This window comes from Halomonas shantousis, assembly GCF_054654615.1.
Map to the genome: position 1 here is coordinate 2,337,172 of NZ_BAAIER010000002.1, position 112,885 is coordinate 2,450,056.

The following is a 112,885-nucleotide window of genomic DNA, read 5'->3' on the forward strand; positions in this document are numbered from 1 at the left end:
GCGCCTTGCCTGCCTTGAAACTCGGCACCTTGGCAGCGCTGATTTCGATCGGCTGACCGGTTTGCGGGTTGCGGCCAGTGCGTGCAGCACGCTCCTTGATGGAGAAAGTACCGAAACCTACCAGAGCCACGGAATCGCCTTTCTTCAGGCTGTCGGTGACGCTCTCGATCATTGCGTCGAGTGCACGGCTTGCGGCCGCCTTCGGAATGTCGGCGGATGCGGCAATGGCTTCGATCAGCTCGGACTTGTTCACTCTTCACCCCTTGACTGTTACGAGAATTACTGGAAATCGGCGCAAAAACTCAGGTGGTTAACGCGATCACAGCAAAGCCGCAATTTATAGCAATGCCATGAAACGCATGTCAAGCAATACCCGCGCCAAACCGCATCATGGCGGGATTCTTGCCCCGCCATGATGGGGAAATTACATTTAATGCGTACTAATTGATGTGCGCGAAGAAGAAGAACCTTCCGGACGGTTATCCTCCCCGTCATTTTCCTTCTTGCCTGCTAGCGCCACGTCAAGAACTTCATCAATCCACCGTACAGGGCGGATATCCAGAGCGTTCTTGATATTGTCCGGAACCTCTTTCAGGTCCCGACGATTCTCTTCCGGGATAAGCACAATCTTTATACCACCGCGCCGCGCCGCCAGCAATTTCTCCTTGAGACCGCCAATCGGCATCACTTCACCACGCAGGTTGACCTCCCCCGTCATGGCCACATCACAGCGTATCGGCCGCTCGGTGTAGGCCGAAACCATCGCCGTGACCATGGCAATCCCTGCACTGGGGCCATCCTTGGGCGTTGCGCCCTCGGGCACGTGAATATGAAGGTCTTCCTTCTCGAAGCGCTCGGGGTCGACTCCCAGTTGCTCGGCCTTGGCACGCACTACGGTATGGGCAGCACTGACCGACTCCTTCATGACATCGCCCAGCGAGCCCGTCTTGTTGACGCGGCCTTTCCCCGGCGTGACGACAGACTCGATATTGAGCAGCTCACCACCGACAGATGTCCAGGCCAGACCGGTGACGCGCCCCACCTGATCCTGCTGATCGGCCAAACCATAACTGTAGCGCCTGACCCCCGCGTAGGTTTCGATATCATCTCCCGTCAGCGACTGGGGCGCCTGGGCTCCGGCCTTGCCCTCAGCCTCGACCCGCTCACGCAGAACCTTACGGCAGACCTTGGCGATCTGGCGCTCCAGTTCGCGCACACCGGCCTCACGCGTGTAGTAACGGATCAATTCCAGAAGACCATCGTCGCTGATAGACAGCTCATCCTCTTTCAGGCCGTTGGCCTTGAGCTGCTTGGGCAGCAGGTAGCGCCTGGCAATGGCGAGTTTCTCGTCCTCGGTATACCCCGGCAGACGAATGATCTCCATACGATCCAGCAAGGGCCCGGGGATATTCATCGAATTTGCGGTGCAGATGAACATCACCTCGGAAAGATCGTAATCCAGCTCCAGGTAATGGTCGTTGAACTTGTCGTTCTGCTCCGGATCGAGCACCTCGAGCAGCGCCGAGGACGGATCGCCACGATGGTCCATGCCGATCTTGTCGACTTCGTCGAGCAGGAACAGAGGGTTCTTGACGCCAGCCTTGCTCATGCGCTGTATCAGCTTGCCGGGCAGGGAACCGATGTAGGTACGCCGGTGGCCCCGAATCTCGGACTCATCACGCACACCGCCAAGCGCCAGACGCACATATTGTCGATTCGTCGCTCGCGCGATGGACTGCCCCAGCGATGTCTTGCCGACCCCAGGAGGTCCGACCAGGCAGAGCACCGGCCCCTTGAGCTTCTTGACCCGCTTCTGTACAGCCAAGTATTCGAGAATGCGTTCCTTGACTTCCTCGAGGCCGTAGTGATCCTCGTCGAGTACCGAGACCGCCCGCGCCAGATCATGCTTGACACGCGTACGCTTCTTCCACGGCACGGCCAACAGCCAGTCGAGGTAGGACCGCACCACCGTGGCTTCGGCCGAAGTCGGCGCCATCATCTTCAGCTTGCCCAGCTCCTGAGTGGCCTTGTCAATCGCCTCCTGAGGCATGCCGGAGTCTTTGATCTTCTGCTCGTACTTCTCGGCCTCGTTGGGCACATTTTCGAGCTCGCCCATCTCCTTCTGGATGGCCTTCATCTGCTCGTTGAGATAGTACTCGCGCTGCGACTTCTCCATCTGGTCCTTGACGCGGGACCGGATGCGCTTTTCGACCTGCAGCAGATCGATCTCGGACTCGATCAGCGCCATCAAATGCTCGATCCGATCGCGGACGCGATCCATCTCGAGCAGCTCCTGCTTGTCACCGATCTTCAATGACAGATGGGCGCAGATGGTATCGACCAGACGACTAGGATCCTCGATGCCTTGCAACGAGTTGAGCACTTCGTTGGGCACTTTCTTCGACAGCTTGACGTACTGCTCGAACTGATTGAGCAGCACGCGAACCAGCGACTCCTGCTCGCGCTCGGTCAGCGGATGGCTTTCGCGCACCACGGCTTCGGCTACGCTGTAGCCCTGCTCAACCGTATCGACGGAGCGGATGTCGGCACGAAAGCTGCCTTCAATAAGCACCTTGACGGTTCCGTCGGGCAGCTTGAGCAGTTGCATGATATCCGCCACGGTACCGACTGAAAAAAGGTCGCCGGACTCCGGATCGTCCTGTCCCGCCTCTCGCTGCGCGACGAGCAGAATACGCTTGTCGTTCTCCATGGCGGCTTCCAGTGCCTGGATCGACTTCTCACGACCAACGAACAGGGGAATGACCATCTGCGGGTAGACAACCACATCCCGCAGGGGAAGAAGGGGCAGACTCAGGGTCTGTTCAGCGTTCTGCTCCATCGCAGACGTTCCTCGATATTCGGGTGGGTGGGCCACCGGGGGGTGGCACTCGCATGCCCAGTAATATGGGGGTGAAGAAGAAAGATGCAACCGCGGCCGGGCCCGATAGCACGGCAATAAAGATAGGATCTACCTAACAAAAGGGGGCCTGTCGGCCCCCTTCTGCAAGCCTGTCTGACGCATCAACCGTCCTGGCCTGCCACCTTGCTCTCTTCCTGCTTGGAATAGATCAGCAATGGCTCGCTGTCACCGGCAATGACCGAGTCATCGATCACGACCTTGGTAACGCCTTCGAGCGAAGGTACCTCATACATGGTGTCAAGCAGAACCGACTCGAGAATCGAGCGCAACCCACGGGCCCCCGTCTTGCGCTCCATGGCCTTGTGAGCGACGGAACGCAGAGCGTCTTCGCGGAAGTCGAGTTCCACGCCCTCCATCTCAAACAGCTTGGCGTACTGCTTGACCAGTGAGTTCTTGGGCTCCGTCAGAATCTGGATCAAGGCATCCTCGCTGAGCTCGGTCAGCGTTGCGATCACCGGCAGACGCCCGACGAACTCGGGAATCAGACCGAACTTGACCAGATCCTCAGGCTCGACGTCAGCCAGCACATCCCCGACACCTTTGGCCGAATCTTTGCTCTTGACGCTGGCGTTGAAGCCGATCCCCCCCTTCTCGGCGCGGTCACGAATGACCTTGTCCAGTCCGGCGAAGGCGCCACCCACGATGAACAGGATATTCCCGGTATCGACCTGCAGGAATTCCTGCTGAGGGTGCTTGCGTCCTCCTTGGGGAGGCACCGAGGCCGTGGTGCCCTCGATGAGCTTCAGCAGAGCCTGCTGCACCCCTTCGCCGGAAACGTCACGTGTGATCGAGGGGTTATCGGACTTGCGCGAGATCTTGTCGATTTCGTCGATATAGACGATGCCGCGCTGTGCCTTCTCGACATCGTAATCGCACTTCTGCAACAGCTTCTGGATGATGTTCTCGACATCCTCCCCGACATAGCCCGCTTCGGTCAGTGTCGTTGCATCGGCGATCGTGAAAGGAACGTTCAACAGGCGCGCCAGCGTCTCGGCCAGCAGCGTCTTGCCGCTGCCGGTAGGACCGATCAGCAGGATGTTGGACTTGCCAAGTTCAACGTCCTCTGACTTCACACCAGCACGCAGACGCTTGTAGTGATTGTAAACGGCGACGGAAAGCACCATCTTGGCGCGATCCTGGCCAATCACGTAGTCGTCGAGCGTATTGCGTATCTCACGCGGAACCGGCAGCCGATCCTCGTCGCCTTCAGCGTCGGCCTCCAGGACTTCTTCGCGAATGATATCGTTACACAGATCGACACATTCGTCGCAGATATAGACGGAAGGACCCGCGATCAGCTTGCGCACTTCGTTCTGGTTCTTGCCGCAGAACGAGCAGTACAGCAGTTTGCCGTTCTCGTCTTTGCCTTTGCCGTCGGCCATTCGCTTACCTCTTGATGGTGGCGGTCATAGACCGCCGGAAATGCATGTATAGGTTAAACGCTATCAGGATGCAGGGCGCTTATCCAGCACGGCATCGATCAGGCCATATTCAACCGCTTGGCCACCATCCATGAAGTTGTCACGATCGGTATCCCGCGCGATCGTTTCGATATCCTGACCGGTATGGTGAGCCAGGATCCGATTCAGCTTGTGACGTATCGTCAGAATCTCACGCGTGTGAATTTCGATGTCCGCCGCCTGGCCCTGATACCCACCCAGCGGCTGATGGATCATCATGCGGGAATGCGGCAGGCAGTAACGCTTGTTCTCCGCCCCCCCAGCGAGCAGCAATGCCCCCATGCTGGCCGCCTGGCCGATGCAGACAGTGGAAACGTCCGGCTTGATGAACTGCATGGTGTCATAAATCGACATGCCGGCCGTCACCGAGCCACCCGGTGAGTTGATATAGAGATGAATATCCTTGTCCGGATTTTCAGACTCGAGGAAAAGCAGCTGCGCAACCACCAGATTGGCCATGTAATCCTCGACCTGGCCGACCAGGAAGATGACACGCTCCTTTAGCAGACGGGAATAGATGTCATAGGCCCGCTCACCGCGTGCACTCTGCTCCACAACCATCGGAACCAGGCCGCCTGCGTTGCTGATGTCGAACTCGTTACCCATTGCGTGACTTCCTTAATCCGGTGACTGAGAGTCCTGACTAGTGACCCGGCCGAAGCCGGGTCCTGATGTGCGCCTGTATCGCAAACCACCAGCAGCATGACGCTGGAGGCTCGCTGCGCTTTATCCTATCCAAGCTCATAACTGCATTATGTACTTAGCATTTCTGCCGCTTCGATGGCAAGAAGCCGTACATGATTCAGGCTCAGGCGCCTTGTTCTTCCTCTGCCGCTTCTTCGGCCTCATTTTCCTGCTGGGCCGCCTGCAGAACCTGCTCGTAGGACATGGTGACTTCATTTACCTGAGCCTGCTCGAGCAGCTTGTCAACCGCCTTCTCTTCCAGCAGAGCGGACTTGATCTGGCTCTTCATCTGGTCGTTCTTCAGATAATACTCGACCACCTGCTCGGGCTGCTGGTACTGCTGGGCCAGCTCCTCGACGCGTGCCTTGATTTCATCGTCGCTGGCATCAAGCTCATTGACCTTGATGACTTCTGCCAGCAGCAAGCCCACCTGAACGCGGCTCCTGGCCTGCTCGGCAAACAGCTCATCCGGCAACTGTGAAACGTCGAAATCTTCCCCCAGGCCGAACTGCTGCGCAGCCTGACGCTTGAGGCCATCCGTTTCCTGCTGCACCAGAGCCTGAGGCACGACGATCTCGTTGGCTTCCTTCAGCGCCTCGAGTACCTGCTGCTTGACGCGATTCTCGACGGCTTGCTTGACTTCGCGTTCCATGTTCTTTTTGACTTCGGCACGGAACTTCTCGACATCGCCATCTTCGACGCCGAACTTCTGAATGAAGTCGGCATCCACTTCAGGCAGCTGCTGGGCCGATACCTTGTGCACCTTGACCTTGAAAGTCGCTTCCTGGCCGGCGAGATGTTCGGCCTGGTAATCTTCCGGGAAAGTGACCTTGATTTCGGTCTCGTCGCCCGCCTTCACACCAGCCAGTTGCTCTTCGAAACCCGGGATGAAGCTGTTTGAGCCGAGTACCAGATCGTGTCCTTCGGCCTGCCCCCCTTCGAAGGGTTCGTCACCCAGGAAGCCCTGGAAGTCGATCGTGACCTGATCGCCCTCGGCAGCCTCACGCTCGACTTCCTGCCAAGCGGCATTCTGCTTGCGCAGCGTTTCGATCATCTGATCGACGTCGGCGTCGGTGATTTCGGCGTTGGGGCGTTCAACTTCGACCCCTTCGATAGAGGCCAGTTCAATTTCAGGGTAGATCTCGAGTGTCGCCACGAACTCGAGATCCTTGCCGTCCTCATTGACTGTCGGCTCTATGGCCGGGAAGCCGGCAGGGTTCAGGTTCTCCTGGGTAATGGCCTGAACGTACTGCTGACGCATTACTTCGCCCACCACTTCGTTACGCACATCCCGACCAAAGCGCTGACGCACGACCGCCATGGGAATCTTGCCGCGACGGAAACCATTCAGACGAACGCTCTTGGCGGTCTCCTGAAGGCGTGCGGCTACTGCCTGATCCACTTCGGAGGCCGGCACTTGAACGGTGACGCGACGTTCGATCTGGGAAGTCGTCTCAACGGAAACTTGCATGAATGATCCTCTACCGACTGGGGGCGTTCTCGAAATGCGTTAAAGACGAGGATTCTAAGAATCCCGGTACGTGCTGGCAAGCACGCTTTGGAGTCTTTTATGGGGGCACAGGCACGAATTACAAGGCGCTCAGCCGGTTCGCATTCAAGAAAGACGCGAATTGGCCGACAGGGCGACAGGGCGACAGACAGCGAAACCCCAAGCGGGTTCATCACGGTAGCGGAACAGCAAGAATGCCCTACATCGAGGATGATGGGCGGAATTAAACGTACCGCCACTGACATGGCGCCCGCTAACTCGATGCTTGAACGAAGGAAGACATGAAGCGGAGAGAAACATAGAAATACGTCAATGGGGTGGATGATGGGGATCGAACCCACGACCACCGGAGCCACAATCCGGGGCTCTACCACTGAGCTACATCCACCATGACGTATATGAAGCATGCCGACAGGTCGGCCAATCACTAACACAGGCAATGGGGTGGATGATGGGGATCGAACCCACGACCACCGGAGCCACAATCCGGGGCTCTACCACTGAGCTACATCCACCATAACCTGCAAACACTCTCGCCGGGCTGACCGATGCGTCATCTTGGCGCGCCCAGCAGGACTCGAACCTGCAACCTACGGCTTAGAAGGCCGTTGCTCTATCCGGTTGAGCTATAGGCGCATTCCGAGGCTGTCACTCCGAGCCTTGCCCCTGAAGGGGCGAACCGTATGGTCGGGGTAGAGGGATTTGAACCCCCGACATCCTGCTCCCAAAGCAGGCGCGCTACCAGACTGCGCTATACCCCGTCCTTTCGGCGCGACCGGAACATCGCCAATCGAGCCCGTCGATGCGCTGCGTATTTTACGCAACTTTAATGTCGGGTCAAGCCCTTACAGACAATATGCCCTTATCGGGGCTTGGCATGGATCGCCAGGAGAGTTTCAGGAGAACTCGCGTTGACTGGCGCCCGGGGCATGCGAGAATTGCCTCCTCGCTACTCGCGTCTTCAACAGTCTGGCATACAAGGGAGAGGGGATGACCGCTCAATTGATCGATGGCAAGGCAATTGCCGCACATGTGCGCGAGAACGTGGCTCGCCAAGTCGAGGCTCGCCGTGAAGCAGGAAAGCACATTCCAGGCCTGGCCGTCGTCCTTGTCGGTCAGGATCCCGCTTCCGAAGTCTACGTTCGCAACAAGCATCGCGCCTGCGAGCAGGCCGGCATTCACTCGTTTCGCCACCAGCTGCCGGCCGACACCTCCCAGCAGGAACTCGAAGCCCTGATCGACCGCCTCAATGCCGACCGCAGCGTCGATGGCATTCTGCTGCAACTGCCGTTACCCGAACATCTCGACTCGCGCCCCATCCTCGAACGTATCCATCCCGACAAGGACGTCGATGGCTTTCATCCCTACAATCTTGGTCGGCTGGCGCAGCGCCTGCCGGTACTACGCCCCTGCACCCCCAAGGGCATCATGACACTGCTGCAGGCAAGCGGTATCGAGCCGCGTGGACTCCACGCCACGATTGTCGGAGCATCCAATATCGTCGGCCGCCCCATGGCGCTGGAGTTGTTGCTGGCGGGATGCACCACGACCATCTGCCACCGCTTCACGCGGGATCTGGCCGCTCAGGTCGGCGCAGCGGACATTCTAGTCGTTGCGGTCGGCAAACCGGGTCTGGTCAAGGGAGAATGGGTCAAGGAGGGTGCCGTCGTCATTGATGTAGGCATCAATCGTGACGCCAGCGGTCGGTTGCACGGCGACGTGGAGTTCGATACGGCAGCGGCTCGAGCCAGCTACATCACGCCGGTGCCAGGTGGAGTGGGTCCCATGACCGTCGCGACACTGCTTGAAAACACGCTGTTCGCGGCGGAACTTCATGACGCCATGCATGACTAAGGCATTCACGTTAAAATGGATGCCTGACACGAGCGAGGAGAACGCAATGAGCGACGAGAAGACCATGAACGTGGAAAGCTTCAACCTTGACCACACCAAGGTGAAGGCCCCCTACGTCCGCCTGGCCGGCATCAAGAAGGGTGAACATGGCGACGAGATCCACAAGTATGACATGCGTTTCTGCCAACCCAACCAGGCTCACATGGAGATGCCCGCGCTGCACTCTCTCGAGCATCTGATGGCGGAACTGTCGCGCAACCATACCGACAAGATCGTCGACATCAGCCCCATGGGCTGCCAGACAGGCTTTTACGTCGCACTGATCAATCATGACGATTACGACGACACGTTGAATCTACTGGAAAAGACACTGCGTGACGTGCTGGAAGCGGAAGAGGTTCCCGCATGCAACGAAATGCAGTGTGGCTGGGCGGCAAGCCACAGCCTGGAAGGCGCCAAGGAGCTGGCACGCAGCTTTCTGGACAAGCGCAACGAGTGGAGCCAGGTGTTCGCCTGATCCCCTACTCCCCTCTCGCCCATCACAAGGTTCTCTCCGACACATGCAGAAAATAGGCATTATTGGCGCCATGGCAGAGGAAGTCGCTCTGCTGGCCTCGCATCTCGAGAATTGCGAAACCCATCAACGCGTCGGCTCGACTTTCTACACCGGTCAGTTGCACGGGGTTGAAGTCGTCATCCTACAATCCGGTATCGGCAAGGTGAATGCCGCTGTCGGCACGACGCTGCTGCTCGACATGTACCATCCGGATGTCGTGATCAACACCGGTTCCGCCGGAGGATTCGGTGAAGGCCTGAGTGTCGGCGATGTGGTCATCTCGAGCGAGGTACGCCACCACGATGTGGATGCCGTGGTCTTCGGCTACGAGCATGGCCAGGTACCGCGCATGCCGGCGGCCTATCTGCCCGACCCCAAGCTGGTCAAGGTGGCACGCGAATGCGTGGAGAGCCTGGGCCATCTGCATGTCGTCGAAGGCCTGATCTGCACGGGCGATGCCTTCATGGCCTGTCCGGAGTCTGTCGAACGCGCCCGCCAGCGCTTCCCGTCGATGCTGGCCGCTGAAATGGAAGCCGCTGCCATCGCCCAGACCTGCCATCTCTATGGTTGCCCTTTCGTGGTGATCCGTGCGCTTTCCGATATCGCCGGTCAGGAGTCCAATATCTCCTTCACGACATTCATCGATCAGGCCGCCACGCATTCGGCAGAGGTCGTCGAGGCGATGGTCAAGCGCCTGGGTACGCCGGTCAAGGCTTTAAGCGACGCCTGAAAGAACGCCGTCCAACAAAAAACCGCGAGTCCCCCTGAACTGCACCCCGAAAGTTGGACAGCCAAGCCAACCTTCGGGGTGTTTTTATGAAGAAGCAGTACGACGAAAGGTTCAAGCTGCGGGTGGTGCAGCAGTGTTTACGTGAGGACACCAGCCTAAGGGAGTTGGCTCGCCAGCATGGCCTGGACGAGTCGAGCCTACGGCAATGGCGGGACAACTACCGGCAGCATGGCGCGCTGGGCCTGCGCAGGAAGTACCGTCACCGCAGTGCGGCATTCAAGCTGGCGGTACTTGAGAGGATGTGGCGGGATGGCTTGTCACGGCGCCAGGCTGCTGTCCTGTTCGATATCCGTGAGTGTGGTGCTATTGGCAGATGGGAACAGCAGTATCATAGTGGAGGATTGAGCGCGCTGGCGCCGAAGCGAAAGGGACGACGCCCGATGGCCAAGAAGCCTTCTTCATCGCCACCCCCGCCTGATCGCGAACGCTCCCACGAGGAGTTGCTCGAGGAACTGGCGTACCTGCGGGCGGAGAACGCCTACCTAAAAAAGCTCGATGCCTTGACCCGCGAGAAGCGGGCGGCGATGCGGGGCAAAAAGCCCAAGCCGTCCAAGGGTTAAGGAATGAGCATCCGCTGGTTCTGCTGCTACGTGCGGCAGAGCTGCCGCGCAGTACCTTTTACTCCCGGATCAAGGGGCAGGACGCTGCCGATCGGTACGCCTCCCTGAAGGCGCGTATCCAGGCAACCTATGAACGTCACCAAGGGCGCTATGGCTATCGTCGTATCACTGCTGTCCTCCGCCAGGCAGGCGAGACGATCAATCATAAGACTGTCCAGCGCTTGATGCAGCAACTGGGCTTGAAATCTCTGGTTCGGCCAAAGCGGTATCGCGCTTACCGAGGATCGGTAGGGCGTGTAGCTCCCAATGTACTCGACCGCCAGTTTCAGGCCCCCGGTCCCAACCAGAAGTGGGTCACTGATATCACGGAGTTCAACATCGACGGGCAGAAGCTGTATCTCTCCCCCATCATGGATCTCTACAACGGCGAAATCGTGGCCTATCAGACCGGTAGGCGTCCCGACCTCTCACTGGTGAAGCGCATGCTGCATCAGGCGTTTGGCCGCTTGAAGAACTCGGACCGGCCACTGCTGCACTCCGATCAGGGGTGGCATTACCAGCATCCCGCCTATCGTGCCCTGGTGGCAGGGCAGGCGCTGACGCAAAGCATGTCACGCAAGGGCAACTGCCTGGACAATGCCGCGATGGAGAGTTTCTTTGGCACCCTGAAAGCCGAGTACTTCCATCTGAGCCGGTTCGACACTGTCGAGCAGTTGCAGCAGGGCCTCGACCGGTACATCCATTATTACAACCACGAGCGAATCAAGATGAAACTAAAAGGCCTGAGCCCCGTGCAATACAGGACTCAGGCCTTGAGCGCCGACTGAATGAACCGTCCAACTATTGGGGGGCACTTCAGTCCCGGCTGCGGGTTTTTGCTTTCTGCGCCCGACTAGCGCCTCATGGCCCCATCAACGCTCAAGCAGCCAGGTTGTGCCCTCCCGCGAATCCTTGAGCACGATTCCCATGGCGGCCAACTCGTCACGAATCCGATCGGCTCGGGCAAAATCCCGGGCCTTCTTGGCCTGCGCCCGCTCGGCAATGCGTGCGTCTATGTCGCTTTCGGCTATCGGCAGCGCCACGGCCTCCCCTTTGAGGAACAGCGCCGGGTCCTGACCAAACAGTCCGAGCACTTCCCCCAGACGCCTCAACTCGAAGGCGAGTGCCGGGGCCTGAGCGGGACTCTCCTTTCTGGCACGGTTGAGCTCGCGTGCCATCTCGAACAGCACCGCCAGGGCTTCCGGTGTATTGAAATCATCATCCATCGCAGTGCCAAAGCGCTCGGCAAAGTCCTCTCGCACTTGGCCCTCGACAGGCTCGACACCGTCCAGTGCGTTGTAGAAACGTTCAAGCGATTTGCGAGCCTCGACCAGGGCATCGGGTGCATAGTTGATCGGGCTGCGATAATGGCTGGCCAGCAGCAAGTAGCGCACCACTTCCGGATCGTGGACTTCGAGCACCTCGCGGATGGTGAAGAAGTTGCCCAGCGACTTGGACATCTTTTCCCGGTTGACCCGCACGGCACCGGCATGCATCCAGGTGTTGACATACTTCTTGCCCGTTGCCGCCTCGCTCTGGGCGATCTCGTTTTCATGGTGCGGAAAGGTCAGGTCAGGTCCGCCACCATGAATGTCGAACGTGTCGCCAAGACAACAGGTCGACATGGCCGAACATTCGATATGCCAGCCGGGACGTCCCGCCCCCCACGGGGATTCCCAACTTGCCTCTCCGGACTTGGCCGCTTTCCATAGCACGAAGTCCAGCGGATCTTCCTTGTACTCGTCAATCTCGACCCGCGCACCGGCCCGCATCTCGTCGGGGTCACGGTTGTTCAGCTTGCCGTAGCCTTCGAACCGGCGCACCCGATAGTAGACATCGCCGTTGGCGGCGGGATACGCATATCCCTTGTCCACGAGGCGCTCGATCATGGCCACGATCTCGGCCAGATGTGCCGTGGCACGAGGCTCTTGGTCCGGACGCAGAACGCCGAGGCGATCCTCGTCCTCATGCATGGCCTCGATCATGCGGGCCGTGAGATGGTCGAACGGCTCGCCATTCTCGTCGGCACGCCGCAGGATCTTGTCATCGATATCGGTAATGTTGCGGACGTAAGTCACATCGTATCCCCGGGCACGCAGATAACGCGTGATGACGTCGAACGCCACCATCACCCGAGCATGACCGATATGGCAGTAGTCGTAGACGGTGATACCGCAGACATACATGCGTATCCGCCCCGGCTCGAGAGGGACGAAGGGTTCTTTGCGCCGCGTCAGGGTGTTGTAGATCTGCATGGTGCGCCTACCCCTTGTTCTGCGCCTGCTTGTGCTGTTCTTTCGCCCAGCTGTCCTTGAGCCCTACCGTACGGTTGAAGACCAGAAGGTCGCCGCGACTGGCATGGCGATCCGCACAGAAGTAGCCCACCCGCTCGAACTGAAAGCGGCTTTCCGGCTTGGCTTGCGCCAGGCTCGGCTCGGCGAAGCCCTGAACCACCTCCAGCGACTCGGGATTGAGATGATCGAGGAAGTCCCCGTCACGATCGCGATCGGGCGCCTCGAGCAGGAACAGATTCTCGTAAAGCCTCACCTCCACGGGCACTGCATGTGCCGCGCTGACCCAGTGAATCACACCCTTGACTTTGCGGCCTTCGGGATTCTGCCCCAGGGTGTCGAAATCCACGCTGCAGTGCAGCGCCTCGATCTCTCCAGCCTCGTTTCTAATCACCTCGTCGCAGCGGATCACATAGGAATTGCGCAGGCGCACCTCCTTCCCCGGCGCCAGACGGAAGAACTTCTTGGGCGGCTCCTCCATGAAGTCGTCCCGATCGATCCAGATCTCGCGGCTGAACGGCAGACGCCGAGTCCCCATATCCTCACGTGCCGGATGCCCGGGCACCTCGAACGCCTCGTCATGATTCTCGGCCACGTTGGTCAACACCACCTTGAGCGGCTTGAGAACGCACATGGCACGCGGCGCGTTGTCTTCCAGGTCGGCACGGATGGCATGATAGAGCATGGCGATGTCCACCAGGCCGCCATCGGCCCGGGTCACGCCGATCATGTCGCAGAACTTGCGAATCGACGCGGGTGTGTAACCGCGACGCCGCATTCCGGAAATCGTCGGCATGCGCGGATCGTCCCAACCATCGACGATCCCATTGTCGACAAGCAGCTTGAGCTTGCGCTTGGAAGTCACGGTATAGGCCAGATTGAGCCGCGCAAACTCGATCTGGCGCGGCTGCGACGGCACCGGCAGATTGGCCAGGAACCAGTCGTAAAGGGGCCGATGGTCCTCGAACTCCAGCGTGCACAAGGAATGCGTCACGCCCTCGATGGCATCGGACTGGCCGTGCGTGAAATCATAAGAGGGATAGATCTTCCACTTATCCCCCGACTGATGATGACTGGCATGGCGGATACGGTACAGAATCGGATCGCGCAGATTGATATTCGGCGATGCCATGTCGATCTTGGCGCGCAGCACCTTCTCGCCTTCGGCGAATTCGCCCTTGCGCATGCGCTCGAGCAGATCGAGGTTTTCCTCCGGCGAACGATCCCGATACGGGCTTGGCCGTCCCGCCTCGGTCAGCGTGCCGCGATACTCGCGAATCTCGTCCGGCGACAGGTCATCGACATAGGCCTTGCCTTCGCGCACCAGCTCCTGAGCCCAGCTATAAAGTTGATCGAAGTAATCGGAGGCGTAGCGCACCTTCCCCGCCCACTGGAATCCCAGCCACTCGACATCGGCCTTGATGGCATCGATGTAAGCCTGTTCCTCCTTGGCAGGATTGGTATCGTCAAAGCGCAGGTGGCACCGCCCATTGAACTGTTCGGCGAGCCCGAAATTCAGACAGATCGACTTGGCATGGCCGATATGCAGGAACCCGTTGGGCTCCGGCGGAAAGCGGGTCACGATCGTCTCGATCTTGTGCCCCTCGACTTCCTCGCGGATCTGATTACGAATGAAATTCGGGGCGCTGGGGCTGTCGTTGCTCATGGGGCGTCAAAAAACCTCTATGCATTGGCGGAGACGAAAAGACAGAACTTTGCGGCTGGCAAGCCGCCCGCTGTTTCGCCCTTCGGTACAAAACCGCTATTATAGCGCGACGCCTGCGCGCAAAGCCAAGACGCACTCAATCTGCTAAATCAGGAACTCATCATGATCGTTCTGCATACCAATTACGGCGACATCACCTTGCAGCTGGACCATGACAAGGCACCCAAGACTGCAGCCAACTTCGAGCAGTATGTGCGTGACGGGCACTATGATGGCACTCTCTTTCATCGGGTCATCAACGGCTTCATGATCCAGGGGGGCGGCTTCGATCAGGATTTCGAGCAGAAGCCCACCCAAGAGCCGATCGAGAACGAAGCCGACAATGGTCTGAAGAATCGCAAGGGTAGCATCGCCATGGCGCGGACCCAGGACCCTCACTCCGCGACCGCGCAATTCTTCATCAACATCTCCGACAACGATTTTCTCGACCATCGTAGCAAGGACATGCAAGGCTGGGGCTACTGCGTGTTCGGCGAGGTCATCGAAGGCATGGATGTAGTCGAAAAGATCAAGGCAGTCTCGACGACACGCCGCGGCATGCATGCCGATGTCCCTGCCGACGATGTCGTCATCGAACGAGCCGAACTCAAAAACGACTGAGCCCGATCGTCGCTTCTGCTGCGCGCCCGCCACGGCGGGCGTGTCATTTTCAGGCCTGACCGAGGCACGACATGACCACGCTGTTGATCTCCGACCTCCACCTGCACCCCGGCGCTCCCGCCATTGCCCAGGGTTTTCTGAACTACCTGCAACAGCGAGCCCGACACGCCGAAGCGCTCTATATCCTCGGCGATTTCTTCGAAGCGTGGATCGGAGACGATTACCGCAGCGACTTCGAACAGCGGATCATCGATGCCCTGCACCGCCTGACGACCGGCGGTACACGGCTCTATTTCATGCATGGCAATCGGGATTTCCTGATCGGTGAAGGTTTCGCTCGGGATACTGGTGCGACCTTGCTTGACGATCCCAGCGTCGTCCGGCTCGGCAGTGCCCCTGTTCTGCTGATGCATGGCGACAGCCTGTGCACCCGCGATGAGGCCTACATGAAGTTTCGTGCGATGGCGCGCAGTCCCGAGTGGCAGGCCCAGATTCTCGCGCTTCCGATCGAGCAGCGCCTCGAGCTGGCAAACAGCCTGCGCATGCAATCCGGCGATGCCAACTCATCCAAGGCGGAGGACATCATGGATGTCACGCCGGACGAGGTTGTCAGGGTCATGAAAGCTCAGGGCGTGTTCACGCTGATACACGGCCACACCCACCGCCCCGCAGTACATGACTTCGAGATCGATGGACATCCCGCCAGGCGCATTGTCCTTGGCGACTGGCAGCCCGAGCGTGGCTGGGAAATCGTTATCGAGGAAGGCCATTCCCCCGAGCTACGTCCCCTCCCCCTCTGACGCGACGCACGGAGCGTGCCGGCCGAATCATGTCGCCAGTGTCGCGTCACACCTGACGCAGCCTGGCACGAACCTCAGAGCCTGACTGCTCCGAGAGGGCCCGCCAGCGCATCAGTACCGGCGCATCGGTCATCGATACCTGACGCAGCAGGCGAGCGAACTCCTCGCGCACCTGTACATCGCCCGGGTTGACCAGGGTTAACCACAACTCGAGGGCGTTGAGCTGATGATGCCGGTTCTCATGCTCACGGGCATAGCCGAGCGCCTGTTCGGCCAGCGTACGCACACTGGCGGAAGAATAGCCGAGGTGATGGCGAATCCTGGCCAGCTGCATCGAAAGCTCGGGCAGATAAAGCGTATTGCGCTCGCGTGCCACCATCAGGCACTGATCCACATAATCCTCGCCACGCGCATATTCTCCCAGCGCCAGGCATGCATCGCCGTACAGCAGGAAGGGACGCTGATAGCGGTCCTGCCCGGCCACCTCCGCAAACTGCTCCATGCTGGTTTCGAGGATGCCCAGCCCGCCCCGATCGCCTGACAGTACCTGACACCAACCGAGTGCCCCCTGTGCCGACACATGCCAGAGATGCAAATCCGGTGTGCGCGTCAGCTCATAGGCACGTTCTGCACGCAGTTTCGCCAATCGGATATGGCCCAACTGCCGATACATGGCAGCGGCAAACAGCAGCGCCATGGCCAGCGACCCTGGATGATTGAGGGTTTCAGCCAAGCGGATCGCCGCCTCGGCCTGCTGCTCGGCACGCCGATACTCGCCTCTCAGACATTGCGTCCAGCCCTGGTAGCAGGCAGCCGCCACTTGGGGGTGGTCGGAAAACGGCAACCAGTCGAGCATCATCGGCTGATGCAGGGGATCGATCTCCTCGAGATGCTCATAGGCGTGACGGATACGACCCGCCCAGTATTCGCAGTGTGCCTGAGCATAGTCGGCCAGGCGGCGATAGCGTGGATCGGCAAGCTGGTCGGCCAGCGACGCCAGGCGCGATGCCAGCGAGAAGGCGTCCGCATGTGCATGGCGTTGGCTGCACCCTACCCACAGGCCCCACTTGACCAGAAAGAACTGCTCCAGGTCCGGCTCGTCGTCGGGGCCACTGGTTTCATAGCTCAGCAATTTGCGGGCCTGAACGAAACTGTCGTGAGCCAGGGGCGACCCATAGCCTTCGAGCGCGAACGCCGCCTGGCCACGCACCGTCAGCAAACTGATCTCCCGCTCTGCCTGCCCCGTCTCGATATGGCGCAGGCTGGCCAGTCCGGCATCTGCCATCTGCAGCGCCGTGCGGTTAGCGCTGACCTTGAGCGCCTCGCGTGCCGCCAGTTCGAAGTAGCGTGCTCCCCGTGCGTAATGGCCGCTGCGATGCAGATGTGTGGCGAAGTATCCCGGACGGCGGCTGATCCATGCAGGAAAGCGCTCCTCGATCAGCGACACGATCTGCTGATGAGTGCGGGTACGCACGTCCCGAGGACAGGAGAGATAAGCGGCTTCCTGCAGTAACTGGTGGGTGAACTCGTACTCGAACTCGGAGTCGGGAGTACACGGCTCGATGATCTCGAGACGCCGCATGTGATCGATGACCTGCTTGAGGCGACTCTCCTCGAGGCCTGTACATTCGCGCAGCAGGCTAAGGCGTATCTGCCGCCCCAGCACGGCAGCCACATGCGCGACGCTGCGATCCCCTTCCAACTGATCGATACGACTGGCCAGCAGGCCCAGCAGGCCGCGTGGCAGCTCGTCGGGTTGAAAGCTGCGCCCCTCGCGGCGATCCATGTCGAGACGCCGACAGATCTCCTGCAGATACAACGGCACGCCATCGCAACGCTCGATCAGTTGGCCCCGCAGCCGCGGGCTCAGATGCAGGCGGTAACGTCTCGCCAGATGTGACAGGAGCCGTGAAGACTGCATGGCATCGAGACGCTCGAGGACGACCTGCTGGTCCCAGTGCAGGCGAATAGGCAGTGGTTCGCGCCCATGATGGCTGGCCATGAACAGGAACGGACTGTTGATGGGCAGGCGTACCTGAAGGCCGGCCAGCACCTTCAGAGAAGGTTCATCCACCCACTGCAGATCATCGATCATCAACACCAGCGGCTTGGCGGCGGTAATCTGCTCGACCAGGCCATGCAGCGTACGCACTACCCATTCGATGACTTCACCGTTTTGCGGGATCGTCTCTTCCGGCGCAGCCTCGCTGATGCCCAGCGCACCGCGCAGCAGGGCCATCCGCTCCGGCGTCAGTCCCGACAGCAACGGCTGGGCTTCGAGCAGCTTCTGCAGGCTCGCCTCATCGAGGTCACGGCCGAAATGCCAGCGCAACAGTACCCGGGCCACCCCGAACGGCGCCTGTGCCAGTAACCGCGTGGCGGGCAGCCAGCACAAGGCCAGATCCTTGCTCTCTTCCAACTGACGAAAGCTGACCATCAGTGCCGACTTGCCCATTCCCGCCGCTCCCTGCACCAGCACACTCTGGCGCAGGCCGATCCCGACCCGGGCCAGCGCATCACGCAACTGCCGCAACGCTCCCTCGCGTCCGATCAGGCTAGGCAACGCGGTCTTTCGTCCGCTCTCGCTAGTCCCCAGCACCAGCGCGCGCAGACGCACACGCCCATCCGCCGAGATCAGTCGCGAGGACAGGCGCGGCTGCAGGTCGAGAGCCGGCGGCATGTGCTGGCTGGCGTCCTGGGAAATGACCAGCTCGCTCCCCTGGGCGGCACTCATCAGCTCCAGTGCCGGCTGGGTGACCTGCCCCAACGGGTCGGCCAACTGACGCTCCGGCAGGTAGACGACCTGCCCGCTATGCAGACCGGCCGACAACTCGAAACAGGGCGCCTCCCCTTCGCCGCTCCAGTACCGGCCAGTTTCTTCGGGAAGCTGTTGGCGGCAATGTTCGTAGAGTGCCACGAGCTCGGCCAGTTGATGTGCCGGGCCGTGCGTGCCAAAACACGCCAGCCCCAGCCCGCCCGTCGCGCCAGGTAGCCAGAATCCCCCCAAATGCCGACATTGACGCTCCAGCCAGCGCATCAGGTCGAGCTGCAACGTCAGGCAGGCACATATCTGGGAGCGATCCTGCCAATCGCCTTGCAGATGCAGTCGGATCGCCATTACCGATAGCTGGCGATGCTCGATCTCACCGGGATGCAAGGGTGCGCTGTCCAGCGACAGCACCCGGGAAAACGCACCCTGAGGCGTCACTTCGGACGCCGGGTCGAGCCCATTGTCCGACCAGTAGCGGGCCAACTGCAGAAATCCCGGCTCGGGCTGCTGTCCGGAAAGCGCCAACAGCTGCAGGTAGGCATTGAACTGTTCATGGGCCGCCGCCGCCTGCCCCTGTTCCGCCAGTTGACGCACCAGACGCTCATGGAAAGGCCCGTATCCCGAAAACCGGCTCACCAGTTGACGCAGCACGACGTCCGGCACCCGGGACTCGCTTGCCAGCACGCTCTCGGCGAATTCGATGACGCGTTGCCGCCACTCGCCGCGCTCCTTGAGCAGCCAGCGCTGGAATTCACCGCATTGAGGAAGGTGCAACTCTTCGACCAGGTCGCCGGGATAGAGCTTGAGCAGGGACTCGAGCGAGTCGATCGAGGGAGGCGAGCCGAGCAGTTCATCCACCCGGGACAGATCCAGCGACCAGGCCGTTGGCAGCGTCAGGGCGATGGTCTGCCTCGATACGCTGAGCACCTGATCGGCATCTTCCCCCAGACTCTGACGGAGACAATGCAGGGCATGACGCAAGTTGGTACGCCCGGAAGAGACGCCCTGATCAGGCCAGAGCATCTCGGCCAGCGCGGCACGGCTGGCGGGCTGGCGGCCGTGCAGCAGCAGATAGACCAGCAAGGCCTTGACCTTGTCGTAGCTGAACTGGGTCAGCGTTTCGCCATCTGACGTCAGCGCAAAGTGACCAAACAGCGATAACCGTACGTTGCCCGGGTTGTCCTGCATCATTGTTATCGTTTCCTGCGTTGTGCTGCCATGAACGGTGCTTTGCTAGGCGGCCGACGGCAAACCGCTATGAAAGCGGAAGCTGGGATCCGGCGATTCGATCAAGGCCTTCTCGCAGCGGGCGAAGAAGGCAATGCGATCATCGAGCGGCTCCTCGGCGTAACGCCTCGCCAACATCAGATAATCCTCATAGTGGCGCCCTTCCGACTTGACCAGAGCCCGGTAGAACTTGGCAAGCTCGTTATCGAGATGCGGAATCAGACATGCAAAGCGTTCGCAGGAACGTGCCTCGATGAAGGCGCCGACAATCAGTATATCGGCCAGCCGCTCGGGATCTTTGCCCCTGACATGCCGCCGCAGGCCTTCGGCATAACGCGAGGCACTCAGATGACGGTAGTCGACTCCCCGCGCCCGCATGATCGTGACCACCTGCTCGAAGTGGAGCAGCTCCTCGCGGGCCAACTGAGACATCTTCTCCAGCAAGTCGGGATGATCGACATAGCGGTACATCAGGCTCATGGCCGTCGAGGCGGCCTTCTTCTCACATTGGGCATGATCGATGAGCAACAGTTCCTGCTGCTCCAGCGCCGCATCGACCCAGGCCGCAGGCGTGGGGCATGGCAGAAAATCCCGCAATTCGGGAGACAACAACGTATCTGGCGAATCTTGCATGAGATCGGTCACGATAAGGATTCATCTAAAGACAGCGAGTTAAGACGCGCCTCGGCGGCCTGCATCAGTTCGGCATGCAGTGCCTGATAGAGCATCACGGGTTCCAGCCCCACGCCAAGCCCGCAGGGCACGAGACCATAGCGGGTGATGTCATTGATCCGCGTACGCCCGACTCGCAGCAACTCGACGGCCCGCGATAGCGGCGGTTGCGCATCGCGAAAACGAATGCCGTAGCGCAGCAGCTGCACTTCCAGCCTTTCCGCATCGACGACCCGCAGGTAGCGGCCCGCCACGTCGATGCGCAGGGCATCGAGCTGGCACACCCGCAGGCGGCGTTCACCATCGCCGAAGCCAAACCAGTCATGGATTTCCCTGTCGGTCCGCTGGCAGCCCCGGCACACCCGGTCACCTACCGTTGTCGAGCACAGCCCTACACAAGGGGAAACGATACGTTCGGTCATGACATCTCACCTGGGTCCGGGCGTTCATGGTATCGCGAGTCGCGTCGGACAGCGACCGCACCACCCCGCTGCCCGCCAGCCATCATGCCCCGCAGACCGGCTCCGTTTGCTACAGACAAGCATCGCTCCACCAAAGTTCAAGCGATGCCAAGGGGAGCCGTCTTAACATTGTCGACAGTTTCAAGTAGAATCCGCTCGCTCATCAACCTGGTTGATGCAAGCACCAAAGTGCCCAGTTTTGATGATGTTCGCGGAATTTCGCCGTGGTCACTGCCGCTTTGGATTCGATAATTGATGAGGATCCCCAACGTGCTTGAAGCTTACCGCCAACATGTCGAGGAACGCGCTCTTGAGGGCGTGCCGCCGAAGCCGCTGAATGCCGAAATGACAGCCGATCTGGTCGAGCTGCTCAAGAATCCGCCGGCTGGCGAAGAAGAATTTCTCCTCGAGTTGATTACTGACCGCGTTCCTCCCGGTGTCGATGAAGCCGCCTATGTCAAGGCCGGCTTCCTGACCGCCGTCGCCAAGGGCGAGGCGCAGTCGCCGCTGATCGACAAGGTACATGCGGTCAAGCTGTTGGGCACCATGCAGGGCGGCTACAACATCGCCACTCTGGTCGAACTGCTCGACGACGAGACCCTCGCCAAGGAGGCCGGTGAGCAACTCAAGCATACCCTGCTGATGTTCGACGCCTTCCACGACGTCGCCGAGCGTGCCAAGACCGGCAATGCCGTAGCCAAGGATGTCCTGCACTCCTGGGCCGAAGCCGAGTGGTTCCTGGCCAAGCCCGCCATCGCCGAAAAGATTACTCTTAGCGTCTTCAAGGTTCCCGGCGAAACCAACACCGACGATCTTTCCCCGGCGCCTGACGCCTGGTCACGTCCGGACATTCCGCTGCATGCCAACGCCATGCTCAAGAATCCGCGTGAAGGCATCGAGCCGGTCGAGCCGGGCACCAAGGGCCCGCTGCCCCAGATCGACGCCGTGAAAGCCAAGGGCTTCCCGGTCGCCTATGTCGGCGATGTGGTCGGTACCGGCTCCTCGCGCAAGTCCGCCACCAACTCGGTGCTGTGGTTCTTCGGCGACGACATTCCCTACGTGCCCAACAAGCGTGCCGGCGGTTACTGCTTCGGCGGCAAGATCGCGCCGATCTTCTTCAATACCATGGAAGATGCCGGCGCTCTGCCCATCGAGATGGATGTCGACAAGCTCGACATGGGCGATGTCATCGACGTCTATCCCTATGAAGGCAAGGTCACTCGTCACGATAGCGAAGAAGTCATCTCGACCTTCGAACTCAAGACCCGCGTGATTCTCGATGAGGTCCGCGCCGGCGGTCGTATTCCGCTGATCATCGGTCGCGGCCTGACCGAGAAGGCGCGTACCGAGCTGGGCCTGGGTCCGTCCGATGTCTTCAAGAAGCCGGAGCAGCCGGTCGATACCGGCAAGGGGTACACCCTGGCCCAGAAGATGGTCGGCAAGGCCTGCGGCATGGAAGGCGTGCGCCCGGGCATGTACTGCGAGCCGAAGATGACCACCGTCGGCTCCCAGGATACCACCGGTCCGATGACCCGCGACGAGCTCAAGGATCTCGCCTGCCTGGGCTTCCAGGCCGACCTGGTCATGCAGTCCTTCTGCCACACGGCGGCCTATCCCAAGCCGGTCGACGTGGAGATGCAGCACACCCTGCCCGACTTCATCATGAATCGTGGTGGCGTATCGCTGCGTCCCGGGGATGGCATCATCCACTCCTGGCTGAACCGCATGCTGCTGCCCGACACCGTGGGCACCGGCGGCGACTCGCATACCCGCTTCCCGCTGGGCATCTCCTTCCCGGCAGGCTCCGGTCTGGTCGCCTTTGCTGCCGCCACCGGCGTGATGCCGCTGGACATGCCGGAATCGGTGCTGGTGCGCTTCAAGGGCGAACGTCAGCCAGGCATCACTCTGCGCGACCTGGTCCACGCCATCCCGCTGTATGCCATCAAGCAGGGCCTGCTGACCGTGGAGAAATCCGGCAAGAAGAACATTTTCTCCGGACGCGTTCTTGAGATCGAAGGTCTCGAGGATCTCACCGCCGAACAGGCTTTCGAACTCTCCGACGCCTCTGCCGAGCGTAGCGCTGCGGGTTGTACCATCACCCTGTCCGAAGACAGCGTGTCGGAATATCTCAAGTCCAACATTACCCTGCTCAAGTGGATGATCAGCAACGGCTACGGCGACGTCCGTACCCTGGAGCGCCGCATTCAGGGCATGGAAGAGTGGCTGGCCAACCCGGAACTGATGCGCCCCGATCAGGACGCCGAATACGCCGCCGTCATCGAGATCGATCTGGCGGAGATCGATCAGCCGATTCTCTGCGCGCCGAACGACCCGGATGATGCCCGTCTGCTTTCCGATGTTGCCGGTCAGAGCATCGACGAAGTCTTCATCGGTTCGTGCATGACCAACATCGGTCACTTCCGCGCTGCGGGCAAACTGCTCGAAAAACAGCCGGCCGGTAGCCTCAAGACCCGCCTGTGGCTGGCACCGCCGACCAAGATGGATCAGCATCAACTGACCGAGGAAGGCTATTACGGTATCTATGGTCGTGCCGGAGCCCGCATGGAAATGCCCGGCTGCTCGCTGTGCATGGGTAACCAGGCACGCGTGGCACCGAAATCCACCGTGGTTTCCACTTCCACGCGGAACTTCCCCAACCGCCTGGGCGATGGCGCCAACGTGTTCCTGGCGTCCGCCGAGCTGGCGGCCATCGCAGCGGTGGAAGGCCGACTGCCGACCGTGGAGGAGTACAAGGGCTACATGAGCCAGTTCGATGCCATGGCCGGCGAGATCTACCGGTACATGAATTTCCATGAGATCGAAGAGTTCCAGAAAGCGGCCTCAAGCGTTATTCCGGTCGCACAGGAAGCCTGATCACTCGTCTCCAATGCTCGCGCAATAAAAGATAGAGTGTGCAGGTGAACGAAACGCCCCGCCCCGTGCGGGGCGTTTTTTTCTGTGTCGTGCACCTTCCATCTCGACCGGCTTGCGCAGGGTTCGTTCTCCGTCCTATGGTAGTGCTTGTCTCATCGCATATCGGGAGCCTGGCAGGAAGCCACCGCCCCCTCACGCTTTCACGCGAACCTTCATGTTCGCGGGGCGTCAACCTCCAAGGAGAGTTTCGTGAAACGCAAGATTCTGATGGCCTTTTCTCTGGCCGCGTCCCCGCTGTTCATTCATGCTCCCACTGCGCTAGCCGCTCCCTACAATGCCGATGGGCTCTATCTCGGCATCGGCACCGGCTTCAGTTCGCTGAAGAACGACAGTGACGAGGTGGGCGATTTCATCGAGTCGGGAAGCGAGGATTTCGATCTGGATGACGACGATAACGGCTGGAAAGCCTTCGTCGGCTATGAATTCAATCCCTATTTTGCGACCGAAGCCTTCTATGCCGATCTAGGCAAGGTAACCCTTGAAGGCAATGACTTCGCCAACAAGGACCTCGAATCCAGCGCGTATGGTCTCAACCTGGTCGGCAAGCTGCCCCTGACCCAGTGGTTCGAACTGTATGCCAAGGCAGGCTTGGCCAAGTGGGATACGGATATCGACGGCAGTCTCGGTGACATCGATGCAGATCTGGAAGACAACGATGGCATCGACCCGGTCTATGGCATCGGCGCACAGTTCAACATCACCTCGTTTCTCGTCCGCGCGGAGTACGAACGCTACGATTTCGACAGTGACTATCAGATCGACAGCTTCACGGCATCCGTCGGTTGGCAATTCTAGCGTTGCAGGAAGTCGGCGTTCGCCGTCCAGGCATGGCGAGACCGGCAAGGAAGCGGGCTTCCCGCAATCCTTGGCCATGCCTGGCAGCATCGAGCGACTGTGGCTAGCCGGGGCATCCGGCTCACGCCAATAGCCGAAGGGAGCATTCTCAGCGCTTCCGGTTGTGGCATGATCGAATCCCACCGTTCAAGGAGAGTCCCATGTCCCATATCGTCACGCCCGACATCTGCGATGCACACCCCGATGTCGAGGCGCTCGATCCTATCTTCGTCAATCTGGGGGGGCGCGAAGCCTTCTGCGGCCCGGTGCGCACCGTGAAATGCTTCGAGGACAACTCGAAGGTGAAGGAAGCCGTCGCTGAACCCGGTGAAGGTGCCGTACTGGTGGTGGACGCCGGGGGATCGCTGCGCTGCGCCATGCTCGGCGACATGCTTGCCGCCCAGGCGGCCGACAATGGCTGGTCTGGCGTGATCATGTATGGCTGCGTACGGGATGTCGATGTCCTGGCCGAAACCGAGCTTGGCGTCCAGGCCCTCGGTACCCACCCGCGCAAGAGCGAGAAACGCGGCGAAGGCCAGCGCGATATCGAAGTCACATTCGCCGGCGTCACCTTTGTACCGGGGCAATGGGTCTATGCCGACAACAACGGTATTCTGGTCGCCAGGGAACGTCTGCCTCTCGAGCACTAGGCTATATACGAAAAGTCGGCGAGCGATGGTCAGGCAAGACAAAAAGCAGCGAAAAGGCGGAGTTTACGAGAGGTAAATGAGCACTTTGAGCTGATTTTTAATGCCGTATGGCCCGTGTGTAGGCAGTTTTCGTACAACGCCCAAGAGCGCTTTCTCTGCCTGCCAGGTCGCTTCTTCCTCCCTGCATGATGCATGGCCGGCCTGCGCTTCGACGCAGGCCTTTTTCATGGCAATGATACCACGCAGAACTCATCGCACTGTCGCCAGAAAACATCGCACTGCCGCCAGAAAACATCGCCATGTGTTGTCACACTATCGACACAATGAGACGCTACCGATAAACCTCTGCTGACAGGTAGCCATGATTGCATCCCGCTCGCTTCTCGCCGATATCCTTTCCCAATTGCGGGCTCATGCACGATCACTGCTGATCTTCCACCTCTTCTTCACCCTGCTGGCGACGGCGATATGGGTGCCCTTCTCGGCCTGGACGCTGGCCAAGTTGCTCCGTCATATCGGCCGCCCCATACTCAGCAACGGGCAGATACTCGAAGTGGCTTTATCCCCTGCCGGACTGGCATGGTTGATCGTCGCCGTCAGTTTCAGCTTCTTGATCATCTTTCTGCAACAGGCGGGAATGATGCTGACGCTGGCCAACTCGGCGGGGGGACGCTACCGCATGGCAATCAGTGCCATGATCCAGGTGATTCGACGCTTCGTTCCTCTGACCGCCCTGACCTTCATTCAGGTCAGTGGACATTTCCTGCTGACGATTCCCATTGTGCTGATACTCAGCCAAGCCTATGACGTCCTGCTCGGCAGCCAGGAGCTGTATGCCTTGGTGCACCTGAAGCCGCCGGCTTTCTGGGGTTTCCTGAGCGTGGCCGTGCCTTTCCTCACTCTGGCGGTACTGCTGAATGCCTGGCTCTACTTTCGCTGGTTTCTGGCCCTGCCGGCCATGATGTTCGAGGGGCTCGGCCCGATTGCCGCCTTGAAGCACAGCCGGGAATTGACCCGCGGAAGACGGCGCCGCATCGCCCCCCTCGTTGTCGGCGTCGCCCTCTGCGTGGCGATGCTTCCGGTGGCATTCACCTTCATCTTCGATGCCGTGGGCGAGCCACTGCTGAGCCGCCTGCCCGATCATGTCAGTGTCCTGGTACCCGCCATGGTCGTCTATCTCGCCCTCTACATCGTCTCGACACTGGCCATCACCTTCCTCGGTATTGCCGCCAACAGCCTGTTGGTCATCAATCTGTTCCATCGGCTCAGCGGCATCACGCCCGATTTTCACGCACCGCCGGCATCGCAGCGCTCGGGATTGCTGGCGTGGGGAGCCGAACTGCTGTTGCTGCTGTTCGCCGTCACTCAGGCAGCGCTGGTGCTCGGCGGCTTCGAGCTACGTGACGATGTGACCGTTACGGCGCATCGCGGCAGTTCCATGAAGGCACCTGAAAACACCCTGGCAGCCATCGAGCAGGCCATAGCCGATGGAGCCGATTACATCGAAATGGATGTGCGCTTGCTGAAGGACGGTAATATCGTGCTGTCCCACGACCGCAATCTGCGGCGTCTTACCGGTTTCGATCAGGACCTGCGCGAACTGACGCTTGATGAAGTGAGGGAGACCGATGTCGGCAGCTGGTTCGGCGATGCCTTCATCGGCGAGCGTCTCGCCACCTTCGAAGAAGCCATCGAACTCAGCCAAGGACGCGTCGACCTCTATGTGGAACTCAAGCCCGACCAGGGCGAAACCACCCGCCTCGCGGAAGCGGTCATCGCCCGGCTGCGTCAGCACGACATTCTCGACAGCTCGGTGATTGCCTCACTCGATCCCGCCGTGATCAACGAAGTGGAACGACTGGCTCCGGAAGTGCGCACGACGCTCTTCCTGCAGTTCCTGCTGCCCGGAGCCCTTTTCACTACCGATGCCGACATCATCGGCCTGCGTCATACCCAGGCGACACCGGACACCGTGCGCGATGTCCATCGAAGTGGCCGTGAACTGCATGTCTGGACGGTCAACGATACAGGCGCCATGTCACGTTATGTCGACATGGGCGTCGACAATATCATCACCGACCGTCCCGATGCCTTGGCGGACCTCCTCGACGAGCGTCAGTCACTGACGGACGGTGAGCTGCTGCTCGTCAAGCTGCGCAATTGGCTGCGCAACTGAGCCCGGCTATCGTTAAGCGCGATGAAGCAAAAAAAAAGCCCCCGGACAAGCCGGGGGCGTAGGCGTGGTAAGCCGGCAGGGCTCAGCTGGACGGCGACTCTCCCGCCAGCATGAACCAGGTTTCCAGCACCGCGTCCGGATTCAGGGAAACGGAGTCGATGCCCTGCTCCATGAGCCACTTGGCCAGCTCCGGATGATCCGAAGGCCCTTGTCCGCAGATCCCGACGTACTTGCCCTGCACCTTGCATGCAGCGATGGCCATGGCCAGCAGCTTCTTGACCGCCGGGTTTCGCTCATCGAACAGGTGCGCGACGATGCCGGAATCGCGATCCAGCCCCAGGGTCAGCTGCGTGAGGTCGTTGGAGCCGATCGAGAAGCCGTCGAAATATTCGAGAAACTCTTCCGCCAACAACGCATTGGCCGGGAGCTCGCACATCATGATGATCTTGAGCCCGTTGTCGCCGCGCTTGAGACCGTTGGCAGCCATTAGCTCGACCACTTCGCGCCCCTCGTCAGGAGTCCGCACGAACGGCACCATGACCTCGACGTTGTCGAGCCCCATCTCGTCACGGACCCGCTTGAGCGCCTGACACTCCAGCTCGAAGCATGGGCGGAACGACTCGGAGATATAGCGTGATGCCCCACGGAAGCCAAGCATCGGATTCTCTTCGCCCGGCTCGTAGAGCTTGCCGCCGATCAGGTTCTCGTACTCGTTGGACTTGAAATCCGAGAGCCGCACGATGACCCGCTTGGGATAGAAGGATGCCGCCAGCGTCGAGATACCTTCCACCAGGCGATCGACATAGAAACTCACCGGATCGGCATAGCCGGCCGTGCGCACATCGATGATCTGCTTCAGATCGGCCGGTAGCGTGGCGTATTCCAGCAGCGCCTTGGGGTGTACGCCGATCATGCGATTGATGATGAACTCCAGACGGGCCAGACCGACACCGGCGTTCGGCAGGCTGGCGAAGCCAAAGGCGCGGTCGGGATTGCCGACGTTCATCATGATCTTGAAGGGAATCTCCGGCATCGTGTCGACACTGGAGGTCTGGCACTCGAAATCCAGCAGTCCGGCATAGACATGACCGGCGTCGCCCTCGGCGCAGGACACCGTCACCTCGCGGCCCTCCTCCAATGCCTGAGTGGCATCGGTACAGCCCACCACGGCGGGAATCCCCAATTCGCGCGCGATGATCGCAGCGTGGCAGGTGCGTCCCCCCCGGTTGGTGACGATGGCCGAGGCGCGTTTCATGACCGGCTCCCAGTCGGGGTCCGTCATGTCGGTGACCAGAACATCCCCCGGCTGGATCTTGTCCATCTCGTCGGGGCTCATGATCACCTTGACGGCTCCCTGACCGATACGCTGGCCGATGGCGCGTCCGGTGACCAGCAGCCGCCCCTTCTCCTTGAGCTGGAAGCGCTCCAGCACACCGCCTTCAACGTTCGATACCACCGTCTCGGGACGCGCCTGCACGATGTAAAGCCGACCGTCATCGCCATCGCGGGCCCACTCGATATCCATGGGACGCCCGTAGTGCTGTTCGATGATCACCGCCTGGCGCGCCAGGGCCATGACATCCTCATCGGACAGACAAAAGCGTGAGCGATCCGCCAGGGGCACATCCACCGTCGCCACGGAGCGTCCGGCGGAGGCGTCATCGGTATAGACCATCTTGATCAGCTTGGAACCCAGCGTGCGGCGCAGTACCGCGGGCTTGCCCGCCGCCAGGGTCGGCTTGTGCACGTAGAACTCGTCAGGGTTGACCGCCCCTTGCACCACCGTTTCGCCCAGCCCCCAGGAGCCGGTGACGAAGACCGCATCGCGGTAGCCGGATTCCGTGTCCAGGGTGAACATCACGCCGCTGGACGCCGTCTCGGAGCGCACCATCTTCTGAACGCCGGCGGACAGCGCCACCTGAGCATGGTCGTAACCGCGATGCACGCGATAGGAGATGGCACGGTCGTTGAACAACGAAGCGAAGACTTCATGTACCGCGCGCTTGATGTTGTCGAAGCCATCGATGTTCAGGAAGGTTTCCTGCTGCCCGGCGAAAGAGGCATCGGGCAGATCCTCGGCGGTTGCCGAGGAACGTACCGCCACCTTGAGATTGGGGTGCTTGACCTGGAGCTGACCGTAGGCATCACGCAGCGCATTCTCGAACTCGGGAGGCAGCGGCGTCTCGATGACCCAGCGGCGAATGCGCTCCCCGGTGGCCACCAGGGCGTGAACGTCATCGGCATCCAGTGCATCGAGCTCGGCATTGATCCGTTCATTGAGCCCTTCGTGGGCAAGAAACTGACGATAGGCATATGCGGTCGTGGCAAAGCCACCCGGTACCGTAACGCCGGCATCGGCCAGGTTGGAAATCATCTCGCCAAGCGAGGCGTTCTTGCCACCGACGCGGTCGACGTCGCCCATACCGAGCTGGTCGAACCAGACAATGTACTGTTCCAAGAAGACCCCCTATCAGGCTCATTAAGGTAACAAGGTGCATCCATGCTCGCAGTACGGCCCGGTGACAGGCTCGCTGCGTCACGTATGGTGAGTGCCTTCACCCTAACAGCCACCCCGGGTATTCGCCATTGGTCTAATAGCGAAGGGGTTGGAGTATTTTTACAACAAATGGTCGTTTTCCTCCGCTTGTGTAGTGAGACGCGACCCTGCATTGCCTGACCCGCCCACAACACCGACAATGAGATGTCAGCCATTCCCAAGCGAGAGTTCGATGACCCGCACCGCCTTCTTCATTTCCGATGGTACCGGCATCACCGCCGAAACGCTGGGCCGCAGTCTGCTGGCTCAGTTCGAGAACATCGATCTCCAATTGATCACCAAACCCTACATCGACACTCCCGACAAGGCACGCTCCCTGGTGGCCATCATCGAGTCGACTGCCGTACGCGATGGTGCGAGACCGATCATCATCGACACGATCCTCGACCAGTCGATTCGCGACATCATCTCGCAGTCGCCGGGCTTCAAGGTCGACATCTTCTCGACCTTCCTCGCCCCGCTGGAGGAAGAACTCGGCGCCCACTCCTCCTACACCGTGGGCCGCACCCACGCCATCGGTCACGACGATGTCTACATGCACCGCATCGAGTCGGTCAACTTCGCTCTCGATAATGACGATGGTGCGCGGACCCACCAGTACGACAAGGCGGACATCATCCTGGTCGGGGTGTCCCGCTGCGGCAAGACGCCCACGTCGCTGTATCTGGCACTGCAGTTCGGTGTGCGAGCCGCCAACTACCCTCTCACCGAAGACGACCAGGACGAGAACGGCACGCTGAAGATGCCCGCATCTCTGGCCCCCTATCGGCACAAGCTGTTCGGGTTGACCATCGATCCGCGCCGGCTTGCCGCGATACGTACCGAGAGGCGACCCAATAGCCGCTACTGCTCTCTGGATCAGTGCATGCTGGAAGTGCAGCAGGCCGAGGCGCTCTATCGGCGCGCGCATATTCCCTATATCGATACGACACGTTTCTCGATCGAGGAGATATCCACGCGCATGATCGCCGAGACCGGCCTGCAACGGCGCTTCGGCTCGCGCTGATCGTCTTGTGCCGTCGGAGGATAGCGACACAAGCAAGACGGGAGTCGCGGCTCAGGTAAAGTCCACCAGCATCGCGTCGGCAATGCGGCGTGCCGTGGCGTCATCGACCAGACGGCGCACCAGGTGCAGCGCAAAGGTCAGGGCCGTACCCGGTCCCTGACTGGTAATCAGCCGGCCGTCCTCCACCACGGCCATGTGGGCCAAGCGCCCGCCGGCATCCTCGAGAGGCGTCTGGAAAGCCGGAAAGCCTGTCACCGCCCGCTCCCGAACCATGTCGTAAGCCGCCAGCACCACACCGGGCGCCGCGCAGATCGCGCCGATCCAGCGCCCCTCTTCCTGCTGGCGGGTCAGGAAGCCGCGCAGCGCCTGGCAGTCCCGCAAGCGCTCGGCTCCCGGCATGCCGCCCGGCAACACGATCAGATCGTAGACTTGATCCTCGCGCAGCGAGTTGAGCCTGACATCGGCCACCAAGCGACTGCCCCGCGCCAGCGTGACGGTCTCCTCGTCTTCTACCGAGGCCACGCAGACCTCGACTTCAGCGCGGCGAAGCACGTCGATCAGGGTCACGGTCTCGATATCTTCACTGCCATGAGCAATGGGCAACAGTACATGCGGCATCAGGTTCCTCCTCGCAGTGGACGCTCGACTCGTCAAGCGTAGTGGCCTGTCCTCGGCTACGTCAGCTTTCACGGCCCAGACCCGGCGCTGCCAGGATGTTCGCAAGATCGACGAGCGAAGGCAGACCGGGCTCGCACGGGCGGGTACCTAATGCAGCATGGCCAAGCGCAGGCGTTTTCGCACAGGCCTACAGCTCCGCCAGCGGATGCTCATCGGAACTCCACAAGGGCAAGAAGAAGCCATCGATGTATGAGGCCGTGACACTGGCAACGTCGGGATAGGCCCAGTGGGGTGCCTTGTCCTTGTCGATCAGCAGTGCCCGCACCCCTTCGGCAAGTTCGGTGTGCCGACAACACTGTACCGACAGATTGAGCTCGTCGCGAAAAGCGCAGGCCAGCCGACTGTGACGGTGACGCTTTTGCATGTGCCACACCAGATGTGCCGTCGTGGGGCAGCCTGCAGCGAGACGCTCCCGGTTGGCGGTCAACCAGGCATCGTCACGGGTATCGGCAAGAATACGCCTGACCACCGTGGCCACGTCACTGCCATCGGTCAGTGCCTGCAACACATCGATGCGCGGCATGACCTGCCCCTCGGGCATGGCCTCACGCGCCTCGAATTCCGCCAGCACATGGCGCACCTTGGCCTCCGGATGACGCAGGTCGGCCTCCTCCAGGGCACTGAGCACGGCATTGCGCCGCTCGCCGGGTATCAATCTGTCCGCCAGCCCCAGCGCGATGGCGTCGCGCCCGTTGAACTGGGCGCCGGTCAGCCCCAAGTATAAGCCTATCCCCGTGGGCATGCGGCTCAGAAACCAGCTGGCCCCGACGTCGGGGTACAGCCCGATGCTGATCTCCGGCATGGCCATTCGCGTGGTCTCGGTCGCGATCCGCTGATTGCCGCCTGCCATCAATCCCAGGCCACCTCCCATGACGATGCCATCGCCCCAGACGATCAGGGGCTTGGGGTAGCAGTGAAGATAGTGATCAAGCTGATACTCGGCGGTGAAGTAAGTCTCGGCAAAGGCGCTTTCCCCTCCACTGTACTCGGTCATGGCCCGATACAGGGAAACGATGTCCCCTCCGGCACAGAACGCCTTGTCGCCAGCGCCTTCAAGCCATACGCAGGCAATCGAGCGATCGGCCGCCCATGCCTCCAGTCTGGCGTGCAACGTCTGGATCATCTCCAGCGACAGTGCGTTGAGCGAGCGCGGCGCATTGAGCGTCGCCACGCCGATATATCCGCCTTCCCGAGCGGGCAGTTCATCGAACAGCACCGGTAGTGTGCTCATTACAGCTCCCGTCTTCATTGTCCGTGCAAGAGAAGATACTGCCTTGCTCCGTCCTGCCTTGCTATTGAACTTAGTTCCTGTCCCAGCAAGCCGACAAGCGAAGAAACGTTGGCCGATCAAACAGTCGGGTACCGGGAAACGGCATCCGACGAAATTCATCGAATGCCGTTTATGCCTGGCGCCATTTTCAGCGATTCAGCTCTCGAGCATCGTATGGACGATGTGTCTGACGCGCGCGATGCCGCCGGCCAGGGCGGCATCGACCTCGGCTTCCGCTATTTCGCGCTCGACGACACCGGCAGCCGGATTGATCACCAGGGCCAGACAGGCATAGGGGATCTCGAGTTCACGTGCCAGCACGGCTTCGGGCATGCCCGTCATGCCTACCAGCGTGCAGCCGTCCCGAGCCATGCAGACGATTTCGGCCACGGTTTCCAGGCGCGGCCCCTGCGTGCAGCCATACACGCCTCTTTCGTGCAGGGATTCGCCGGCCCGCTGCGCTGCTTCACGAATGGTCTCGCGCAGCGACGCCGTATAGGGCCAGGAAAAATCGACGTGCCTGAACGGCTTGTAGCGTCCATCGAAGTAGGTCGACTCACGCCCCACCGTGTAATCGACCAATTGATCAGGCAGCACCAGCGATCCAAGGGCCAGCGCCGGATCGATACCGCCTACCGCGGTGACACCGACGATACGTGTCGCTCCGGCATTCTTCAGTGCCCAGAGGTTGGCTCGGTAGTTGATCCGATGCGGCGGCAGCTTATGGGTATGCCCGTGACGCGACAGGAACAGCAGCTCCTGATCGCCGATCGCACCGTGCACGACACCCGCCGACGCAGCGCCCAGCGGCGTCTCCGACGAGTGACGCCTGATGACTTCCAGTCCCTCCATTTCGGTCAAGCCGGTACCGCCAATGATTGCCAGCATGGCGTTCTCCCGCCTTACAACCCCTTTGGAGCGAAGATCCCCGGCGCATTACGCCAGTAGCCCTTGTAATCCATACCGAAACCGAACACGTAGCGATCGGCGACTTCCAGACTACAATAGTCGGCCTTGAGGCCGGGCACCGCCTTGCGATCATGACGCTTGTCGACCAGTACCGCCGTCGAGATGCTAGCCGCACCGGCGTCTCGGCAGTATTCGAGGATCGCCGCCAGTGTCGCACCCTCGTCGAGAATGTCATCGACGATGACCACATGCCGGTTCGCCATGGGAATCTCGGGCGATACCCGCCAGAACAGTTCTCCGCCACGCAGGCCACCGCGGTAGCGGGTCGCGTGCAGGTAATCGACTTCAAGAGGGAACCCCAGACGCGTCAGAAGATGCCCGGTCGTGATCAGGCCGCCATTCATGACGCAATAGAATACCGGCATCTTGTCACCCAGATTGGCGGTGATGGATTGCGCCATCCGATCGAGAGCGGTCTCGACTTCCTCCTGGGAGATCAAACAGTCGGCGTGGGCCATGACATCACGCATGGTGGCCAGGGATTCATGGCAAACGGGAGAAGCTTGTGTAGTCATCGGACTCTTGGTTTATCACGGCTGGAGCGGGTGCCACGATGATGTGGCCCCGGGATGATGAAAGCGGCTAGCGACCCATGGCAGCGTCAGCGGCACCCTAGCGTCTTGTCGTTCGAGGATCAACGCCCGGCGATCGGGGCGCCTACCGGGCTATTCGGGCATTTCCTCGGACATGGCCAGCAGGCGCGCATGGGTCCGGCGCCAGCGGGTCAGGGCCGGCAGCGTCTCCAGGCCCGGCCGGGCCCGTGCATAGCGCAGCTTGCCCAGGCGTCGGGAGTGGCGATCCGAGCAGGCCTCGACCACTTCCAGCGCCGCCTGGCGGTCGTTGCACACCAGAACCATGTCGCATCCTGCCGTCAGAGCCGCCAGGGCCCGCTCGGCGGGACCACCCGCGACATGAGCGCCGGCCATCGACAGATCGTCGGAAAATATCACGCCCTTGAAGGCCAATTCCTCACGCAGCATACCCAGCCAGCTCGGTGAAAAGCCGGCCGGTCGCCGATCGAAGGCGGAAAAGACCACATGCGCCGGCATGATCCCGTCCAGGCGTGACGCCAGTGCCACAAAAGGCACCAGATCGCGCACACGTAACTCGTCAAGCGGGCGCGGATCTTCCGGCAGTGCCAGATGCGAGTCGACACCGACACCGCCATGGCCCGGGAAATGCTTGCCAACGGCCACCATCCCCGCCTCATGCAACCCATCGACGAAGGCGCCTGCCAGAGCGCTGACCGCCTGCGGATCGGGCGCGAAACTGCGGTTGCCGATGGCAGGCGAGGCATGATCATCGATGTCGAGTACCGGCGCGAACGACAGATCCAGCCCGCACGCCGCCATTTCCATGCCAAGAAGCCATCCCGCGTCCTGGGTCAAGGAGAGAGCCTCCTCCGGCGCTGCCTGATAAAGCGCTCCGAAATGTGCCGCTGGCGGCAAGCGGGTCACCCCTTCGCGCAGACGCTGCACTCGCCCTCCTTCCTGATCGATCGCCAGCAGAATGTCAGGGCGAATCTCGCGTATGGCCCGGCTGAGTGCCTGTACCTGCTCCGCGCTCTGCGTGTTGCGGGCAAACAGGATGACGCCGCCGACTTCGGGACGCGCCAGTAGCTGCCGCTCTTCCTGCGTCAAGGTAATGCCTTCCAGATCCAGCATTACCGGCCCGAGAGGTTGGGTCATCGTCACGTTCCTGGAATATGAAAAAAGAATTCTAATCGAGCCGTCCGGACCATAACAGAGGATCGGGGTCCATGGCATTTCGTCCTGGCAGCAACGCGGCCCATGCTGAAATGCCGGAGCTCTAGAGATGCAGCCAGACAGGCGTCCCAGGCCCGGCCCGCTCAAAGACCTCCAGCAGATCTTCATCGCGCAGGCGAACGCAGCCGTGCGAAGCGGCAACACCCATCGGCTCGCTGGGTGGCGTGCCATGCAGATAAATATAGCGTCGCTGGCTGTCATTCTCACCACCGCGATTCACGCTACGCTCCAGTCCGCAAAGCCACAGGATGCGCGTCAGTATCCAGTCGCGGTGAGGATTGGCCTGCGCCAACGACGCGCTGTAGATCTCGCCGGTAGGACGACGCCCGCGGAACACGCTGCCGACGGGCTGACCTGCACCAATGGCGGCCCGGACATAATGCCAGCCCAGCGGGGTCTGACCGCTGCCTTCACGCTGCCCTGCCCCCGCCGCCGCCGTCGAGATCGCATACCGGACCTGAGCTTCGCGCCCCTGCCACACGCAGAGTTGCTGCTGAGTCACATCGATTTCCAGCCAGACTCCCTGTTCGGGAGGCAACTGTCTCAGGCAGGGGGCTCGCATCGCTCACCCCGCCTGCTTGATTTCGGTAGTCGGCAAGGGAGCCGTCATACCCGCGACCACCACCGGACGCAGACGCCGGATCAGCTCGCGTACGCTGACATGCTCGCCAAAATCCTTCTCGGCGATATCGCGCAGCGCATCGAGACCGGAGAAGGTGAAAATCACCGATCCCAGCATGAAGTGCAGGCGCCAGAAACGTTCGCCATCCGGCAGGTCGGGCGTCGCACGTCGCACCAGCGCCGTGAAACGCGCAAAGACACTGCCGTAGTGCTCCTGGATATAGCGGCGCAGATGCCCTTGCGCCTGGGTATAGGCAAGCCCCAGCAGACGCATGAACACCTTCAGGCTGTTTCGCTCGGCAGGTACCTCGAGTACGCTGCGCGCCATGGTTTCCAGCAACACTTCAAGGGGAATCACACCATCGGGATGGCGGGCCTCGAGAGTGTCCAGGGCAGCATGAAAACGCTCGGTGAAGGGGTCGAGATAGCGAGCAAAGACCGCCTGAATCAACGATTTCTTCGAGCCAAAATGGTAGTTCACCGCAGCCAGATTCACCTTGGCCTTGCTGGTGATGTTGCGCAATGACGTTTCGGCAAACCCGCGCTCGGCAAAAAGCACTTCGGCAGTGTCCAGGATGCGCGTCACGGTATCGGTCTGAGCCATGGGGATGCCTCGCTTCCCAGCATAAACAGTTGTTTTAAACGCCCTTCGATTCTACGCGATCGGCGATTTTCCCTCAATGTCGCAATTAAACGCCCCCTGCTTGCCGCCGATACGCGACAGGAAGCAGTTGCAGCCGCGCAAATACTGGATACAATCCCATACTGTACGCTTGAACACTTCCAGCTCTCCACACAACTCCGCGGAGGTTGCATGTCCCGCCCGCTCACGCCGCGCCAGCAAAACGTCTATGACTTCATCGTCAAGACCATGAATGAATTCGGCTACCCCCCGACGCGGGCTGAAATCGCACGGGCACTGGGGTTTCGCTCTCCCAACGCCGCGGAAGAGCATCTGCGTGCGCTGGATCGCAAGGGCGTGATTCGCATGATTCCCGGCACTTCTCGAGGCATACGCCTGGCAGCGCCGGAAGCGGAGGCCCTCACTGCCGCCAATGATCAGGGGCTACCCATCATTGGCGAAGTCGCCGCCGGCAGCCCCATTCTCGCCGCCGCCCACATCGACCGCCACTGCCCGCTGCCTCCCGATTACTTCACGCCACGGGCCGACTACCTTCTGCGCGTGCGCGGCCTGTCGATGAAGGATGTCGGCATCTTCGATGGCGACTTGCTGGCGGTGCATCGCACCCAGCGCGTGCAGAACGGCCAGATCGTCGTGGCGCGCCTCGAGGACGATGTCACGGTCAAACGCTTCAAGCGCCAGGGACACCATGTCTGGCTAATCGCGGAAAATGCCGACTTTGCCCCCATCGAGATCGACTTGCGACACCAGCAGCTGGAAATCGAAGGCCTGGGCGTCGGCGTGATCCGTGGTGGAGACGGCAAGGGCCTGCACTGATCCGCAACGATGCGCAAGATCCTCCATGCCGATTGCGACTGCTTCTATGCCGCAGTGGAGATGCGCGATGATCCGGGCCTGCGCCATGTTCCACTGGCCATCGGAGGAAGTCCTGCGCAGCGCGGTGTGGTGGCGACATGCAACTACCCAGCCCGTGCTTTCGGCATCCATTCGGCGATGCCGACTGCCAGGGCGCTGCGTCTATGTCCCCACCTGACGCTTCTGCCCCCGGATTTCGGCAAGTACCGTAGCGTGTCCGCTCAGATCCAGGCCATCTTTCATGCTCTCACCCCCTGGGTCGAACCGCTTTCTCTGGACGAGGCCTACCTCGACGTTTCCGCCGTCACCGGCTGGCATGGCAGCGCCACCTGGATGGCGCACTGGTTGAAACAGGAAGTGCTTACCCAGACCGGCATCACCGTTTCCGTCGGCGTCGCTCCCAACAAGTTCCTGGCCAAGGTAGCCAGTGATTGGCAGAAACCCGATGGCCTGTTCGTGATCACGCCTGACAGAGTCGAGCAGTTCATCAATCAGCTCGAGGTGAAGCGACTCCATGGCGTAGGGCCCGCAACCGCTGCGAAACTGGAAAGCATGGAGATTCGCACGTGTGCGGATCTACGCCGCTGGACCCTGGAGGCCTTGAACGAGCGCTTTGGCAAGTTCGGCTACCGGCTGTTCGAACTGGCTCGCGGTATCGATGAGCGTCCCGTCAAGGTGGAGCGAGAGCGCAAGTCGGTCAGCGTGGAGACGACGTTCGCCCATGACCTTCCCGGCCTGGCTGCTTGCCGGGAGGCGCTGCATCCCCTTGTCGAGCGCTTGACAGAGCGACTGGCACGGCATGGAAACCCAGCGGCAAGCAAGCTGTTCGTCAAGGTTCGCTTTGACGATTTCACCAGCACGACGCTGGAATGCCGTGGCTTTGTTGTCGAGATGGAGGAGTTCCTGCCGCTGATGGAAAACGCCTGGCAACGCGGCAAGCGTCCCGTCAGGCTGCTCGGCGTCGGGGTAAGACTGGCGGCGCAAAGCGACACGCAGCAGTTGGGACTGTTCGATTAGGTTCTGCCGGGGCAGGCAAGCCGACCGTATTATATGACTAGCCGAGGCCGTCAGATGACTAGCCGAGATCGTCAGGAGACCAGCCATCCGGATTGGACGACGAGCGTCCACAGCCCGATGGCGATGAACATCATACTCGCGCCGAAGTGAATGCTCTTGAGCGGTAGTTTCTTGCAGAAACGATTGCCTGCCCAGAGGACGGGCGCATTGACCATCATCATGGCCAGGGTCGTTCCCACGGTTACCGCGAGCATGTCATGGAACCGTGCCCCTAGCAGCACTGTCGCCAGTTGCGTCTTGTCGCCGATCTCGGCCAGGGAAAACAGGACGAAGGACGTCAGGAAAACGCCGTGAAGGGCCGACCCGGCATCGAGGTCATCCTCGTCATCGGGACGCAACAGCCACAGCCCTATCGCCACGAAGGCAAACCCGACGACCAGCGTCAGGGTCGATTCGTCGATGACGTTGGCCAGCGAGGCACCCAACCAGGCCGAAACGCCGTGGTTGATCAGCGTAGCGCTCAGCATGCCCCAGAAGATGGGCCAGGGACGCATGAAACGAGCGGCAAGCAGCAAGACAAGCAGTTGCGTCTTGTCACCGATCTCGGCCAATCCGACGGCAAGTGCGGAAGTCAACAGGGCGTCCAACAACGGCTCCTCAGGGCTGACAATACCGCGACCAGAACATCAACCTGCCGCCAGCCCCGATGGCAGGGAGATGTCCTGGGTCTCGTCAGGCCTTTCGGCTGTTCACGCCATGGGCCGCGTAGCGAACCAAATATGTTGACGCAAACCTTTCATGGACGCCTGCCAGGAAGGAAATCGTGAATCTGGCAGATGGAAAGCGACTACTCCCCCAAAACTGCGAGCATCATACCCGCTCGGCTGGCGGCTGCCAACCGAGCCCATCGGCGGTATCACTTGGTATCGAAGTAGCGATGCGTGTCGAAAGTGGCCACCCAGTCAGGGTGATAGGCTGCCATGATGCTCAACAGCATGCCGGTGATGAACGCCTCGGAGGGCAACAGCATGGGCAGGAACAGGGCGTATTCCCGAACCTGATGATGAACCTCGGGCTCATCGCTACCCAGCCATGCAAAGGCGATGACCGTCATTCCGGTAGCCAGCAGGGACAACGCGGCACCGAAGAAGCCGCAGAGAAAGACGTAGATGAAATAATTGTCGGGCAGAAAACGATCGACGCCGCGCCATATGCCGTACGCCACCAGTGTGGGCACTGTCGCCGTCACAAGGTAGTTGATACCCAGCAACGGCCAGTCGACCTTGCCTACCAGCACCATGCCGACGTTGACGGCGGCAAGCGACAGCAGCGCCATAGGGGCGCCAAAGATCAGGGTCAACAGCGTGGCCAGTATGAGATGCAGGGTCAGCCAGTCCACTGCCTGAGCACGTAGCTGCCATAGCAGCAGAACGCTGACTGAAGCTCCGAGTAGACGATGCTGGAGCCCCCGGTTCTGCATCAGCTTTTTCCAGGGGACACGCCAGACGGCCAGCGTGAGGGAGAAGATAGCCAGCAGAGCCGCCAGTACGAGACTCCATGGCGCCAGCACGAGGGTTGAAAAGGACATGTCGTCACTCAGTCATGACACTTTGGCTTGCCCGGATGCCGCAGGCAACCAACGAAGATGTATCCAGCCTCATGCAGCGGCTGGCGCTCGGACTACGTAACCATCCGGGCGCCATTTTACTCAAGCAAAAACTACCGTCTTATTGCCGTGGATCAGGACCCGATCCTGCAGGTGCCAACGCAGCCCACGTGCAAGGACGCTCTTTTCGACATCACGACCGAAGCGCACCAGATCGTCTGCCGTGTGACAGTGGCTCACCCGATGAATGTCCTGCTCGATGATGGGCCCTGCGTCGAGCTCTTCCGTCACATAGTGACAGGTCGCGCCGATCAGCTTCACCCCTCGCTCGTAAGCTTGATGATACGGCTTCGCTCCGGCAAACGAGGGCAGAAAGCTGTGATGGATATTGATGACTTGCCCCGCGTAGCGCTGACATAGCGTCGGCGGCAGGATCTGCATGTATCGCGCCAGCACGATGGTGTCCGCCTCGGCGTTGTCGATCAGCCGCTCGACCTCGGCAAAAGCGCTGGATTTATAGTCGGTGTCGACAGGTACATGGTGATAAGGCACGCCATGCCACTCCACCAGTGAACGCATGTCGTCATGGTTGGAGATGACGCCGACGATATCGCCATCGAGTTCCCCGGCAGTCCAGCGGTACAGCAGGTCCACCAGACAATGCGAGGCCTTGGACACCAGCAGCACGATCCTCTTGCGACAGGTGGTATCGGTCAGCGCCCAGCTCATCTCGAACTCGTCGGCGATGGGCGCAAAGGCGTCGCGCACCCCCCCGGCATCCAGCCCGAGGGAGTCGGCCTGAATCTCATAGCGCATGAAGAAACGTCCAGTCGCCAGATCGGAATGCTGATTGGCTTCGGTGATCCAGCCGCCCTGACTGGCAATGAAGCCTGAAACCCGCGATACGATACCTACACGGTCAGGACAGGAAACGACCAAACGATACGAATGAGACATGCAAGCAACCGCCATAACAAAGGGTGGATGAAGAATCCGACGACAGACTGATCAGCAAATCACGTCGGACCCGCCGACAGCGAACGGCTATTGCAACCGGCAATACCGCCAAGGGGGCATGATTGTAGCGATTAGCTTGGTGTTCGTCAGTATTGCCGCCGTGCCACGCTCGAGGCTCGTCCGGCCGGTACCGGGGCTGCGTTGTGAGAGCCCGGTCACATCCCGTATAGTGTGAAGTCTTACCGCAATTCCAGGTCAGTGATGTTCCAGCCCCGCGTGCACGTCCGTATCCGTCCCCGCCCCCCTCTACGCTTCCTGCCGCTGGGAGGATGTGGCGAGATCGGCATGAATCTCAGCCTGTATGGTTACGACGGACACTGGATCGTCGTCGACTGCGGCATGATGATTCGTCAGGACTTGGCGGACACGCCCCTGCAGGTACCGAATACCGACGAACTGCCGAACCTGGGTATCGTCCCCAGCGCTATTGTGCTCACTCACGGGCATGAGGATCATCTCGGCGCCGTGGCCTGGCTATGGCCACGCTGGGGCTGTCCCATTCACGCCACGCCATTGGCTGCGGGACTGCTGCGGGCCAAGTTCGCCGAACATGGTCTGGCAACCGATGCCATTCACGTCATCACGCCAGGTGAAGCCATGGAGACCGGCCCCTTTTCGCTGCGCTTCCTGCCTCTCACCCATTCGATTCCGGAAAGCTGCGCGCTGCTCATGCTGACGCCGGATCATCGGGTACTGCACACCGGCGATTGGAAGCTCGACCCCGATCCGCTGATCGGTGATCCGGTGGATGCCGACCTGTTCCGCGCTGTCGCACCGGTGGATCTCCTGGTCGGCGACTCGACCAACGCGCTCGACCCCGGCCACTCGCGTAGCGAAGGTGAGGTCGCCCGTGCACTTCAGACCACTCTGGCGCAATGCCCGGGACGCGTCGTGGTCAGTTGTTTCGCCAGCAACCTCGCCCGCGTTCTGGCGCTCGGCCGCGCTGCCCGGCTCACCGGTCGTCGCGTCAGCCTGATGGGACGCTCCATGGAGCGTATGGTGCGCGTGGCACGCGGACTCGGCTACCTAGAGGACTTTCCCCCTCTGGTGCCGATACACGATCTGGGATACTTGCCTGCGGAGGAAATCCTGGTCATCGCCACCGGCAGTCAGGGCGAGCCACGTGCCGCATTATCGCGCCTGGCCCGAGGAAGCCACCCCCACTTCGAGCTCCATGCCGGCGACTCGGTGATCCTCTCGGCGCGCGCCATACCGGGCAACGAGATAATGATCGAGCGGCTTCAGAATGGCCTGAAGCGTCTTGGGGTCACGATCTACGACGAACGCAACCATCCGGAGCTCCACGCCTCCGGACATCCCGCGCAGGATGAGTTGCGAACGTTCTATCAATGGGTAAAGCCCACCTATCTGCTGCCGGTCCATGGTGAGCGGCCCCACCAGCAGGCCCACCAGCAGCTGGCCGAAGCCGAAGGCATTCAGGTGCCGCTGATTCCTCGAAACGGTGATCTGATTCGCTTTGACCGGGAGGGACTGGCCCTGGAAAGACACTATTCATTGATTCCCCGGATCATCGACCAGAATACCGTCAGACCACTGGAGGGGTTGGGCAGGAACCGCCCCACCGCCTACCGACGCGGCGGCACCCTTGCACTGACTCTACCGGTGCGGCGCATGGATGGCGGATGGACACGCATCGGCCGTCTGCTCTGGGATGCCAGCGCCGAGACCCCGCTCGACGATGTGGCATTTGCCGACTGGCTGGATGAAACGCTTGCGGCGCTGGATGCCGAGGACGTGGCCGAGGTTCGCCAGCAACTCCACTCGCCGCTGGTTCAATGGCTCGACCAGCATCTGCGTCATCTTCCCGATATCCACCTGCATGTCATGCCGGCATGACATGCGTCTAACGAGCGGATGACACTTTCACGCCGCTGTCGTGATATCTCGTGACCATAAAAAAAACGGATCCTGCGATCCGTTTTTTTATCTCCAGCCCCTTCACTCGTTACGCTCGCCTTTGGGCGGACGACCGCGACGCTTACGCGGCTGCTCTCCCATCAGATCGTTCAGCGACAGGCCGGCATCGTTGATGGCTTCTCGAATTTCGGCAAGCTTGCGCTCTTTCATGGCGCTTTCTGCCTGACGCTGCTGCTCCTCCTGCTGCTTCTGCTCGATAACCTCGCCGATGACTTCAGCGAGCTTATGCAACTGCTCCATGCTCAGTTGACGAGCTGCTGCGCGCGCTACATTCTTGTTCCGAGCAATGCGCTCGAGAGAGTCGGTGGACATTGTCCTCCTCCATGCCGAGGTCACGATTCAGTACCACTGCGATTTGTTGTAAAAAGTATATGCCCCGCATGCTTTTTAGCAAGAAATGTCAGTTGAGAAAGGGCAACATTTTTCTGTTTTAGTCCTCTGAGAGAGTCGGGACCCAAGCCATAAAGATATCCGCTTTGCCTACCCTCCCGTCATGTTCATGAAACGAACCACTTGAACATCGCCGTCCGTCGTAAAATGATGTCGCTCCGGCTTGAGGGCCATTGCCGCGATAATCCGCTCTTTCAAACGCTCGATATCGCCTGGATAACGACGCAGAACTTCTCGCAAGTCAACCGAGTGCTCATTACCGAGACAAAGCAATAATCGCCCTTCAACGGTTACCCGAACCCGGTTGCACGTGGCGCAGAAGTTATGGCTATGCGGGGAGATAAACCCGACACGCGAATCGCTGTCACTCATCCGAAAATAGCGCGACGGTCCCAAAGTCGACTCGGTAGTCGGCAGCAGCGGATAACGCTGCTCGATACGCGCCTGCACCTCGTCGCTGGAGCAATATGTCTCGTCACGCGAATGGTCGGAAACGTCCCCCAGCGGCATTTCCTCGATAAAGCTGATATCGAGCCGCTCCTTTCTGGCAAACTCGACGAGATCCAGCACTTCATCATCGTTACGCCCCCTGAGGACGACCGCGTTGAGCTTGATACGCTCGAAACCGGCTTCGCGAGCGGCACGAATCCCCTCTATGACCCGGTTCAGATCCCCGGTGCGCGTCAATCGTCGAAACCGCTCGGGGTCGAGTGAATCCAGACTCACGTTGAGGCGCGACAGCCCCCCAGCCTTGAGCGCCCCGGCATGCTTGACCAGGCCAGCGCCATTGGTGGTCATGCCGAAATCCTTGAGACCCGGCAAGGTCCCGATATCTTCCACCAACTCGTCGATACCTCGACGCACCAGCGGCTCACCGCCGGTCAATCGAATCTTCTCCACGCCCAGTTCGACAAAGGCACGCGCCACCAGCTTCAGTTCTTCCAGCGTCAGCACCTGGGCCCGCGGAAGAAAGGTCATGTCTTCGCTCATGCAATACACACAGCGGAAATCGCAGCGATCCGTTACCGAAATCCGCACATACCGAACCGTACGCTGGAAATTGTCCACCAGCTCAGTCATATCTCCTCCCAGCGGTGTGCATCCCGGTGATCGCTGTCACGCTCGGATACCCAATAGTCCCCGCTTGTCGTGTGTTCCTTCTTCCAGAAAGGTGCGCGCGTCTTGAGGTGATCCATCACGAAGTCGCAGGCCTCGAAAGCGGCGCGGCGATGGGCGCTACCGACCACGACGAGCACGATGGGATCACCTGGCTCGAGCCTTCCGACTCGATGAATGATGCGTATGTCCGCAAGTGGCCAGCGGTCCATGGCCTGCTCGGCGATCACCGTCAACGATTGTTCGGTCATACCCGGATAATGCTCGAGCGTCAGTGCCTGGACGTCGGGACGTTCGTTGAAATCACGCACCATGCCGGTAAAGCTGACCACGGCACCGATGTCCGAGCGATGCGCACTCATGGCCCGCTGCTCCTGCGCCACATCGAACGGGGCTTCCTGCACACGTATCATCATGAATCAGCCTCCTGTCACGGGCGGAAAGAATGCCACCTCATCTCCATCGGTGAGCAGGCTGGCGTCGGTCGCCATGACCTGATTGACGGCACAAAGCACACGCGACTCATCGAGAATGGCGAACGACTCATCCCGGGAGACAAGTGCCCTCTTCAATCCGGCAATGTCATTTCCCGCAATCGTTTCGAGAGGAATATCGACCTCTGACATATGAACCCGTTCCCGCAGCTCGGCGAGAAACTTGACGTGTACCCGCGGCATGTCGAGCAGCGAATCCTGGGCACTAGCGATCACGGGCGCGCCGTGCTCGACGGCATCCTCCTGGCGATGCCAATCGCCCGACTTTCCGCCCAGCTTGCGCTCCAGACGGATATCGGTGATCTGCATTCCCTTGTCGACCGCCTTGCACATGTCATACAGCGTGAGGCACGCCACCGACACCGCCGTCAGCGCCTCCATCTCGACGCCAGTGCGCCCACTGAGGCGACAGCGTGCCTCGACATCGATCCAGGCGTTCTCCTCGTCCAGTTGGAAATCGACACTGACCTTGGAAAGCATCAAGGCATGACATAGCGGAATCAGCTCATGGGTACGCTTGGCCGCCTGAATACCGGCGATACGTGCCGTGGCCAGGACATCGCCTTTCGGCAGGCCGCCCTCGGCGAGCAGCGCCAGAGTTTCCGGCAGCATGCGAACACGACCGCGAGCAATGGCTTCGCGTTGGGTTTCGGGCTTGTCCGCGACATCCACCATGTGGGCTTCGCCGCGGGCGTTGAGATGGGACAGGCTCATATCAAGTCACCAAAGGGTTGAATCGTCACGGGTATCCCGACGCCGATCTCGGCGTGTTCGGGAGCAATCTCGATCAGGCAGTTGGCTGTAACCATCGAACTCAGCATCCCCGAGCCCTGTGGCCCGGTGGTCCGCACCCAAAGCCGGCCATCCTCTCCCATGGAGTAAACGCCCCGCTGATAGTCGGTGCGTCCTTCACGGCTGTGCAACGGTTCGGCCGCCAGCGCGCAAAGACGAGCCGGCTGCCACTGCGCCTCCCCCTGCAAGCGGCGAAGCAACGGCTGGACGAACTGCAGGAACGTCACCATGACCGCGACGGGGTTGCCCGGAAGACCGAAGAACGGCAACCGCCCCGCCCCGGCGCCGAGCCAGCCGAACGCCAGCGGGCGTCCGGGGCGCATCGCGATACGCCAGAAGCCGAGTTCACCGTGGACCTGCTGCAGCGCCGGCTTGATCCAGTCGGCCTGCCCCACCGAGACGCCACCGCTGGACAGCACCATATCGGCGGCATCACTGGCATGCGATAGCGCCTGAGCGATGGCCCTGGCGTCGTCGCGCAGGATACCCATATCCAGCACGTCACAATCCAGCCGGTTCAGAAGGCCCTTCAGGGTAAAGCGATTGGCGTCGTAGATCCCCGCAGCCGTCAGGGGCTCACCGGGTGCGCTCACCTCATCACCGGTCGAGAAGATGGCAACGCGGAGCCGTCGATGAACGTTCACCTGCGCCAGCCCCAGAGAAGCGACCAGCCCCAGATGCTGCGGCCGAATGCGGGTTCCCCGCGTTAACGCCAGCGTCCCTCTGGCCAGGTCCTCTCCGGCCCGGCGGACGTTCTGGCCCTTCTGTACCCTATCGGGCTGCAGGACCCTGACGCGAGATTCTTCGCAAGCCAGCTGCTCGCGCATGATGACCGTGTCGGCGCCTTCGGGTAAGGGCGCGCCGGTCGTGATCACAACCGCTTCGCCGCCGCCCAGCGTGCCGGCAAAATGTTCTCCGGCCAGGACCTCCCCGGCTAGGTGCCAGTGCTCCGGCGGCGTATCGGGCCAGGCGACGGCGATGCCATCCATGGCGGCATTGGTGTTCTGCGGCACATTGAGCGGTGAGATCAGATCCTCGCTCAGCACCCGGCCGAGCAGGTCGGTCAGCGCAACAGGCTCCGCCGGGACGGCCTCGGGCGCCATGGACAGCAGGGCCGACAGTGCCTCGCTCACACTGAGCTGGCGATCTTGCAGGTCGGAACAGGAAAGTTTCACGTCGCCGGCTCCGCCGAGGAAATGCTGCGCGGACCGCAGCGCATCCGTGCCCAACGTGCCGGCCACGCCGCCACCCAGTCGGCCAACGCATCATGATCGTCAAGATCCAGACACTCCACCCCGGACGGGATCGCGGCCTCACCCTGCACGGCAATGGCCCGTACCCAGGGATCCTCTTGCGCCAGTAAGGGCTGGCCCAACGCCACACGGTGCAGCTCAAGCTTGGGGATCGGCCACTCCTTGAAGCCTTCGACCAGAATCAGCGCGGGCGAAAGCGGCTCGACCTGGGCGATAAGCTGCGCGAGGTCGGCTTCCTCCTGCCCCGGCGTCTCCATCATCAGCGCAAAGCGTTGACGTGATGCCACCAGAATGGGTGCCGCCCCCGCCGTACGCAGGCGGTGACTATCCTTGCCCGGCTGGTCGACGTCGAAGCGGTGATGGGCATGCTTGATGACCGCCGCCTGCACACCGCGCTCGGCCAGACGAGGCAGCAGCGATTCCAGCAACGTTGTCTTGCCCGTCCCACTCCAGGCGGCAATACCCAGTAGTGGCGTACTCAGAGATTCGAGCAGCAGTGCCATGAAGAACGATAAATCCTTGTCAGAATACGAAAGGCTTGTGTGAAGAATAACTGCCCTAGTATTGCATCGAATGCCGCCCGACCCCAGCCGATTCATGGAAACGGCTGGGACCAGGCAGCAGGGAGATGCCTCGCCTGGACATCCAGGCGCATGCGGACTTAACGCTGTTCACGCATGGCATGTTCCAATGCGTCGCGCTCGGCGGGTGAGTTGAGATTGACGAAAGCGTGCGGCGCATCCGAAAAGTCGACATGGCACCAGGCGTGGCGCGCATAGAAACGGTCTATCTTGCGCTCCCCTTCTGCCAAGGCCCGACCAAGATCGTCTCGCAGTTCGGTGCGCAACAAGGCCACGACGGGATGTGCACGCTGCCCGTCATGGGCCACGGCAATCGAATGGCCGTTCACACCGCGTCGCAGGCGTTCGACGAGATCCTCGGGCAAGGCAGGGGAGTCGCAGGGCACGATCAACGTCCATGGCGTCTCGACTGCCCACATGCCGCTCCAGATGCCCATCAACGGGCCCTGATATCCCGAGTCGCGATCGCTGATCACCGGATAGCCCAGTTGTCGGTAGGTCTCCAGCGAGCGGTTGGCATTGATGAGCACGGCTCCCACCTGGTCTTCGAGACGAGCCAGCACATGGCGGATCAGCGGCTGCCCCAGCAATGGCTCCCAGCCCTTGTCGCGACCGCCCATGCGACGCCCTTCGCCCCCCGCCAGGATCACCGCAGTGATATCGTCTGCTCGCATGCTCGGCTCCTCGTCTGCGCCATGATGAAACTTTCACCGGTGCCAGTCACGCTTGACCCTACCCTCGGGGCCTCGGCCGGCTCATCGGAAACAGCGGCCTGGCCAAGATCACCGGAACGCGGTCGAGCGGTCACTCCCCCTCCCTGGCCGGTGGCAGCAACAGGTTGAGAAGAATCCCCACCACGGCAGCGAGGCTCACGCCCTGCAGAGCGAACTGCCCGTTGCCCAGTTGCATGCCACCGATACCGAAGACCAGGATCAGCGATACCACCACGAGATTGCGCGGCGCGGTCAGCGAGTGTCCGGCCTTGACCAGTGTATTCATGCCCACGACCGCAATCGAGCCGAACAGCAGCGTCATGATACCGCCCATGACCGGAGCGGGAATGGTCAGCAGCAGTGCCCCCAGCTTGGACACGAATGCCAGCAGGATGGCGACGATGGCGGCCACGGTCATGATCACCGGATTGAAGTTGCGGGTCAGCATCACCGCCCCGGTTACCTCGGAATAGGTGGTGTTGGGCGGCCCGCCGAAGAGCGCTGCCAAGGACGTCGCCAGGCCGTCTCCCAGCAGTGTACGGTGCAGGCCGGGCTCTTCCAGATAGTTCCGGCGGGTGACCGAGCCGATCGCCACCATATCGCCGATGTGCTCGACCGCCGGCGCAATGGCGACCGGAATCATGAAGAGCATAGCGGACAACTCGAAGCTCGGCGCCACGAAGTTGGGCAGCGACAGCCAACGCGCCTCATGGACCGGAGTCAGATCGACCACGCCCATGCCCAGCGCCAGCAGGTAACCGACCAGAATTCCGCCCATGATGGGGATCAGACGCACCAATCCGCGGCCGAAGACGGCCAGTACCAACGTCACCAGCAGGCTGACCATCGACAGCGTGACGGCCTGACCGTAACCGATGGCATCGCTGGTCTCACCGGTCGCCATGCTCACCGCCACCGGCGCCAGCGCCAGACCGATGACCATGATGACCGGTCCCACCACGACGGCCGGCAGGAGGCGGGTCAGCCAGGCCGTGCCCTTGAGCCGCACGATCTGGGAAATGGCCACATACACCAGCCCGGCCACGAACAGGCCTCCGAGCGTGGCGGAAATGCCGAAATTGGCCGTGGCGCTCTGGATGGGAGCAATGAACGCGAACGAAGACGCCAGGAAGACCGGGACGCTACGCTTGGTGACGGCCTGGAAGACCAGGGTCCCGACCCCTGCAGTGAACAGGGCCACACTGGGGTCGAGCCCGGTCAACAGCGGCACCAGCACCAGGGCACCGAAGGCGACGAAAAGCATCTGTGCACCGGTCAGGACAGTACGTGGCAACGAGGTTGCCGCCGGCGTCAGGGCGGAGTCTGACATGGATTCACTTCTCCACGAATGTATCGGTAAGTGCCGGTTTCCCGGCGTGTTGCGCTCAAAAAAAGGCCCCTGAGACAGGGGCCTTGAAATCGGTGGGATCAGCGTGTGCCGAAAATCTTGTCTCCGGCATCACCGAGTCCCGGAACGATATAACCGTTCTCGTCGAGACGCTGGTCGACGGAAGCGGTATAGATTTCGACATCAGGGTGGGCATTCCTGACACGTTCGATACCCTCCGGGGCCGCGACCAGCACGATCACCTTGATCTGCTGACAGCCGCGCTCCTTGAGCATATCGAGCGTTGCCACCATGGAACCGCCCGTCGCCAGCATGGGATCGATGACGATGGCCAAACGCTCGTCGAGATCGTTGACGAACTTCTCGAAATAGGGCACCGGCTCCAGCGTTTCCTCATTGCGGTAGAGTCCCACGACACTGATGCGGGCGCTGGGAATCAGGTCCGTCACGCCGTCGAGCATACCCAGCCCCGCCCGCAGGATGGGCACGATGGTGACCTTCTTGCCCTTGAGCTGCTCGACCTCCACCGCCTTACCGCTCCAGCCCTTGATGGTGGCCGGCTGCAACTCGAGGTCCTGCGTGGCCTCGTAGGTCAGCAGTTTCGCCACCTCACTCGCCAGTTCACGAAAACTCTTGGTGCTGATACCGGCGGCCCGCATCAGACCAAGCTTGTGCTTGACCAGCGGATGATTGATGGCATGGACGCTCATGGGCAGTACTCTTTCAACAGGTGGGAGCAATCACGAATCGGCCGGCCTGCTGGCCGCGTATTCCAGAACATCGACGACTGCGCGATGTCCGGATATCACCGGATCCGAAGTTGCGGGCAATTCTAGCGCGCCCACGCGCCGGGGTTAACCCGGATTTCGCTGCACGTGCCAGGTTCGCTGATATTGGGCCAGGCCATGCGGGCATCGCCGAAAGATCAGGCTTCTACAGCCACCTCGGGCAGTTGCCACTCAATGGCCTCCCGTTTGCGCGACGCGAGAAACGCATTGGCCCGGGAAAAATGGCGCTGACCGAAGAAACCACGGTGCGCCGACAACGGCGAGGGGTGCGGGGCATGCAGCACCAGATGCTTGTCGCGGTCGACGAAAGCCGCCTTCTTCTGCGCATAGCTGCCCCACAGCAGGAACACCACGCCATCGCACCGGGTATTGATGACATCGATGGCGCGATCGGTGAACTGCTCCCAGCCCTGACCACGGTGAGAGCCCGCCCGCCCCTGCTCCACCGTCAGCACGCTGTTGAGCAACAGCACGCCCTGGCGCGCCCAGTGCTCCAGGAAGCCATGCGGTACCGGACGGAACGCCACGTCCCCGGCAAGCTCCTTGTAGATGTTCTGCAACGAGGGGGGAATGGCCACCCCGGGGCGTACGGAAAAGCACAAGCCGTGGGCCTGGTGAGGGCCGTGATACGGGTCCTGGCCCAGGATCACGACCTTGACCTGTTCCAGAGGCGTCAGCTCGAAGGCGCGAAACCAGTGCGAGGAATGCGGATAGATCACCTTGCGCGCCGCCTTTTCACGCGCCAGGAAATCACGCAGCGCCAGCATATAGGGCAACTCGAACTCCTGCCCCAGATGCCGGTTCCAGTCTTCGGGCAATACCTCACTCATGCGGCACCTTCGTCAGCGGCAGCACACCACGGTGGAAAATCATTCCTGGCGCGGGCGGATCTGGTCTACGAGCGGTTCGACATAGGCGATGCCCATGTCCCAGGGAAACTGGATCCAGCAATCCTGGGCCACTTCGGTGAGGCACTGATCCACCAGCGGACGCCCTTCCGGCTTGGCGTAGATCGTCACGAAATGCGCCTTGGGCAACATTTCGCGCACCGCGCGGGCCGTCTTGCCGGTATCCACCAGATCGTCCACCAACAACCAGCCTTCGCCGTCATGCTCCACGCCCTTCATGACATTGAGGCTGCTCTGATCCATGTGCTCATAGCTCTTGATGCACACCGTATCGATGAGCCGCACATTGAGCTCACGGGCGATCAGCGCCGCCGGGATCAGCCCGCCGCGAGTGATCGCGATGATGCCCTTGAAGTCACGCTCGATTAGTTGATGACACAGGGCCCGCACGTCACGGTGCAACTGGTCCCAGGAAACGGTGAAGTGCTGATGGTAACGGTTGGCTGTCATGGGCTCGATCACGCTGGGTGAGGGAAAACGGGCGCCGGATCATACCGGACACCATCGGGATCATTCGTCTTCGGTGAACGTACACACGGCGAAGACATTGTGACCGGCATCGCGAATCTTCTTCGATCCGCCCAGCTCGGGCAGATCGATGATCGCCGCCGTCTCGACCACCTGCCCGCCACTGCGCTGGATGAGCTTGGCCGCCGCCAGCATGGTCCCGCCGGTGGCGATCAGATCATCCATGACCAGAATCCTGTCGCCATGGCGGAAGGCGTCGGAATGCAGTTCGACGCAGGCTTCCCCATATTCCAGTTTGTACGTCTCGCTGAGCGTCCTGAACGGCAGCTTGCCCTTCTTGCGCACCGGCACAAAGCTGCAGCCCAGCTCATAGGCCAGCGGCGCCCCGATGATGAAGCCCCGCGCATCGATGGCGGCCACGGCATCCAGATCCATCTCCTGATAGCGATGCACGAAACTGTCGATGAGCTTGCGAAACGCGGCACTGTTCTGCAATACCGGCGTGATATCGCGAAAATTGACGCCCGGCTGCGGCCAATCGGGGACAGTTCTTATAACGGACTTGATATAGTCGCTATAAATGCTCATCTATGGGCTCCATCGGCAGTAACGGTACGGGCCGTCTCGGGAAAGCGAAAAGCCGCACATGGTACCCAAAGGCGCGCGCAGAATCGAGCCTATGGCCATGGCAGGGCGGCAGCTGGGACCAGGATCATGAAACCCGCGAGGCCAATACCCGTTCCACGGTTTCGACAATGGCCTGCGTTTGCGGATCGATTTCGATATTGACGCGATCTCCCGGAGCGCGATCGCCCAGCGTCGTCCGCGCCAGCGTTTCGGGAATCAGATTGACGCAGAAGCTGGCGCCCTCCACGGCACCGATGGTCAGGCTGATGCCATCGATACCGATATAGCCCTTTTCGAACAGAAAGCGGGTGTATTCCGGCGCCAGCGTAAACCAGAGCCGGCGATTGTTGGGCGCTTCGTCAACCTGCGTCAATTCAGCCTGTCCGATCACGTGGCCCGACATGGCATGACCGCCGATCTCGTCGCCAAAGCGAGCGGCCCTCTCGATATTGACACGGTCGCCCACTTTCAGTGCGCCGAGATTGGTCAGGCGCAAGGTCTCCCGCATCAGATCGAAGCTTACACGACATCCTTCGACGGAGGTCACCGTCAAACAGCAGCCGTTATGTGCAACGGATGCGCCCAGCGCCAGCCCCTCGACCAGCGCCGGCGGCAACTCGACGACATGAGTGCGGAACGCCTCCCTTTCCTCCACCGCCACTACGGTGCCGGTGCCCTGTACGATGCCCGTGAACATGCTTGCCTCCTGGTACGCCCGGCCTCCCTCACGGCAAGGCCACGGCGTAAAATCACGATCTTATCACGCCATATACCGCGCCCCACAAAACCGCAATATAAACCAGAACTCTATCTTGATTCAGATGAATTTTCCGAAGATCGACGTATCGGTAAGATGCTGGCCTGCCAGATTGACACTTTGCAGCCGCGAGCCTAAAATCTGGCGCAGGTTATACGCCGATTTGCACCTGGATTGCGGGCGTTCCGGCCAAGCTGGCTGGAAGACAGCTAAAAAGGTGTGTCCAGCGTTGATGGCCACCCAATGGGTGGCCTTTTTTATGCCCGCCCCAGATGCATCATTGGCGTGCTCGGCGGCCATACGCCTTGGCTAGAGGCGCCGCGCTGACACCGTGGGCGATCAGCGAGGCGAACACGACCAGGCTTCCCGCATGCCACGCCGTGTGATCGCCCGTCTTGCTCGCGATCAGCATGGTATAGAAAAGCGCCGAAACGCCGATCGGCCCGAACCAGCCCGCCAACAGAGCAATACGCCATTCGCGCCATGGTGCCAGCCAGGGGCGCAAGGCGATGATCACCGGCAGGCGCCGCAGCAGCAGTACACCGATGACCAGCAGAATGCCTCCCCAGCCCAGTCCCCACCAGGCACTCCACGGCGCCATCAGGCCAAAGAGAATGAAGATGGGTATGGTAAAGAACTGATTGACGGCTTCCTGAATGTTCTCGGCTTCGCTACGCTCCTTGCCGCCGGTCTGCTGATCGAACGCCACCCCGGCGGCAAACACCGCCAAGATGCTGTCGGTGCCCAGCAGCTTGCCTACTCCCAGCGTCAACAAGGTCAGCGCTATGGTCAGGGAGAGAAAGGAGGGCTGACTGATCATGTCGTGACGCTCCGCCCAACGCAGCGCCCAACCAACGCCCAGTCCGATCAATGCCCCCAGCAGAATGCTGCCCCCCACTTCCCAGAGCAGCACCTTCACCAGCCATTCCGTCCAGGCCGAGGCATCCGGTTTCGTCAGCAGCAATACCGGTAGCAGTACGAGCGGATAGGCCAGCCCGTCATTGGCGGCCGATTCGGTCGAGAGCATATGCCGGTAATTTCCCGGAAGGTTTTCCTTGGCGACCCCACCGGTGACGATCGACGAGGCCACCACGGGATCGGTCGGACAGATGCTGCTGCCCACCAGCAGCGCCACGAGCACCGGCAGGCCCAGCAGCCAGCCGGCCAGCCACGAACTGATCAGGCACATGGCCGGCATGCCGATCAACAGCAATATCAGCAGCGGGCGCCAATGGATCAGGGGATAACGCGCAGGCAGGCGTAACGCGATGGCCATCAGGCTGATTCCCAAGGTCAGCCGCGTGGCCTGTTCGAGGATATGTTCTGCATTGCCCCAGCGCGCCGGATTCAACCAACCGAGTACCTCGGGCCCGACCGCCACGCCGATCAGAAAGGCCAGCAGAGGAACCGATAGCCAGGCACGATTGAGCGGTCGATTGATCAGTCCCAGTATCAGCACCACGGCACCGACCGTAGCCAGTGCAATGTTCAGTTGGCTCATGTTCCCTCCATTCCTTGGTTGATGAACGATGGCCGATACGCCTATCCGACTTTTCAGCGTAGCAATAGCGTGGCAGAACGGCGCACTCCCGGCAGCCCCCATTCAGTGCCGAACGCGTTATACTGTGGCGTTTTGTTCCCGCATACGTAGAGCCATGATCAGACTCGATAACGTCTCCAAGACTTACGGCATCGGCCCGGAGGCGATTCACGCCCTTCGTGGCGTCAACCTACATGTGCCCCAAGGCAGTATCTATGGGGTCATCGGCCTGTCCGGTGCCGGCAAGTCCACGCTGATACGCTGTGTGAATCTGCTGGAATGCCCGACGCAGGGCAGTGTCAGCGTCGACGGACAGGAGCTGACCGCCCTCGATCAGCGCCAGTTGCGTCAGGCTCGTCATCAGATCGGCATGATCTTCCAGCATTTCAACCTGCTGGCTTCACGCACGGTCTATGCCAATGTCGCTCTGCCGCTGGAGCTGATGGGCGTGCCACGGCGCGAGATTCGCGAGCGGGTCATGCCGCTTCTCGATCTCACCGGCCTCAGCGACAAGGTCGACAAGTATCCCGCCGAACTCTCCGGCGGGCAGAAGCAGCGCGTCGCCATTGCTCGCGCCCTGGCCAGCCGCCCAAAGGTGCTGTTATGCGATGAGGCCACCTCCGCACTTGATCCGCAGACGACCGCTTCCATTCTCGAACTCCTGCAGGACATCAATCGCAAGCTGGGGCTGACCATCCTGCTGATTACCCATGAGATGGAAGTCGTGAAGAGCATCTGCCATCACGTGGGCCTGATTTCGGATGGCCAGCTGGTGGAAGAGGCCGATGTAGGCGATTTCTTCACCGCACCTCGCACCCAACTGGGGCGGGAATTTCTCAACGCCTTCCTCGAACTCGAACCGCCCCAGGCGCTGCTCGAGCGGCTGCAGGCCCAGCCAGGCGATAGCACACATCCGGTGGTGCGCCTGGCGTTCAGTGGCGACGCCGTCTCCACGCCGCTGATATCCCGGCTGGCCCGCGACTGCCGTATCGACGTCAGCGTACTCCAGGCCAAGGTCGAGTCGATCCAGGACCGAACCCTGGGGTTGATGATCGCCGAGCTGATCGGCCCACCCGAGAGCACGGCGCAAGCGCTGACGTATCTTGAAACTCATGACCTGCAAGTGGAGGTGCTCGGCCATGTCCAGCGCAATGCTTGAACTGGTGTGGCAGGCGACGCTTGCGACGCTCTACATGGTGGCTCTCTCGGGGGTAATCGCCACGCTGGTCGGCGTGCCGCTTGGCGTACTGCTCTACGTGACCCGCCCCAGGCAGATTCTCGCCCGGCCCGCAGTCAACCGCATCCTCGGCGCGATCACCAATATCGGCCGCTCGATCCCGTTCATCATTCTCATGGTGGCGATCATTCCCTTCACACGGATGATCGTCGGCAGCTCCATCGGCATCAACGCTGCCGTCGTGCCGCTGACCATTGCCGCGATTCCCTTCGTGGCGCGCCTGGTGGAAGGTGCGCTCAACGAGGTGCCGCCCGGGCTCGTCGAAGCCGCTCAGGCGATGGGCGCCACGCCGCTGCAGATCATCACCAAGGTGCTGCTGCCCGAGGCCAGAGGCGGCATCATCAACGGCCTGACCATCACCGTGGTGACGCTGGTCAGCTATTCGGCAATGGCCGGTGCCGTTGGCGGCGGCGGCCTGGGCGATCTGGGCATCCGCTACGGCTACAACCGTTTCGACCCCCTGGTCATGCTGGTGACGGTCGCCATCCTGGTCGTGATGGTGCAGGGTTTCCAGAGTCTGGGTGACCACCTGGTGCGCAAGGCCGACCATAAGTAGACGAGGGTACCCAAGCCGAGCAATCTGCTTATAAGCAATGGCGTTTTTATAGCTTTTCGGTCAGAATCCGCATGTAAACGCCGGATACGCTGTCCGGCGAGGCATGACCATTGAGCTTCGCACTTGCGAGCAAGGAGAAAGGAAGCATGAATCACACGCTGGCAGAACTCTTTCGTCCGGTCCGTCTGCTGGGCGCAGCCACCCTCTTGGGGGCCGGCCTGATTGCCGGCTGCGGCGGAAGCGACGAGAGCGACGCCAACAGCATCAAGGTCGGCACCGTTGCCGGACCTGAAACCGACGTCATGCAAGTTGCCAAGCAGATCGCCCAGGATAAATACGATCTGAACGTCGAGATCGTGGAGTTCACCGATTATGTCTCGCCCAACGCGGCCTTGGCGGATGGCAGCCTAGACGCCAATGCCTTTCAGCACGAGCCCTACCTGAACAGCATGGTCGAGGATCGCGGTTATGATTTCGCCATCGCAGGCAAGACGTTCGTCTACCCGATCGGCGCCTATTCCAACAAGTACGACAGTATCGAGGCGCTGCCGGACGGGACCACCATCGCACTGCCCAACGACCCCTCCAATGAAGGTCGTTCCTTGATCCTGATGCACAATGAAGGATTGATCACGCTGCAGGACCCGACCAATCTCGAGGCGACGCCCATCGACATCGCCGAGAACCCGCATAACTTCACGTTCCGTGAAATCGAAGCAGCTCAGCTGCCGCGGGTGCTGCAGGATGTCGACCTGGCCTTCATCAACAATACCTTCGCGCAGCCGGCCGGTCTGAACCTGCAGAAGGACGCGCTGATCAAGGAGGGCCCCGAATCTCCTTATGTCAATCTGATCGTGGTCCGTGAAGGCGATCAGGATCGCGAGGCGATCCAGCATCTGGTCGAGGCCTATCACAGCCAAGCCGTAGTCGACAAGGCCCAGGAGCTCTTCCAGGGTGCCGCGGTTCCCGGCTGGGAGTAACGGCTCTTCCACCGATGCACTCACGAGCCGGCTGCCAGCCGGCTCGTTGCGTTGAGACGCGCTTCACACCTCACGTATATCGCCAGGACATCACCATGCCCGACTACACTCTGCTGACGCGCCAGCTCGAGATGCTGCTCGACACTCGCGACTGGCTTACCAATGCCGCTCAGACCAGCGCCTTTCTCAAGGAAGAGATTGCCGATCTCAACTGGGCCGGCTTCTATCTACACCGCCAGCCGGAACAGTTGATTCTCGGCCCTTTCCAAGGCAAGCCCGCCTGCAACCCGATCCCCTTCACCAAGGGGGTATGCGGCGCGGCCGCCCGCACTCGAACCACTCAGCGCATCGATGACGTGCACGCCTTTCCCGGCCATATCGCCTGCGATGTCGCGTCGCGTTCGGAGCTGGTGATTCCGCTGGTCAAGGACGACAGGCTGTGGGGCGTGCTGGATCTCGACAGCCCGCTCCCTGCGCGCTTTAGCGCCGAAGACCAGGCCGGCATCGAGCACCTTGCAGCAGTCTTCCTGCAAGCCAGCAATCTCGATAGCGCATGACATGTTGTGATGAATGCCGGGGTTGGCCACCCCAAACGAAAACACCCCGAAGCGAACGCTTCGGGGTGCTGAAAACTGGTAGGACCAAGCGGATTTGAACCGCTGACCTCCACGATGTCAACGTGGCGCTCTAACCAACTGAGCTATGGTCCTGCATGATGCCATGCCTGATGGTAGGACCGAGCGGATTTGAACCGCTGACCTCCACGATGTCAACGTGGCGCTCTAACCAACTGAGCTACGGTCCTGCAGGCTGCGGCTTGGCCGCGACAACGGATGCGTATTCTACCCATCGCCCACATAAATGCAAGCCCTAGGAAAAATTCTCTCGATTCAAGCAATTGCCGGCCTTGCACTACCTGAGGCAGGCCCGGCGGACCCGCCGTGCCCTTACCTGACCGTGAAAGCCATCGTCGCCTGCACGGCCTGACACCAGCCGGCATAGAGCGCTTCGCGGGTATCCTCGGCCATCGCCGGCTCAAAGCGCCTGTCCGTGGCCCACTGCTGGGCGATCTCCTCGCAGCTCGACCAGAAGCCGGTCGCCAGCCCCGCCAGGTAGGCCGCTCCCAGTGCTGTGGTTTCGGCCACCCTGGGCCGGCAAACGGGCACGTTCAGGATGTCGCTCTGGAACTGCGCCATGAAATCGTTGGCTATTGCCCCACCGTCGGCACGCAACTCCTTCAGCTTGAGGCCCGCATCCGCCTCCATCGCCGCCAGTACGTCACGGGTCTGATAGGCCATCGATTCTATGGCTGCACGTATGAAATGCTCCTTGGTGGTGCCGCGGGACAACCCGAACACCGCCCCACGCACGTCGCTGCGCCAGTAAGGCGCCCCCAACCCGACGAAGGCCGGCACCATATAGACCCCCTCGTTGGAGCCCGCCCGCTCAGCGTAGGCCTCCGAGTCGCTGGCCTTGCCGAACATGCGCAAACCGTCGCGCAGCCACTGAACCACCGAGCCGGAGACGAAAATACTGCCTTCCAGGGCATACTCCACCTTGCCATCCCGTCCGCACGCGATGGTGGTCAACAGTCCGTTGCTCGAACTCACTGCCTTTTCGCCGGTGTTCATCAGCATGAAACAGCCGGTCCCGTAGGTGTTCTTGACCATGCCCGGCTCGAAGCATGCCTGACCGAAGAGCGCCGCCTGCTGATCACCGGCGACACCGGCGATCGGCACCTCACTGCCGAAGAAGTGCTGCGGCAGGGTCTTGCCGTAGACTTCGCTGGAGTGACGAACCTCGGGCAGCATCGCACGAGGCACGTCGAGCATCTTCAGCAGTTCGTCGTCCCATTGCAGGTTGTGAATGTCGAACATTAACGTACGCGAGGCGTTGGTATAGTCGGTGACATGGACCTTGTTGCCTGTCAGGTTCCAGATCAGCCACGTATCGATGGTGCCGAACAGCAGCTCGCCCCGCTGGGCACGCTCCCGAGCGCCCTCGACGTGATCGAGGATCCACTTCACCTTGGTCCCGGCGAAATAGGGGTCGATCAGGAGCCCGGTTTTTTCGCGCACCATCGACTCGAAACCCTCCTGCTGGAGCCGATCGCAGATATCCTTGGTCTGGCGTGACTGCCAGACGATGGCATTATGGATCGGGCGTCCGGTTGCCTTCTCCCAGACCACCACCGTCTCGCGCTGGTTGGTAATGCCGATACCGGCGATTTCGGTGGCATCGACCTGGGCGTTGTTCATCACCTCCGTGGCGGTTACCAAGACGCTGGTCAGAATCTCGCGGGGATTGTGCTCGACCCAGCCCGGATGGGGAAATATCTGCGAGAACTCGCGCTGTGCCGTACCGACGATGCTCCCGATGTGATCGAACAGGATCGCTCGTGAGCTGGTGGTTCCTTGATCGATGGCCAGGATGTATTTCTTTTCCATCAGGGTCTTCCTCAATTTAAGGGGTTCAGCGGCTCCGACCTCAACCGAGCGTTGTGTTACGAACAGGCGCCGAAGCATGCGTACGTGCCGATATCACTCTCGGCTCAGGTCGGCTCGCCCAATGAAAGGCAGCGGCAGTGCGGAATTACTTGGCCGTGTCACCGGCAAGCGTGCCGCCGGTATCATTGACCGGGGTCATTTCCAGGGTCTTCCGGCTCGCCTCCTCCAGCGCACGCATACGCGCCGGCAAGAAGGGGTAGATCAACAGTCGATAGCCGCCGCCACCGATGACGCCACCAATTAGCGGCCCGACGATCGGAATCCACCAGTAGTTGCCCGGCGCCGGCAGTGCGGAGTCGCCCCAGCCGGCGAAGTAGGCGAACAGTCGCGGCCCGAAGTCACGCGCCGGGTTGATCGCCCACGCCTCCAGGTAGCCCATCGAAGCCCCGATGATCGCCACCAGCAGACCGATCATCAGCGCGCCGGAGTTGGCCATGGGCGCCGTCTCGTTGTATTGCTCGGTAATGGCGAAGATGCCGAACAGCAGCAGCGCCGTCAGGATGATCTCATCCAGTAGCGCATGCATTGGCGTGATGGCGAGCCCAGGATGGGTAAAGAACACACCGGCGGCGCCCCCATCCGCACGTGTCAGGCCGTGGGTCTGGTTGAAATGATCGATGACGGGCGAAAACAGGGTATAGACGATCATGGCACCGACGAAGGCACCGACGACCTGAGCCACCCAGTAAGGCACCACCTTCTTCCATGGAAAGTCGCGGAACGTCGCCAAGGCAATCGTGACGGCCGGGTTGGCGTGGGTACCGGATACCGAGCCCGTGACATAGATGGCGAGCGTGACGCCAAGCCCCCAGGCCATGCATACGCCCCAGTAGGCGTTCAGGTAAGGGCTGGGATCGTAGAGCACATACATGCAGGCGACCGAATCGCCGAAAGCGATGATAATGAAGGTGGCCACCGCTTCGGAAATCAGCTCACCGACGAGTTGCCTGCTCATTGCCCCTCTCCTTCCGCGCATGGGTGGGAGAGCGCTTGGGTGCACCTCCATTGCGCAAGACGCCATGAAGGGATGATGGGTTGATCGATATCCAGAATGTAAAATGGCATGTTCGCTACCTCGCTCGGCGTGGTCAGTTGCGCTATGGCGCTCGAGATGTTCGCTTTAGCTTTTTGCGATTTTTCGATTTCGAACATGAAAAACTTATTCGCCTCGCCCCGGCATTACAAACGAAAAGCGCATTTAACGCCTTAGACCATGGTCCAACGGCTTGGCGTGCCACCCCATAGTGTGGCACCGGCTTCGATCACTGCAGGACAGAACGCTAGGGTCTGTTGACGTTCATGCACGGCCGCGCCGGAGCCAGTTTTTGTACGGGGCAAGGCATGAGGAGAGTGGTTTGGTTGTTTCAAATGAACGACGAATAACGCAGCACCGTGCGAAAACTGGCCCGGCCCTTTGGGTGGGGCCGCCGAGGTTGCGCGTCAAATGGTGCCATGCGGCGTTGCGGGATTGGGCAAGGGAGCCACCCTTCTCTGCATCCCGCGCCTTGCCTGGCACCATTTGACGCTGCAACGCGGTTCGCGCTGAAACGTCAACAGACCCTAGGAAAACGTACATGCCCCAGCATCATCGCCATACCGCCATCATCGATCTGATCAAGCGTCAGGGTTATGCCTCCATCGAACAGCTGACCAAGCATTTCAACGTCACGCCCCAGACCATTCGACGCGACCTGAACCAGTTGGCCGACGGCAACCTGGTCCGCCGGGTCCACGGTGGTGCCGGCCTGGTGGAGTCGAGCACGGTCAACGCCCCCTACACGACGCGCAAGACGCTCAATCTCGAGGCAAAGAGGCGCATCGCGGCGCAGCTTGCCGCTCACATTCCCGACCATGGCTCGCTGTTCATCAACATCGGTACCAGCACCGAGCTAGTTGCCGAAGCCCTGCTGAAGCATCGCGGTCTCGAAGTCATTACCAACAACCTCAATGTCGCCGCCATTCTCCAACGCAAGGAGGACTTCAACGTCATTATTGCCGGCGGCATGGTGCGTTCCCGCGACGGTGGCATCATCGGCGAGGCAACGATCGACTTCATCAGACAGTTCAAGGTCGACTACGGCATCATCGGTATCAGCGGCATCGACCTGGACGGTTCACTGCTCGAGTTCGACTATCAGGAAGTACGCGTGGCGCAGGCGATCATCGAGAACTCCCGCACCGTTTTTCTCACCGCCGACCACTCCAAGTTCTCGCGCAATGCCGTGGTCCGCCAGGGCAATCTCAGCCAGCTCGATGCCCTGTTCACCGACCGGGAGCCACCCGAGCCGATCAAGGAGCTGCTAAGCACCCACGGCATCGCCCTGCATATCGCCCACCAGGACTGAGCCCTATCAGGCAAGCTCCGCGTCTCGTTCGAGAAGCGCGGGCGTCATTATGCAACTCTTGATGTTCACTCGAACCTGGTCTATTTTCACTTACGAAAATACCCTCGCATTTCGCATTCACGCCAGCCAGGCAATCAATTGAGCGGAGAGGCGCATGTCTTCCCATCAGCCCCACTCGTCACAAATTCCTGCCGTACTCGACCTTTTCGTCATCGGGGGAGGAATCAACGGCACCGGCATCGCCAACGATGCCGCCGGTCGCGGCCTGTCGGTGATGCTATGCGAGCAGTCGGATCTGGCCAGCGCCACTTCCTCGGCCAGCAGCAAGCTGATTCACGGAGGGCTTCGCTACCTCGAGCATTACGAGTTCCGCCTGGTACGCGAGGCACTCCACGAGCGCGAGGTACTGCTCGAGAAGGCGCCCCACATTGTCTGGCCATTGCGCTTCATCCTGCCGCACCGCCCCCATCTGCGTCCGGCCTGGATGCTGCGCGCCGGGCTGTTCCTCTATGACCACCTCAGCCACCGCGACAGCCTGCCCGGCGCCAGAGGGCTCCGGTTCGACAGTGCCAACCCGCTGCAGCCAGCGATCAAGAAGGGCTTCGAATACTCCGACTGCTGGGTAGACGACGCGCGTCTCGTAGTTCTAAACGCCCTGCAGGCCCGGGACGCCGGTGCCGAGATCATGGTGCGCACGCGCTGCGTCGCCGCGGCCGAGGAAAACGGTGTCTGGAGAATCACCCTGGAGAATACCCTGACCGGCGAGACCTTCACCCGCCGGGCACGGGCGCTGGTCAACGCCACCGGTCCCTGGGTGGAATCGTTCATCCGCGGCAGGACGGAGCGCAAGTCGCGCTACGGCATCAACATGATCAAGGGCAGCCACATCATCACCAGGCGCATCAACGGCGACGACCGCGCCTACATCCTGCAGAACAAGGACAACCGCATCGTCTTCGTGCTGCCCTATCAGCGCGACTATAGCCTGATCGGGACCACCGACGTCAGCTACACCGGCGATCCGTCGCAGATCAGGATCAGCGACGCGGAGGTCGACTACCTGCTCGAGGTGATCAACGCCCATTTCCGCGAGCCGCTCAGCCGCGACGACATCGTCGCCAGCTACTCCGGGGTACGACCGCTGTGCGACGACGAATCGACGCTACCCTCGGCGATGACACGCGATTACACGTTGGAACTGGACGATCTCGGCGCCCCGCTGCTGTCCATTTTCGGTGGCAAGATCACTACTTTCCGCAAGCTGGCCGAGGCGGCCATGGTGCAGCTCGCGCCCTTCTTTCCCGACATGGGCCGTCCCTGGACCCACGATGCCAAGCTACCGGGCGGCGACATCGAGTCCCGCAATACGTTTCGCACACGACTCCTCGAGGGGTATCCCTTCCTTGGCGATGCACGCGCGGATCGCTTCGCCTCGAGCTACGGCAGCTTGTGCCGGCATTTTCTCGATGGCGCCCGACATGTCGAGGATCTGGGCGAAGAGTTCGGCGCCGGCCTCACCCGTGCGGAGGTGGATTACCTGATGGATCACGAATGGGCCCAGCATGCCGATGACATCCTCTGGCGGCGTACCAAGCTCGGTTTGCGTTTCACGCCTGCGCAGCGTGAGCGTCTGATCGCTTACATGGCCAGTCGGTTGACCTTGCACGCGGCCTGAAGGAGCCCCCCCCGGCGCATGCTTCGGTTGCGGTTGAGTCATGTCCCGTTATGATGAAGATGCCGTGACGATCGGGCAGGTAACTTGCTCGAGACTCGCTCGGCATACTCCGTCAGGCCATGGGAGCCAGAACATGCTGCAAATGGGACTCGCTGGATTTGCGGGCCTGCAATTGATTGCAACGCTAATTCCTCAGTTGCGGATTCGGCATTGGTAGGTACGCGGCTTCGATTTCCCGCGTCTGCAAATTGCCACGCTGGCTCTCGTCACCGCGCTGGCGCTGCTCCTGACCTGGCCGTTGACTGCTGTCGGCGTTTGGGGACTCGCGATCAGTCTGCTGGTTTTCGCCTTTCAGGGCTGGCGGGTCATGGCCTGGACACGCCTCTGGCCACGCCAGGTCGTCGACGCGCATGGCGAACCTGCACAGCGCTGCTTTTCGCTGATGGTCGCGAATGTGCTCACCTCCAATCACAACGCCAAGGGGCTGACCGATCAGATCCTGGCTCAGGATCCTGACATGATCCTGACGCTGGAGTCCGATCAGTGGTGGCAGACGCGCCTCGACGAGGCGCTATCGGACGGCTGGCCCCATGCCGTCAGAATCCCCCTCGATAATCTATACGGTATGCACCTCTACTCGCGTCTGCCGCTGGAGGAGACCGAAGTCAAATGGCTGATTCAGGAAGACATTCCCTCCATTCATACCTGGGTACGCCTCAGAAATGGCCAGCGGGTACGCTTCTATGCCGTGCATCCCCGCCCGCCGGCACCCTCGGAAAGCGAGGAGTCCCTCTGGCGCGATGCCGAACTGCTACTGGTGGGAAAGGCTATCCATCAGCACTACGCGCCCACCCTGGTCGCGGGCGACCTCAACGACGTGGCCTGGTCACGCACCACCAAGCTGTTCTGCCGCGTTAGCGGCATGCTCGACCCTCGACGCGGCCGCGGCCTGTTCAACAGCTTCCATGCCGATTACCGCTGGCTACGCTGGCCACTGGATCATATCTTCGTCAGCGATCACTTCACCCTGGTGGCGATGCGCCGCCTGGCACGTTTCGGCTCCGACCACTTTCCCATCTATATCTCGCTGTGCTACCGCCCCTCCCGCGCCGATGAAAACCGGGTCATCGAGGCGGATCGCGAAGAGCGCATCGATGCCACCGAGACCATTGCCGAGGCGCGCTCGCAACCGGAGGCTCTGGATCGCCCGCGTGCCGGTCTGAAATAATCCCGTCCCTGATAGCACCTTTTCTTCGCTACAGACGACAACGCCCCGGCAAGCCGGGGCGTTTCACGTCGGACATCTTCAACCTTCAGGCAAGGTGCTATTCGGGGATGCCACCCTGGGTCAGTTGTGCCGGGTCCAGCAGACGCTGCAGTTCTTCACGGGACAGATCGGTTTCTTCTTCGGCCACGTCCAGGATGGGGCGTCCCGCCTGATAGGCCTTCTTGGCGACGGCGGCCGCTGCGTTGTAACCGATCACCGAGTTCAGCGCCGTGACAAGAATGGGGTTTCTGGCCAACGGCTCGGCAATGTTGTCACGACGCACGCTAAAGGTCGCGATGGCCCGATCCGCCAGCAAACGGCTGACATTGCTCATCAGGCGAATGGAGGTCAACACGTTGGTCGCCACCAGTGGCAGCATGACATTGAGCTGGAAGTTCCCGCTCTGCCCTGCCACGGTGACCGCCGTGTCCAGCCCGATCACCTGAGCGGCGGCCTGGGCAGCCGACTCGGGAATCACCGGATTGACCTTGCCCGGCATGATCGAGCTGCCCGGTTGCAGGGCCTCGAGCTCGATCTCACCCAACCCGGCCAGCGGCCCGGAGTTCATCCAGCGCAGATCGTTACTGATCTTCATCACCGCGCAGGCCAAGGTGCGCAGATGTCCTGACAGTTCCACAGCGGCATCCTGAGACGCCAGGCTAGCGAAGAAACTGTCGTTGGGCTGAAAATCGAGGCCTGTCTGTTCGCTGAGCGTCCGAGCCATACGCGAGGCGAACTCGGGATGCGCGTTGATGCCGGTGCCCACCGCCGTACCGCCCTGCGCCAGTCGTGTCAGCCGTGTCTGCCCGCTCTCCAGCCGCTCGATGGCCTGAGCGATCTGGCTGGCCCAGCCGCCCAACTCCTGACTCATGCGCACCGGCATCGCGTCCATCAGGTGGGTGCGGCCGGTCTTGACCACGTCATCCACCTCGGCGGCCTTCTTCTCGATGGCCTGTTGAAGATGGCGAAGCGCCGGCAGCAGCTGTTGATTGACCTCCACTGCCGCAGCCAGGTGGATGGCGGTGGGAATCACGTCGTTACTGGACTGGCCCATGTTGACATGATCATTGGGGCCGATGCTGTCGCCTGCGCGCGAGGCCAGATGCGCGATGACCTCGTTGACGTTCATGTTGGTCGATGTTCCGGAACCGGTCTGGAAGACATCGATGGGGAACTGATCGGCATGCTCGCCATCGATGACCTGCTGGGCGGCATCGATGATCGCCTTGGCATAGCCCTCGTCGAGCAGGCCCAATTCGCGATTGACCTCGGCCGCAGCGCGCTTGATGCGAGCCACGGCGCGAATGAACTCGCTCGGCAGCGGCTGGCCACTGACCGGAAAATTGTTGATGGCTCGCTGGGTCTGGGCGCCGTACAAGGCGCTTGCGGGGACTTCCAGTTCCCCCATGCTGTCGCGTTCAATGCGGGTCTCGCTCATGACATCCTCCTGTCCGGTTGAGCAAATAGTCTTCCCGAGCCGGGCCGCCGTGGGCCAATGGGTCCTGCCGATGACCATGATAGTCTCAGGAGAGCGCCACCGGCATCCCGTGATATCGGGAAGTCCGTGGCCGTAGCCTCCTAACCATTGCGGCCCTGCCCTAACCTTTCAAGGAGATTTCACATGTGGCAACGCATCCAACTGACACTCAAGGCCCGCTCTCGCGGCTTTCATCTGGTCACCGACGAAATTGTCGATGCCCTGCCTCTAAGAGAGATTCAAACGGGCCTGCTACACCTGCAGCTGTTGCATACCTCCGCCTCGCTGACACTCAACGAGAACGCCGATCCCGATGTTCGTCATGACATGGATGCTTTCGCACGACGTCTGGTTCCGGGAGATTTGCCCTACTTCCGTCATACGCTGGAGGGGTCCGACGATATGCCGGCTCACGTACTGGCCAGCCTGTTCGGCACACAACTGACGCTGGCGGTGGAAAAGGGACGCCTGGCCACTGGAACCTGGCAGGGTATCTGGCTGGGGGAACACCGGAATCATGGCGGTGAACGCCGCATCCTCGCGACCCTCATGGGCGAATGAGCCGGAAGCGGGGCGGAGAAGCGTCAGTTACCAGCCCAGCGCCTGCTTGACGAAGGGAATGGTCAGCTTGCGCTGGGCGGAAAGCGAGGCGCGATCAAGCTGAGCCAGCGCATCGAAGAGATCGGTGAGTCGGCGCGGTCCACGGTGCAGAATATAGCGGGCCACCTCATCGGGAAGCTGCATGCCACGCGCACGTGCACGGAGTTTCAATGCCTCGAAACGCCCCGTGTCGTCGAGATGACGCACATGAAACGTGACGCCCCAGGTGAGACGGGAAGCGAGATCGGGCAACCGGACATCGAGCTGGCGCGGCGCGCCATGGGCGGCAATGACCAACCGCTTGCCGGCATCACGCATGCGGTTGAAGAAATGAAACAGGCCCTCTTCCCAGCGCTTGCGGCCCAGGACCATCTCGAGATCGTCGATGGCCACAAGATCGAGCCGCTCCAGGTCTTCCAGCACATGCGGGGGAAAGTGCCCAAGATCCGCCAGCGGCAGATACAGGGCCCGCCGATCGCGATCACCTGCCGCATGACAGGCCGCCTGCAGCAGATGACTCCGCCCGGCCCCCTCGCCTCCCCACAAGAACAGGAACGGCTCGCCATCTTCGTCCAGTTGGGTACGCAGACGCTCGACCAGCGTGGCATTGTCGCCGGCCAGAAAATTGGCAAAGGTGGCATCGTCACGCAGGCCTAGTCCGAGAGGCAACTGCGCGGACCCTGATGTCATGGCGTTTCCTCGTCGCTGCCGGTATCCCGCTCCTACCGAGAGTCGTATAAATTGCTGTTTTTGTAGCGCTCGAGCACGAAGCGCAATAGTACCATGATGACCGCCGCGACCGGCAACGCAAGCAGGATGCCGGTGAAACCGAACAGCTGCCCGCCGGCCAGAACGGCAAAGATCACCGCGACGGGGTGCAGACCGATCTTGTCGCCCAGCAGCAAGGGCTGCAACAGGGTGCTTTCCGCGATCTGCCCCACGGCGAACACAGCCCCCACGCCCAGCAGCGGCAGCCACTCTCCGAACTGGAAGAACGCCACCACGGCGGCGATGGTAATCCCCACGATCACCCCCAGATAAGGCACGATACTGGCAAGCCCCGCCAGCAGACCGATCAACAGGCCAAAGCGTACCCCAAGCAGACTCAGCCCAGTGGCATAGATCGCTCCCAGACTCAGCATCACCAGCAGCTGCCCTCGCAGGAATGCCGACAGTACCTCGTCACACTCCTTGGCAAGCCGTGTCGCCGAGGGTTCGACTCGCCGAGGCAGTAGCTCCTGAATACGCCCCTTGAGATGATCCCAGTCGAGCAGGAGATAGAACGTCACCACGGGAATCAGCGCCAGGTTGCCGACCCACACGGCAAAGGCCAGGCCCGAGCGGGATACCTGAGCCAGCAGTGCGGCGGCATAGGTGCCCGTTTCTCGCCAGTTGGCCATCAGGGTACTGCGCAGCTGGTCGAGATCCGCCGTGAAGTCGATGCCCGTCAGCGACTGGACTTCCGGCAGGATGCGCGTCTGGACCCAGGTAAAAATGAGCGGGAACGCCTCGATGAGCTGCCCCAGCTGACGTCCGAGCATGGGAATGAGAATCAAGCTGGCCAGAATCAGCGCGCCGATGAGGATCATGAAGACCACGCTGACCGAGAGACGCCGCGACAGCCCTCTTGCCTCCAGCCGGTCCGTCAATGGATCGCCCAGATAGGCCAGGATCATGCTGACGAAAAACGGCATGAGGATCGGTTCGAGCAGAACCAGCAACCAGATCGTTACCACGGCCCCCAGCAGAGCCCACCATTGCAGCCGCGTCATCGTGTCATTGCTTCCTTGTCAGTCGAAATTTCATTCCGGTACCCGGTCACGGCCCGCCGGATGGCGATGCGTCGCCTGGGGGGCGATGCTACAATACGCCCCCTCTCTCTCGTCAGGCTCACTTTTTTACAGGTACGCCCATGACCCGCAGTTCCTCTGATACTCCGCCGTCCACCTCCGTCTCGCTCAGCTACAAGGATGCCGGCGTAGACATCGATGCCGGCAATGCCCTCGTCGAGCGCATCAAAGGTGTGGCCAAACGTACCAGTCGTCCCGAGGTCATGGGCGGGCTGGGCGGATTCGGTGCACTCTGCCAGCTCCCCAGCGGCTATCGTGAACCGGTGCTGGTGTCGGGCACCGACGGCGTTGGCACCAAGCTGCGCCTGGCCATGGATCTTGATCGCCACGACAGCATCGGTATCGATCTGGTCGCCATGTGCGTCAACGACCTGGTCGTGGCCGGCGCCGAGCCGTTGTTCTTCCTCGACTACTATGCCACGGGCAAGCTCGATGTCGATATCGCGGCCGATGTGGTTACCGGCATCGGCGAGGGCTGCGCCCAGGCCGGCTGCGCCCTGGTGGGCGGCGAGACCGCGGAAATGCCGGGCATGTACGAGGGCAGCGATTACGATCTGGCCGGCTTCTGCGTCGGCGTGGTGGAAAAGTCCGAGATTCTCGACGGCCGCAAGGTCGCCGAGGGGGATGTGCTGCTGGGCCTGGCCTCCTCCGGCCCGCATTCCAACGGCTATTCGCTGATCCGCAAGATTCTCGAGGTGAGCCGGGCCAGTCTGGATGAAGCGCTTGACGGCCAGCCGCTGCGCGATGCGCTGCTCGCGCCGACGCGGATCTATGTCAAGTCGCTGCTGTCGCTGATCAAGGAGAGCGGCGTCGACGTGCATGCGCTGTCTCACATTACCGGCGGCGGCTTGCTCGAGAACGTGCCGCGCGTTCTGCCGGAGCACCTTGCCGCCTCCATCGATGTCGATGCCTGGCAGCGCCCGGCGGTGTTCGACTGGCTCCAGCGTCAGGGTAACGTCGCCGAGCGCGAGATGTATCGCGTGCTGAACTGTGGCATCGGCATGGTGGCGGTCGTGCCGGCAGGCCAGGCCGAGCAGGCCATGTCCCACCTGCAGACAGCCGGCGAAACGGTATATCGCCTGGGCTCGATCACCTCCCGTCGCGGTCAGGAAGAGCAGGTACGTCTGGAGAATCTGTCGGCATGAGCGATGCAACCGATACCCTCACCGACTTCCAGGCGGAGTCCGTCGACAAGCGCCGCGTCGTGGTACTGATCTCGGGTAACGGCAGCAATCTGCAGGCCCTGCTCGATGCCCAGGAGCATGACGAACTCGGCGGCGAGATCGTCGCCGTGGTCTCCAACAAGGCCGATGCCTACGGGCTGGTACGGGCCAAGGAGGCCGGTGTGCCGGCGGTGGTACTGCCGCATCAGGAATACGACAGCCGCGAGGCCTTCGATGGCGCGCTGATCAAGGTGATCGAACGTCATGAGCCGGATTTGATCGTCCTGGCCGGCTTCATGCGCATTCTGACCCCGATATTCGTCAAGCGCTTCTACGGCCGCGTACTCAATATCCACCCCTCACTGCTGCCTTCCTATCAGGGGCTCGATACTCATGCCAGGGCGCTGGCCGACAAAGCGGAAGAGCATGGCGTCAGTGTGCACTTCGTCACCGACGAGCTCGATGGCGGCCCGGTGGTCATCCAGGCGGCGGTACGCGTCATGCCGGGCGACAGCGTGGCGTCGTTGACCGAGAAGATCCATGCCCGCGAGCATCTGATCTATCCCATCGCCGTGCGCTGGTTCCTCGAAGGACGACTGCAGCTCGGCCCGGAGGGTGCCATGCTCGACAGCACCCTGTTGCCGCCTCAGGGCTTGCGGCTATCCCATGAGGATGCTGCAGAGGAACTCGACGAGAACGGCGACACCGAATAGTCCAAATCGGCTGGCCAACAGAAAAAGCGCTGCAGGCACGTCTGCAGCGCTTTTCTCTTTTTAACTTCCTGGACACGCGACAGAAGCGGCCCCACCGCATCAGAAGGCCAGGCTCGCCCCCAGGCGGAAATGGGCCGTCATGTCGTCCCAGCCTTCGGCCCCCACGCCGGCCTGCAGCATCGCGGAACGGCCCAGCGCCATCCTCCAGCCCGCGTCGAAGCGCAGATAATGATCGTCCTCTCGAGCCACGCTTTCACCGGTCCAGTGATTGGTCGGTAGCGAGACCAGCATCACCTCCGCGCCCTCTCGCTCATCCTCGAGATATTCGCCCCAGGCAACCTCGCCATACAATCCGAAGCCATCCTGAAGCGCCCGGTCCGCCATCAGCCCCAGCTCGAGCCGCCGGTCTTCGCGATGCTGCTCGGAAACCGCCAGGGCATTGGCGGACGAACCCGTTTCCCGGTAGGCATCGACATCCGCTTCGGTATGGCGATAACCGATGAAGGGCGCCGTGTACCAGGGTGATGTCTTCGATGTCAGACGATAATCGAGGCGTGCCTCGGCCGCCCATCCATCGGCATCCGGATTGCCTTGCAGAGTGCGCTCGGCCTGCCCCAGCATGACAGAGCGACGCAGGTCGAGATCGAAATCGCCATAGCTGGCAATCAATTGCGCGCCCACACGCCCCAGATGCTGTCGCGCGAACAGACTGAATGTCTGCCCATCGAGCTCGAAGCGCGCGGGGTCGTCTATCTCGGCATAGCGCTGACTGACGGCAATCCCTCCCCAGCCCATCCCCAGCGGTACCACAATACCGATACCTCCTCCCCGCTGGGTGACGTCCGAGGCTTCGCCCGTGTAGAACTCATCGCTATCGACATGCCGATAGTCGCCTTGGGCGAACAGTCGCAGGCCGTCACGCTGCACGCCGGGACGCAGCTCGTCATTCAGCGCCTGCTGCTCGGCATTCAACGCTCCCGTGGCCAGCTCGCCTGTCAGGGACAGCACTTGCGGCGCCTCGATCAGGGCCTGCGCATAATCGGCGAAGATCTGCTGTGCCGCCGTGGTGGGGTGCACCGCGTCGTCATAGAACAGCCTGTCGGGGTCCGGACTGCCCGACGCCAGGCCGTAGGTGCTGGTATCGCAGCGCACATCGCTGAAGCAGACATCGGTCAGCGCCACGTCGCTGGCAAAGCCGAAATCGGCCGGTGCCGCCAGCACGTCGGCGACAAGCCCGCCGACATCGAGGCGGATGATGTCGACCTCACCGTCGTGACTCGCCAGGCGAGCGCCCAGCGCCTGGTTGAAGACATCGCCCAGCGCGGAGAACCCCGCACGCTGACCGCTGAGCTCTCCTGCGGGCGTCAAGCCGACATCGGGAAGATCGGAGACGATCACGCTCTCCGCTCCGGCGGCCACCAGCGCATCCACGGCGTCCGCCAGCGTGTTGGCGGCGTTTACCGCCGTGGCGGGGCTCGTCACCAGGCCCTGCAGGAAATCGTTACCGCCGCCATTGAGGTAATAAAGGGCGTCAGGATCCGCCATGTCATGGCTGATCAAGTAGCCGTCACGTGTTCTCGATATACCGGAGGCCGAGACGATGGAGCCCTGCGGCTGGGTGAGCGAGGCCAGAATCTGCGCCGTGGTGTAGCCGCCCGTGGCGTAGTTGGTTCCGTCGGGCAGGCCGAGCCGTTCCCGCACGATTGAGGTCGAAGGCAGCAGCGGTCCCAGTCCCAGCGCCTTGGCGAGACGCTGGGTCATGACCTCGCCGTAGGGCGACGGCGCTTGATAGTCGGGGCCTTGGCGGTTGGTAAAGCGCAGGCTTGCCACTTCCCCCAGGGCGAGACTTTCGGCATCCGGAAACTGTCCGGAGTCGCTCAAGCTGTCGCCGAACACGACCATTTGAGAATAGGCGGCGGCGGGTAGCGACGCAGCGATCAGGCCCACCGCCATCAACCGAGAGAACACCCTGGCCGGATGCCCCAGGCTGCGCGACACCGGAAGGACTGGCGAGACTCGAGGAACGGGCAGCTTCATGTCATATCGTCCTTGTTATTATCGACGGTGGGCGACATGCCGAAACGCCACGTCATCCTCACATGACACTATCAAACGTTTATTTGAACGCCGACGTAATACGACTTCAGTCGTGTATGCCCGGGCATCTGCGCAAACACCACCGGCCCGCAAGCGGGCCGGTGGAAGGTGAAGACGAGATGGGCCGGAGTCAGGCCCGGGGAAGCGTCACGCCGCGCTGGCCCATGTACTTGCCGCCACGATCCTTGTAGGAGACATCGCAGATTTCATCGGATTCGAGAAACAGCATCTGCGCCACCCCTTCGTTGGCGTAGATGCGCGCCGGCAGGTTGGTAGTGTTGGAAAACTCCAGGGTCACATGCCCTTCCCACTCCGGCTCCAGTGGCGTGACATTGACGATGATGCCGCAGCGTGCATAGGTGGATTTGCCCAGACAGATCGTCAAGACGCTACGCGGAATACGAAAATACTCCACGGTACGCGCCAGAGCGAAGGAGTTGGGGGGAATGACGCAGACGTCACCCTTGACATCGACGAAGCTCTTCTCGTCGAAGGCCTTGGGATCGACGATCGCCGAATGAATATTGGTGAAGACCTTGAATTCATCGGCGCAGCGCACGTCATACCCATAGCTGGACGTCCCGTAGGAAATGACACGCTGACCGTTCACATGGCGAACCTGATCGGCCTCGAAAGGCTCGATCATGCCTTCGCTTTCCGCCATGCGGCGAATCCACTTGTCGGATTTGATACTCATTGGGCGTCCTTGGAAGCTGCGCACGATAGGTAAAGGAAAGGGCCGTCATGATAACGGCCCCGTGACAGTTACTGAAGCGGCTTGAGCCGCTGACGGCGGATCAATCGCTGAATGAAATGGTCGGCCCGTCCTGCTCCTGCTGGCTCTCGACCCCTTCGGCTACCGCACGTGCCACGTCGCGGAATATGGCCGCCACCTCGCCTTCAGGCTCGGCGACGACACTGGGGCGTCCCCCATCAGCCTGCTCACGGATGGAGAGCTGCAGCGGCAACTGCCCCAGCAGCTTCGTCTGATACTGCTCAGCGATACGCTCGCCCCCCCCGCTGCCGAAGATCGGTTCGACATGGCCGCAATTCGAACAGAGATGCAGACTCATGTTCTCGACCACACCCAGCACCGGCACGTTGACCTTGCGGAACATCTCGACGCCGCGTTTGGCATCCAGCGTAGCGATATCCTGCGGCGTGGTCACGATCACCGCGCCCGACACCGGCACCTTCTGCGCCAGGGTCAACTGGATATCACCGGTCCCCGGCGGCATGTCGATGAACAGGTAATCGATATCCTCCCATACCGTCTGGGTCAACAGTTGCTGGAAAGCGCTGGAGACCATCGGCCCCCGCCATACCATGGCCTCGTTGACATCGACCATGAAGGCCATCGACATGGCCTGAATGCCATGCGCCTTGATCGGCTTGACGCGATTCTGCCCCGCCTGTTCCGGCCGCACACCCGGCAGTATACCCAGCATCTGCGCCTGACTGGGACCGTAGATATCGGCATCCAGCAGGCCGACGCGGTAACCTTCCGCCGCCATGGCCAGCGCCAGGTTGGCGGTCACGGTGGATTTGCCCACGCCACCCTTCCCGGAGGCCACCGCCACAATATGCTTCACTCCTTCGACCACTGCATCCTCCTTCAGGCTTGGCTCTTCATGAAGGCTCAGCTTACCATCCTTTATGGGATTTTCATGCTTATCCCAGTATGGCAGTCAACTTCTCCGCCGACCGGAATCCAACGCGCCACCACTAAAAGAGCCCGGATGTCATGAACATCCGGGCCCCGTCACGTCTGCTTATCAGGCGTGTTTACTTGGCAGGTTCCATGCTCTTCTTCTGCCCGGAATAGGTCTGCTTGCCTCCTATCATCCCGCTGAGCACTTCCTCGGCCGTGGCCGGACGGTTCTCGACCGAGCTGGTCCACTTGCCCCAGATGGTCGGATCGATCTTGTCGCCATTGTTGCCGAGATTCTGCAGACGCTGCTGGTCCTCGTCGGTCAGCACCTGCTTGGCCAGCGGCTGGAGATGGCGTACGTCGTCCGCCCCCATGTCGATCATCTGGCCGACACGATTGCCGTAGTCATCGTGAACCAGGAACAGGTGCCACAGCATGCGCTCCTGCACGTCGCGCTCACACTGCTGCAGCATTCCCCCCAGAACATTGACGAGCTCGTCGCGCTCCCAGTCCATCATGGTGTTGTAGCGTGCGCGCGCCTGGACGTAATCGTTGCGACGCTCGATCACGCTGCGTGTCAGCTGACCCTTGACCTCGGGCGGGTTGTTGGGCCGATCCATCTCCGCCTCATGCAGGCCATTGTGGATCGACGGCTCGAAGTTGATGTGCGGGTTCTGTCCCGGCGCCCGGTCGACGTAGTATTCCATCTGGCCACCGCGCTGATTGGTGGCCACGTTGGCGTTCTTGGCCTGGTTGACCGGCAGTTGCAGATAGTTGGGACCCACGCGATAACGCTGGGTATCGGAATAGGAGAAAGTGCGACCGATGAGCATCTTGTCGTCGGAGAAATCGAGCCCGTCGACCAGCACGCCGGTCCCCATGGCGATCTGCTCGTTCTCGTTGAAGAAGTCGTCGACGTTGCGGTTGAGCGTCATTACGCCGATCTTGCGCAGCGGGAACTGATCTTCCGGCCAGATCTTGGTGTCGTCGAGCGGATCCCACTCCAGTTCGGGATGATCATGGTCTTCCATGATCTGCACGTAGACGTCCCACTGCGGATAGTCACCGCGCTCGATCGCCTCGTACAGGTCCTTGGAAGCGGAGCCGAGTTCCTGGCCCTGCACCTTGGCCGCTTCCTCTTCGGTCAGGCTGGCCACGCCACAACGCGGATGGAAATGATACTTGACCAGGACGGTGCCGCCCTGCTCGTTGACCATCTTGTAGGTATTGACGCCGAAGCCTTCCATGTGCCGGTAGGAGGCAGGAATGCCGCGTGGGCTGAACAGGTGCGTCAGCATGTGCATCGATTCCGGCGTCTGACTCATGAAATCGAGAATCCGGTTCGGCTCCTGACGGAAGGTGACCGGATCGGGCTTCAGCGAGTGAATGACGTCGGGAAACTTGATCGCGTCGCGAATGAAGAAGATCGCCAGGTTGTTGCCGACCAGATCCCAGTTGCCCTCTTCGGTGTAGAACTTGACTGCGAAACCGCGCGGGTCACGCGCCGCTTCGGAGGAATCACGACCACCGATGACAGTCGAGAAGCGGATCGCCAGATCGGTCTTCTTGCCCGCCTCCTGGAAGAGCTTGGCGCGGGTATACTTCGAGGCCGGTTCATCGCCGATCTGCCCGGTCGCCTCGAATTCACCATAGGCGACGAAACCGCGCGCGTGCACCACGCGCTCCGGAATGCGCTCACGATCGAAATGGCTGATCTTCTCGAGAAACTGGTAGTTTTCCAGCGTTGCCGGGCCACGGCTGCCGATGGTGCGCTGGGACTGGTTGTTGCTGACCGGATGGCCCTGCCGGTTGGTCAGGGTCTGCCCCGTCGAGCGTCGCTTATCGTCTTGTGTCATGGTGATCTCCTTTTTATCGAACTACGCATCTTCCGCATGCAGGCGAGGCATGATGATGGCTGTTTCAGCGTAGCAGGAGGCCGCCGGAAGGGTTTATCGGGTGTTTCGATAGAGGCTATTAATTCAGCCAATGAGGCACTTGCGGATTAAAATATATAGGCTATTGAAGATTCCGCTCCCGTAAAGGTTTGCAGGGTGCCGATATCGAAGGTGTCGATCAGTAATCGACCTTACCGCGCAGGGTCTTGCGCTGTCCTCGCTTCGCCTTGCTGTCCAGGCGTCGCTTCTTCGAGCCCTTGGTGGGCTTTGTCGCGACACGTTTGGGGGGAGCGTACATCACGCTCTTTATCAGCGACTTGAGGCGGCATAATGCTTCTGCGCGGTTCTGCTCCTGGGTCCGGTGTTGCTGAGCCTTGATGATGACGATGCCCTCCTTGCTGACGCGCCGATCGTTCAGGTCCAGCAGCTTCTCCTTGAAACCCTCCGGAAGCGAAGAGGCACGAATGTCGAAACGCAGATGGATCGCGGAGGATACCTTGTTGACGTTCTGCCCCCCAGCCCCCTGCGAACGTACCGCCTGCATCTCGATTTCATTGTCGGGAATGGCGACGTTTCTTGATAGCTGCAGCATGATGTCTCGCAATGTTGAAATGTGAACGGGAGCGACGGTCACCATCCCGTCATCAGCAGATAGAGATCCAGGACCACCACCAGAGCGGTGGCGCCAATCGCCACCGCCTTGAACGTGCCACGCAGGCGTAGCGGTCCCATCAGCTCGCGATGCATGGATAGCCAGACCAGCGGCACCAGGGCGAAAGGCAACGCCAGACTCAGGATCACCTGACTCCATACCAGCAGGGTATCCGGACGGGTGCCGGCCTGAGTGGTCATCACCAGAAAGGCCAGTGACACCGCGATGACACGCGTCACGATGCCGCGCATCCACATCGAACCGGTCCGGCCATGAAAGCCCCGGGTCAGCATGCCGCCCGCCACCACTCCCGTGATGGCCGAGCTCTGTCCTGCGGCGTAGAGCGCCACGGCAAACAGCAGCGCGGCGATCGCGCCCAGAGACAGGCCGATGGCCTGATGGGCCCCTTCCAGACTGGTGATGGCGACGTCCAGTCCCGACAGCGACGCACCGGAGACGATCAGAATCGCGGCATTCACGAACAGCGCAATCGTCAACGCCATGACGGTATCTCCGGTGGCCAGGCGCAATGCCTGGCCATGCTGCCTTGCCGGTAGCGCGCGCCGACGTTCGGCGATCAGGCCCGAATGCAAGTACAGGTTATGCGGCATCACCGTCGCCCCGAGAATCCCCAGGGCAATGACCAGCGCATCCGGCTTGACAAGCGTGGCGGGCGACTGGAGCACGTCGCTCCACATTTCCCCCACCTGAGGGTGCGAACGCACCAGCAGGACCAGAAAGGCAAGAGCCACCACCCCCAGCAGCGCATTGACGATACGTTCATGCCACGCGTGATTGGGCCCCGACAACATCAGTACCAGCAATGTACCCGCCGCGGTGATCAAAAGTCCCAACGACATGGGCAGATCGAACAGCAGCTCGAGGGCGACCGCACCGCCGACGAGTTCCGCCAGCGCCGTGGCGAGAATCGCCGCTTCGCCGGCAATCCAGGCGACCCGAGCGACGACACCCGGCAGCATGCGGCGCGTCAACTGGGCAAGATCTTCCCCCGTGGCCATGGCCAGGCGTACCGACAGTATCTGAAACAGCATTCCCAGCAGGCTGGCGACAATGACCACGGACAGTAGCGAGTAATGATACTTGGACCCTGCCGCAATGTCGGTCGCCCAGTTGCCCGGGTCCATGTAGCCGACCGCCACCAGCAGACCAGGACCCAGCAGGCGCTTGAGTAGAAACTGCAGTGAAACGGCCGGGCCATTGGCAGCAGACAGATCCTGCCCTTTCTCTGCCAAGGCAGGTTCCGAGGATTCGGACATTCGAGACTCCAAAAGCGCAACGAATACGGTGCCGAAGGCTTATCTTCAAGCTTCGGTAGCCGAGAAAGACAGCATGATATTGTCAACGCCTTTCATAGCCTCGTCTATACCTTGCCGTTCGGCAAGTAGCATAGCTAGATAACGGTATAATAAGAAAAGGACATCACTTCGACATGGCTCAGTCGCTCTTCCCGAGCCGTTCGGGTCCAAGCCAGCCGGGAAAGGCGTCTTCCAGGGTGGTGCGCATACGCCACGCATGGGAACCGGGCCAATAGACGCGTCCGCATCCCGGGCAACGCGTCACTGTCCCGGGAAGGCTACGCGCACGTTGCGGGACAAAGGCGGCGATCTCCTCCGCGCTGGCCTCACGTACCAGGGTGTTGCACACCAGACAGCGGGTAAAGAGCCTGGCGGGTGGAGTGAGTCGACAAGTCTCGATGACCTCTCGCAGTTGCGCGAGCGGGGCATCGCAAGTGATCAACAGCGACCGCGCGGGACGCAAATAGGCCACGAGATGCCGGTCGCGCGTCAGAAGTGTCCGCACTTCGGCATCGGCCAGTTCGACCAGCCCATGGTCGTCACACGTGACACCATAGACGGTATCGAACCCCAGCACGCGTAGCCAACGCGCCAGGCGGCCCAGCATCTCGTCCGCCAGAAAACGCGGGGGCGTCCGGCAATCCATTTTCTCTCCATTCGCTGGAAGCGCTTCGCGTTGTCCCGTCACTGCAACCGGGACGACTCAGACAGCGCCCTGCCGGTATCCTTTAATTGCTTTGACGCTTAATTGCTTTGACGCTGCTCATCGCTCTGGACCTGGAGCTTGCAGCGGATGAAGTCGCTGTGGCTGACGAAGAGCAGATCCGCCAGCTTGCGGATGCGATGCTCCTCGTAGGCATCCAATTGTTGATCGGCATAGGCCAGCCGCCACATGAGCTCCACCAGCGCGACCTTGTCATCATAGTCGTAACGCTCGTTGATGAGATGCACGAACTGGAAATGATCCACCGCCTGGTCGGCCTCCTGCTCGGCCAGAGTCATCAGCTCCTCCACCTCGTCAGGGTCCAGCGAGAAGCGCGCCTGCAACATTTTCCGCAACGCCTTAAGCTCACTCGGGTCGGTGTGGTAATCGGCACGCACGATCTCGCAGAGCAGAGCCGCCGTCGCCAGCTCCAGGGTTATCGCCCGGTTCTCCGTGGCCCCGGGCCCTGCCAACCGGCGATTGAAGAACTGTTGTATGGCCTCGAGCATGACACGTCCTCACGTGGGATTATGTTTCATTACGACAACGCATACGCGAAAGGTTCGCGCCGTATCATCATCTGCCTCGGCACCGCCAGCTCATGGGCAGGGAAAGCGCGTAAAAGCGATGGCTTGCACGGCTTGCGATATACTGTGGACCCCGCTAGCGACTCACCTGAAAAGACACCTCATGCCTTGCTTTCCTCGTACGTTTCTAATGCGCCATATCAGCCTCCTCGGCATGGCATGCCTCGCCATGTTGCTGACCGCCTGTGGGCGACACGTTCCCGAACTTCACCGAATACAGGGCGAAGCCCAAGGCACCAGCTATCACGTCAGTTACTGGAGTGAGGATGATCTCGACGACGCTGCGCTGGCCGAGGCTTTTGCTGCCACGCTCAAGGAAATCGATGCCTCGTTGTCGACCTATCGCACCGACTCATGGCTGGCCCGCTTCAACCAGAGCCAGAGCACTGCATGGCAGAAGGCGCCCCGGGAGGTCATTGATCTCATGGGTATCGCAGACGATGTGCACCGGCAGTCCCATGGCTGCTATGACCCGACCATTGCACCGCTTTTCGAACTATGGGGATTTCAGAACGACCGTTTTCAAGTCCCGGCTAACGAGACATTGACTCGCATGCTCGAGCGCGTTGGGTTCGAGCATCTGCATGTCGACACAGCCCATGGACGTATCCGCAAGGATCTGCCCGGTCTCTCCATCGATTTCTCCTCGATGGGCGAAGGCTACACGATCCGCCGTCTCGCCGACGTCCTCGAAGCCCAGGGCATCATTCACTATCTGATCGAGTTTGGCGGGGATCTCTATGCACGGGGCCATAAGCCCGACGGCAGCCATTGGCGTATCGCCATCATGGCGCCCGAGCCGGGCCAGATGCGTGCCCAGAAGTTCGTCACGCTCACGGCCGAGAAGGGAATATCACTGGACACGTCCGGCACCTACCGGCGTTTTTTCACCGACAACGGTCAAAGTTACGGTCATATCATCGATGCGCGCAGCGGTCACCCTGTGACGCACGATCTGGTTTCCGTCTCGGTATTCGGCACGACACCTCCCGTCAGTGACGCTTGGGCTACCGCCATGCTCTGTCTCGGGCAGCAGGAAGGCATGCAAGTCGCCAAAGCATTGCAGCTACCCGTTTACTTCATCGAAAAGCAGGGCTCCGACTTGAGGATCAGTCAGAGCCCTGCGCTTGAACGCTCAGTGCATGTCAGTATCGACGAGTGAGGAGACGCTTTCTTACATCAGGCCGAAGCCTTAGAACTCCGCCCACTCCTCCTGTTTCTGCGGCGTCCTCCGACCCCGCCCGGCGGGCTTCTGGTGGCTGGTGGCGGGCGGGGCACTGATCACCGCTCGTGGTGTCGTCGCGACACGCTCCTGAATTCCATGGCCTTCAGCGAGCCGGAAGAAGCGCATCGCCTCCTCGAGACGCTCCGCCTGCTCCTCGAGCGAGGTGGCTGCGGCTGAGGCCTCCTGGACCAGTGAAGCGTTCTGCTGAGTCACCTGGTCCATCTGCGACACGGCCTGGTGAACCTGATCGATACCCGCGCTCTGCTCCTGAGAGGCGGCGGAAATCTCGTCGATGATGTCCGACACTCGCTTCACCGAGGCCATCACGTCGCGCATCGTGGAGCCCGCATCTTCCACCAGCGTCGCACCCTGATGGATCTGCGAGGCGGACGCCTCGATCAGGCTCTTGATCTCTTTGGCCGCCTCGGCGCTACGACTGGCCAGGATGCGGACTTCGCCCGCCACCACCGCGAAACCGCGGCCCTGTTCGCCGGCACGCGCTGCCTCGACCGACGCATTGAGCGCCAGGATGTTGGTCTGGAAAGCGATCGAATCGATCATGCCGATGATATCGGCAATCTTCTTCGAGCTGTCCGAGATGCCATGCATGGTGGTGATGACCTGCTCCACGACTTGACCGCCACGCCCGGCCGTGGTCGAGGCATCATTGGCCAGGGAACTGGCCTGGCGGGCATTGTCGGCGTTCTGCTTCACGGTAGCGGTGAGTTGCTCCATGCTGGCGGCCGTCTCCTCGAGGGACGCTGCCTGCTGCTCGGTGCGCGAGGAGAGGTCGATGTTACCGCTGGCGATCTCGCGGGTACCGACATGGATCGAACTGCTGCTGTCGCGAACCGTGGCCACGGTCCGGGTCAGGCCGCTCTGCATATGCTGCATGGCGGCAAACAGCTTGCCGATCTCATTCTTGCCGCGATCGGCGATCGGACGCGCCAGATCCCCTTGGGCCATATGCTCGAAGTGCTCGACGGCATCGTTGAGCGGATGGATCATGACACGCATCATCGCGACTCGCATCAGGATCACGATCGCCGCCGCGACAAGGATGACCACGAGCCCGATAACTTCGAAGAGCGCCATATCGCGTTCAAAATCCGCTACTAGGATATCGCCGCGCTCATCGGCATAGTCGATGAATGCCTGCGTGGCCTGCTTGAATTTCTCCTTATCAGCCTCGACCTGCGACTGAAGCGCGTGAAACCCCTCGATGTCGTTGCGTGACAGCGCCTGGCGCTGGGCTTCGATAGTGGCCATCAAGGGCTGATAGGTAGCCTGAATGGCCTCGGCGAACGGCTTTCCCCGCTCTGTCTTGGGCGTAACAATATACTGCTCGTAACGCTGCTGGGCCCGTTGCTGGGCGGCCTGCGATTCAGTGAAATACGCCTGAGCGTCCTGATCACGGCCTTCATTCCGGTAATCCACGTATCGCTCGAGATGCAGTTGCGCATCCGTGATGTGCGCCCGGGTCAGATTGACGGAGTTGAGCTGCTCGACATTGACGTTATCCAGAAGCGCGAGGGTACGAGTGCCCAGGCTACTGGCAGCGTAACCCAGTCCTCCCACCAGCACGATCAAGATTGTAAATAGCGCCAGTACCCCGGTCAGGTTGGCACTGATGGACAAGTTACGCAGTACACGATTCATAGATATCCCCACTTTATCGGCTTTCACAAGCCGATACTTGGCTGTCGGTCGACTTTATCGCTCCGTGAGCCGCTCCCTCCGGAGCTTGCTACAAGGCTGAGCTGACAAACCCGAGATGCAGGTAATGGATACGGTCCAATGCGAGGGGCCTTATCGTTATTTTATGTACCGTTGGGCATTACCAGAGTCACACGGAGGTCACGCTTATCAGGTACGCTCGCCCCGTAGTAGCGTTATCGGCACCAGATGCAGGGACTAAAACCATTTAAACTTATGCATTAAACGATTATTAAACGAATTTATACGCCACTTTGACTCAATCTTGCCGTGCACTTGTCTTTTGTTTTCCAAATCAATGAGTAAGTCGGCTAGACCGACAGCATCGCAGGCCCCTCCATCTTCCCGACAGGCCAAACAGGTGCCATGATTCGTTGCCGCATGGGCTGAGCTGCATGAGCAGGATCACATGAGCAGAGTCGTTCAGGCTCGGTAGACGTTGCGGGAGGCATGTCTGAAGCATGAATAAGGAGCCGTATGAGCGAAGACAGACATGGCCGACAGGGTGTTGGCAAGGTCATTGGGCATCTACCGCGATTCGCGCTACGCGTGGTGGGAAGATTTCTCGGCAATCACGGCATTCTGCTTGCCGGCGGCGTCGGGTATAACGTCCTGCTCTCGGTCGTGCCGCTATTCGCCATTATCTGCGTCATCCTCACGCAAGTGGTCGACGAACAGCGTCTGCTGGGCATCATCGCCATTCAGGCGCGGCACCTGGCGCCCGCCCACGCCGACCTGCTACTGGATGCGGTGCGCACGCTGGTGGACTCCTCCGATGTAATCGGCCTCGTCGGCGCGCTGGCGCTGCTGTTCTTCAGCTCCTTTGCCTTTCGCATGCTCGAGGACTCGATCGCGATCATCTTCCACCGGCTGGACACACCCACGCCACGCAGCTTCTGGATATCCGCGCTTCTGCCTTACGCCTTCATGCTGGTATTAGGCGTGGCGTTGTTGTTGCTGACCATTCTCGTGGCCATGGCCAACGCCTTCAACGACACGCTGGTTGCCCTGTTCGGCGCTCAGCTGTCGCTTGCGGGTACCTCCAAGTTCATCCTCAACCTGATCAGTTTCATCGGCATGTTCGGTCTGTTCAGCGCCATCTATAAAGTGCTGCCGGTCGCGCGTATCAACCTGAAGCGGGCCTTGGTAGGCGGCTTTGTCGCCGCGACACTCTGGGAAGGCGTACGGCTGTTTCTGGTGTACTACTTTGCCAACATCTCGTTGGTCAACGCCGTGTATGGCTCGCTGGCGACGATTATCGTGCTGCTGCTGAGTCTCGAGATCGGTGCAGTCATCCTGTTGTTGGGCGCCCAAGTCATCGCCGAACTGGAATGCAGCGCCAGGTTGGGAATCCCCTGGTACCGGGATCCTGCCCGCACCACACCTCCCATGCCTGACAACCTGTCCCGCCCATGAACAGCCAGACCGTAGACCTGGATCATCAGCTTCCGTATTTCTCCATTAGCGGGCGAGTTCGATGATGCTCTTCGTCACACGGGCAGAAGCGACCGGCCTGTCCGCGACTTCAGCCACGACATCAATGAAGCACAGGCTTCTACCCTGCCTGACGATGCGGGACGTCACGACCACGGTTTCCCCCCGCTTCACGGCCCGCATCACCGAGACATGCAGGTCGTGCGTGACCGCCTCCTGCTCGGTGGGGAGCGCGCTCAGAAGCCCTGCGTAGGCGCAGACGTCGCATAATGTATAAAGAACCCCGCCGTGCAGAACGCCGGCGGGATTGATGGCGTTTTCCGTCACTTCAAAGGTCAGCCTGCCTTGCCCATCGTTGGATTCGAGTGAAGTGACGCCCAGGTATTGATGCAGAGGAAGGTCGAATACCGCTTTGATCCTTGGGTGCATAGGGTTTCCATGGCTTTCGGTCAACGGACCGCGAGGCACCCATCGGGGCTACTCGAGGCCGATCATAGAGGTTCAGGACGAGGTCGGGTTCGATCAGATCAGCATATAAATCACGAAGCCGAACGTCATTACCGTAGACAGGATCGCGAGCAGCGCCATCAGACCATCGTTGGCGATCAACGCGAGCCCGAAGACGGTGAGCGCCACTCCCGCCCCGTTGGCACTGAACGGAACGAACTCCATCAAAGGCATGGCCAGGGCGATGACTGCACAAATACCTGCGGTGACGTAGGTGCCGATATCGTGAGTGAAGAAGGTCAGCCGAGGACGCAGGGGACGATCGATAAAACGTGCCGGAGGCCGCATCCAGTGCAGCGCCTTGTCAAGCTTGTCATGATCAACGGAGCGCTTGAGCAGCCATTGCGGCAACCAGAAATGATCGCGGCGCAGCAAGAGCTGTCCCGCAACCAGTATGACCAGCATTGCCATCAATGTCGGGACGCCAGGGATATCGCCAACGAGGGGCATCATGATGATCACTCCCGCCAGCAGCAGCAGGGGGCCGAAGGAGCGCCGACCGATCATGCCGATGATATCCTCCATGGTGACCTGCCTGCCGCCATGCCCGGCTCTGCCGATCTGATCCAGCAACTGCTCCAGGTTCTTTATGTCCTGAGGCTCCCTGTCCTGAGACGCTTCATCCTTTCCCTGCCGCTCACCCATAAGCTGCCAGGCTCCTTGATTTTTCGTCCGAGTCGACAGGCCAGTATAGTCAACCGTAGAACAGTCGCCCTGACCGTAAAAATGTTCTGCCTCATACTTGTTTCAGGGGAGATAGGGATTCCCATTGACAGTGCTTGCCAGCAACGTAAGCTCTGACGAATACAATAAGTAACAGTGAGTGATGCACATGCAACCTAAGAAATGGGATGTATGGATTGTGCTGGTATGGGTACTGGCGACTCTTTCGGCATTGTGCGCCACCTTCATCATCATCCGTCACGGCGTGGTCAAGCTTCCCGCAGCCTCCTCGTCCAGTGGTTCTTCGGGTAATAGCTACAACTACTTCATCATCATCGGCTCGATTGGCCTGGCGCTTGCCATCATCCTGCTGGCCATCATCAGCTCGATGATCAATGATGACTTCAAGAGCGTGGTGAATCTCTACAACAGACTCAAGAGCGATAGCGCCCCGTCTTCCCTCCTCCAGAACGGCGAAAAGTCGGACAGAGACGCCCCCAATACCCAGCTCGCACTCAAGGTGCTGCGAATGAGCTATAACAGTCCCTTGCGGGGCCACATTTCAGAGAAGGCGGTGATTTACAATATCAATCGTCAGCACGTCACCACGGCGGCCGAAGCCAACCGTGCCCTGGTGAAGGGCAATAACGAGATATTGTGGAAGGACACCCGAGGCAGGCTCCAGACCTCGATCATCGAGATCAACGAGAACGATCTGCGAGCCCATTTCGAACAGCGCTATCGTCCCCCTGACTAGCATCGTCTCGCCACGGGCAAGATCACGTCAGCGCCATTCATCCAGCCCCGGCTTCCGAGTAACAAGGCTGACAAATGAATAAGCCGCGATACGGCACCCGATCGCGGCTCTGAACACACGAGGCGGTTATGACCGGCTGGTCACTTCCAGAAGGTGGTAGCCGAACTGGGTCTTCACCGGCCCCTGCACGGTATTCACATCGGCACTGAACACGACTTTATCGAATTCAGGCACCATCTGCCCCGGACCAAACGAACCTAGATCACCACCGTTACGGCCTGACGGGCAGGTAGAATGCTGCTTGGCCACTTCCGCGAAATCGCATCCGCCTTCGATTTCGGCCCTCAGGGCCTCACATTGCTCCTGGCTATTCACCAGGATATGCCGCGCTGTTGCTTGTGCCATCGTCGTACTCCTTGAGTTCGTGGCCGAAACGGCCAGTCACGCATCCTGACGCCAGGATATCAGGCTGGCAAGTCCTGCCATGAATCAAGCGCTTCGAGAGGCCCCGTTGATCGATTCATGTCATCTGACAAGACCCCGCGTCCTCGCTCTGGCACCATGTCGTTAACGGAAGCCTGATTTCAGCGGAGACCTGACATGATGAACCTCGCCCAGACACCCTTCACCCTGCTACTGCTGATCGCCAACGTGATCATCAGCCTGTATGCCCTGAAGCGCGGGGCTCGCTTGGTGAGCCGTCTGGCCCTCAGCCCCGAACGGGTCCTGCGCCATGGCGAGATCTATCGCCTGGTCACCGCCGGCTTCGTGCATGCCGATGGTGCCCACCTGCTGGTCAACATGATCACGCTCTACTTCTTCGGGCCATGGATGGAGATCCTGCTGGGGCCGGTCGGTTTCCTGGTTCTCTATTTCGGCTCCGAACTGGCCGCGCACGGACTGTCGTTGATCATCCAGCGCGGCAACCCCCGCTACTCGGCGGTCGGCGCCTCGGGTGCCATCAGTGGCGTGCTGTTCGCGTTCTGTCTCTACCAACCCTTTCAGCTCCTTTACCTCTTCTTCATGATCCCCATCCCCGCCATCGTCTTCGCGATCGGCTTCGTGGCGATTTCCATGTACGCCATGAAGAACCGCGGCTCGACCCAGACCGGCGGCCTGGCGCACGAAGCTCACCTGGGAGGCGCCTTGGGCGGCGTGGTGATCGCTATCCTGCTCGACCCGGCGGCCCTGACGATGTTCCTGCGTCAATTGGGGGGATGAGGGCCCGAAGGATGGCAATACCGGAGAACACCTTCGACAGGGCGAATCAGTCGTCTGGCGCAATTTCTGCGTAGGTTTCATAAAGAAAGGGCCGGATCGCAGCGCTCAACCGTTCGGCGGCGCTGTAGTTCACGTTATGCCCCCAGGCGGGGATTACGGCGACCCGATCCGTCCGTAGCAGTCGAGCCATCCGGTCGAGCCAACGCTGCGACGCGATCAGATCCCGCCCGCCGCGTACCAGCATGACCGGCTGCATCAGCTCCGCCAGCTTGGTCTCGACCGGGTCTTTCATCATCGCGCGGGCCTCGGGCAGCAACCGTGGCCCCATACGGGCATAATCCCGGATGAAATGGCGAATCAATGTCGGCCGCTCGAAGGAACACGCCACCACGGCACGCAGGAACTGGGCCGGCAGTCCATGTACCGCAGGATCTCGCGTCGGCCCGATCAGGACCAGCCGCTCGATTCGCGCAGGCTGACGAAGTGCGGCTTCCACCACGGTCTGACAGCCCAGCGAATGCCCCACCAGCATCGCTCGCTCGATTCCCATGGCTTCCAGCCAGCCGAGCAGCGCCCCGGCAAGCCCTGCGATATCCAGGGCCTGCGAGGGAGTGCCGCTTTTGCCATGGCCCGGCAGATCAGGGGCGTAGACGTCGAAATCCCTTCCCAGTCGCTCAAGGGTCGGCCCGAAATAGGCGCCCGACACCCCCAGGCCATGAACCAGGACAACGGGAAGCGTCCTGCGCCCGGCTGTCTTGACGTAACGTGCGTACAGGGCGCAGCCATCGACGCTGACCACCTGCTCCTGCAGGCGCTCCCGGGCATATCGCCCAGTGTCTCCAAGAGACTTATCCCGTCTCATCATCAGGCCCGAGTCGCTCCGGATTCGGCCAGCGATATCGACAGCAGCCAACGGTAGATACGCTCATCGGCGTAGGCCCGCCGGGCCGAGCCGACATGATCCTCGCCCTCATCCAGGTAGAGGCGCTCGCCCTCCTCCTCCGGCATGGAACCCACTGCCTGCAGACCCAGCGAGCGGACGAACCCGCTCTTGTTCCTGCGTGCCGCCTCACCGAAAGAGAGCCAGACCGGGCATCTCGGGTCCTCTCGAGGTACCCGCGTGGGATCCACCGGCCATAGTGCCGCCCACGTCCCGGGCTGCGCGATAGCCAGATCGAACACGCCGTTGCCCCCGAAACTGAAACCGCTCAGATAGGTCTGCTGCGGGTTGCCGTCATGCTGCTCGTGCAGGCGTCGTACAAGGTCTTGCACCTCGGCGGCATGGCGATGCCAGTGATCTCCCGCAGCGGGCAACTGAGGCGCCACCAGAATGAACGCTTCACGTGCCAGAGATGCGCTTGCTGATGACAGAGGGCCATGCCGGGTCAGAGCGGCCTGGATATCCAGCGGCGCGGCTTCATCGTAACCGTGAAGGAAGCACAGCACCGGCCACCCCGACGCAGGTGCCGCTGCCGAAGGCACCGAGAAGAGCGTTCTCAGCGATGGCTCCTCAATGAGCCGCAGGCCTGAATCATCCATGTCTCATCCTCTGTTGACCAGCACACCGGAGTGGATCGATACACCGGAGCCCGACGATTTCGGTTACACCACCTCCCAGTCTTCGACGCCGCCCTCCACTTGATCGAAAAGCGGGTGCAGTTCGACCTTCTCCACACCGTTCAATTGTTGATACAGCGCCGGGCTCCTCACTTCCAGCTTGTTCAGCAGATGGCGAAACTCATACGCCAGCTGCCCATGGGTCACCGGCAGTTTTCCCCGCAGGTTCTCCTCGACTATCTTGCTTCTATCGAAGTTGTATCCCCTGCGCTCGGCTTCATCGACCACACCGCTCAGATAACTGGCAATTGCCCCCACGGGATGCTCCGCCTGTTTAAAACGCGCCAGTTGGGGGTGATTGCGATAGCCTCGCGTCTGCCCCAACAACACTTTCTGCGCCAGGAGCCCTTCTCTCCAGAGCGCCAGCAACCCCTTGGTATCCAGATAACGCGGATGCAGTGACCAAATCCTCATGCTTATCCTTGCGCATTTTCATGTAGACGCCACAGATCTCATTCCGGGCTGACATCGCGTGGCCCGGGTGTCTTGACACCTTCGAGACTCGATCGACCTTTGCCGGCCGCCTGCGGGACCACACTGAACGAACCGTCAGTTTCCAACACGACGGCTTGTACGTCACCCATTGCCGCCGACCCCGAGGCCCGCATCGCCGCACGGACTTCATCCTCGGTCACCCGCGCCCGCTTCAAGGCCGCCGGCAGGTAGCTTCCCTGATAGAACAGCAGCGCAGGCTCTCCCGTGACCACCTGGCGCACCCAAGGGACACGCACGCTGGTCCATGTCACGGCGTATTGCATGCCGATCAGCAGAGCAAAGGCCAGGACGCCCTGCGAAAGTGTCACGTTCTTGCTGAGGATGACCGAGGCCAGCGTCGAACCCAGCGCCACGGTCACCACCAGATCGAAGGCGTTCATCTTGGAGAGGGTGCGCCGCCCCGAGATGCGTAGAAGCACTACCAGGCTGATATAAGCCAGCACCGCCAGCACCCCGGTACGTATCACGGCCTGCCAGTTATCGAAGAAAATCAGATCCAAGCTTGTCTCCTGCTTTCGGTTGGGTATCGGGATAACATCAGCTTAGCGGTCGGGACCGGAAGACGCTGGACAATCCAACGGCGAGAAGAGCCGCGGAGCCCGGCATCGGTTACGACACCGGAGCTGCTGGCTACTCGGCCAGCACCGCCTGGCAAGCCGGCGGCAAGGTACGCGTCGGACTTCTCCGTCGTGGCGCCTCCTGGCAGCGGGCTTATCCTTGTACTTCAGGGCTGCAGCCTAGGCTATGTACGAAAAGTCGGCGAGCGATGGTCAGGCAAGGCAAAAAGCAGCGAAAAGGCGGAGTTTACGAGAGGTAAATGAGCACTTTGAGCTGATTTTTAACGCCGTATGGCCGAGTGTAGGCAGTTTTCGTACAAAGCCTAGTTGCCGCCGCTGCCGGGGTTGCCAGCATGCCGGGAGCGAAGGGCCTGCTAGAACAACCCCAGTTGGCGATCGATCAGCGCCTCGAAGGTATCGCCGACGAACGGCAGGATCGCGTCGGCCACCGGTTGCAACTGGCGGGTCAGGTAGTGGTGATAATCGATCGCTGAGCGCTGCGTTTCCAGCGGCTCAGGCCCCGCCAGCGTCATCACATAGCTGATCCAGCCACCGCTCTGGTATTGTCGCGGCCTGCCCAGCTGGGTGTTGTACTCGTCAGCGAGGCGTGCAGCCCGCACATGGGGCGGTACGTTGCGCTGATAGTCGGCGAGCCTGCGACGCAGTCGCTTGCGGTAGATCAGGCGCTCATCGAACTCCCCGGCCAGGGTGCGATTGACATAGTCGCGCACGAAGTCGCGGTAAGGCTCGTCCAGAAAGATGCGTCGGTAGAGTTCCTGCTGGAAGACCTTGGCCAACGGCGACCAGTCGGCGCGCACCGTCTCCAGCCCCTTGAACAGCAGCCGCTCGTCTCCGTCGCGGTCGATCACCAGCCCGGCATAGCGCTTCTTGCTGCCGGCCTCGGCGCCGCGAATGGTCGGCATCAGAAAGCGCCGGAAATGGGTCTCCAACTGCAGCTCCAGTGCACTCTCCACGCCGTACTCTTGCCGCAGATGTTCACGCCACCAACGGTTGACACGTTCCACCAACTGCTGCCCGATCCTTGCGGCCTCGTCATCTTCATGGCTATGCCCCAGCCACATGAACGTCGAATCGGTATCACCGTAGATAACGGTATACCCATCGGCCTCGATCAACTCGCGGGTCCGCTTCATGATGTCATGGCCGCGCAGCGTAATGGACGACGACAGCCGCGGGTCGAAGAAGCGACAGCCCCAGGCGCCCAGCACGCCGTAGAAAGAGTTCATGATGATCTTCAGGGCTTGGGAGAGCGGAGCGTTGCCATCGCGCTTGGCAGCTTCGCGCCCCTGCCATACCCGTTCCACCATGTCGGGCAGTGCATGGTGTGTCCGCGAGAAGCGCGCCCCACGAAAGCCGGGTACCGTGTCGTCTTCGGGCTCGTGCAGGCCTTGTACCAACCCCACCGGATCGATCAGGAAGGTGCGGATGATCGAGGGGTAAAGGCTCTTGAAATCGAGCACCAGCACCGAATCGTAGAGACCGGGGCGCGAGTCCATCACGAAGCCACCGGGGCTGTTCTCGCCCCACTGCGCCCCCAGGCCAGGAGCGACGAAGCCAAGCCGATGCATACGTGGCAAATACAGATGTGAAAAGGCCGCCACCGAGCCGCCGTTGCGATCGGCCGGCAGGCCGGTCACCGAAGCCCGTTCGAGTAGGAACTCGATCAGTGCGGTCTTCTCGAAGATCCGCGTGACCAGCTCGCAATCCTTGAGGTTGTAGCGAGCCAGGGCCGGCTTGTCTTCGGCGAACATGCGATTGATGTCGTCCATGCGCTGGTAGGGGTTGTCGATGGCCTTGCCCTCGCCCAGCAGCGTCTGCGCGACGTGTTCCAGGCTGAACGACGCAAAGCTCCAGGTCGCCGCACGCAGCGCTTCGATGCCATCAATGATCAGGCGCCCCGGCATCGATGCGAAGAAATGGTTGGCATTACTGCCGTGGGCGCGCCACTCCATCGATTCGCCACCGCGCCCCAGCAGCAGCGGCACGTCCAGCGCCTCGGCATGGCGCTGCAGGACGCGCAGATCGAACTGCACCAGGTTCCAGCCGATGATGGCATCGGGGTCATGGCGGGCCATCCACTCGTTGAGTTGCCGAAGCAAGGCTTCGCGACTCTCGCAGTAATGCAGAGAAAAGCCGAGCTTAGCGTCTTCCAGTCCATTCGCCGGGCCCAGCATGTAGACCTGACGCTGCCCGCAGCCTTCCAGGGCGATGGAGTACAGCTCACCGCGCTCACTGGTTTCGATATCCAGCGAGACCAACTTCAAACGCGGACGATAGTCGGGAGCGGGCTTCAGCTGCCCACCGACCAACCTACCTGCCGCCACTTCCTGTCCGGCAAAGACTACCGGCGCAGTGATGAAGCGTTCCATCAGGTAACGCTCCGGCGGACGAATGTCGGCCTCGTACACGTCGATGCCCGCTTCGCGCAGGCGCCGTTCCAGGTTCATCAACTGGCGGTACTGGCGACAGTAGAGCCCCAGCACAGGGCGATGATGGAAATCGCAGAGTTCCAGCGGACGCAGCTCGGCCTCGCCATTCAAACTCCGCTCGGCCCGGGCGCGCTGCGCTACGGGAACGAACGCTACCGAGGTCTGCACCGGCAGACATACGTAACGCGGACCAGCGTCCGTCGCCAGCCAGAACGTCACCTGGGTGCCTTCTGGAGTATCGCGCCAATGGCGGGTCAGGACGAAGCCTTGCTGCACGGGGATCTTTCTTTGGGGAGTATTATCGACAATGTTACCGGGTATCGAAATGCTTGTCGCAAAACAGGAGCCTTGGCCACTCCCGAGGCCAGGACGATAGCATGAAGAAAGCTGCCGGAAGCCGGCCTCAAGCCGTCGAGCATCGACCCGTCATCATATCTCAACAACGGGTGTTTACATTGTGAGTGAAAAAGACTTGAGCCCTGCCCCCGAGTTGGCCATTATCGGCGCCTTCTTGCCAGGCTCCTCGGGGCCGGGTGAGGCCATGACGGAGTGACATCAGGCCGGATATGCCGCTTGCTGTTCATTACCGACTAGGATGTGTCTGAGAAATCGGCGAGCGCAGCCTGTTCTTGGGCATGGCCTAGACTCGACCACTATTGAATTTTCTGATCTGGAGGCGAACGCATGAGCAAAGCCTTGATTATTGGCGCCGGCGGCGTCGGTGGTGTCGTGACTCACAAGTGCGCGCAGCACCCCGAGGTGTTCCACGAAATCTGTCTAGCCAGTCGCAACGAAGCGAAGTGCAAGGCAATTGCCGAACAGTTGGACCGTCCCATCCAGACCGCGCAGGTGGATGCCGATGACGTCGAGGCGCTGGTGGCGCTGATCGAATCATTCAAGCCGGACGTGCTGATCCATGTGGCCCTGCCCTACCAGGACCTGACCATCATGGAAGCCTGCCTGCGGACCGGCGTGCCCTATCTGGATACTGCCAACTACGAGCATCCCGACGAAGCCAAGTTCGAATACAAGGAACAATGGGCATTTCAGGAGCGCTTCGCCAAGGCCGGCAACATGGCCACCCTGGGCTGCGGTTTCGATCCCGGCATGACCAACATCTACTGCGCCTATGGCCAGAAGAATCTGTTCGACGAGATCCACCGCATCGACATCCTGGATGCCAACGGCGGCGATCACGGCTACCCGTTCGCCACCAACTTCAACCCGGAGATCAACATTCGCGAGATCACCGCGAATGGCCGCTACTGGGAAAAGGGCGAGTGGAAGGAAACCCCACCGCTGGCCGAGAAGCGTAAGTTCAACTTCGACGGTATCGGCGAGAAGGAGATGTATCTGCTCTATCACGAAGAGCTAGAATCGCTGGCCCAGAACATCAAGGGCATCGAGCGGATCCGCTTCTGGATGACCTTCTCCGAGAAGTACATCACGCATCTCAAGGTGCTCGAAAACGTCGGCATGACCAGCATCGAGCCGATCAAGGTCAACGGCTGCGAGATCTCGCCGCTGCAGTTCCTCAAGGCAGTGCTGCCCGACCCGGCGTCGCTCGGCCCGCGCACCAAGGGCAAGACCAACATCGGCGTGATCCTCGACGGCATCAAGGACGGCAAGCGGCGCAAGGTATACATCTATAATATCTGCGACCACGAAGAGAGCTATCGCGAAGTCAAGTCCCAGGCGATCTCCTATACCACCGGTGTGCCTGCCGTCACCGGCGCCATGCTGATGCTCCAGGGCCTCTGGAAGGGCGAAGGCGTGTTCAACGTCGAGCAGCTCGATCCGAACCCGTTCATGGAGCGCATCGGCGACATGGGCCTGCCGTGGCAGATGGTCGAGCTCGATCCCGACGACGATCCGCTGGCGGATTCGTGATGGCGGAAGCGACGTACCCGTTCGACAGCTATCCGTTCGACGCTTACCCCTTTGACATCGGGGCCTGCCCGTCGCCGGCCTATGTGGTCGACGACGCCCTGCTGCGCCGCAATCTCGAGCAGCTGGCCCAGGTTCAGGAAGCCAGCGGGGCGAAGATCCTGCTGGCACTGAAGGGCTTTGCCATGTGGGATACCTTCCCGCTGGTCAGCCAGTATCTGGTGGGCACGACCTCCAGCGGGCAGGATGAAGCACGCCTCGGCTTTGATCACTTCGGCGGCGAGGTCCACGTCTATTCGCCGGCCTTCACCGACCCGGAGATGGAGGTGGTACTGCATTACGCCGACCACTTAAGCTTCAATTCGCCGGGGCAGTGGCAGCATTTTCGTGACAAGGTGTCAGCAGCGCCACGCCAGATCTCCTGCGGGCTGCGGGTCAATCCCGAGCACTCCACGGGCGAGGTCGCCCTCTACGACCCCTGCGCACGCGGCTCACGGCTCGGTACCCGGGCCGTGCACGTCAATGCGGAGGTCCTCGATGGCCTGGACGGACTGCACTTCCATACGCTCTGCGAGCAGAACAGCGACGCGCTGGAAGCCACACTCGAGGTGTTCGAAGCCAGGTTCGGCCAATATTTACCGAACCTGCGCTGGGTGAATTTCGGCGGCGGCCATCACATTACCCGTGCCGATTACGACGTGGAGCGTCTGGTGCGGATAATCCGTGACTTCAAGGCGCGCTATCCGCATCTGGAAGTCTATCTGGAGCCAGGTGAAGCCATCGCCCTGAATACCGGCTATCTGGTGTGCAGCGTGCTGGACATCGTCGACAATGACGGCCCCATCGCCATTCTCGACACCTCCGCCACCGCGCACATGCCGGACGTGCTGGAGATGCCCTACCGGCCCGAGATCCTTGGCGCCGGCATGCCGAACGAGAAGGCTCACACCTACCGCCTGGGTGGCACCACCTGCCTGGCCGGCGACGTGATCGGCGACTACTCGTTCGACAGACCGCTCGCCATCGGCGACCGGCTGGTATTCACCGACATGGCCCACTACACCATGGTCAAGACCACCACCTTCAACGGCATTCGTCTGCCGGCGATCTGCCGGATCGACGAGACCAGCCGCGAGGTGAGAACGGTCAAGACCTTCGGTTACGAGGACTACATGCAGCGCTTGAGTTGAGACAGGGAACGGCCGCTGTCGGGAACGGCAAGCGGCCGCTTCCTGGCTGCCTCGGTCTCGCATGCGGCCTTCACCGGCAAGCCTTACATCATGGCTGATAGTCTAGAATACTTACTGCTTCAGTGAGTGTATCGACCATGACGATTCCCTGCTGGACTTCGTCCAAAGCTCCAGCCAGTTTACCCTGTTGGCTCCAAACCGCTGACCTGCCCGCCCCGATGTAGTCATCACACGGGCCAACGCAATTGGCCATGAGAACCGTCATGGCATGCTTCTCTGCCGCATTGGGATAGTACTCGTACGCCTGAGCCACACCCCGGTCATGCTTTGCAACGCTCGCCAGATAAACGTTAGCGCCGAGTTTCGCGACATTGGCTGCATGGCTTGGCTGAAGAGACTCGTAACAGATGGCAAGAGCCAAAGCATGATTCCCGCAATAAAGAACGGTCTGCTGGTCCCCGGGCGTGAAGAATGGTAGCTCGTCAGGATGTAATTGCTGCTTGGAATATAACTGCCGAGCAGCGTTAGGCGGGAAGAGGAGTATACTGATTCGAGGACGCGCTGGGGCTATCGTAGGGATACCGATCCCAATAGTGATACGGTAAGTGTCGCTCAATTCCTGAAACACATTGAGTCGGGCATCATCTTGGTCCATTGCCAGTTCTTTAGCCAGGCTCGGCTCATAACCCGTCACTGAAAGCTCTGGAAAGAAGATAAAATCGGCATTATATGATACTGCCAGACTTACCAACTCCTGATGCTTAAGTAAATTCTCCTCTATATCACCGGGTACTGACCTACACTGTGCCGCACAGATTTTCATCGCTTCTTTATTCCTCGTGGCGCTTGCAGAAGTCTCGGAGCCAACCTTGTTGCCAAGTCCTGACAATAAGATTCCAAAAAACCGCAAATGAATTAGCCAGTCAATTGCTCATGGATAGTAGTACTGAGCATTTCGCATATTTTCCGTCCAGCATAGAAGCAGTCTGAGCGCCGAACATGAGCGCAATCCAGGCTGCGACGGGTGACGGATGCACCCGGCGGCCAAGCGGGCTACAATCGCCCTTTCGTCCTAGCTCGTGCCCGAGTCCTGGATGACGCCCGAATTCTTCGTTTTCGAACCAGTCACAGAGCCGCCATGCCCACTACCGCCAACGCCCAGCGCAAGATCCTGGTCACCAGTGCCCTGCCCTATGCCAACGGCTCGATTCACCTTGGCCACCTGCTGGAGTACATCCAGACCGACATCTGGGTGCGCTTCCAGAAGAGTCGTGGCAACGCGTGCCATTACGTGTGCGCCGACGATGCCCACGGTACCGCGATCATGCTGCGCGCCGAGCAGGAAGGTATCACCTCGGAGCAGTTGATCGAGCGCGTCTCGCAGGAACACCAGGCGGACTTCGCGCGCTTCGGTGTTGCCTTCGACAACTATCATTCGACCCACTCGGAAGAGAACCGTATACATAGCGAGCGCATCTACACGGCGTTGCGTGATGCCGGTCACATCTCGACCCGCGATATCGAGCAGATGTATGACCCGGTCAAGGGTCTGTTCCTGGCTGACCGTTTCATCAAGGGCACCTGCCCGAAGTGCAAGACGCCGGACCAGTACGGCGACAACTGCGAGGCGTGCGGCGCGACCTATACCCCGGCCGAGCTGATCGATCCGGTCTCGGCGATCTCCGGCGCCACGCCGGAAGTGCGCAGCTCCACCCACTACTTCTTCAAGCTGCCCGATTTCGAGGAATTCCTGCAACGCTGGACTCGCGCCGGCCACGTGCAGCCGCAGATCGCCAACAAGCTTCAGGAATGGTTCGAGGCCGGCCTCAACGAGTGGGACATCTCCCGCGACGCGCCCTACTTCGGCTTCGAGATTCCCGATGCCCCGGGCAAGTACTTCTACGTGTGGCTGGACGCGCCGATCGGCTACCTGGCGAGCTTTCAGAACCTTTGCGAGCGTGAAGACATCGACTTTGACAGTTACTGGCAGAAGGGGTCCGAGGCCGAGGTGTATCACTTCATCGGCAAGGACATCGTCTACTTCCACGCGCTGTTCTGGCCGGCCATGCTCGAAGGCGCCGGCATGCGCACGCCGACCGCCGTCAACTGTCACGGCTTCGTGACCGTCAACGGCGCGAAGATGTCCAAGTCGCGCGGCACCTTCATCAAGGCCCAGACCTACGCCGAGTATCTTAATCCGGAGTACCTGCGCTACTACTTCGCCGCCAAGCTGACCTCGCGCGTCGACGACCTCGATCTCAACCTCGAGGACTTCGCCTTCCGCGTGAATGCGGACCTGGTGGGCAAGGTGGTCAACATCGCCAGCCGCTGCGCCGGGTTCGTCAAGAAGCTCGGCGGCGGCCAGCTCGCCGCGACCTGCGCCGAGCCGGAAATGGTGGCGCGCTTCATCGCCGCCGGCGACGAGATCGCCGAAGACTTCGAGGTACGCGAGTTCGGCCGTGCCATGCGCAAGGTGATGGAACTGGCAGACGAGGCCAACACCTACATTGCCGACAAGGAGCCGTGGGTGCTGGCCAAGCAGGAAGGCCGCGAGCAGGAAGTGCTCGATATCTGCTCGGTGGGGGTCAACCTGTTCCGCCAGTTGATGGTCTACCTAGCGCCGGTAGTGCCGGCCATGGCCGACGAGGCACGCAAGTTCCTCAATCTCGACAGCCTCGACTGGCACACCCGCCACGATGTGCTGGAAAACCACGCCATCGACAAGTTCAAGCCATTGATGACCCGTGTCGAGCGCGACCGGATCGATGCGATGATCGAGGCCTCCAAAGAGGACCTGGCAGAGGAGAAGAAATTGAAAGCGCAAGCCAAGGGCCCGCTGGTCGATACGCCCATTGCCGACGAAATCACCTTCGACGACTTCATCAAGGTCGACCTGCGCGTGGCGCGTATCGCTTCTGCCGAACATGTCGAAGGTGCCGACAAGCTGCTCAAGCTGACCCTGGACCTGGGCGGTGAAACACGAACGGTATTCTCCGGCATCCGCTCCGCCTATGCCCCGGAGGCCCTGGAAGGCCGTCTGACGGTGATGGTCGCCAACCTGGCACCGCGCAAGATGCGCTTCGGCGTCTCCGAGGGCATGGTGCTTGCGGCCGGCAATGACAACGGTATCTATCTGCTGGAGCCCGATTCCGGCGCCGAACCGGGCACACGCGTCACCTGATGCCCGGTTTTTCCTCAGCGAGCGCATCATGCGCTCGCTGTCCTTCCGGCGACCTCGCCGTCCTCCATCATGTTTCTCCCCGCCTTGCCTCGTCTCACCATCATCTCGTATTGGCTGCCTGCCGTGATGCCCGAGGAGGTATCCGACCAAAGAATGGCAGCGCCGACTCAAGATCGCCTCTCATCTGCCGATAAACCCTTGGCCATGCCACGACTCTCATCGGCCTGAAACAGGCCGCCCCAAGGGACGCCCAACCAGCAATAGAGATTCTATGAATCAAGTCTTGTCCTCTCTACGCAATCGCTTCTTTCTGGCGTTGGGCGTCGTACTGCTATTGGCCCTGACAGTGCTGGCACTGGTGACTTACGTGTTCGTGATGCCCCAAATGCTGGCCGAAGAAGAAAGATATGCCGCTCTGGAGTTCGACAAGGCGCAGCGGGTGATCGCCAGCGAGCGGGCCCATCTCAGCCTACTGACCAAGGACTGGGCAACCTGGGACGACAGTTATGCTTTTATAAAGGGACTGATGCCCAGCTATCTGACGTCCAATCTCAATGACGCATTGGTCTTCGAAGACGCCAATCTACAGCTGATTGCCTATTTCCGGCCCGATGGCTCGCCCTACCGAATCGCCGGCCTCATGCCCGACGACAATACCTACACTTCCTGTGCCACCGACAAGGGCGACTGTGCCTGGTCAGCGCCCTTCATCAAGGTGCTGCGCGACCAGATCGACAGTGGCGCCGTCGAGCAGGCAGATACGTGGTTGCTGGCCACGCCGGAGCGGGCACTGGTCAGCCTGTGGCCGATCGTCAAGAGCGACGGCAGTGGCCCGGCGGCCGGCTGGCTAGGCATGGTGCGCACCATGAACGATCAATGGTTCAAGCAACTCAGAACGCAGACCGGACACAATATTTCCATTCATGTGGTCAAGGGGAGTGACGTCAAGGGGAGTGACGTCAAGGGGAACAACACTACCCCCGGCGCGACGACGCTGGCACGAACAAATGCACAGCATATGGTCGCCACTCGTTCCCTCAAGGCGCTGCCCAGTGACTACCGTCTCGACATGCAGGTGGTACTGCCCCGTCAACACTTTCAAAGCAGCATGGGCGCGTTCTACTTCGCACTGTGCTGGACCATCGGCCTGCTGGTAGTCGTGGTCACCGTCGTGCTGATGCTGCTGGAGCGCATGGTGCTCGCTCCTCTGCGCCAGCTCGCTCACTACACTCAGACTCTGCGACGCCACAACATCAATGCCGCTCCCCCCCTCTCGTTGCTGCGACGGCGTGACGAGATCGGCACCCTGTCTCGCCAGTTCGAGCGGCTTCTGGAACATCAGCAGCGCCAGACCTCGGTTCTCATCGAGCTGTCCCAGCAGGATCCATTGACCGGTCTCGCCAACCGGCGCCTGTTCGACAGCTTTCTGACGGCATCGTTGAACCGTGCTCAGCGCGACCGGCAGTCACTCGCTCTGCTCATGATCGATGCCGACCACTTCAAGGCCTATAACGATCACTACGGCCATCAGGCCGGTGATGCCTGCCTGATCGCACTTGCCGATACGATGATGCAGCACTTCATGCGCCGCCAGGAACTGGTGGCACGCACCGGTGGCGAGGAATTCATCGTCGTCCTGCCGGTGGCGTCAATGGACGAAGCCCTGCATCAGGCGGAAGCCCTGCGCCACAAGATCGAATGCCTGAATATCCCCCACGAAGCGTCGCCCACCGCACCGGTCGTGACCGTGAGTATCGGCGTTGCCATATCGACGCCGGACGCACCCTGCAGCCCCGAATGCCTGTTGCGAATCTCCGATTCAGCGTTGTATGTGGCCAAGCAGGCCGGACGCAACCGTGTCAGCCACGAGCACACCGAAGCGGTCGCCCCTCCCGCCGAGTGATCCCGGCCACTCCGATAGCCGGTATACGGTGCCTGGCAGGACGCGTATAATGCCGGGCCTGACATCGTGCGGCGGCACGCACACCCTGACGGCACGACAGTCTCGACACGGCTTGCGGGTTTCATGACCGATTATCTCCTCATTCTGATCGGCACCGTTCTGGTCAACAATTTCGTTCTCGTACAGTTTCTGGGCTTGTGCCCCTTCATGGGCGTGTCCAACAAGCTGGAATCGGCCATGGGCATGTCGCTGGCGACAACCTTCGTGCTGACCCTGTCGTCGATCGCCAGTTATCTGACATATCACTATCTGCTGGTACCGCTGGGACTCGCGTATCTACGTACCCTCACCTTCATCATGGTGATCGCCGTCGTGGTGCAGTTCACCGAAATGATGGTACGCAAGACCAGCCCCCTGCTGTATCAGATACTGGGCATCTTCCTGCCGCTGATAACCACCAACTGTGCGGTGCTGGGGGTAGCGCTGCTCAACCTCAACCGGCAGTCGAGCTTCATGGAGGCTGCGCTGTTCGGCTTCGGTGCAGCGGCCGGCTTCTCGCTGGTGCTGGTGCTGTTCGCCGCGCTGCGCGAACGCTTGGCCACGGCCGATGTCCCACGTCCGTTTCGGGGCGCCGCCATCGCCATGATCACTGCCAGCCTGATGTCACTGGCCTTCATGGGATTTACCGGCCTGGTGCAGATTTGAAGGAAGGCCAAAGCGCCTCGCTTCCGCCCTGCAGGCGACGCCCCTCGAGTGATCCGGCCCTGTCCGAAAAGTCGACGAGCGAAGCCGAGACTCTTCCGACGCACCGTAAATCTCCTATGACAATGCGGACATGATTCATGCTGGAATGGCTCAATGATCACGGCGTATTGACCGCGATGCTGACTCTGCCGGGATTGGCATTGGCCTTCGGCGCGGCGTTGGGCTTTGCCAGCCAGCGCTTCAAGGTCGAAGGCAATCCGATCATCGACAACATCGACGCACTGCTGCCGCAGACCCAGTGCGGCCAATGCGGCTATCCGGGTTGCAAGCCCTACGCCGTAGCCATTGCGGAAGGCGATGCCATCAACAAGTGCCCGCCGGGTGGCGAGGATACCGTCGCCGCGCTGGCCGACTTGCTCGGTCGCGAGGCGTTGCCGCTGGACGGCCCGGATGCGGATGCAAACGATAACCTGCCGAAGGTGGCCTATATCCGCGAGGACGAGTGCATCGGCTGCACCAAGTGCATCCAGGCCTGTCCGGTGGATGCCATCCTCGGCGCCGCCAAGTACATGCATACCGTGATCATCGACGAGTGCACCGGCTGCGACCTGTGTGTCGAACCATGTCCGGTGGACTGCATCGACATGCTGCCCCGGACAAGCGGGCTCGATGCCTGGCGCTGGCCCTACCCCGGCGGTCCGGACCGGGTTATCGCCACGGACGGGGAGAGGGTACATGGCTAGGCATTTCGGCTTCCCCGGCGGCATCCATCCCCCGCAGCGCAAGTCGCGTTCCAATCGAGTCCCGCTGCGCCAGGCGCCGCTTCCCGACCGGGCCGTACTGCCGCTAGGCCAGCATGTCGGCACCGCGGCCGAGCCGATCGTGTGCGTGGGTCAGCATGTGCGCACCGGCGAGCCGATTGCCCGCTCCCAGGGCCTGATTTCGGCCCCCGTACATGCCAGCATCAGCGGTACGGTCAGCGCCATCGAACCGTTGCCGATTCCGCACCCTTCGGGGGAGACGGCGCCGTGTATCGTGATCGAGAGCGACGGCCGCGACGAGAGATTCATCCTGCCTCGATTGCTCTGGCAGGAAAGTGACGATGACATCCTCATCGAACGCCTGAGCGAGGCGGGCATCGTGGGGCTGGGCGGGGCCGGCTTCCCCACCGCGGTCAAGGCGCGCGTACGCGAGCGTCATGCCATCGACACTCTGATCGTCAATGCCGCCGAGTGCGAGCCCTACATCACCGCAGACGATATCACCCTGCGCCACTACGCTACCGACGTGCTCGAAGGTGCCCGACTGTTCGCCAAGCTTTCGGGGGCCACGCGAATCATGATCGGTATCGAGGACGACAAGCCCGAGGCCGCCGCGGCGCTGCAAGCCGCCATCAGCGCTGCGGCAGAAGATGCCGGATCCATCGAACTCCGTGTCGTGCCCACCCGCTATCCCAGCGGTGGCGAGAAGCAACTGATCAAGTTGCTGACCGACCGCGAGGTACCCAGTCATGGGCTGCCCGCCGATATCGGCGTGCTTTGCCACAACCCCGGCACTTTGCTGGCCGCCATCTGCGCGGTACGTGACGGCGAATCGCTGATCTCGCGTATCGTGACGCTGACCGGTGAAGCGCTGGAGCGCCCCGGCAATGTCGAGGCCCGACTGGGCACCTCGATCGAGACGCTGCTGACGGAAGCCGGACTGCATGCCGACGGGCCGGCCCGCCTGATTATGGGCGGCCCGATGATGGGCGTTACTCTGGAGCGCCTCGATCTGCCGCTGGTCAAGGCCACCAATTGCCTGATCGCAGCTACCGCCGAGGAGTTTCCCGCGCCGCCGGCCGAGCAGCCCTGCATCCGGTGCGGCGCCTGCGAAAGCGTATGCCCGGCCTCGCTGTTGCCGCAGCAGCTGTACTGGTTCGCCAAGGGACGCGAACATGACAAGGCCGAGCTGTTCGATCTCTTCGACTGTATCGAATGCGGCGCCTGCGCCTACGTCTGTCCCAGCCACATTCCGCTGGTACAGTATTACCGCGCCGCCAAGGACGAGATCCGCTTGCATCGACATGAAACACACCGGGCCGAGCATGCCCGCCACCGCTTCGAATTCCGCCAGGCGCGCCTGGCCCGGGAGGAAGCCGAGAAGGAAGCCAAGCGTCAGCGCCGGGCACAGGCGGTGAAAACGCGTCATGACGACGCCTCCGCCTCAGCCCTCCCGGCAGTCCCGGACGAGGCGACTCCGGTTCGTACCGGCCCCGTCGAGACCCCGTCAGCATCGACGTCCGTGCCGCAAGCTCAGGTCCGCCACCTGAAAATCGCTCAGGCCGCGGCCCGGGCGGCGGTGAAGAAGGCGGAAAAGGCCCTGGCGCGGGCCAGCGAAGCCGGAGAGGATGGAGCAGAACAGCTCGCGGATCTCGAGGTTCAGCTCGCCACGGCCAGAGAACATCTGCAAACCGCCGAGACACGCCTCGCAGCCGCGCAGTCCGGTGGATCCCCGTCCGATACCGGACGGGATGCGTCCCCTCTGCAGACCCGGCCGGACAAGGGCACCGAAGACGGTCCGGCACGCGACAAGGCACTGAAGCAGCGCCGGATTGCCGTGACCGCGGCCCAGTCAGCACAACGCAAGGCACTGAAGGAGTGGGAGCGGCTCGATACCCCGAGTGCCGACCCGCAGGCCCGTGACGCTGCAAAGCAGAAGCTTGCCAGAACGCAGGCCAACCTGGAGCGCGCCCAGGCCGCCCTCGACGAGCTGCAGACGACAGAGACAACGAAAGAGACACGTTCCGCTCCCAGCAACTCCCCCGAGGGGGCGAAGTCATGAGCCTGATCCATGCCGATGCTTCGCCGCCCTCCTCGCCGCCACCGATACCCGCCTCTACGGCCCGGGTCATGGGCTGGGTACTGCTCGCCACCCTCCCCGGTGTTGTCACGCTGACCTGGCACTTCGGCTGGGGCGTGGTCATCAATGTCTCGCTGGCCATGATGACCGGTGTGCTGCTGGAGGCGGCCATGCTGGCGCTGCGTGGTCGCCCCATCGTTGCCACCCTGCGCGACAACAGTGCCCTGGTGACTGGTGTGCTGCTCGGCGTGTCGCTACCGCCGCTCGCCCCCTGGTGGCTGATACTGGTCGGCATGGCAGCGGCAATCGTCGTCGCCAAGCACCTCTACGGTGGCCTGGGACAGAATCTCTTCAACCCCGCCATGGTGGGCTACGCCCTGTTGCTGGTCGCCTTCCCTGTTCCCATGACCCAGTGGGTGCCGCCGCATGGCGTGTTCGGCCCCGACGCGATCTCGCTGGGCGAGGCACTGGGCCACGTGGCGGGACTGATCCCCCCGGCCGACGCCATGACCGGCGCCACCCCACTGGATGCCTTCAAGCACAAGCCGCAGAGCCTGATGGCCAGCGAGTTCTGGGCGGGAGACCCGTTAGCGGACGGCACTCTGGCCGCCTGGCACCACGCCGCCCTGGCCTGGCTTGTCGGCGGCGGGCTGCTGCTCTACAAGCGCGTGATTGGCTGGCACATCCCCGTGGCCATGCTCGGCACCCTGACGCTGGTGGCCACGCTGCTCTATGCTGGCGAACCCAGTCACCACGCCAGTCCGCTGTTCCATCTGCTGGGCGGCGCGGCGATCTTCGGCGCCTTCTTCATCGCCACCGACCCGGTCAGCGCCGCCACCAGCCGCCGAGGCAAGTGGGTCTACGGTGCGGGTATCGGCCTGCTGGTCATCCTGATCCGCGTCTACGGCGCCTATCCCGATGCCGTCGCCTTCGCCGTACTGTTGATGAACTTCGCCGCGCCTTTCATCGACTACTACACTCGGCCCCGCGTCTACGGCCACGCCCGTTCCCATCGCGGCATCAAGGTGACGCGGCTCGACGACAGAGACGCTCCATGACCGAACTGGCACGCAGCATTGTCCGTAACGCCACAGGCCTGGGGCTGTTCGCGCTGGTCACCGCCGGCGTGATCGCAATGACCCATGCAGTGACGGCAGAACGCATCGCTGACAATCGTCAGGCAAACGAATATCGTGTGCTGAAGCAGGTAGTGCCCGATGCTCTGCACGACAACGACCTGCTCGATGCGAGCGTACTGCTTCCGGCGGCTCCCGAACTGGGACACAGCGTTCCTTTCACGGCGTGGCGGGCCATGCGCCGGGGCCAGGTCAGTGCCGTCATTCTGCCGGTAACGGCACCTGACGGGTACAGCGGCGCTATCGATCTGCTGGTGGGCATCGACAGCTACGGGCGCCTTAGCGGCGTGCGGGTCGTGCAGCATCGGGAAACGCCGGGGCTTGGCGATAGAATCGAAGTGCGCAAATCCGATTGGATCACTCGCTTCACCGGCCTGTCCCTCGACGACCCGCCGCCCTCGCAATGGGCGGTGAAGAAGGATGGCGGCCGGTTCGACGCCTTCACCGGCGCGACCGTGACGCCACGTGCAGTGGTCGGTGTCGTCCGTCGTAGCCTGGAATACTTCGCCGACAACCGGCAGAGACTTCTGAATGCAAGCGAGGACGACCCTCAATGAGCCAGTTCGACTCCCTCATGCGCAACGGTCTCTGGACGAACAATCCCGCGCTGGTGCAGCTTCTGGGGCTGTGCCCGCTGCTGGCCGTGACCACCAGCGTGGTGAACGCGCTCGGACTGGGGCTGGCGACGCTGCTGGTCATGGTCGGCGCCAACGTCTCGGTATCGCTTATCCGCCACCATGTGCCGGAAGCGGTACGCCTGCCAGCGTTCGTGATGATCATTGCCGCTTTCGTCACCTGTGCCGAGCTCTTGATGCAGGCCTATACCTTCCAGCTTTACCAGGTTCTCGGCATTTTCATTCCGCTGATCGTCACCAACTGCGCCATCCTTGGCCGTGCCGATACCTTCGCCTCGAAAAATCCCATGCTGCCGGCCGCAACGGATGGCCTGATGATGGGGCTCGGTTTCGGTGCCGTACTGCTGGTCCTGGGCGCGCTGCGCGAGTTGTTCGGCCAGGGCACTTTGCTGGCCGACATGGACCTGCTGCTGGGTCCGCTCGCCGCCGATTGGCAGGTCGAGGTGTTTCCCGATTACGATTTCCTGTTTCTGGTGCTTCCACCGGGGGCCTTTTTCACCACGGGGCTGTTGATCGCGCTCAAGAACGTGATCGACGACCGGGCCAGGCGGCATCGTCAGGCTCGGCGGGTCGACACGCCCCGCGAGAGTCGCCGGGTCCGAGTGACCGGCATCATCAAATAATTCGACCGAGCCCATGAACGCCCAAAAACGTTACGAGATCTTCGCCCGGCTACGCGAGCACAACCCCAATCCGACCACCGAACTGAACTGGACGACGCCCTTCGAGCTGCTGACCGCCGTGCTGCTCTCCGCCCAGGCCACCGATGTCGGGGTCAACAAGGCCACCGCACGGCTGTTCCCGGCAGCCAACACACCGCAGGCGATTCTCGACCTGGGTCTCGACGGCCTCAAGGAACACATCAGAACCATCGGTCTGTACAATACCAAGGCCGAAAATCTGATGAAAACCTGCCGGATCCTGGTCGACCAGCACCAGGGAGAGGTGCCGCAGACCCGCACGGCGCTGGAGTCGCTGCCCGGCGTAGGCCGCAAGACCGCCAGCGTGATCCTCAATACGGCGTTCGGCCATCCCACCATTGCCGTGGATACGCATATCTTCCGGGTTTCCAACCGCACCCGCATCGCACCAGGCAAGGATGTCATCGAGGTCGAAAGGAAGTTGCTGCGCTGCGTGCCCAAGGAGTTCAAGCAGGACATTCACCACTGGCTGATCCTGCATGGCCGTTATACTTGCGTGGCACGCAAGCCACGCTGCGGCAGCTGCGTGATCGAGGATCTCTGCGAATATCCCGACAAGACCGATCTCGCTTAGAGCCACGCCTTCTTCACGCGGGCCCGGCACGGTCCCGCAATGCAGGGCGTGCGGGACCACTGCCGGACGCCAGTTCTCCATGGCGCTGCCGCCAGCCGGCGTTTCCGTTACACTTCGGCCTTTCGCCGGCCAAGTTACGCTTCCCCATGCTGAACCTGCTCAAATATGCCCTGCTGCCTCCCCTGTTCAACGTTGTGCTCATCGTGGCGGGTATCCTGCTCTGGCGCCGCATGCCCTGGCTGGGCGCCAGCCTGATCGGCGCGGGTATCGCCAGCCTGCTGCTGCTGGCCACCCCTGTCGTCAGTCACGCGCTTCGGCAGGGACTGGAAAACTATTCACCGCCGACCGTCGAGCAACTCGAGTATGCCGAAGCCATCGTGATCGTGGGCGGCGGACGGGACTATGCGTCACCCGAGTTTGGCTGGGGAGATGCACCGAATAATGCAACGTGGCGGCGCCTGGCCTACGGCGCCAAGCTGGCACGCCAGACCGGACTGCCGATTCTCGTCAGCGGCGGGCGGGGTTTCGATGAGCCGCAGGCCGAGGCGACATTGATGGCCAAGGCACTGGAGCAGGTTTTCGATATCCCGGTGCGCTGGGTGGAAACCGCTAGCCGCACGACCGCCGAGAACGCCAGCTACACGGCCCAGGTACTCGGTACGGAGCATATCCATCGTATCGTCCTGGTCAGTCAGGCCTGGCATCTTCCGCGTGCCGTGCCCGCTTTCGAGGCAGCCGGATTCGATGTGATTCCTGCGCCAACGGAGTTCGCCAGCGCCCCGCCACCCGGGGTGGTGGCATGGATACCGCGCGCCTATCATCTGCGTCAGAGTACTCAGGCGCTACACGAGTGGCTGGGACGCGCGGTCTACAGCTTGCGCCGCACCTCCGCAGCGTCGTGATCCCGCTGGATGTGCCTGACACGTGTGATTGGCTACGCGTGAATCAGTCACGCCTGAAGATGATGCGCTTCTCGCCGCTGTCGCAGCTGCCGACGATGTCGCCGTCCTGAAGCTCCTCATCCTGATACGTCTGCCCCTGAGTCCTATCCTGCTCGCCGCTGTGCTCGATACGGGCTTCCGGGACGATTTCCAGTGAGTAGTCCTTGGCGCCCGACGCCTGGATCTCGCGATCGACTTCTACCCTGACCTGCTTGCAGGGCCGGATCTCCCTCTCGGCTCTCGCCTCTTCGACGCCGATCGTATCGGGCTTTTCCTGATCGGTGGCCTCGTTCTGCGCTTTCTCGAGTGTGGTCTGCGCCGCTACCGGCATCGTCATTGCGGCCAGCAGCAGGGCGGTGATCAAGCGTGACATCCGGTGTCTCCTCTCTTCCCGATGGACATTGGCTCCCCTTCAAGCTAAGAACACCTTTCGCCTCGGGTAAAGCCCGCTTCGGTATTCCGGCGCCCCGTTTTGAGCGAGATCAAGTCGACATACGAAACTCACCGCCCTTCTCCATGGCCCGACGATAGGCGGGCCGTTCCCGCATGCGCGCCAGGCATGCCTTCACGTTGGCATGATCGCCGAAGCCGCCGCGCGACTCGAGTGCCAGCAGAGGGAAGCTCATCTGGATGTCTGCCGCAGTGAATTGCTCTCCGGCGAACCAGGTCGAGCGTGCCAGTTCATCTTCCCAGAAATCCAGGTGCTGGCGAATTTGCGGATCGAGAAAACGGCTCTGCACGCCGACGGCCAGCAGGCGTCCGACAGGCCGGATCAGTGCGGGCACCGGTGGCTTGTCGAGCCGTGAAAACACCAGCCTCATGACCAGCGGAGGCATCGCCGAGCCCTCGGCGTAGTGCAGCCAGAAACGGTAGCGCCGGTAATCGGCACTGTCCACGGTGGGAATCAGCTCTCTGCGGGTGTCGTAGGTGTCGATCAGATAGTCGATGATCGCTCCGGATTCGGCGACGGTAATATCGCCATCGGTAATCACCGGCGATTTACCCAGCGGATGGACCTTCTTGAGTTCGGGCGGCGCCAGCAGGGTCTTGGGATCGCGCCGATAGTGAACGATCCGGTAGTCGAGCCCCAGCTCTTCGAGTAACCACAACACGCGCTGTGAGCGGGAGTTTTCCAGATGGTGGACCTGAATCATGCGAAGCTGCCTATGAAGTGAGAGCTTTATCATCATGCCGCACCGGCGCCCGGCGTACCATCCAGCATCTCTCCGCCCTCTAGAAGCAACCGGAGAGCAAGAGCTCAGACGCAAAAAAACGGCGCTTCCGAAGAAGCGCCGTCTATCGTGACATGCCGGCGGAGGATCAATCGTTGAAGATGTCTTCGCCGCGATCGTCGATCAGGCGTTTCGCCTTGTCGAGGGTCAACTCGATGCACTCGAGCCGATCGGAGACAATGTCGGAACGCTCGAAGCGATGCTCGCGAGCCTGCCCTCCCTCGACAGGCTGACGAATCCAGCCACTGACACGATACTGTCCTCCCGCATCCTGCGGATCGGGAGTGATCTCGAATCCCTTGTACTCCGTAGGAGGGACCTCTTCGGCATAGACATCCCCGCTACGGAACAAGCCATCAATGAGACGTTTGAGCATGCTCTCCTCCTCCATGATGATGCATGAGTAGTGGAATCAGCTGGCGTTGCGCCCCTTGCCGGCGGCGATGCGCAGGCGCAGAGCGTTGAGCTTGATGAAGCCTTCGGCGTCCTTCTGATTATAGGCCCCTGCATCATCCTCGAAGGTGGCGATCGACTCGTCAAACAACGATTGCTCGGACTTGCGCCCCACTACGCTGGCGCTGCCCTTGTAGAGCTTCATGCGCACCACGCCATTGACGTATTGCTGGGTCTCGTCGATGGCCGCCTGCAGCATCTTGCGCTCCGGGCTCCACCAGTAGCCGTTATAGATGGTCTCGGCGTACTTGGGCATCAACTCGTCCTTGAGGTGCGCCGCCTCGCGATCGAGGGTGATCGACTCGATGGCACGGTGGGCACGCAGCATGATGGTGCCACCCGGCGTTTCATAGCAGCCGCGCGACTTCATGCCGACGTAACGGTTCTCGACGATATCCAGACGGCCGATACCGTTGTCGCCGCCTAGCTTGTTGAGCTTGGCCAGCACCTCGTGCGGCGCCAGCCGTTCGCCATCGATGGCGACGATATCGCCACGCTCGAACGTCAGCTCCACGTAGGTGGGCTGATCGGGTGCCGCCTCGGGCGAAACGCTCCAGCGCCACATGTCTTCCTCGGCCTCGGCCCAGGGATCCTCGAGGATGCCACCCTCATAGGAGATGTGCAGCAGGTTGGCGTCCATCGAGTATGGCGACTTCTTCTTGCTCTTGGAGAAGTCGACCGGAATCTCATGCTGCTCGCAGTAGTTCATGAGCTTTTCACGCGAGGTGAGATCCCACTCGCGCCACGGGGCAATGACCTTGACGCCGGGCTTGAGTGCGTAGGCACCGAGTTCGAAGCGTACCTGGTCGTTGCCCTTGCCGGTAGCGCCGTGGGAGATGGCGTCTGCGCCGGTCTCGTTGGCGATCTCGATCAGACGCTTGGCGATCAGCGGCCGGGCAATGGAAGTGCCCAGCAGGTACTCGCCTTCATAGATGGTGTTGGCACGAAACATCGGGTAGACGTAATCGCGCACGAACTCCTCGCGCAGATCCTCGATGTAGATTTCCTTGACGCCTAGCGCCTTGGCCTTGGCACGTGCCGGTTCGACTTCCTCGCCCTGACCGATATCGGCGGTAAACGTCACCACCTCGCAGCCATAGGTCTCCTGCAACCATCTGACGATGACGGAAGTGTCTAGGCCGCCGGAATAGGCAAGGACGACCTTTTTCACATCGGACATGCTGGGCTCCTTCGTTGGGGAATCGGACCCGAGCTGGCGCCGGGTACCATAATCGCCCGATTATAGCGCCGCCGGCAGCACACGAATACCGACGAGCGGGACGCCCCCATGCCAAAATGCTACAATCCCGGGCATTTCACGGGGGAGCCGGAGGCTCTTCTGCCAAGCGGCGATTCGCCGGGTAGTTCACGGGACGGAGCAAGGGCATGACCGACGCCAGCGCACGCGATTTGATGGCTCAACGTTTTCGCAGTTATCTACCCGTCGTGGTCGATCTCGAAACCGGTGGCTTCAATGCCCAGCAGGATGCCCTGCTCGAGATCGCAGCGGTCACTTTGACCATGGACGATCAGGGCAATCTGTTACCCGATGCCACCTACGCCTTTCACATCGAACCCTTCGAGGGTGCCAATGTCGAGCAATCGGCCCTGGACTTTACCGGTATCGACCTGCACAGCCCCTTTCGCAAGCAGGTTGCGCTTAGCGAGTCCGAGGCATTGGGCGAAATCTTCAAGCCCATACGCAAGGCGGTGAAGGCACACAACTGCACGCGCGCCATTCTGGTCGGCCACAATGCCGCCTTCGACCATACCTTTCTCAACGCCGCCATCACGCGATGCGGCATCAAGCGCAACCCCTTTCATCCTTTTTCCAGTTTCGATACCGCGACGCTTTCCGGCCTGGCCTATGGGCAGACGGTGCTCGCCAGAGCCTGCCGTGCAGCCGGCATCGAATTCGATAACAGCTCCGCCCACTCCGCGCGCTACGATACCGAACGCACTGCCGAACTGTTCTGCGCCATCGTCAATCGCTTCAAGGACCTGGGCGGCTGGAACCTGGCCCAGCGTGAGCAGGGCCTGGAAGAGACTTGATGACACATGGGGGCCGGCTTCTATCGCCGTCCCCCATTCATTAAACGGCCATCAGTGTCGAACGGACTTAAGCGCGCAACGGGCGCTCGTCTTAGCGGGACTCCCAGCCAGACGGCATATCGACATCGTCTTCCTCCGAGCCGCCCACGCCCGGCTTATCGAGAATCTGTACCGTACTGGCCTGCGGTCCCTTTTCGCCCTCTTCGGGTTCGTAACGGACCTGCGTGCCCGCCGTCAGGCGATCGAAGTCGTTGTGTAACACCGAGTTGCGATGGAAGTAGATGTCCTCGCCATCGAGCCCCTTGAGAA

General features: G+C 61.1%; 106 protein-coding genes and 6 tRNA genes (2 of these 112 running past the window's edge). 41 read left to right on the forward strand and 71 right to left on the reverse strand.

Annotated features, from left to right (window positions below):
- From hupB to ACYQ12_RS11265, 9 genes are all read right to left on the reverse strand, one after another.
- A protein-coding gene (gene hupB, locus ACYQ12_RS11225) for a nucleoid-associated protein HU-beta (protein WP_459871581.1) crosses the window boundary here: on the reverse strand, positions 1 to 253 show its 5' portion. 20 nt of this gene lie to the left of the window's left edge; only the first 253 of its 273 coding nucleotides appear in the window; the start codon lies at positions 251 to 253; the stop codon falls past the left edge of the window.
- 177 nt (positions 254 to 430) lie between these two features.
- The gene (lon, locus tag ACYQ12_RS11230) at positions 431 to 2,839 is read right to left on the reverse strand and encodes an endopeptidase La (RefSeq protein WP_459871584.1); all 2,409 of its coding nucleotides are present in this window, start codon (positions 2,837 to 2,839) and stop codon (positions 431 to 433) included.
- Positions 2,840 to 3,021: 182 nt separating this feature from the next.
- The gene (gene clpX, locus ACYQ12_RS11235) at positions 3,022 to 4,302 is read right to left on the reverse strand and encodes an ATP-dependent Clp protease ATP-binding subunit ClpX (RefSeq protein ID WP_459871587.1); all 1,281 of its coding nucleotides are present in this window, start codon (positions 4,300 to 4,302) and stop codon (positions 3,022 to 3,024) included.
- A gap of 63 nt (positions 4,303 to 4,365) precedes the next feature.
- A complete protein-coding gene (gene clpP, locus ACYQ12_RS11240) occupies positions 4,366 to 4,986 on the reverse strand; it encodes an ATP-dependent Clp endopeptidase proteolytic subunit ClpP (RefSeq protein ID WP_459871589.1) in 621 nt (206 codons plus the stop codon).
- Between the two features lie 202 nt (positions 4,987 to 5,188).
- Positions 5,189 to 6,535 carry a trigger factor gene (gene tig / locus ACYQ12_RS11245; RefSeq protein WP_459871592.1) on the reverse strand — a complete coding sequence of 449 codons (1,347 nt, stop codon included), beginning with the start codon at positions 6,533 to 6,535 and terminating at the stop codon, positions 5,189 to 5,191.
- Positions 6,536 to 6,887: 352 nt separating this feature from the next.
- Positions 6,888 to 6,962, reverse strand: a tRNA-His gene (locus ACYQ12_RS11250).
- 52 nt (positions 6,963 to 7,014) lie between these two features.
- Positions 7,015 to 7,089 (reverse strand) — tRNA-His (locus tag ACYQ12_RS11255).
- Positions 7,090 to 7,133: 44 nt separating this feature from the next.
- Positions 7,134 to 7,210: transfer RNA gene (locus ACYQ12_RS11260), tRNA-Arg, on the reverse strand.
- A 48-nt stretch (positions 7,211 to 7,258) separates the two neighbouring features.
- Positions 7,259 to 7,335, reverse strand: a tRNA-Pro gene (locus ACYQ12_RS11265).
- 229 nt (positions 7,336 to 7,564) lie between these two features.
- On the opposite strand from ACYQ12_RS11265, the gene folD reads away from it, so the two are divergent.
- The 4 genes from folD to ACYQ12_RS11285 all read left to right on the forward strand — a co-directional run bounded on the left by folD (position 7,565) and on the right by ACYQ12_RS11285 (position 11,161).
- On the forward strand, positions 7,565 to 8,428 hold the full coding sequence (gene folD / locus ACYQ12_RS11270; protein WP_459871595.1) for a bifunctional methylenetetrahydrofolate dehydrogenase/methenyltetrahydrofolate cyclohydrolase FolD: 864 nt from the start codon (positions 7,565 to 7,567) through the stop codon (positions 8,426 to 8,428).
- Positions 8,429 to 8,474: 46 nt separating this feature from the next.
- Positions 8,475 to 8,945 carry an S-ribosylhomocysteine lyase gene (locus tag ACYQ12_RS11275; protein ID WP_459871598.1) on the forward strand — a complete coding sequence of 157 codons (471 nt, stop codon included), beginning with the start codon at positions 8,475 to 8,477 and terminating at the stop codon, positions 8,943 to 8,945.
- 43 nt (positions 8,946 to 8,988) lie between these two features.
- The gene (mtnN, locus tag ACYQ12_RS11280) at positions 8,989 to 9,714 is read left to right on the forward strand and encodes a 5'-methylthioadenosine/S-adenosylhomocysteine nucleosidase (protein ID WP_459871601.1); all 726 of its coding nucleotides are present in this window, start codon (positions 8,989 to 8,991) and stop codon (positions 9,712 to 9,714) included.
- Positions 9,715 to 9,800: 86 nt separating this feature from the next.
- A protein-coding gene (locus ACYQ12_RS11285) for an IS3 family transposase (RefSeq protein WP_459870552.1) occupies positions 9,801 to 11,161 on the forward strand; the annotation gives its coding sequence in 2 pieces (ribosomal slippage) (positions 9,801 to 10,257 and positions 10,257 to 11,161; 1,362 coding nt in all).
- 84 nt (positions 11,162 to 11,245) lie between these two features.
- On the opposite strand, the gene cysS is transcribed toward ACYQ12_RS11285, so the two are convergent.
- On the reverse strand, positions 11,246 to 12,628 hold the full coding sequence (cysS, locus tag ACYQ12_RS11290) for a cysteine--tRNA ligase (RefSeq protein WP_459871603.1): 1,383 nt from the start codon (positions 12,626 to 12,628) through the stop codon (positions 11,246 to 11,248).
- Between the two features lie 7 nt (positions 12,629 to 12,635).
- Positions 12,636 to 14,330, reverse strand: coding sequence for a glutamine--tRNA ligase/YqeY domain fusion protein (locus ACYQ12_RS11295; RefSeq protein ID WP_459871606.1), 1,695 nt, complete (start codon positions 14,328 to 14,330; stop codon positions 12,636 to 12,638).
- Positions 14,331 to 14,492: 162 nt separating this feature from the next.
- Between ACYQ12_RS11295 and ACYQ12_RS11300 the strand changes: the two genes are divergently transcribed.
- Positions 14,493 to 14,990 carry a peptidylprolyl isomerase gene (locus ACYQ12_RS11300; protein WP_459871609.1) on the forward strand — a complete coding sequence of 166 codons (498 nt, stop codon included), beginning with the start codon at positions 14,493 to 14,495 and terminating at the stop codon, positions 14,988 to 14,990.
- 71 nt (positions 14,991 to 15,061) lie between these two features.
- Positions 15,062 to 15,790: a UDP-2,3-diacylglucosamine diphosphatase gene (locus tag ACYQ12_RS11305; RefSeq protein ID WP_459871612.1), complete on the forward strand. Its 729-nt coding sequence runs from the start codon at positions 15,062 to 15,064 to the stop codon at positions 15,788 to 15,790.
- A gap of 46 nt (positions 15,791 to 15,836) precedes the next feature.
- Here the strand turns inward: ACYQ12_RS11305 and ACYQ12_RS11310 are convergent, their stop codons facing one another.
- From ACYQ12_RS11310 to ACYQ12_RS11320, 3 genes are read right to left on the reverse strand one after another with little or no spacing between them, the layout of a single operon-like run.
- Entirely contained in the window at positions 15,837 to 19,748 is a 3,912-nt protein-coding gene (locus tag ACYQ12_RS11310; RefSeq protein WP_459874506.1) for an ATP-binding protein, read from the reverse strand.
- 45 nt (positions 19,749 to 19,793) lie between these two features.
- Positions 19,794 to 20,420, reverse strand: coding sequence for a MiaE family protein (locus tag ACYQ12_RS11315; RefSeq protein ID WP_459871615.1), 627 nt, complete (start codon positions 20,418 to 20,420; stop codon positions 19,794 to 19,796).
- Positions 20,421 to 20,428: 8 nt separating this feature from the next.
- Positions 20,429 to 20,881, reverse strand: coding sequence for a DUF1289 domain-containing protein (locus tag ACYQ12_RS11320; RefSeq protein WP_459871617.1), 453 nt, complete (start codon positions 20,879 to 20,881; stop codon positions 20,429 to 20,431).
- A 309-nt stretch (positions 20,882 to 21,190) separates the two neighbouring features.
- Here ACYQ12_RS11320 and acnB point away from each other — a divergent pair, with 309 nt between their 5' ends.
- The 4 genes from acnB (at position 21,191) to ACYQ12_RS11340 (ending at position 27,514) form a co-directional block, all read left to right on the forward strand.
- Positions 21,191 to 23,794: a bifunctional aconitate hydratase 2/2-methylisocitrate dehydratase gene (gene acnB / locus ACYQ12_RS11325; protein WP_459871620.1), complete on the forward strand. Its 2,604-nt coding sequence runs from the start codon at positions 21,191 to 21,193 to the stop codon at positions 23,792 to 23,794.
- A gap of 249 nt (positions 23,795 to 24,043) precedes the next feature.
- On the forward strand, positions 24,044 to 24,649 hold the full coding sequence (locus ACYQ12_RS11330) for a porin family protein (RefSeq protein ID WP_459871623.1): 606 nt from the start codon (positions 24,044 to 24,046) through the stop codon (positions 24,647 to 24,649).
- A gap of 200 nt (positions 24,650 to 24,849) precedes the next feature.
- The gene (gene rraA / locus ACYQ12_RS11335; RefSeq protein ID WP_459871625.1) at positions 24,850 to 25,338 is read left to right on the forward strand and encodes a ribonuclease E activity regulator RraA; all 489 of its coding nucleotides are present in this window, start codon (positions 24,850 to 24,852) and stop codon (positions 25,336 to 25,338) included.
- Between the two features lie 361 nt (positions 25,339 to 25,699).
- Positions 25,700 to 27,514, forward strand: a complete 1,815-nt coding sequence (locus tag ACYQ12_RS11340) for a glycerophosphodiester phosphodiesterase family protein (protein WP_459871628.1) — start codon at positions 25,700 to 25,702, stop codon at positions 27,512 to 27,514.
- 82 nt (positions 27,515 to 27,596) lie between these two features.
- On the opposite strand, the gene ppsA is transcribed toward ACYQ12_RS11340, so the two are convergent.
- A complete protein-coding gene (ppsA, locus tag ACYQ12_RS11345) occupies positions 27,597 to 29,972 on the reverse strand; it encodes a phosphoenolpyruvate synthase (protein ID WP_459871631.1) in 2,376 nt (791 codons plus the stop codon).
- A 271-nt stretch (positions 29,973 to 30,243) separates the two neighbouring features.
- On the opposite strand from ppsA, the gene ppsR reads away from it, so the two are divergent.
- Positions 30,244 to 31,077, forward strand: coding sequence for a posphoenolpyruvate synthetase regulatory kinase/phosphorylase PpsR (ppsR, locus tag ACYQ12_RS11350; RefSeq protein WP_459871633.1), 834 nt, complete (start codon positions 30,244 to 30,246; stop codon positions 31,075 to 31,077).
- Between the two features lie 51 nt (positions 31,078 to 31,128).
- On the opposite strand, the gene ACYQ12_RS11355 is transcribed toward ppsR, so the two are convergent.
- From ACYQ12_RS11355 to ACYQ12_RS11385, 7 genes are all read right to left on the reverse strand, one after another.
- Entirely contained in the window at positions 31,129 to 31,695 is a 567-nt protein-coding gene (locus ACYQ12_RS11355) for a DJ-1 family glyoxalase III (protein ID WP_459871636.1), read from the reverse strand.
- 187 nt (positions 31,696 to 31,882) lie between these two features.
- Entirely contained in the window at positions 31,883 to 32,986 is a 1,104-nt protein-coding gene (locus ACYQ12_RS11360) for an enoyl-CoA hydratase/isomerase family protein (protein WP_459871639.1), read from the reverse strand.
- Between the two features lie 195 nt (positions 32,987 to 33,181).
- A complete protein-coding gene (locus ACYQ12_RS11365) occupies positions 33,182 to 33,913 on the reverse strand; it encodes an S-methyl-5'-thioinosine phosphorylase (RefSeq protein ID WP_459871641.1) in 732 nt (243 codons plus the stop codon).
- Positions 33,914 to 33,927: 14 nt separating this feature from the next.
- The gene (locus tag ACYQ12_RS11370; protein ID WP_459871643.1) at positions 33,928 to 34,509 is read right to left on the reverse strand and encodes a hypoxanthine-guanine phosphoribosyltransferase; all 582 of its coding nucleotides are present in this window, start codon (positions 34,507 to 34,509) and stop codon (positions 33,928 to 33,930) included.
- 150 nt (positions 34,510 to 34,659) lie between these two features.
- A complete protein-coding gene (nagZ, locus tag ACYQ12_RS11375; RefSeq protein ID WP_459871645.1) occupies positions 34,660 to 35,682 on the reverse strand; it encodes a beta-N-acetylhexosaminidase in 1,023 nt (340 codons plus the stop codon).
- A 121-nt stretch (positions 35,683 to 35,803) separates the two neighbouring features.
- Positions 35,804 to 36,322: a L,D-transpeptidase family protein gene (locus ACYQ12_RS11380; protein WP_459871647.1), complete on the reverse strand. Its 519-nt coding sequence runs from the start codon at positions 36,320 to 36,322 to the stop codon at positions 35,804 to 35,806.
- A 3-nt stretch (positions 36,323 to 36,325) separates the two neighbouring features.
- Complete coding sequence (locus tag ACYQ12_RS11385; RefSeq protein WP_459871650.1) at positions 36,326 to 36,985, reverse strand: TetR/AcrR family transcriptional regulator; 660 nt, start codon at positions 36,983 to 36,985, stop codon at positions 36,326 to 36,328.
- 210 nt (positions 36,986 to 37,195) lie between these two features.
- On the opposite strand from ACYQ12_RS11385, the gene lexA reads away from it, so the two are divergent.
- On the forward strand, positions 37,196 to 37,840 hold the full coding sequence (gene lexA / locus ACYQ12_RS11390) for a transcriptional repressor LexA (RefSeq protein WP_459871653.1): 645 nt from the start codon (positions 37,196 to 37,198) through the stop codon (positions 37,838 to 37,840).
- 9 nt (positions 37,841 to 37,849) lie between these two features.
- Complete coding sequence (gene dinB, locus ACYQ12_RS11395) at positions 37,850 to 38,896, forward strand: DNA polymerase IV (protein ID WP_459871656.1); 1,047 nt, start codon at positions 37,850 to 37,852, stop codon at positions 38,894 to 38,896.
- A 71-nt stretch (positions 38,897 to 38,967) separates the two neighbouring features.
- Here the strand turns inward: dinB and ACYQ12_RS11400 are convergent, their stop codons facing one another.
- The 3 genes from ACYQ12_RS11400 to purU all read right to left on the reverse strand — a co-directional run bounded on the left by ACYQ12_RS11400 (position 38,968) and on the right by purU (position 41,459).
- Positions 38,968 to 39,543 (reverse strand): TMEM165/GDT1 family protein, encoded by a 576-nt coding sequence (locus ACYQ12_RS11400; protein ID WP_459871659.1) that lies wholly within the window; start codon positions 39,541 to 39,543, stop codon positions 38,968 to 38,970.
- Between the two features lie 269 nt (positions 39,544 to 39,812).
- Positions 39,813 to 40,484 (reverse strand): energy-coupling factor ABC transporter permease, encoded by a 672-nt coding sequence (locus ACYQ12_RS11405; RefSeq protein ID WP_459871662.1) that lies wholly within the window; start codon positions 40,482 to 40,484, stop codon positions 39,813 to 39,815.
- A 120-nt stretch (positions 40,485 to 40,604) separates the two neighbouring features.
- Positions 40,605 to 41,459, reverse strand: coding sequence for a formyltetrahydrofolate deformylase (gene purU, locus ACYQ12_RS11410; RefSeq protein ID WP_459871665.1), 855 nt, complete (start codon positions 41,457 to 41,459; stop codon positions 40,605 to 40,607).
- A gap of 345 nt (positions 41,460 to 41,804) precedes the next feature.
- Between purU and ACYQ12_RS11415 the strand changes: the two genes are divergently transcribed.
- A complete protein-coding gene (locus ACYQ12_RS11415; RefSeq protein ID WP_459874507.1) occupies positions 41,805 to 43,376 on the forward strand; it encodes a ribonuclease J in 1,572 nt (523 codons plus the stop codon).
- 102 nt (positions 43,377 to 43,478) lie between these two features.
- On the opposite strand, the gene ACYQ12_RS11420 is transcribed toward ACYQ12_RS11415, so the two are convergent.
- From ACYQ12_RS11420 to ACYQ12_RS11490, 15 genes are all read right to left on the reverse strand, one after another.
- On the reverse strand, positions 43,479 to 43,769 hold the full coding sequence (locus ACYQ12_RS11420; protein WP_459871668.1) for an H-NS family histone-like protein: 291 nt from the start codon (positions 43,767 to 43,769) through the stop codon (positions 43,479 to 43,481).
- Between the two features lie 168 nt (positions 43,770 to 43,937).
- Positions 43,938 to 44,927: a GTP 3',8-cyclase MoaA gene (gene moaA, locus ACYQ12_RS11425; protein WP_459871671.1), complete on the reverse strand. Its 990-nt coding sequence runs from the start codon at positions 44,925 to 44,927 to the stop codon at positions 43,938 to 43,940.
- Positions 44,924 to 45,376 carry a molybdopterin synthase catalytic subunit MoaE gene (gene moaE, locus ACYQ12_RS11430; protein ID WP_459874508.1) on the reverse strand — a complete coding sequence of 151 codons (453 nt, stop codon included), beginning with the start codon at positions 45,374 to 45,376 and terminating at the stop codon, positions 44,924 to 44,926. The genes moaA and moaE overlap by 4 nt, the downstream gene beginning before the upstream one ends.
- 6 nt (positions 45,377 to 45,382) lie before the next feature.
- Complete coding sequence (moaC, locus tag ACYQ12_RS11435) at positions 45,383 to 46,171, reverse strand: cyclic pyranopterin monophosphate synthase MoaC (protein ID WP_459871673.1); 789 nt, start codon at positions 46,169 to 46,171, stop codon at positions 45,383 to 45,385.
- Positions 46,168 to 47,424 (reverse strand): bifunctional molybdopterin-guanine dinucleotide biosynthesis adaptor protein MobB/molybdopterin molybdotransferase MoeA, encoded by a 1,257-nt coding sequence (locus ACYQ12_RS11440; protein WP_459871675.1) that lies wholly within the window; start codon positions 47,422 to 47,424, stop codon positions 46,168 to 46,170. Before ACYQ12_RS11440 ends, moaC begins: the two co-directional genes overlap by 4 nt.
- Positions 47,421 to 48,005: a molybdopterin-guanine dinucleotide biosynthesis protein B gene (gene mobB, locus ACYQ12_RS11445; RefSeq protein WP_459871678.1), complete on the reverse strand. Its 585-nt coding sequence runs from the start codon at positions 48,003 to 48,005 to the stop codon at positions 47,421 to 47,423. Before mobB ends, ACYQ12_RS11440 begins: the two co-directional genes overlap by 4 nt.
- Positions 48,006 to 48,163: 158 nt before the next feature.
- Positions 48,164 to 48,757: a molybdenum cofactor guanylyltransferase MobA gene (gene mobA, locus ACYQ12_RS11450; protein WP_459871681.1), complete on the reverse strand. Its 594-nt coding sequence runs from the start codon at positions 48,755 to 48,757 to the stop codon at positions 48,164 to 48,166.
- Between the two features lie 130 nt (positions 48,758 to 48,887).
- Positions 48,888 to 50,126: a uracil-xanthine permease family protein gene (locus tag ACYQ12_RS11455; protein ID WP_459871684.1), complete on the reverse strand. Its 1,239-nt coding sequence runs from the start codon at positions 50,124 to 50,126 to the stop codon at positions 48,888 to 48,890.
- A 98-nt stretch (positions 50,127 to 50,224) separates the two neighbouring features.
- Positions 50,225 to 50,854, reverse strand: coding sequence for a uracil phosphoribosyltransferase (gene upp, locus ACYQ12_RS11460; protein ID WP_459871686.1), 630 nt, complete (start codon positions 50,852 to 50,854; stop codon positions 50,225 to 50,227).
- A 215-nt stretch (positions 50,855 to 51,069) separates the two neighbouring features.
- Positions 51,070 to 51,762 (reverse strand): uracil-DNA glycosylase, encoded by a 693-nt coding sequence (gene ung / locus ACYQ12_RS11465; protein WP_459871689.1) that lies wholly within the window; start codon positions 51,760 to 51,762, stop codon positions 51,070 to 51,072.
- Between the two features lie 39 nt (positions 51,763 to 51,801).
- Entirely contained in the window at positions 51,802 to 52,290 is a 489-nt protein-coding gene (gene gpt / locus ACYQ12_RS11470; RefSeq protein WP_459871691.1) for a xanthine phosphoribosyltransferase, read from the reverse strand.
- 60 nt (positions 52,291 to 52,350) lie between these two features.
- On the reverse strand, positions 52,351 to 52,896 hold the full coding sequence (locus ACYQ12_RS11475; RefSeq protein WP_459871693.1) for an adenine phosphoribosyltransferase: 546 nt from the start codon (positions 52,894 to 52,896) through the stop codon (positions 52,351 to 52,353).
- 124 nt (positions 52,897 to 53,020) lie between these two features.
- The gene (locus ACYQ12_RS11480; RefSeq protein ID WP_459871695.1) at positions 53,021 to 53,632 is read right to left on the reverse strand and encodes a riboflavin synthase subunit alpha; all 612 of its coding nucleotides are present in this window, start codon (positions 53,630 to 53,632) and stop codon (positions 53,021 to 53,023) included.
- Between the two features lie 120 nt (positions 53,633 to 53,752).
- Positions 53,753 to 53,992, reverse strand: coding sequence for a hypothetical protein (locus tag ACYQ12_RS11485; RefSeq protein ID WP_459871698.1), 240 nt, complete (start codon positions 53,990 to 53,992; stop codon positions 53,753 to 53,755).
- Complete coding sequence (locus ACYQ12_RS11490) at positions 53,970 to 55,193, reverse strand: cation:proton antiporter domain-containing protein (protein WP_459871701.1); 1,224 nt, start codon at positions 55,191 to 55,193, stop codon at positions 53,970 to 53,972. Before ACYQ12_RS11490 ends, ACYQ12_RS11485 begins: the two co-directional genes overlap by 23 nt.
- A gap of 154 nt (positions 55,194 to 55,347) precedes the next feature.
- On the opposite strand from ACYQ12_RS11490, the gene ACYQ12_RS11495 reads away from it, so the two are divergent.
- From ACYQ12_RS11495 to ACYQ12_RS11510, 4 genes are all read left to right on the forward strand, one after another.
- Complete coding sequence (locus ACYQ12_RS11495) at positions 55,348 to 56,391, forward strand: methionine ABC transporter ATP-binding protein (protein WP_459871704.1); 1,044 nt, start codon at positions 55,348 to 55,350, stop codon at positions 56,389 to 56,391.
- Positions 56,372 to 57,025, forward strand: coding sequence for a methionine ABC transporter permease (locus tag ACYQ12_RS11500; RefSeq protein WP_459871707.1), 654 nt, complete (start codon positions 56,372 to 56,374; stop codon positions 57,023 to 57,025). The genes ACYQ12_RS11495 and ACYQ12_RS11500 overlap by 20 nt, the downstream gene beginning before the upstream one ends.
- 146 nt (positions 57,026 to 57,171) lie before the next feature.
- On the forward strand, positions 57,172 to 58,005 hold the full coding sequence (locus tag ACYQ12_RS11505) for a MetQ/NlpA family ABC transporter substrate-binding protein (RefSeq protein WP_459871709.1): 834 nt from the start codon (positions 57,172 to 57,174) through the stop codon (positions 58,003 to 58,005).
- Between the two features lie 95 nt (positions 58,006 to 58,100).
- Entirely contained in the window at positions 58,101 to 58,562 is a 462-nt protein-coding gene (locus ACYQ12_RS11510; RefSeq protein ID WP_459871711.1) for a GAF domain-containing protein, read from the forward strand.
- A 76-nt stretch (positions 58,563 to 58,638) separates the two neighbouring features.
- Here the strand turns inward: ACYQ12_RS11510 and ACYQ12_RS11515 are convergent.
- The 5 genes from ACYQ12_RS11515 to ACYQ12_RS11535 form a co-directional block, all read right to left on the reverse strand.
- Positions 58,639 to 58,715 (reverse strand) — tRNA-Val (locus ACYQ12_RS11515).
- Positions 58,716 to 58,733: 18 nt separating this feature from the next.
- Positions 58,734 to 58,810, reverse strand: a tRNA-Val gene (locus tag ACYQ12_RS11520).
- Positions 58,811 to 58,952: 142 nt separating this feature from the next.
- Entirely contained in the window at positions 58,953 to 60,452 is a 1,500-nt protein-coding gene (gene glpK, locus ACYQ12_RS11525; RefSeq protein ID WP_459871714.1) for a glycerol kinase GlpK, read from the reverse strand.
- Positions 60,453 to 60,597: 145 nt separating this feature from the next.
- On the reverse strand, positions 60,598 to 61,467 hold the full coding sequence (locus tag ACYQ12_RS11530) for an MIP/aquaporin family protein (protein WP_459871717.1): 870 nt from the start codon (positions 61,465 to 61,467) through the stop codon (positions 60,598 to 60,600).
- Positions 61,464 to 61,664 (reverse strand): hypothetical protein, encoded by a 201-nt coding sequence (locus tag ACYQ12_RS11535; RefSeq protein ID WP_459871720.1) that lies wholly within the window; start codon positions 61,662 to 61,664, stop codon positions 61,464 to 61,466. The genes ACYQ12_RS11530 and ACYQ12_RS11535 overlap by 4 nt, the downstream gene beginning before the upstream one ends.
- Positions 61,665 to 62,086: 422 nt before the next feature.
- Between ACYQ12_RS11535 and ACYQ12_RS11540 the strand changes: the two genes are divergently transcribed.
- From ACYQ12_RS11540 to ACYQ12_RS11550, 3 genes are all read left to right on the forward strand, one after another.
- Entirely contained in the window at positions 62,087 to 62,857 is a 771-nt protein-coding gene (locus ACYQ12_RS11540; RefSeq protein WP_459871722.1) for a DeoR/GlpR family transcriptional regulator, read from the forward strand.
- A gap of 154 nt (positions 62,858 to 63,011) precedes the next feature.
- On the forward strand, positions 63,012 to 64,532 hold the full coding sequence (gene glpD / locus ACYQ12_RS11545) for a glycerol-3-phosphate dehydrogenase (RefSeq protein WP_459871724.1): 1,521 nt from the start codon (positions 63,012 to 63,014) through the stop codon (positions 64,530 to 64,532).
- A gap of 367 nt (positions 64,533 to 64,899) precedes the next feature.
- A complete protein-coding gene (locus ACYQ12_RS11550) occupies positions 64,900 to 65,760 on the forward strand; it encodes an endonuclease/exonuclease/phosphatase family protein (RefSeq protein WP_459871726.1) in 861 nt (286 codons plus the stop codon).
- A gap of 97 nt (positions 65,761 to 65,857) precedes the next feature.
- On the opposite strand, the gene ACYQ12_RS11555 is transcribed toward ACYQ12_RS11550, so the two are convergent.
- The gene (locus ACYQ12_RS11555) at positions 65,858 to 67,237 is read right to left on the reverse strand and encodes a class II fumarate hydratase (protein WP_459871729.1); all 1,380 of its coding nucleotides are present in this window, start codon (positions 67,235 to 67,237) and stop codon (positions 65,858 to 65,860) included.
- Between the two features lie 183 nt (positions 67,238 to 67,420).
- Here ACYQ12_RS11555 and ACYQ12_RS11560 point away from each other — a divergent pair, with 183 nt between their 5' ends.
- Positions 67,421 to 67,837: a secondary thiamine-phosphate synthase enzyme YjbQ gene (locus ACYQ12_RS11560; RefSeq protein ID WP_459871732.1), complete on the forward strand. Its 417-nt coding sequence runs from the start codon at positions 67,421 to 67,423 to the stop codon at positions 67,835 to 67,837.
- Positions 67,838 to 67,864: 27 nt separating this feature from the next.
- On the opposite strand, the gene hda is transcribed toward ACYQ12_RS11560, so the two are convergent.
- Positions 67,865 to 68,566: a DnaA regulatory inactivator Hda gene (hda, locus tag ACYQ12_RS11565; RefSeq protein ID WP_459871734.1), complete on the reverse strand. Its 702-nt coding sequence runs from the start codon at positions 68,564 to 68,566 to the stop codon at positions 67,865 to 67,867.
- 32 nt (positions 68,567 to 68,598) lie between these two features.
- A complete protein-coding gene (locus ACYQ12_RS11570; RefSeq protein ID WP_459871737.1) occupies positions 68,599 to 69,648 on the reverse strand; it encodes an AI-2E family transporter in 1,050 nt (349 codons plus the stop codon).
- A gap of 140 nt (positions 69,649 to 69,788) precedes the next feature.
- On the opposite strand from ACYQ12_RS11570, the gene purM reads away from it, so the two are divergent.
- The gene (gene purM, locus ACYQ12_RS11575; protein WP_459871739.1) at positions 69,789 to 70,871 is read left to right on the forward strand and encodes a phosphoribosylformylglycinamidine cyclo-ligase; all 1,083 of its coding nucleotides are present in this window, start codon (positions 69,789 to 69,791) and stop codon (positions 70,869 to 70,871) included.
- Entirely contained in the window at positions 70,868 to 71,602 is a 735-nt protein-coding gene (gene purN / locus ACYQ12_RS11580; RefSeq protein ID WP_459871741.1) for a phosphoribosylglycinamide formyltransferase, read from the forward strand. The genes purM and purN overlap by 4 nt, the downstream gene beginning before the upstream one ends.
- 99 nt (positions 71,603 to 71,701) lie before the next feature.
- Here purN and ACYQ12_RS11585 read toward each other — a convergent pair whose 3' ends face one another.
- The 8 genes from ACYQ12_RS11585 to ACYQ12_RS11620 form a co-directional block, all read right to left on the reverse strand.
- Positions 71,702 to 73,639, reverse strand: a complete 1,938-nt coding sequence (locus tag ACYQ12_RS11585; protein ID WP_459871744.1) for an autotransporter domain-containing protein — start codon at positions 73,637 to 73,639, stop codon at positions 71,702 to 71,704.
- Between the two features lie 190 nt (positions 73,640 to 73,829).
- Positions 73,830 to 74,396, reverse strand: a complete 567-nt coding sequence (gene dcd / locus ACYQ12_RS11590) for a dCTP deaminase (RefSeq protein ID WP_459871747.1) — start codon at positions 74,394 to 74,396, stop codon at positions 73,830 to 73,832.
- A 100-nt stretch (positions 74,397 to 74,496) separates the two neighbouring features.
- On the reverse strand, positions 74,497 to 75,303 hold the full coding sequence (gene apbC / locus ACYQ12_RS11595; RefSeq protein ID WP_459871749.1) for an iron-sulfur cluster carrier protein ApbC: 807 nt from the start codon (positions 75,301 to 75,303) through the stop codon (positions 74,497 to 74,499).
- Positions 75,304 to 75,484: 181 nt separating this feature from the next.
- Positions 75,485 to 77,206, reverse strand: a complete 1,722-nt coding sequence (locus tag ACYQ12_RS11600; protein WP_459871752.1) for a catalase — start codon at positions 77,204 to 77,206, stop codon at positions 75,485 to 75,487.
- Positions 77,207 to 77,423: 217 nt separating this feature from the next.
- Positions 77,424 to 77,837 (reverse strand): alternative ribosome rescue aminoacyl-tRNA hydrolase ArfB, encoded by a 414-nt coding sequence (gene arfB / locus ACYQ12_RS11605; RefSeq protein WP_459871755.1) that lies wholly within the window; start codon positions 77,835 to 77,837, stop codon positions 77,424 to 77,426.
- A 38-nt stretch (positions 77,838 to 77,875) separates the two neighbouring features.
- Positions 77,876 to 79,174, reverse strand: a complete 1,299-nt coding sequence (locus ACYQ12_RS11610; RefSeq protein WP_459871758.1) for an Nramp family divalent metal transporter — start codon at positions 79,172 to 79,174, stop codon at positions 77,876 to 77,878.
- A 178-nt stretch (positions 79,175 to 79,352) separates the two neighbouring features.
- Positions 79,353 to 79,859 (reverse strand): Mut7-C RNAse domain-containing protein, encoded by a 507-nt coding sequence (locus tag ACYQ12_RS11615; RefSeq protein ID WP_459871761.1) that lies wholly within the window; start codon positions 79,857 to 79,859, stop codon positions 79,353 to 79,355.
- 98 nt (positions 79,860 to 79,957) lie between these two features.
- Entirely contained in the window at positions 79,958 to 80,425 is a 468-nt protein-coding gene (locus ACYQ12_RS11620; RefSeq protein WP_459871764.1) for a tellurite resistance TerB family protein, read from the reverse strand.
- Between the two features lie 247 nt (positions 80,426 to 80,672).
- Between ACYQ12_RS11620 and ACYQ12_RS11625 the strand changes: the two genes are divergently transcribed.
- Positions 80,673 to 81,665, forward strand: a complete 993-nt coding sequence (locus tag ACYQ12_RS11625; RefSeq protein WP_459871767.1) for an FAD:protein FMN transferase — start codon at positions 80,673 to 80,675, stop codon at positions 81,663 to 81,665.
- Between the two features lie 30 nt (positions 81,666 to 81,695).
- Here ACYQ12_RS11625 and ACYQ12_RS11630 read toward each other — a convergent pair whose 3' ends face one another.
- Positions 81,696 to 83,387, reverse strand: coding sequence for a methyl-accepting chemotaxis protein (locus ACYQ12_RS11630; protein WP_459871770.1), 1,692 nt, complete (start codon positions 83,385 to 83,387; stop codon positions 81,696 to 81,698).
- A 534-nt stretch (positions 83,388 to 83,921) separates the two neighbouring features.
- Here ACYQ12_RS11630 and ACYQ12_RS11635 point away from each other — a divergent pair.
- Positions 83,922 to 84,860 carry a YihY/virulence factor BrkB family protein gene (locus ACYQ12_RS11635; protein WP_459871772.1) on the forward strand — a complete coding sequence of 313 codons (939 nt, stop codon included), beginning with the start codon at positions 83,922 to 83,924 and terminating at the stop codon, positions 84,858 to 84,860.
- 45 nt (positions 84,861 to 84,905) lie between these two features.
- Here the strand turns inward: ACYQ12_RS11635 and ACYQ12_RS11640 are convergent, their stop codons facing one another.
- Positions 84,906 to 85,307 (reverse strand): PaaI family thioesterase, encoded by a 402-nt coding sequence (locus ACYQ12_RS11640; RefSeq protein ID WP_459871774.1) that lies wholly within the window; start codon positions 85,305 to 85,307, stop codon positions 84,906 to 84,908.
- Positions 85,308 to 85,400: 93 nt separating this feature from the next.
- Complete coding sequence (locus tag ACYQ12_RS11645) at positions 85,401 to 86,030, reverse strand: exopolysaccharide biosynthesis protein (protein ID WP_459871777.1); 630 nt, start codon at positions 86,028 to 86,030, stop codon at positions 85,401 to 85,403.
- Positions 86,031 to 86,217: 187 nt separating this feature from the next.
- Here ACYQ12_RS11645 and ACYQ12_RS11650 point away from each other — a divergent pair, with 187 nt between their 5' ends.
- Positions 86,218 to 86,805, forward strand: a complete 588-nt coding sequence (locus ACYQ12_RS11650; protein ID WP_459871779.1) for a hypothetical protein — start codon at positions 86,218 to 86,220, stop codon at positions 86,803 to 86,805.
- A gap of 126 nt (positions 86,806 to 86,931) precedes the next feature.
- Here the strand turns inward: ACYQ12_RS11650 and ACYQ12_RS11655 are convergent, their stop codons facing one another.
- The gene (locus ACYQ12_RS11655; RefSeq protein ID WP_459871781.1) at positions 86,932 to 87,210 is read right to left on the reverse strand and encodes a peptidylprolyl isomerase; all 279 of its coding nucleotides are present in this window, start codon (positions 87,208 to 87,210) and stop codon (positions 86,932 to 86,934) included.
- 195 nt (positions 87,211 to 87,405) lie between these two features.
- On the opposite strand from ACYQ12_RS11655, the gene ACYQ12_RS11660 reads away from it, so the two are divergent.
- Entirely contained in the window at positions 87,406 to 88,026 is a 621-nt protein-coding gene (locus ACYQ12_RS11660) for a rhomboid family intramembrane serine protease (RefSeq protein WP_459871784.1), read from the forward strand.
- Between the two features lie 46 nt (positions 88,027 to 88,072).
- Here the strand turns inward: ACYQ12_RS11660 and ACYQ12_RS11665 are convergent, their stop codons facing one another.
- The 5 genes from ACYQ12_RS11665 to ACYQ12_RS11685 form a co-directional block, all read right to left on the reverse strand.
- Positions 88,073 to 88,891: an alpha/beta fold hydrolase gene (locus ACYQ12_RS11665; protein ID WP_459871787.1), complete on the reverse strand. Its 819-nt coding sequence runs from the start codon at positions 88,889 to 88,891 to the stop codon at positions 88,073 to 88,075.
- Entirely contained in the window at positions 88,891 to 89,565 is a 675-nt protein-coding gene (locus ACYQ12_RS11670; protein WP_459871789.1) for a hypothetical protein, read from the reverse strand. The genes ACYQ12_RS11665 and ACYQ12_RS11670 overlap by 1 nt, the downstream gene beginning before the upstream one ends.
- Positions 89,566 to 89,628: 63 nt before the next feature.
- Positions 89,629 to 90,057: a pyrimidine dimer DNA glycosylase/endonuclease V gene (locus ACYQ12_RS11675; RefSeq protein ID WP_459871792.1), complete on the reverse strand. Its 429-nt coding sequence runs from the start codon at positions 90,055 to 90,057 to the stop codon at positions 89,629 to 89,631.
- A 38-nt stretch (positions 90,058 to 90,095) separates the two neighbouring features.
- Positions 90,096 to 90,638: a DUF421 domain-containing protein gene (locus ACYQ12_RS11680; RefSeq protein WP_459871795.1), complete on the reverse strand. Its 543-nt coding sequence runs from the start codon at positions 90,636 to 90,638 to the stop codon at positions 90,096 to 90,098.
- Between the two features lie 431 nt (positions 90,639 to 91,069).
- Positions 91,070 to 93,421, reverse strand: coding sequence for a DNA polymerase II (locus ACYQ12_RS11685; protein ID WP_459871798.1), 2,352 nt, complete (start codon positions 93,419 to 93,421; stop codon positions 91,070 to 91,072).
- 408 nt (positions 93,422 to 93,829) lie between these two features.
- Between ACYQ12_RS11685 and ACYQ12_RS11690 the strand changes: the two genes are divergently transcribed.
- Together ACYQ12_RS11690 and nspC are read left to right on the forward strand one after the other, a co-directional pair.
- Positions 93,830 to 95,035, forward strand: coding sequence for a saccharopine dehydrogenase family protein (locus ACYQ12_RS11690; RefSeq protein WP_459871801.1), 1,206 nt, complete (start codon positions 93,830 to 93,832; stop codon positions 95,033 to 95,035).
- Positions 95,035 to 96,222, forward strand: coding sequence for a carboxynorspermidine decarboxylase (nspC, locus tag ACYQ12_RS11695; protein WP_459871803.1), 1,188 nt, complete (start codon positions 95,035 to 95,037; stop codon positions 96,220 to 96,222). Before ACYQ12_RS11690 ends, nspC begins: the two co-directional genes overlap by 1 nt.
- A gap of 88 nt (positions 96,223 to 96,310) precedes the next feature.
- Here the strand turns inward: nspC and ACYQ12_RS11700 are convergent, their stop codons facing one another.
- On the reverse strand, positions 96,311 to 97,045 hold the full coding sequence (locus ACYQ12_RS11700) for a carbon-nitrogen hydrolase family protein (RefSeq protein WP_459871806.1): 735 nt from the start codon (positions 97,043 to 97,045) through the stop codon (positions 96,311 to 96,313).
- 315 nt (positions 97,046 to 97,360) lie between these two features.
- Here ACYQ12_RS11700 and metG point away from each other — a divergent pair, with 315 nt between their 5' ends.
- The 10 genes from metG (at position 97,361) to ACYQ12_RS11750 (ending at position 108,800) form a co-directional block, all read left to right on the forward strand.
- A complete protein-coding gene (metG, locus tag ACYQ12_RS11705; RefSeq protein WP_459871808.1) occupies positions 97,361 to 99,403 on the forward strand; it encodes a methionine--tRNA ligase in 2,043 nt (680 codons plus the stop codon).
- 271 nt (positions 99,404 to 99,674) lie between these two features.
- Positions 99,675 to 101,306: a diguanylate cyclase domain-containing protein gene (locus ACYQ12_RS11710; protein WP_459871810.1), complete on the forward strand. Its 1,632-nt coding sequence runs from the start codon at positions 99,675 to 99,677 to the stop codon at positions 101,304 to 101,306.
- 123 nt (positions 101,307 to 101,429) lie between these two features.
- Positions 101,430 to 102,011 carry an electron transport complex subunit RsxA gene (gene rsxA, locus ACYQ12_RS11715; protein ID WP_459871812.1) on the forward strand — a complete coding sequence of 194 codons (582 nt, stop codon included), beginning with the start codon at positions 101,430 to 101,432 and terminating at the stop codon, positions 102,009 to 102,011.
- 137 nt (positions 102,012 to 102,148) lie between these two features.
- Positions 102,149 to 102,754 (forward strand): electron transport complex subunit RsxB, encoded by a 606-nt coding sequence (gene rsxB / locus ACYQ12_RS11720; RefSeq protein WP_459871814.1) that lies wholly within the window; start codon positions 102,149 to 102,151, stop codon positions 102,752 to 102,754.
- A complete protein-coding gene (gene rsxC, locus ACYQ12_RS11725) occupies positions 102,747 to 104,834 on the forward strand; it encodes an electron transport complex subunit RsxC (RefSeq protein ID WP_459871816.1) in 2,088 nt (695 codons plus the stop codon). The genes rsxB and rsxC overlap by 8 nt, the downstream gene beginning before the upstream one ends.
- Entirely contained in the window at positions 104,831 to 105,910 is a 1,080-nt protein-coding gene (locus ACYQ12_RS11730; protein ID WP_459871818.1) for an RnfABCDGE type electron transport complex subunit D, read from the forward strand. Before rsxC ends, ACYQ12_RS11730 begins: the two co-directional genes overlap by 4 nt.
- Positions 105,907 to 106,545, forward strand: a complete 639-nt coding sequence (gene rsxG / locus ACYQ12_RS11735) for an electron transport complex subunit RsxG (RefSeq protein WP_459871821.1) — start codon at positions 105,907 to 105,909, stop codon at positions 106,543 to 106,545. The genes ACYQ12_RS11730 and rsxG overlap by 4 nt, the downstream gene beginning before the upstream one ends.
- Positions 106,542 to 107,246, forward strand: a complete 705-nt coding sequence (locus ACYQ12_RS11740) for an electron transport complex subunit E (protein WP_459871824.1) — start codon at positions 106,542 to 106,544, stop codon at positions 107,244 to 107,246. The genes rsxG and ACYQ12_RS11740 overlap by 4 nt, the downstream gene beginning before the upstream one ends.
- A gap of 13 nt (positions 107,247 to 107,259) precedes the next feature.
- Positions 107,260 to 107,898 (forward strand): endonuclease III, encoded by a 639-nt coding sequence (gene nth / locus ACYQ12_RS11745; RefSeq protein ID WP_459871826.1) that lies wholly within the window; start codon positions 107,260 to 107,262, stop codon positions 107,896 to 107,898.
- A 146-nt stretch (positions 107,899 to 108,044) separates the two neighbouring features.
- Complete coding sequence (locus ACYQ12_RS11750; protein WP_459871828.1) at positions 108,045 to 108,800, forward strand: YdcF family protein; 756 nt, start codon at positions 108,045 to 108,047, stop codon at positions 108,798 to 108,800.
- 43 nt (positions 108,801 to 108,843) lie between these two features.
- Here the strand turns inward: ACYQ12_RS11750 and ACYQ12_RS11755 are convergent, their stop codons facing one another.
- From ACYQ12_RS11755 to ACYQ12_RS11770, 4 genes are all read right to left on the reverse strand, one after another.
- Positions 108,844 to 109,212: a DUF1161 domain-containing protein gene (locus tag ACYQ12_RS11755; RefSeq protein ID WP_459871830.1), complete on the reverse strand. Its 369-nt coding sequence runs from the start codon at positions 109,210 to 109,212 to the stop codon at positions 108,844 to 108,846.
- Positions 109,213 to 109,321: 109 nt separating this feature from the next.
- Entirely contained in the window at positions 109,322 to 109,993 is a 672-nt protein-coding gene (locus ACYQ12_RS11760; RefSeq protein ID WP_459871832.1) for a glutathione S-transferase family protein, read from the reverse strand.
- A gap of 166 nt (positions 109,994 to 110,159) precedes the next feature.
- Entirely contained in the window at positions 110,160 to 110,447 is a 288-nt protein-coding gene (locus tag ACYQ12_RS11765) for an HlyU family transcriptional regulator (protein ID WP_459871835.1), read from the reverse strand.
- Between the two features lie 36 nt (positions 110,448 to 110,483).
- The gene (locus ACYQ12_RS11770) at positions 110,484 to 111,704 is read right to left on the reverse strand and encodes an argininosuccinate synthase (protein WP_459871837.1); all 1,221 of its coding nucleotides are present in this window, start codon (positions 111,702 to 111,704) and stop codon (positions 110,484 to 110,486) included.
- Between the two features lie 206 nt (positions 111,705 to 111,910).
- Here ACYQ12_RS11770 and rnt point away from each other — a divergent pair, with 206 nt between their 5' ends.
- A complete protein-coding gene (rnt, locus tag ACYQ12_RS11775; RefSeq protein WP_459871839.1) occupies positions 111,911 to 112,576 on the forward strand; it encodes a ribonuclease T in 666 nt (221 codons plus the stop codon).
- A gap of 91 nt (positions 112,577 to 112,667) precedes the next feature.
- Here rnt and ACYQ12_RS11780 read toward each other — a convergent pair whose 3' ends face one another.
- On the reverse strand, positions 112,668 to 112,885 hold the end of the coding sequence (locus tag ACYQ12_RS11780) for an HPF/RaiA family ribosome-associated protein (RefSeq protein ID WP_459871842.1). The gene runs 406 nt beyond the window's last position; the window shows 218 of its 624 coding nt (coding positions 407-624); the start codon falls outside the window, past its right edge — the gene reads right to left on this strand; its stop codon occupies positions 112,668 to 112,670.

What these genes read in the sequence shown, in the direction of transcription:
- ACYQ12_RS11665 (WP_459871787.1), bottom strand. Translation starts at nt 88,891, where the DNA reads ATGATGAGACGGGATAAGTCTCTTGGAGACACTGGGCGATATGCCCGG.
- rnt (WP_459871839.1), top strand. Translation starts at nt 111,911, where the DNA reads ATGACCGACGCCAGCGCACGCGATTTGATGGCTCAACGTTTTCGCAGT.
- ACYQ12_RS11540 (WP_459871722.1), top strand. Translation starts at nt 62,087, where the DNA reads ATGCCCCAGCATCATCGCCATACCGCCATCATCGATCTGATCAAGCGT.
- ACYQ12_RS11510 (WP_459871711.1), top strand. Translation starts at nt 58,101, where the DNA reads ATGCCCGACTACACTCTGCTGACGCGCCAGCTCGAGATGCTGCTCGAC.
- ACYQ12_RS11490 (WP_459871701.1), bottom strand. Translation starts at nt 55,193, where the DNA reads ATGAGCCAACTGAACATTGCACTGGCTACGGTCGGTGCCGTGGTGCTG.
- ACYQ12_RS11640 (WP_459871774.1), bottom strand. Translation starts at nt 85,307, where the DNA reads ATGCACCCAAGGATCAAAGCGGTATTCGACCTTCCTCTGCATCAATAC.
- purU (WP_459871665.1), bottom strand. Translation starts at nt 41,459, where the DNA reads ATGTCTCATTCGTATCGTTTGGTCGTTTCCTGTCCTGACCGTGTAGGT.
- ACYQ12_RS11380 (WP_459871647.1), bottom strand. Translation starts at nt 36,322, where the DNA reads ATGCGAGCCCCCTGCCTGAGACAGTTGCCTCCCGAACAGGGAGTCTGG.
- ACYQ12_RS11610 (WP_459871758.1), bottom strand. Translation starts at nt 79,174, where the DNA reads ATGTCCGAATCCTCGGAACCTGCCTTGGCAGAGAAAGGGCAGGATCTG.
- ACYQ12_RS11555 (WP_459871729.1), bottom strand. Translation starts at nt 67,237, where the DNA reads ATGAGCGAGACCCGCATTGAACGCGACAGCATGGGGGAACTGGAAGTC.
- rraA (WP_459871625.1), top strand. Translation starts at nt 24,850, where the DNA reads ATGTCCCATATCGTCACGCCCGACATCTGCGATGCACACCCCGATGTC.
- ACYQ12_RS11770 (WP_459871837.1), bottom strand. Translation starts at nt 111,704, where the DNA reads ATGTCCGATGTGAAAAAGGTCGTCCTTGCCTATTCCGGCGGCCTAGAC.
- purM (WP_459871739.1), top strand. Translation starts at nt 69,789, where the DNA reads ATGACCCGCAGTTCCTCTGATACTCCGCCGTCCACCTCCGTCTCGCTC.
- ACYQ12_RS11480 (WP_459871695.1), bottom strand. Translation starts at nt 53,632, where the DNA reads ATGTTCACGGGCATCGTACAGGGCACCGGCACCGTAGTGGCGGTGGAG.
- lexA (WP_459871653.1), top strand. Translation starts at nt 37,196, where the DNA reads ATGTCCCGCCCGCTCACGCCGCGCCAGCAAAACGTCTATGACTTCATC.
- ACYQ12_RS11760 (WP_459871832.1), bottom strand. Translation starts at nt 109,993, where the DNA reads ATGATTCAGGTCCACCATCTGGAAAACTCCCGCTCACAGCGCGTGTTG.
- tig (WP_459871592.1), bottom strand. Translation starts at nt 6,535, where the DNA reads ATGCAAGTTTCCGTTGAGACGACTTCCCAGATCGAACGTCGCGTCACC.
- ACYQ12_RS11365 (WP_459871641.1), bottom strand. Translation starts at nt 33,913, where the DNA reads ATGCTGGCAATCATTGGCGGTACCGGCTTGACCGAAATGGAGGGACTG.
- ACYQ12_RS11275 (WP_459871598.1), top strand. Translation starts at nt 8,475, where the DNA reads ATGAGCGACGAGAAGACCATGAACGTGGAAAGCTTCAACCTTGACCAC.
- ACYQ12_RS11690 (WP_459871801.1), top strand. Translation starts at nt 93,830, where the DNA reads ATGAGCAAAGCCTTGATTATTGGCGCCGGCGGCGTCGGTGGTGTCGTG.
- purN (WP_459871741.1), top strand. Translation starts at nt 70,868, where the DNA reads ATGAGCGATGCAACCGATACCCTCACCGACTTCCAGGCGGAGTCCGTC.
- ACYQ12_RS11635 (WP_459871772.1), top strand. Translation starts at nt 83,922, where the DNA reads ATGAGCGAAGACAGACATGGCCGACAGGGTGTTGGCAAGGTCATTGGG.
- ACYQ12_RS11495 (WP_459871704.1), top strand. Translation starts at nt 55,348, where the DNA reads ATGATCAGACTCGATAACGTCTCCAAGACTTACGGCATCGGCCCGGAG.
- ACYQ12_RS11600 (WP_459871752.1), bottom strand. Translation starts at nt 77,206, where the DNA reads ATGACACAAGACGATAAGCGACGCTCGACGGGGCAGACCCTGACCAAC.
- ACYQ12_RS11315 (WP_459871615.1), bottom strand. Translation starts at nt 20,420, where the DNA reads ATGCAAGATTCGCCAGATACGTTGTTGTCTCCCGAATTGCGGGATTTT.
- ACYQ12_RS11455 (WP_459871684.1), bottom strand. Translation starts at nt 50,126, where the DNA reads ATGTCAGACTCCGCCCTGACGCCGGCGGCAACCTCGTTGCCACGTACT.
- gpt (WP_459871691.1), bottom strand. Translation starts at nt 52,290, where the DNA reads ATGACAGCCAACCGTTACCATCAGCACTTCACCGTTTCCTGGGACCAG.
- ACYQ12_RS11765 (WP_459871835.1), bottom strand. Translation starts at nt 110,447, where the DNA reads ATGCTCAAACGTCTCATTGATGGCTTGTTCCGTAGCGGGGATGTCTAT.
- moaA (WP_459871671.1), bottom strand. Translation starts at nt 44,927, where the DNA reads ATGACTGAGCTGGTGGACAATTTCCAGCGTACGGTTCGGTATGTGCGG.
- moaC (WP_459871673.1), bottom strand. Translation starts at nt 46,171, where the DNA reads ATGAGCCTGTCCCATCTCAACGCCCGCGGCGAAGCCCACATGGTGGAT.
- ACYQ12_RS11740 (WP_459871824.1), top strand. Translation starts at nt 106,542, where the DNA reads ATGAGCCAGTTCGACTCCCTCATGCGCAACGGTCTCTGGACGAACAAT.
- ung (WP_459871689.1), bottom strand. Translation starts at nt 51,762, where the DNA reads ATGAGTGAGGTATTGCCCGAAGACTGGAACCGGCATCTGGGGCAGGAG.
- nagZ (WP_459871645.1), bottom strand. Translation starts at nt 35,682, where the DNA reads ATGACCCAACCTCTCGGGCCGGTAATGCTGGATCTGGAAGGCATTACC.
- ACYQ12_RS11370 (WP_459871643.1), bottom strand. Translation starts at nt 34,509, where the DNA reads ATGACTACACAAGCTTCTCCCGTTTGCCATGAATCCCTGGCCACCATG.
- clpX (WP_459871587.1), bottom strand. Translation starts at nt 4,302, where the DNA reads ATGGCCGACGGCAAAGGCAAAGACGAGAACGGCAAACTGCTGTACTGC.
- ACYQ12_RS11650 (WP_459871779.1), top strand. Translation starts at nt 86,218, where the DNA reads ATGCAACCTAAGAAATGGGATGTATGGATTGTGCTGGTATGGGTACTG.
- ACYQ12_RS11415 (WP_459874507.1), top strand. Translation starts at nt 41,805, where the DNA reads ATGAATCTCAGCCTGTATGGTTACGACGGACACTGGATCGTCGTCGAC.
- ACYQ12_RS11585 (WP_459871744.1), bottom strand. Translation starts at nt 73,639, where the DNA reads ATGAAGCTGCCCGTTCCTCGAGTCTCGCCAGTCCTTCCGGTGTCGCGC.
- ACYQ12_RS11295 (WP_459871606.1), bottom strand. Translation starts at nt 14,330, where the DNA reads ATGAGCAACGACAGCCCCAGCGCCCCGAATTTCATTCGTAATCAGATC.
- glpK (WP_459871714.1), bottom strand. Translation starts at nt 60,452, where the DNA reads ATGGAAAAGAAATACATCCTGGCCATCGATCAAGGAACCACCAGCTCA.
- ACYQ12_RS11360 (WP_459871639.1), bottom strand. Translation starts at nt 32,986, where the DNA reads ATGAGCACACTACCGGTGCTGTTCGATGAACTGCCCGCTCGGGAAGGC.
- ACYQ12_RS11675 (WP_459871792.1), bottom strand. Translation starts at nt 90,057, where the DNA reads ATGAGGATTTGGTCACTGCATCCGCGTTATCTGGATACCAAGGGGTTG.
- ACYQ12_RS11660 (WP_459871784.1), top strand. Translation starts at nt 87,406, where the DNA reads ATGATGAACCTCGCCCAGACACCCTTCACCCTGCTACTGCTGATCGCC.
- dcd (WP_459871747.1), bottom strand. Translation starts at nt 74,396, where the DNA reads ATGAGTATCAAATCCGACAAGTGGATTCGCCGCATGGCGGAAAGCGAA.
- ACYQ12_RS11645 (WP_459871777.1), bottom strand. Translation starts at nt 86,030, where the DNA reads ATGGGTGAGCGGCAGGGAAAGGATGAAGCGTCTCAGGACAGGGAGCCT.
- nth (WP_459871826.1), top strand. Translation starts at nt 107,260, where the DNA reads ATGAACGCCCAAAAACGTTACGAGATCTTCGCCCGGCTACGCGAGCAC.
- ACYQ12_RS11355 (WP_459871636.1), bottom strand. Translation starts at nt 31,695, where the DNA reads ATGCCGCATGTACTGTTGCCCATTGCTCATGGCAGTGAAGATATCGAG.
- ACYQ12_RS11730 (WP_459871818.1), top strand. Translation starts at nt 104,831, where the DNA reads ATGAGCCTGATCCATGCCGATGCTTCGCCGCCCTCCTCGCCGCCACCG.
- ACYQ12_RS11300 (WP_459871609.1), top strand. Translation starts at nt 14,493, where the DNA reads ATGATCGTTCTGCATACCAATTACGGCGACATCACCTTGCAGCTGGAC.
- ACYQ12_RS11420 (WP_459871668.1), bottom strand. Translation starts at nt 43,769, where the DNA reads ATGTCCACCGACTCTCTCGAGCGCATTGCTCGGAACAAGAATGTAGCG.
- ACYQ12_RS11500 (WP_459871707.1), top strand. Translation starts at nt 56,372, where the DNA reads ATGTCCAGCGCAATGCTTGAACTGGTGTGGCAGGCGACGCTTGCGACG.
- ACYQ12_RS11755 (WP_459871830.1), bottom strand. Translation starts at nt 109,212, where the DNA reads ATGTCACGCTTGATCACCGCCCTGCTGCTGGCCGCAATGACGATGCCG.
- cysS (WP_459871603.1), bottom strand. Translation starts at nt 12,628, where the DNA reads ATGCAGATCTACAACACCCTGACGCGGCGCAAAGAACCCTTCGTCCCT.
- ACYQ12_RS11560 (WP_459871732.1), top strand. Translation starts at nt 67,421, where the DNA reads ATGTGGCAACGCATCCAACTGACACTCAAGGCCCGCTCTCGCGGCTTT.
- ACYQ12_RS11530 (WP_459871717.1), bottom strand. Translation starts at nt 61,467, where the DNA reads ATGAGCAGGCAACTCGTCGGTGAGCTGATTTCCGAAGCGGTGGCCACC.
- ACYQ12_RS11570 (WP_459871737.1), bottom strand. Translation starts at nt 69,648, where the DNA reads ATGACGCGGCTGCAATGGTGGGCTCTGCTGGGGGCCGTGGTAACGATC.
- ACYQ12_RS11505 (WP_459871709.1), top strand. Translation starts at nt 57,172, where the DNA reads ATGAATCACACGCTGGCAGAACTCTTTCGTCCGGTCCGTCTGCTGGGC.
- nspC (WP_459871803.1), top strand. Translation starts at nt 95,035, where the DNA reads ATGGCGGAAGCGACGTACCCGTTCGACAGCTATCCGTTCGACGCTTAC.
- rsxC (WP_459871816.1), top strand. Translation starts at nt 102,747, where the DNA reads ATGGCTAGGCATTTCGGCTTCCCCGGCGGCATCCATCCCCCGCAGCGC.
- ACYQ12_RS11475 (WP_459871693.1), bottom strand. Translation starts at nt 52,896, where the DNA reads ATGAGCATTTATAGCGACTATATCAAGTCCGTTATAAGAACTGTCCCC.
- ACYQ12_RS11700 (WP_459871806.1), bottom strand. Translation starts at nt 97,045, where the DNA reads ATGAAAATCTGTGCGGCACAGTGTAGGTCAGTACCCGGTGATATAGAG.
- ACYQ12_RS11615 (WP_459871761.1), bottom strand. Translation starts at nt 79,859, where the DNA reads ATGGATTGCCGGACGCCCCCGCGTTTTCTGGCGGACGAGATGCTGGGC.
- ACYQ12_RS11535 (WP_459871720.1), bottom strand. Translation starts at nt 61,664, where the DNA reads ATGTTCGAAATCGAAAAATCGCAAAAAGCTAAAGCGAACATCTCGAGC.
- ACYQ12_RS11405 (WP_459871662.1), bottom strand. Translation starts at nt 40,484, where the DNA reads ATGTCCTTTTCAACCCTCGTGCTGGCGCCATGGAGTCTCGTACTGGCG.
- mobB (WP_459871678.1), bottom strand. Translation starts at nt 48,005, where the DNA reads ATGGCACTGCTGCTCGAATCTCTGAGTACGCCACTACTGGGTATTGCC.
- glpD (WP_459871724.1), top strand. Translation starts at nt 63,012, where the DNA reads ATGTCTTCCCATCAGCCCCACTCGTCACAAATTCCTGCCGTACTCGAC.
- metG (WP_459871808.1), top strand. Translation starts at nt 97,361, where the DNA reads ATGCCCACTACCGCCAACGCCCAGCGCAAGATCCTGGTCACCAGTGCC.
- clpP (WP_459871589.1), bottom strand. Translation starts at nt 4,986, where the DNA reads ATGGGTAACGAGTTCGACATCAGCAACGCAGGCGGCCTGGTTCCGATG.
- moaE (WP_459874508.1), bottom strand. Translation starts at nt 45,376, where the DNA reads ATGATACGTGTGCAGGAAGCCCCGTTCGATGTGGCGCAGGAGCAGCGG.
- ACYQ12_RS11620 (WP_459871764.1), bottom strand. Translation starts at nt 80,425, where the DNA reads ATGCTCGAGGCCATACAACAGTTCTTCAATCGCCGGTTGGCAGGGCCC.
- ACYQ12_RS11625 (WP_459871767.1), top strand. Translation starts at nt 80,673, where the DNA reads ATGTTGCTGACCGCCTGTGGGCGACACGTTCCCGAACTTCACCGAATA.
- ACYQ12_RS11310 (WP_459874506.1), bottom strand. Translation starts at nt 19,748, where the DNA reads ATGCAGGACAACCCGGGCAACGTACGGTTATCGCTGTTTGGTCACTTT.
- ACYQ12_RS11305 (WP_459871612.1), top strand. Translation starts at nt 15,062, where the DNA reads ATGACCACGCTGTTGATCTCCGACCTCCACCTGCACCCCGGCGCTCCC.
- ACYQ12_RS11320 (WP_459871617.1), bottom strand. Translation starts at nt 20,881, where the DNA reads ATGACCGAACGTATCGTTTCCCCTTGTGTAGGGCTGTGCTCGACAACG.
- rsxA (WP_459871812.1), top strand. Translation starts at nt 101,430, where the DNA reads ATGACCGATTATCTCCTCATTCTGATCGGCACCGTTCTGGTCAACAAT.
- ACYQ12_RS11630 (WP_459871770.1), bottom strand. Translation starts at nt 83,387, where the DNA reads ATGAATCGTGTACTGCGTAACTTGTCCATCAGTGCCAACCTGACCGGG.
- ACYQ12_RS11670 (WP_459871789.1), bottom strand. Translation starts at nt 89,565, where the DNA reads ATGGATGATTCAGGCCTGCGGCTCATTGAGGAGCCATCGCTGAGAACG.
- upp (WP_459871686.1), bottom strand. Translation starts at nt 50,854, where the DNA reads ATGAGCGTCCATGCCATCAATCATCCGCTGGTCAAGCACAAGCTTGGT.
- ACYQ12_RS11750 (WP_459871828.1), top strand. Translation starts at nt 108,045, where the DNA reads ATGCTGAACCTGCTCAAATATGCCCTGCTGCCTCCCCTGTTCAACGTT.
- ACYQ12_RS11340 (WP_459871628.1), top strand. Translation starts at nt 25,700, where the DNA reads ATGATTGCATCCCGCTCGCTTCTCGCCGATATCCTTTCCCAATTGCGG.
- ACYQ12_RS11550 (WP_459871726.1), top strand. Translation starts at nt 64,900, where the DNA reads ATGGCCTGGACACGCCTCTGGCCACGCCAGGTCGTCGACGCGCATGGC.
- ACYQ12_RS11485 (WP_459871698.1), bottom strand. Translation starts at nt 53,992, where the DNA reads ATGGCCGCCGAGCACGCCAATGATGCATCTGGGGCGGGCATAAAAAAG.
- mobA (WP_459871681.1), bottom strand. Translation starts at nt 48,757, where the DNA reads ATGCGAGCAGACGATATCACTGCGGTGATCCTGGCGGGGGGCGAAGGG.
- folD (WP_459871595.1), top strand. Translation starts at nt 7,565, where the DNA reads ATGACCGCTCAATTGATCGATGGCAAGGCAATTGCCGCACATGTGCGC.
- ACYQ12_RS11710 (WP_459871810.1), top strand. Translation starts at nt 99,675, where the DNA reads ATGAATCAAGTCTTGTCCTCTCTACGCAATCGCTTCTTTCTGGCGTTG.
- ACYQ12_RS11385 (WP_459871650.1), bottom strand. Translation starts at nt 36,985, where the DNA reads ATGGCTCAGACCGATACCGTGACGCGCATCCTGGACACTGCCGAAGTG.
- arfB (WP_459871755.1), bottom strand. Translation starts at nt 77,837, where the DNA reads ATGCTGCAGCTATCAAGAAACGTCGCCATTCCCGACAATGAAATCGAG.
- mtnN (WP_459871601.1), top strand. Translation starts at nt 8,989, where the DNA reads ATGCAGAAAATAGGCATTATTGGCGCCATGGCAGAGGAAGTCGCTCTG.
- lon (WP_459871584.1), bottom strand. Translation starts at nt 2,839, where the DNA reads ATGGAGCAGAACGCTGAACAGACCCTGAGTCTGCCCCTTCTTCCCCTG.
- ppsR (WP_459871633.1), top strand. Translation starts at nt 30,244, where the DNA reads ATGACCCGCACCGCCTTCTTCATTTCCGATGGTACCGGCATCACCGCC.
- dinB (WP_459871656.1), top strand. Translation starts at nt 37,850, where the DNA reads ATGCGCAAGATCCTCCATGCCGATTGCGACTGCTTCTATGCCGCAGTG.
- hda (WP_459871734.1), bottom strand. Translation starts at nt 68,566, where the DNA reads ATGACATCAGGGTCCGCGCAGTTGCCTCTCGGACTAGGCCTGCGTGAC.
- rsxB (WP_459871814.1), top strand. Translation starts at nt 102,149, where the DNA reads ATGCTGGAATGGCTCAATGATCACGGCGTATTGACCGCGATGCTGACT.
- ACYQ12_RS11655 (WP_459871781.1), bottom strand. Translation starts at nt 87,210, where the DNA reads ATGGCACAAGCAACAGCGCGGCATATCCTGGTGAATAGCCAGGAGCAA.
- rsxG (WP_459871821.1), top strand. Translation starts at nt 105,907, where the DNA reads ATGACCGAACTGGCACGCAGCATTGTCCGTAACGCCACAGGCCTGGGG.